This window comes from Rhodococcus sp. AB351 (genome assembly GCF_049538275.1).
Classification (GTDB): domain Bacteria; phylum Actinomycetota; class Actinomycetes; order Mycobacteriales; family Mycobacteriaceae; genus Rhodococcus.
The window spans coordinates 459,161-550,574 of sequence record NZ_JBMVFW010000002.1 but is presented as its reverse complement, the minus strand read 5'-3'; the positions used below and the strand labels follow the sequence as shown (position 1 = coordinate 550,574).

Here is a 91,414-nt window from a genome sequence, read left to right as displayed (position 1 = left end):
CGCAGATCAGCTCGCGTCGTGGGACGAGAGTTCGTCCTCCGCCCTGTCGTCCTCTGCCCCGTCCGTCTCGTCGAGGATCCAGCGCATCTCGACCACCGTGCCCTTCGGGCCGGCCGAGACCTGGACGTCGCTGGCCAGATTGCGGATCAGCGTCAGCCCGTGACCGCGTGAACGTCGGGCATCGCTGTCGACGGCGTCGTGCCAGGAGCCGTGGTCGACGACCCGCACGACCACCTCACCCTCGTCGGGCAGATACGTCGCCTCGTAGTCGAGCGTCCCGTGCGCATCGTCCGGCGCATAGGCGTGCTCGACGGCATTCGCGAGCGCTTCGTAGCTCGCGAGCAGTATGTCCTGTCGTTGGTCCTCGCTGAGGGGAAGCTTCGCCAGCCACCGCCTCGTGACGACCCGCAGGCCTGCAATCTCGGTCGGGTCGGCGTGCACACCCGACGAACGGATCTCGTCGGGAAAGAGCAAAGCTGACTCCTCGGGCGCAGACGACATGGCTCCTCGGTTCGTCGGGTACGGCGGTCTACTCGGAGACGCCTTCCGGCGAGGCACCGAGGCCGACGAGCGCGTCGTCGAGCTTCGGATGGATCGCCAGGACCTCTCCGAGGCCGAGGAGTTCGAGCGGGCGTGCCGTGGCACTGCCGTGTGCCACGACGGCGAAACCGGTGCTGTCGGCGGCTCGCTTGGACAACTCGACCAACAGAGCGATACCCATCGAAGCGAGGAAATCAACCCCGCTGAGGTCGACGATCAGTCCGGAGATGTCGGAGTCGAGGAGCGCGAGGGCTTCCTGCTCGAGGAGCGGGGCACTCGTCATGTCGACTTCGCCGTTGGCGGACAGCACGGCCACGGAGCCGTTGCGGGTCGTGGAAAGAGTCATATGCGGATGCGCGGTCATGGGATCGTTCACCTTGCCATCATGCAAGATCGTGCCGATAGATGCACACAACGGTCCATCGGCCGTGGCCGCGACCCGCCGTGACCACCCTGTGACCATGCTGTCGTCGAGTCTGTAATGTTCCCTTTCGAGCAGGGAGGGAGGGGCGCCGAGTGGACATGCACCGAGCGCAGAGCGAGTCGGTCGAACCACCGTCGTTGCTCCTCATCGAGGACGATCCGGGTGACGCGCTCATCGTGGAGGAACTCGTCGTCGACAGTGCCCCCGAGATGACCGTCGTGTGGGTGCAGACACTCGCGCAGGCCCGCGACGAACTCGCCACATCGGCTCCCGATTGCGTACTTCTCGACCTCCACCTGCCCGATGCGAGCGGCCTCGAAGCCGTCGCCCGTATCCAGGAGATCACCGATTCCGTCCCCATCGTCGTCCTCACCGGCCTCGCGGAGGAACAGACCGGCCTCGCCGCGCTGTCCGTGGGCGCCCAGGACTATCTCGTCAAGGGACGCGTCGAACCCGATCTGTTCGGCCGCGCCGTCCGCTACGCCATCCAGCGAAAGCAGACCGAGATCGCGGCGGCGGAACTCCAGGCGAGTCAGCTTCACGCGCAGGAGAACGCCCGACTCGAACGCGGCCTGCTCCCGTCGCCGCTCCTGCACGACGGGCAGGACTTCGACGTCGTCGCCCGTTACCGACCCGGCCGGTCGTCGGCTCTTCTCGGCGGCGACTTCTACGACGTCGTGCAGACCGGCGACGGCACCGTCCACGTCCTCATCGGCGACGTCTCCGGTCACGGTCCCGACGAGGCAGCCCTCGGCGTGGGCCTGCGCATCGCGTGGCGCACGCTCGTGCTCAGCGGGGTAGACGGTCCCCGCCGCCTGCACCAGCTCGAGGAGATCCTCGTCGCGGAGCGCACCGAGAGCCGCTTCTTCGCGTCGATGACGAACCTCACGATGTGTGCCGACCGCAGCACCGTCGAGGTCATGCGGGCCGGTCATCCCGGGCTGTTGCTCCGCCACGGCGGAACCATCGACTGGGTCGAAGCGCCCGGTGGTCCGGCTCTCGGCCTGCTGCCGGGAGTGGCCACCTGGCCCGTCCACAAGCTCGATCTGCCCGAGGACGGCGCGATCGTGCTGTTCACCGACGGATTGTTCGAGGGTCATCGCGGCGACGGCCCGGAACGACTCGGTGAGGAAGGACTCCTCGAGCTCGCGCGCGAACGCGCCCATCTGCCGGCTGCCGAGTTCACCGACTCGCTGATCGACGGTGCCGAGAAACTCGCGGACAGTAGGGGAGGGCTGTCCGACGACGTGGCAGTCGTCCACGTGCAATGGAACAGGAAGTGATCATCACCGCATGACGAACAGCGACGCAACGGCGGAGGCGGGGGACGTGCGTCGCCCTCCGTCTCGCAGGATGACGGTCCAGGCATGGTTCCTGCTCGTACTCGGCGTGATGGGTGTGTTGGTGGTCGTCGGCACCGTGGTCGGCAGTCACTTCCTCCGGGAGACGACGGAGTACTCCAATTACGTGCGCGACCGCATCCAGCCCGCCCGCGTCGAGGCGTACCGGTTGCAATCGGCACTGATCAATCAGGAGACGGGCGCGCGGGGCTACATCCTCGCCGCCGATCCCGATTTCCTCATGCCCTACGAGGAGGGGCGGCGCGAGGAGGAGGCCGCGGCCGCCGAGTTGCGCGCCCTCGTCGGCGACGAGGAGGATCTCATGGCGGACCTCGACGCGATCGAGGCACACGCGGCGGAATGGCGGCGCGTGTACGCCCAGCCGCTCATCTCCACGGTCGTGCCGGGGCAGCCGCAGTTCGTCGACCCCGCCGTCGTCGCAGCGGGACGGGACGCCTTCGACCGGATCCGGGCCGCGTTCGCCGTCCAGAACGCCGACCTCACGCAGGCCCGAGAGGACGGCATCGCCACGCTCGAGGACACGCGGATCACGCGCGATCGCATCCTCGCCGGCATGGTCGTGGTCTTCCTCCTCACCGGTGTGGGCCTGGCAGTCCTGCTCCAGATGATCGTGGTCCGTCCGATCCAACGCCTGCGGCAGGCCTCGCGCAGCGTCGTCGCGGGGCAGAACTTCGAGCGCGAGATCGAGCCGCAGGGCCCCGCCGACATCTATGCGCTGGGCCGCGACGTCGAGGACATGCGTGAGCGCATCGTGCGCGAACTGCAGGTCGCGCACGACCGCGAGGAGCAACTCGAGAACCAGGCGACGGAACTGCGGCGCTCGAACTCCGAACTCGAACAGTTCGCCTACGTCGCCTCGCACGACCTGCAGGAGCCGCTCCGCAAGGTCGCGTCGTTCTGCCAGCTGCTCGAGAAGCGCTACGGCGACAAGCTCGACGAACGCGGCACCCAGTACATCGCCTTCGCGGTCGACGGTGCCAAGCGGATGCAGGTGCTCATCAACGACCTGCTGACCTTCTCCCGCGTCGGACGCGTCAGCGACGCGCACGTCCGCACCGAACTGGACGTGACCCTCGACGCGGCCCTGACGAACATCTCCCAGGCGGTCGAGGAATCCGGGGCGAAGATCGCCCGGCCCGAGTCGCTGCCGACGATCGTGGGCGATCCCACACTGATGATCATGTTGTGGCAGAACCTGATCGGAAACGCGATCAAGTTCCGCCAAGAAGACCGGCCCGTGGAGATCCGTGTCGACTGCGAGGAGATCGTCGACGGGGACGACGAGTTCTGGCGATTCTCCGTGCAGGACAACGGCATCGGTATCGCCGAGGAGTTCGCCGACAAGGTCTTCGTGATCTTCCAGAGACTGCACGGCCGGGACGTGTACACCGGCACCGGCATCGGCCTCGCGATCTGCCGCAAGATCGTCGAATACCACGGTGGAGAGATCTGGCTCGACCCGCAGTATCGGGAGGGCAGTCGGTTCTGCTTTACGATTCCCAAGGCAGGCGACGACATGTCTGCAACCGAAGTCGCTCTGAAAGGGGCATCTGCATGAGCGTTTCCGGGCGGCCGATCGACGTCCTCCTCGTCGAGGACGACCCCGGCGACGAATTGATGACGCGCGAAGCGTTCGAGGACAACAAGATCGGAAACACCCTTCACGTGGTCCGCGACGGTGAGGAAGCACTCGACTTCCTCTACCGGCGCGGGGAGTACGAGAACGCCCCTCGGCCCGACCTGATCCTCCTCGACCTGAACCTGCCCAAGTACGACGGACGGCAGGTCCTCGAACAGGTCAAGTCCGATACCGACCTCACCGACATCCCCGTCGTGGTCCTCACCACCTCGGCAGCGGAAGAGGACATCCTCCGCAGCTACAAGCTGCACGCCAACGCGTACGTGACGAAGCCGGTCGACCTCGACCAGTTCATCCGCGCGGTGCGCCAGATCGACGAGTTCTTCGTCCAGGTGGTGCGCCTGCCGCGACGCTGAGCGCGCGTGGTCTACAGACGACATCGGGCGGATCCTGTCGAAGGATCCGCCCGATTCGTGTTCGAGGAGGTTGCCGGCTCAGACGCCGAAGTCGGCCTTCACCTGCTGGGTGCGCTTGTGCTCGACGAAGAAGGACAGGAACGGGATGGTGCCCGCCAGGAGCGTCCACACCGTCCGGGCGATCGGCCAGCGCACCTTGATCGACAGGTCGAAGGTGAGGACCAGGTACACCGCGTACACCCAGCCGTGCACGATCGCGATCCAGGCCGGCACGTTCTCGACACCGATGATGTACTTGGCGACCATCTCACCGGTGAGGATCAGCAGCCAGATACCGGTCGCGTAGGCGAGCACGCGGTAACGCAGCAGAGCGGACCGGATCTTCTTCCGGTCGGCGTCACTGACGACGCGCGGCGTGGTGGCCTGGCCGGACGCCTGCTCGGGGGTCGTGCTCACTGAGCGCTCCTATCGGACCTGCGCGCGAGCTGCGCGAGGTACTCGTTGTACTCGTTGATCTGTTGTGCGTCGGGATCCGCGGCCTCCTGCTCGCGTGCCTCGGCGAGCGTGCGCGGACGGGTGGGAAGAAGATCCTCGGGGATCTCGGTGGGCTCGTCCGGCTCGGACGGGCGTCGTCCGCCGGTGCTCTCGGCTTCCTGCTCCTCGGCCTCGAGGCGGACGAAGCGCCGGTATGCGTAGACGCAGAAGAAGGCGAAGGCGGGCCACTGGAGGGCGTAGCCGAGATTCTGGTAGGTGCCGCCGACCGCTTCGAACCGGACCCACTGCCAGTAACCGAGGCCGAGGCATCCGGCCGCGGCCACCAGAACCAGGATGATCAGGGCCAACCGGCGGGGAGGGCGATGCTCGGACACGCCCTCGACGGTACCCGAACGGTGCACCGACCTGCCAAGACCGGTCGGCGCACCGTGGGTGAGGTCACGTGGTGCGCGAGGGGGGACTCGAACCCCCACGTCCTATGGACACTGCGTCCTAAGCGCAGCGCGTCTGCCGTTCCGCCACTCGCGCGTCACGGACACAATACGTCACGAGGACGGCTCTTCCCTACGGAAGGTGAAGCGGCGCCGCCCGGCCCAGGTCGGTGTCTGGGTGTGGCAGTTGGGGCACAGAAACCGGACGTTGTCGGGTCTCGAATCGTTGGGATTTCCGTCGATGTGGTCGACGTGGAAGACCAACGGCCGGCCGTACCAATATGGCTCCGTGCCGCAACCTTCGCATTCGTGTGGGCGACCGGACTCGATGAGAGCCCGACGCAGCAGATGAGGTTTGGTTCGTGGCGAGCCTGCCGGTGTCTCGACCAGGATCGTGGTCCAGTGCCGCTTCACCACAGGTCCACCCTGAACGGGAGGGCGGCCGGTGAAGTGGGACGTATCGATACCGAGTGCCCTGATCCTGCGGGTCAGATGCGTGTGATGTCCTCCGTTGGGTTTGAGACCGAAGTACCGCATGACGTCGGCGAAGTTGACGCAGCTGCGAACTGCCTCTTCGAGCATCTCCTTCGTGTACTTGACCGGTCGCGTCACCGTGCCCCCGCTTCCACCTCGATGCTCGACTCGGCTGGAGCCGCGTCGAGAGCTCGGATCGGTCGGTTGTGTCGGATCCTCCTGCCCCAGGTGGGTGTCTGGCTGTGGCAGTTGGGGCACAGGAAGCGGAGGTTCTCCGGACGGGAATCGTTCGGATTGCCGTCGATGTGGTCGACGTGCAGTGCGAGCGGCGATTTCTGCCATTCCGGACCGGTGCCGCAGTTCTCGCACCTGTGCGACCGTCCGAATTCGATGAGCGCTCGTCTGAGGCGGGCAGCTTCTCTGCGGTTGGAGCCGGCCGGTGAGACCGTGAGCACCTCCGACCAGTGCAGGCGGTTCCGAGGCGGTATCCCCTTCTGGTGGGCCATACCCCGGAAGTGGGACGTGTCGATTCCGTAGAGCTTGATTCGTCGGCTGATGTTGGCATGGTTGCCGCCGTCTTCCCGTAATCCGAATTGCCTCAACACGCCCGCGACGCTGGTCGCCTTCGCGACCGCCTCCTCGAGAACCTCCCGCGTGTACTTCACCCTTCTCCCCACCGTGCCCCCTATCGAATATTTGTTCGATTCGCTCGAAAAGCTATCGCGGGGGTCCGACACGTTTTCGATCTTGCGATGCACGATCCGCGACGCCCGTCAATAGGTAACGATTTGATAACGAAAAACGTGAGGGATTCCTCGGGTTCGTGGACGTCCACGCATCGGCGCAGCCAGGAGTGATTCGGGTTACCGACCAGTTACTTTCCAGCGGGCATGTGAGGGAAATCACTGGTGGGGGAGGTGCTGGGCAAACTGCGCGAAACAAAACATGAGGAACCCCTCATGATTTTGTGCGAACCTGGGCGTGCCCGAACAGCGGACCACTAGTCCAGCAGCACACCGGCGCGCAGCGCTGACATACGAAGCCTCGACGCCGGGGTGTTCAGGAGAGGAACCACACGCGTGACGATCGACGAGACCACACCAGGCGACAACGGACGGAACTCGAAGGCATCACGACGCACCACCGATCGGTCCACGGCAGCCGCTCCGGCCCGTGCCCTGGTCGACAAGCTCCTCGCGGGTGAGCCCTACGCGCTCGCATTCGGCGGCCAGGGTGCCCCCTGGCTCACCTCGCTCGAGGAGCTCAGCCGCGACAACGGACTCGAACCGGTCCTCACCGACCTGGTCAACCGCGCCACCGCGCACCTCGCCCCGGTCGCGAGCGACCTCGTCGTGGTCCGCCCGACGGGCTTCGACCCCGTCGCGTGGATCCTCGAGGCCGAACTCGCCGACGAGGACGACGCGCCCGCCGGCCCCTCCGAAGCAGCTCTCACCTCTGCCGCCGTGTCGCTTCCCGGCGTCTTCCTCACCCAGGTCGCCGCGCTGCGCGCGCTCGCGAACCAGGGCCTCGACGTCGACTCCGTCGCGCCGAGCGCGGTCATCGGCCACTCGCAGGGCGTCCTCGCCGTCGAGTCCGTCGCCGCCGCCGGCCGCAAGGACGCCGAGATCCTCGCCATCGCCCAGCTCATCGGTGCCGCCGCGACCCTCGTCGGTCGCCGCCGCGGCCTGATCTCCGGCGCCGGCAAGTACCCGATGCTCGCCGTCGCCAACGTCGACCCCGAGCGCCTGCGCGCGATCGTCGCGGAGGTCTTCGAGGGCCAGGATCCCGAGCGCAGCGCCGTCGTCGCCATCCGTAACGCCCGTCGTCGTGTCGTGCTGTCGGGCCCGCCCGCCGCCCTCGAGCGCGTGCAGCAGCGCTGCGAGCAGATCTCCGCCGCGGAGACCCGCGAGCGCGAGGCCAAGAAGCGCGGTGGCGCCGTGTTCTCCCCGACCTTCGAGCCCGTCGCGGCCGAGGTCGGCTTCCATCACCCCGCCTTCGCGGACGCCGTGGAGCAGGTCGCCGACTGGGCCGCCCGTTGCGAGCTCGACGCCGAGCTCGCGCGCAGCCTCGCGCAGGCCATCCTCGTCTCCCCGATCGACTGGGTCGAGCAGGTCGACTCCGCCGTCGCGTCCGGCGCCTCGTGGATCCTCGACCTCGGTCCGGGCGAGCTCCTCACCCGTATGACCAGCTCGGGCCTGCGTGGTCAGGGTGTCGGCATCATCGCCGCCGCGACCCGCGGCGGTCAGCGCAACCTCCTCACCCCGGGCGCCGAGCCCGAGGTTCCGCGTGCCTGGTCGGAGTTCGCTCCGAAGCCGGTCGCGCTGCCCTACGGCCGCATCGCCGTCGAGACGGCCTTCACCCGCCTGACGGGCCGCTCGCCGATCCTGCTCGCGGGCATGACCCCCACGACCGTCGATCCGAAGATCGTCGCCGCCGCCGCGAACGCCGGCCACTGGGCCGAGCTCGCCGGTGGTGGCCAGGTCACCGAGCAGATCTTCGCCGACCACGTCGCCGAGCTCACCGAGCTGCTCGAGCCGGGTCGCGCCGTCCAGTTCAACTCGATGTTCCTGGACCCCTACCTGTGGAAGCTGCACGTCGGTGGCAAGCGCCTCGTGCCCAAGGCCCGCGCGGCCGGTGCGCCCTTCGACGGTGTCGTCGTCACCGCCGGTATCCCGGAGCTCGACGAGGCCGTGCAGATCATCTCCGACCTGCGTGAGGCCGGCATCGAGCACGTCGCCTTCAAGCCGGGCACGGTCGCGCAGATCCGCTCGGTCATCCGTATCGCCAACGAGGTCCCGGACTACCCGGTCATCGCCCACATCGAGGGCGGCCGCGCCGGTGGTCACCACTCGTGGGAGGACCTCGACGACCTGCTCCTCGACACCTACGCCGAGTTGCGCACGCGCCCGAACCTGGTGCTGTGCGTCGGCGGTGGCATCGGCACGCCGGAGAAGGCCGCCGAGTACCTGACCGGTCGCTGGTCGACCGTCTACGGCTTCCCCGCGATGCCGCTCGACGGCATCCTTGTCGGCACCGCCGCGATGGCGACCCTCGAGGCCACCACGGCTCCCGAGGTCAAGCAGCTGCTCGTCGATACCCCCGGCACCCCCGACTGGGTCGCCGCCGGCACCGCGACCGGCGGTATGGCCTCCGGCCGCAGCCAGCTCGGCGCCGACATCCACGAGATCGACAACGCCGCCTCGCGCACGGGTCGCCTCCTCGACGAGGTCGCCGGTGACGCCGAGGCCGTGGCCGCACGCCGCGACGAGATCATCGAGGCCCTGAACGGAACGGCCAAGCCGTACTTCGGTGACCTCGACACCATGACCTACCTGCAGTGGCTCGAGCGCTACCTCGAGCTGGCCGTCGGCGCGGACAACGGTGCCGAGTTCGATTGCGGCACCGATCTGGCGGACGTCCTCGCCGAGGCGCACACCAGCCCGTGGCTGGACGTGTCGTGGCGTGAGCGTTTCCGCGACATGCTGCAGCGCGCCGAAGCCCGTCTGCACCCCGTCTGCCGGGGCCCGATCCCGACGCTGTTCGACGACGACGCGGTGCTCGAGCGCCCGTACGCCGCGATCAAGTCGCTGCTCGCGCAGTACCCCGACGCGGGCGACGTCGTGCTGCACCCCGCCGACGTGCCGTTCTTCGTGTCGCTGTGCCGCACGCCCGGCAAGCCCGTGAACTTCGTTCCGGTCGTCGACCAGGACGTGCGTCGCTGGTGGCGTTCGGATTCGCTGTGGCAGGCCCACGATCCGCGTTACTCCGCCGACCAGGTCTGCGTCATCCCCGGTACCGTCGCCGTCGCCGGCATCACCCGCGTCGACGAGCCGGTCGGTGAACTCCTCGACCGCTTCGAGAAGGCCACGGCCGACGAGCTCGTCGCCGAGGGTGCGGAGCCCGTCGAGCTTCCCGCGCGTCGCCACCGCGACATCGCGCCGGGTCTGCTCGACGCCGTGCTGTCCTCGCCCGACGTCTCGTGGGCGGGTCGCCAGACCCGTAACCCGATCCACCGTCTCGGTGATCTGGACGAGTGGACCGTCGAGTCGGAGACCGCTGCCTCGCACGCCCCGACGGGTGCGACCCTGACGATCCTCGACGACGAGCACGTCGGCCTGCGGGTTCCGCTGGTGCGCGACAAGGCCGTCGAGATCCGCCTGACCGTGCCCGCCTCGGTCGTCTCCGGTGGCGCACCCGTCGTCACCGAGGCCGACGCCGATGCGTCGATGTCCGCTCTGCTCGGTGTCGCCGCCGGTCAGGAACTGCCAGAGGTCAGGAAGGGCGCTGCCCGCATCACCCTGGGCTGGCTCCCGGAGAAGATCGCCGACCACGCCGGTGTCACCGGTTCGGGTCTGCCCGCGACCCTGACGCCGAGCGGCAACGGTGTGCCCGACGTGCTCGTCGGTGCCTGCTGGCCGGCCGTCTTCGCCGCGCTCGGCGCCGCCCGCACCGAGACCGATCTCTCGGTCATCGAAGGCATGCTCGACCTGGTCCACCTGGACCACGCGATCGACGTCAAGAACGGCCTGCCCACCGATCCCGCCTTCCTGGGTGTCAAGGCCGAGGTCACCGGTGTCTCCGACACCGACCTGGGTCGTGTCGTCGAGGTCGACGTGGTCATCACCGCCGACAGTGGTGACGGCTCCGGCGACCGGGTGGTCGCCACCCTGGCCGAGCGGTTCGCAATCCGCGGCCGCACCGGCACCGCCGATCTCGCCGATCCGGTCCGCGCCGGTGGCGCTCTCACCGAGGCCGTCACCGACACCCCGCGTCGTCGTCGCCGCGACGCCGTGATCGTCGCGCCGACCGACATGAGCGCCTTCGCGAAGGTCTCCGGCGACCACAACCCGATCCACACCTCCGACAACGCCGCGCTGCTCGCCGGTCTCGGAAGCCCGATCGTCCACGGCATGTGGCTGTCGGCCGCGGCCCAGCAGGTCGTGACCGCGATCGAGCAGGACGCGAAGCTGCCGGTCCGTCGCCTGACGGCGTGGACCACCCGCTTCCTGGGCATGGTCCGTCCGGGCGCGAAGATCGACGTGCGCGTCGACCGCATCGCAACCGACGGTGGAGCCGAGGTCGTCGAGGTCGGCTGCCGCGTCGACGGTGATCTGGTGATGGTCGCGACCGGCCGTATCGCCGCGCCGAAGACCGTCTACGCCTTCCCGGGTCAGGGCATCCAGCGTCCCGGCATGGGCCTCGACGCCCGTGCCCGCTCGAAGGCCGCCCGCGAGATCTGGGAGCGCGCCGACAAGCACACCCGCGAGGCGCTCGGCTTCTCGATCCTGGCCGTGGTCCGCGACAACCCGACGGTTCTCAAGGCCCGCGGTGTCACTCACAAGCACCCCGACGGCGTGCTGCACCTGACCCAGTTCACGCAGGTCGCGATGGCGACCCTCGGTGTCGCGCAGATCGCCGAGCTCAAGGAGGCGGGCGCGTTCGTCGACGACGCCTTCCTGGCCGGTCACTCGGTGGGTGAGTACAACGCGCTCGCCGCGGTCGCCGGTGTGCTGCCGCTCGAGGCCGTCCTCGAGGTGGTCTTCCAGCGCGGCTCCGCGATGCACGCCCTCGTGCCGCGCGACGAGCACGGCCGCTCGAACTACCGCATGGCCGCGATCCGGCCGTCGCAGTTCGGTGTGGACGATGCGGACCTGCCGGCCTTCGTCGCCGGTGTCGCCGAGGAGACCGGGGAATTCCTGGAGATCGTCAACCTCAACCTGCGCGGATCGCAGTACGCGATCGCCGGTACGGTCGCCGGCCTCGAAGCCCTCGAGTCCGTGATCGAGCGCAAGGTCGCCGAGTTCGGTGGCAAGCGCGCGTTCATCCTGGTCCCCGGCATCGACGTGCCGTTCCACTCGACCGTGCTGCGCGGCGGTGTCGACGACTTCCGCGAGCGTCTGCTCGCCCTGCTGCCGCAGGAGATCGACCCGAACATCCTCATCGGCCGGTACATCCCGAACCTCGTGCCCAAGCCGTTCAACCTGGGCCGCGAGTTCATCCAGGAGATCGCCGACCTGGTGCCGTCGCAGCCGCTCGCCGACGTCCTCGCGGACTTCGACAGCTGGTCGGCCAAGCCGGTCGAGCTCACCCGCGTGGTGCTCGCCGAGCTGCTGGCCTGGCAGTTCGCGTCGCCGGTGCGCTGGATCGAGACGCAGGACCTGCTGTTCGCCGACGAGGCCGACGGTGGTCTCGGTGTCGAGCGGTTCGTCGAGGTCGGCCTCGGTGGCGCACCCACCGTCGCGAACCTCGCGTCGCAGACGCTGAAGCTGCCCGGTCGTTTCGGTCAGCCCGTCGAGGTGCTCAACATCGAGCGCGAGGCGTCGATCGTGTACTCGACCGACACCGATCCCGCTCCGGTCGAGGACGACGAGCCGGCCGCACCGGCCGCCGACGCCGCGCCTGCCGCTGCTGCGGCCCCGGCACCCGCCGCGGCTCCCGCTGCACCGGCCGGTGGCCCGACCCCGGACGACATCGCGTTCAAGGCCGCCGACGCCACCAAGGTGCTCATCGCCCTGTGGACGAAGCTGCGCCCGGATCAGATCGGTCCCGCCGACACGATCGAGGCGCTGTGCGACGGCGTGTCCTCGCGCCGCAACCAGCTGCTCGTCGACCTCGGTTCCGAGCTCTCGCTCGGTGCGATCGACGGTGCCGCCGACGCCGACATGGGTGCCCTCGCCGGCACGGTCGACCGTCTCGCCCGCACCTACCGCCCCTTCGGCCCGGTGCTGTCGGACTCGATCAACGATCACCTGCGCAAGGTGTTCGGTCCGTCGGGCAAGCGTCCCGCCTACGTCGCCGACCGCGTCACCAAGGTGTGGGGTCTGGGCGAGGGCTGGGCGTCGCACGTCACCGCCGAAGCTGCTCTCGGTAGCCGCGACGGTTCGTCCGTCCGCGGTGGCGACCTGGGTGGCCTGAGCGACGGTGCCCTCGCGGATGCCGCTTCGGTCGACAAGCTGATCGACGCCGCCGTGCAGTCGGTGGCCTCGCGTCGCGGAATCGCCGTATCGATGCCGTCCGCCGGTGGCGGCGGGGGAGCGACGGTCGACGCCGCTGCCCTCGGCGAGTTCGCCGAGCAGATCACCGGTCGCGACGGGGTTCTCGCCAGTGCCGCCCGTCTCGTACTCGAGCAGCTCGGCCACACCGAGCAGGTCTCGGGCCTGGCCGACAAGGCCGACGACGAACTCGTCGACCTGGTCTCCGCCGAGCTCGGCTCCGACTGGCCGCGTCTGGTCGCTCCGGCATTCGACGAGCGCAAGGCCGTCCTGATCGACGACCGCTGGGCCACCGCCCGTGAGGACCTGGCCCGCGTCTGGCTCGGGGAGCAGCTCGAGGTCGAGCGCTTCACCGGTGCAGGGCGGACCGTGGCTGCGCACGCCGAGTTCTGGGGCCGCAAGGCCACCGAGGCCGGTCGTACGGAGCTCGCGCAGACCTACGCCGCGATCGCCGAGACCGCCGTCGTCACCGAGGGTGCCGAGTACGCGGACGAGGTCGCCGTGGTCACCGGCGCCAGCAAGGGCGGTATCGGCGCAGCCGTCGCCGCGAAGCTGCTCGCCGGCGGTGCGACGGTCGTCGTCACCACGTCCTCGCTGAACGACAGCCGCCTGGGCTTCTACAAGGAGCTGTACGCACGCAACGCTCGCGCCGGTGCGGCCCTGTGGGTGGTTCCCGCGAACATGGCGTCCTACAGCGACGTCGACGCCCTGATCGAGTGGATCGGCACCGAGACCGTCGAGGTCGCCGGTGGCGCGAAGAAGCTGATCAAGGACGCGCTCACCCCGACGCTGCTCTTCCCGTTCGCCGCGCCGCGCGTGGCGGGCTCGCTCGCCGACGCCGGTGCGCGCGCCGAGATGGAGATGCGGGTGCTGCTGTGGTCGGTCGAGCGACTGATCGCCGGACTGTCGCAGATCGGGTACGACCGCGACGTCGACACCCACCTGCACGTCGTGCTGCCCGGTTCGCCGAACCGCGGCAAGTTCGGTGGCGACGGTGCCTACGGTGAGGCCAAGGCCGCACTCGACGCGATCATCAACCGCTGGAGCGCCGAGCGCACCTGGGCCGAGCGCGTCACCCTCGCCCACGCTCTCATCGGCTGGGTGCGTGGCACGGGTCTGATGGGCGGCAACGACCCGCTGGTCGAGGCCGTCGAGGCTGCTGGTGTCCGCACCTGGTCGACCGACGAGATGGCCGGCGAGCTGCTGAAGCTGGTCGGACCGGAGGCCACGCGTCTCGCCGCCGAGGCTCCGCTCGTCGCGGACCTCACCGGCGGACTGTCCGAGGTGAACGTCGACCTGCCGGCGCTCGCGAAGCAGGCACAGGACGCGGCCGACGCCGTCGAGGCGGACGAGGACGACACCGCGACCATCGCGGCGCTGCCCGAGCCTCCGCGCGCCGAGGCGCTGCCGACCCCCGAGTGGGGCCCGGTCACCGCCGACCTCGCCGACACGGTCGTCATCGTCGGTGCCGGTGAGCTCGGCCCCTACGGCTCCGCTCGCACCCGCTTCGAGATGGAGGTCGACGAGGAACTGTCGGCCGCCGGTGTGCTCGAGCTCGCCTGGGTCACGGGCCTGATCGGCTGGGAGAACGATCCCAAGCCGGGCTTCTACGACACCGAGACCGGTGAACTGGTGCCCGAGGCGGAGATCGCCGACCGCTACCACGACGCGGTGGTCGAGCGTTGCGGCATCCGCCGCTACGGCGACGACGGCGCGATGATCGACAACACGGCTCCGTTGCTCACCTCGGTCTTCCTCGACAAGGACCTGTCCTTCGTCGTCGGTTCCGAGGCCGAGGCCCGCGCGTTCGTCGACTCCGATCCGGAGAACACGGTCGCGTCGGTCGACGCCGAGTCGGGCGACTGGACGGTCACCCGCAAGGCCGGCACCGAGATCCGCGTGCCGCGCAAGGCGAAGCTGACCCGCACGGTCGGCGGCCAGATCCCGACCGGCTTCGACGTCACCAAGTGGGGCATCCCCGCCGACATGGCGGACTCGGTGGACCGGGTGGGCCTGTGGAACATCGTCAGCACGGTCGACGCCTTCCTCACCGGTGGCTTCACCCCGTCCGAGCTGCTCCGCTGGGTGCACCCGTCGATGGTCGCCAACACGCAGGGCACCGGCATGGGTGGCATGTCCTCGATGCGGTCGCTGTACATCGACACGCTGCTCGGCGAGTCGCGGGCGAACGACATCCTGCAGGAGGCCCTGCCGAACGTCATCGCCGCGCATGTCGTCCAGTCGTACGTCGGTGGCTACGGCTCGATGGTGCACCCGGTCGCGGCGTGCGCCACGGCTGCGGTCTCCGTCGAGGAGGGCGTGGACAAGATCAAGCTCGGTAAGGCCGATCTGGTCGTCGCCGGTGGCTTCGACGATCTCGGTATCGAGGGCATCGTCGGCTTCGGTGACATGTCCGCGACCGCCAAGTCGGAGGACATGCAGGCCAAGGGCATCAGCGATCGTCGCTTCTCCCGCGCCAACGACCGTCGTCGCGGTGGCTTCGTCGAGTCGGCAGGTGGCGGCACGATCCTGCTCGCCCGCGGCGATGTCGCGCTCGAGATGGGCCTGCCGGTGCTCGGTGTGGTCGCCTGGGCCGGATCGTTCGCCGACGGTGTGCACACCTCGATCCCGGCGCCCGGCATCGGTGCGCTCGGTGCGGGTCGCGGTGGACGCGAGTCGGGTCTGGCGAAGGAACTGCGCAAGCTCGGTCTCACGGCCGACGACATCGCGGTGATCTCCAAGCACGACACCTCGACCGCTGCGAACGACCCGAACGAGGCCGAGCTGCACGAGCGTCTGGCCGCTGCGCTGGGCCGCAGCGAGGGCAACCCGATGTTCGTGGTCTCGCAGAAGTCGCTGACCGGTCACGCCAAGGGCGGCGCCGCCGCCTTCCAGCTGATCGGCCTGTGCCAGGTCCTCGCGCAGGGTGTGGTTCCGCCGAACCGCAGCCTCGACTGTGTCGACGAGAAGATGGCGGAGTTCGAGCACCTCGTGTGGCCGCGTACCCCGATCCGGTTCGGCGAGCAGCTTCCGCTCAAGGCGGGTCTGCTCACGAGCCTCGGCTTCGGGCACGTGTCGGGTCTGATCGCGGTGGTCCACCCGCAGGCGTTCGTCGAGGCGATCCCGGCCGAGCGCCGGGAGGCCTACCTGGCAAAGGCTGCCGAGCGCACCGTGGCCGGCAAGCGTCGCCTGGTGGACGCGATGACCGGTGGAGCGTCGCTCTACCAGCGGCCCGCGGATCGTCGCCTCGGCGGCGACAGCGTGCCGGCACCGGCCTCGCGTCAGCTCGAGGCGGACGTGCTGCTCTCGCCGGAGGCCCGCCTCGGTGAGGACGACGTGTACCGCTCCGGTCTGCCCGGCTGCAAGTAGGCGCGGGTCTCGGGATGGGAGTTGCGGGTGTCGGGTTCGACCTCGTGTCGGTGCCGGAGTTCGCGGAGCAGCTGAGTCGGACGGGAACGACGATGCTGGCGAACTTCACACCGGGTGAGCGTCGCGACGCGAACACCCGCAGCTCCGATCCCGCCCGTCACTTCGCCGCCCGGTGGGCGGCGAAGGAGGCGGTGATCAAGGCGTGGTCGGCGTCGCTGTTCGGCAGTCCACCGGTGTTACCGGAGACGATCCATCAGCAGATCGAAGTGGTCTCGGACGCGTGGGGTCGCCCGAGCATCCGGCTGCACCGGCAGGTCGCCGAGAAGCTGACCGGCGTCCGGATCCATGTGTCGTTGACCCACGACGGTGACATGGCCGGCGCGTTCGTCGTCCTCGACGAGGACGACCGGCGTACGTAGATGTGGGGACTCAGGCCGAGGGAGCGCGAGCTTCCTCGGCCTGATCCGTTTCGGTGTCCTGCCGGTCGGCTTGTTCGCGTGCGGATTCCTCGCGCTCCTCGCGGCGCTTGCGTCGCTTGGCCTGGGCGCGTGAGTCCTGTTCGGCGATCTGCAGATAGGCGACCATGATGCGCTTGAGCTCGACGACGGCGTCGGCGTGGGTCTGGTCGTCCTGCACCGAGAAGTTGAGCATCGAGTACACGATGTGGACGAGCACCTCGGCCATGAGCTTGCGGCGCGGCCGCGGGGTGTCCGGGGTGAGCGGCGCGAGCATCCGCGCGACCTGCTCGGCGAACTCGCGTTCGTGGATGGCACCGGTGGCCCGGGTGGACGGGGTGGACTGCATCGCGAGCCACACCTCGCGGCGTGACGGATCGGTGGTCCACAGTCCGGCGAGGTGGTCGACGAAGCTGTTGAGGAAGCGCAACCAGTCGACGGACGGGATCTTGCCGTTGAACTGGGCGAGTTCGCTCTGGACGCCGACGAGGTCCTGACGGTTGAGCTCGCACACGATCACGTATTTGTTGGCGAAGAACTGGTAGAGCGTGCCGATGGGGACGTCGGCGCGGGACGCGACCTCCTCACAGGTGAACGACTCGAAGCCGACCTCGGTGAGCAGTTCACGCGAGGCGGCCAACAGGGCGTCGAACTTGCGGCGGCTCCGCTCCTGGGTGGGCCGCCGACGCGGCACGAGCTCCTGGGGCTCGGCCTGAACCTCGAGCGCCGGATCGATCCGGCGCGGGGCGCGGCGGCCGTTCGTTGCTGACTCCACGCGCCCAGGCTAGCCGGACGTCCGTCCTTTCCCGAATACTTGTTGTGAGTCCGAGTGTCACAAACCGGGCAGCCACAGGTCACCGTGCGGTTCGCTGCAGAACAGTGCGGGGGCAGCGACCGGGCCGATCGCGGCCGGGGGGCAGTATGGCACGAGCAGGACCACCGTTTCGGTCTCGAACGACTGCCGGACCGAATCGACGTATTCATCCGACGTGCGGAGGACGGATCATGACAGCGACAGACACCGACGCGACGCAGCGCATCCGTGAGCGGATCCGGGAGGCGATGCCCGCCGCGCGCGACGACCTCGCGCGGCTCGTCGCGTTCCGTTCCGTCGCGGATCCGCGCCAGTTCCCGGTGGGGGAATGCGTCGGTGCGGCGAACTGGGTGCGGGATGCCTTCGCCGAGGCGGGAATCGAGAACGTCGAGACGATCGAGACCGCCGACGGCTCCCTCGCGGTGCTGGGTCACACACCCGCCCCCGAGGGCGCCCCGACGGTTCTGCTCTACAGCCACTACGACGTTCAGCCGCCCGGCGACGAATCGCTCTGGCACAGCGAACCCTTCACGCTCACCGAACGGGACGGTCGCTGGTACGGCCGCGGCGCCGCCGACTGCAAGGGCAACGTCGTCATGCACCTGCTTGCCCTGCGCGCGCTGCGTGCGGACGGCCCGCTGCCCGTCGGTGTCCGCATCGTCATCGAGGGTTCGGAGGAGATGGGTGGCGCCGGCCTCGACCACCTCGTCGCCGAACGACCCGAGCTGTTCGACGCCGATCTCATCGTCATCGGCGACAGCGGCAATGCCGAGGTCGGCCGGCCCACCCTCACCACGACGCTGCGGGGCATCGCGAACGTCGACGTCCACATCGAGACGCTGAAGGGCGAGATCCACTCCGGGATGTACGGGGGAGCGGCCCCCGACGCGCTGGCCGCGCTGATCCATCTGCTCGGCACCCTGCGCGACGAGCACGGCAACACCGTCGTCGACGGACTGGACTGCACCGCCACCTGGGACGGTGTGCCCTATCCCGAGGACCGTTTCCGCGCCGACGCGGGTGTGCTCGACGGTGTCTCGCTGCCCACCTCCGGCACCGTCGCCGACGCGGCGTGGGCGCGACCGGCACTGACCGTCCTCGGTATCGACGCACCGCCCGTGGTCGGATCGGCCGCGGCGGTCGTGCCGCGCGCGTCCGCGCGCCTGAACCTGCGCGTGCCGCCCGGCATCGACGCCCGCACCGCCCAGGACGCGCTCGTCGCCCACCTCGAGACGCACGTGCCGTGGGGCGCGCGCCTGCGCATCGACCGCGACGTTCTCGGCGAGCCCTTCCGGGCGGCGACGGACGGTCCCGGTTACGCCGCGCTGCGCGCCGCGCTCGAGACCGCCTACGGCCGGGAGGTCGGGACGGCCGGTCAGGGCGGCTCGATCCCGCTGTGCACCGCGCTGCAACGCGCCGTGCCGCGGGCCGAGATCGCCCTGATCGGCGTCGAGGAACCGCGCTGCGTCATCCACGCGCCGAACGAGAGTGTCGATCCCACCGAGATCGAGAATCTCGCCGTGGCCGAGGCGTTGCTGCTGACCTCGCTGGCGCCGCGGTAACGCTGCCGGCCGAGCCTCCGGGCGTCAGACGGACAGGTCGCGGCGCAGCTTCGCCACGTGCCCGGTCGCGCGGACGTTGTACTGCGCGACCTCGACCTTCCCGTCCTCGTCGACGAGGAAGGTCGAGCGGATGACGCCGGTGACGGTCTTGCCGTACATCTTCTTCTCGCCGAAGGCACCCCACGCCTGGAGGGTGGTCTTCTCGGGATCCGACAGCAGCGGGAAGGTGAGCTGCTCGGCGTCGCGGAACTTCGCGAGCTTGGCCGGCTTGTCGGGCGAGATGCCGATCACATCGAGACCCGCCTCGTTCAGCTCGGCGAGACTGTCGCGGAAATCGCACGCCTGCTTCGTGCATCCCGGGGTGCTCGCGGCGGGGTAGAAGTACACGATGACCTTGCGTCCGCGATAGTCCGACAGCGACACCTCGTTGCCGTCGGCATCGGGAAGGGTGAAATCAGGTGCGGGATCGCCGGGGGCGAGTCTGCTGTTCTCGGTCATGAAGGCGACAGTAGTGGACCGTGCAGCCATTCCCGGTGCGCGTCCATTACCGTGGTCGCAGCACACTGCAGCGACCTTCTGGAGGACACGTGGCTAGGGACACCGAGGACATCGAGCGGGAGATCGAGAAGGCCCGCAATCAGCTCGCGAGCACACTCGACGAACTGAGCGTCCGCGCCAACCCGAAGAATCTCATGGAGAGCACGAAGCAGACCCTCATCGCGAAGGTGAACCAGCCGCAGGTGAAGAAGTACGCAGCGATCGCGGCCGGCACGGTCGTCGGGTTGCTGGTGCTGCGCAGGATCCTGCGCTGACCCGTCCGCTCCACCGCTTCACAGGACACCCACGCCGACCCGGCGTGGGTGTTCCTCGTTCCGGGACCGTCGCGAACGACGAAGGCCGGACACCGTTTCCGGTGTCCGGCCTTCGTGTTGTGCGCCATCAGGGACTCGAACCCCGAACCCGCTGATTAAGAGTCAGCTGCTCTGCCAATTGAGCTAATGGCGCGTGGCGATGTGTCTCCCGGTCGTCGTCCCGACGATGCGGAGGACGGGGTCACCGCCAGAACGAAGGCCGGACACTGGGTGTCCGGCCTTCGTGTTGTGCGCCATCAGGGACTCGAACCCCGAACCCGCTGATTAAGAGTCAGCTGCTCTGCCAATTGAGCTAATGGCGCTTGACGATCTGTTCCCGGGATGCCGTCCCAGCAACGAAGAGAACATTACACACCGTCGCGCGACGCGCCAAATCGCCTGGTCAGAATGTTTTCTGTAAGGTTGTGGATGTAACGGATCGGACGGTCGGAGCGATTGTCATTCGAACGTTACCGACGTACGGGGGAGTCGCGTCGGGTCGGCCGCAAGAGGGGCTGGCATCATCGTGTTCGGTGTTGTGACGTGCGTTTTCGGTGCCTTGGGGGAGGCGGGATCGGAGTATGGAAGTGACGGAGTCGAGTGCGGGGAACCCCCGGGGTCGTCGGGTACGGGGAATCCTCGGAGTGGTCGTCGTCGGCGTTGTTGCGTTCGTCACGGGATGCGCCGGAGGTTCGGGAACGGGCGCCGAGGAGGTGCCGATCGATTCCAATCCCGTGGCCGCGCTGATCAAGCCGACGGTGTCGTCGAGTGTGGCCGACGCCTCGGTCGGCTTCTCGCCGATCGATCCGGTGACGGTCTCGGTCGTCAACGGCAAGCTCGACTCGGTGACCCTGCTCAACCCGGCGGGCGAACCGGTGCAGGGCGAACTCGCCGCCGACGGACTCACCTGGGTGAACACCGAACCGCTCGGGTACAACCGCTCCTACACGCTCGAGACCGTCGCGTACGGACTCGGCGGCGCGACCACGTCGACGGCGTCGTTCACGACCTCGTCGCCGGCCAACCTCACCCAGCCCTACGTGCTGCCCGGTGAGGGTTCGATCGTGGGCATCGGTCAGCCGATCGCCGTGCAGTTCGACGAGAACATTCCGGATCGGCTCGCGGCCGAGGCGGCCATCACCGTCACCACGAACCCGCCCGTCGAGGGCGCCTTCTACTGGGTCAACAACCGCGAGGTGCGGTGGCGGCCGGAGAACTACTGGGTGCCCGGCACCGCCATCACCGTCGACGTGAACGTCTACGGCAAGGATCTCGGCGACGGCCTCTTCGGCCAGTCCGACATCCACTCGTCCTTCACCATCGGCGACGCGGTGGTCATCACCGCGGACGACGTGACCAAGCAGGTCACCGTCAACCGCAACGGGGTCGACGTGATCACGATGCCGACCTCCTTCGGCAAGGACTCCTCGCCCACGCCCAACGGCGTCTACATCATCGGCGACCGGTTCGAGAACATGATCATGGACTCGTCCACCTACGGGGTTCCCGCCGACTCGGCGCAGGGTTACCGCACCCCGGTGGAATGGGCGACGCGGATGTCCTACAGCGGCATCTTCTTCCACTCCGCACCGTGGTCGCTCGGCGACCAGGGTGTGCGCAACGTCAGCCACGGCTGCCTGAACCTCAGCCCCGCCAACGCCAAGTGGATCTTCGACAACACCAAGCGCGGTGACATCGTCGTGGTCCGCAACACCGTAGGCAGTACTCTCCCCGGAACGGACGGACTCGGTGACTGGAACATCCCGTGGTCGACGTGGAAGGCCGGCAACGCTGCGGCGTGACGGGTGAAGGGGGATCGATGGCCGTTCGGGGGAGATGGTTGCGTGCTGCCTGCTGCGGTGCCGTGCTGCTCGCGGCCCTGACACCGACCGGGGCTGCGGCTTCGCCGGTGGGGCCCTCCGCGCCGGCGCCGGGTTCGGTGGTCTCGCAACAGCCGCTGCCCGACGAACTGTCGGTGCCCGGTGCTGCCACGGCCACCAAGCTCGAATACTCCACCGAGTGGCGGTCCGGTGAGCCGACCCTCGCCACGGGCGCGTTGTTCCTGCCCGAGGGCGACGCCCCCGAGGGTGGCTGGCCCGTCATCGCGTGGGCACACGGCACGACCGGCGTGGGCGACGACTGCGCACTCACGACCCGCACGCCGCGTTCCGATCTCGAGCGGACCTATCTGCAGCACTGGCTCGATTCCGGGTACGCTGTCGTCTCCGCCGATTTCCCGGGTCTGGGCTCCGAGGGGCTCCACCGCTATCTCGACGGCCCCAGCGCCGCGAACAGCATCGTCGACATCGTCCGGGCCGCCCGCGACGGTGGGGCACCGCTGTCGGAGCGCTGGATCGTGATGGGGCAGTCGCAGGGAGGGCACGCGGCGCTGCACACCGCCGCGATCGCGACCTCCCGCGCTCCCGAACTCGACTTCCGCGGAACGGTCGCCACGGGCGCCCCGGCGAACCTCGAGCGGGCCTTCACGATCGGTGTCCCGGGCTTCCCCGATCCGGGCCTGTGGGGCCTGGTCAGCTTCAGCGGATACATCTTCGCCGGGTTGCGCGACGCCTACCCCGAGGCCGACGTCGAGGGCTACCTGACCCCGGTCGGCCGCGAGGTCGTCGATCGGGCCGAAGAGCTCTGCTACGACGATCTCGAGGAGTCGGTGCGCGACATCCCGGTCGGGGACCTGCTCGCGCGCCCGCTGGCCGAGGGCCAGATGCCGGCGCTGCTGGCCGACTATCTCGCCGCCCCGACGGACGGCTACGACCGGCCGGTCTTCCTCGCCCACGGAATCCACGACGTGATGGTCCCGTTGCCGCTGTCCGCGGCGCTCGCCGCCGACATGAAGGCCGCAGGGGCGGACGTCGACTACCGCGTCTACATGGCCGGGCACTACACGACGGTGGAGCGCTCCCGGGCCGACGTCGACGCCTTCGTGACGCGCTCGTTCGAATAGACCGGCCTTCGCGCCCCGAACCGGGCCGTGCGCGCGCTGCAGCGGCGGCGAACCCCGGTTCGGCGCGCGAGGAGCCCTGCGCGTGAGGAGCCCTGCGCGTGAGGAGCCCTGCGCGTGAGGAGCCCTGCGCGTGAGGAGCCCTGCGCGTGAGGAACCGCCGTGCGTGAGGAACCGCCGTGCGTGAGGATCCGCCAGGAACGAGAAAACCCCCGATCGGAAATCCGATCGGGGGCTCTCTTCGGGGTGAGTGACGGGACTCGAACCCGCGACAGCCAGGATCACAACCTGGTGCTCTACCAACTGAACTACACTCACCATCGCATCCGCCGGCAACCTCTCGGTCGCTTGCGCCTGCGGTACAGATACTAGCCTGACGAAGTCGAAAAAGACGAATCGGCTGGTCAGGCCGGTCCCAGGTCCTTCACGACGGCCGCGAGGTCGGCCGGAGTGGGGCCGGGAGGCGCCACGAACGCCGTGCGCCGGTAGTAGCGCAGTTCGCGGATCGACTCCTTGATGTCCGCGAGCGCCCGGTGCGACAGCCCCTTCTCCGGCTGACCGAAGTAGATGCGCGGATACCAGCGCCGGCACAGCTCCTTGATCGAGCTGACGTCCACCATCCGGTAGTGCAGATAGTTGTCGAGCTCGGGCATGTCGCGGGTGATGAACGCGCGGTCGGTCGCGATGGAGTTGCCGGCCAGCGGCGCCGTACCCGCCTCGGGGACGTGCTCGCGGATGTACGCGAGGACCTGCTTCTCCGCTTCGGCGAGGCTGACCGTCGAGCGGCGCACCTCTTCGGTCAGGCCGGATCGCTCGTGCATCTGCTGCACGACCTCCGGCATGTCGGCGAGGGCGTCGTCATCGGCGTGGATCACGATGTCCACGCCCTCGCCGAGCACGTTGAGATCACTGTCGGTGACCAGAGCCGCGATCTCGATCAGTTTGTCGCTGCCGAGACGCAGCCCCGTCATCTCACAGTCGATCCATACGAGTTTGTCCTGCACGACAGACAGACTATCGACCGGAGCCGCACCCACGAGGCGCGGCGTCGACGGTCCGGGACGAAACGGGCACCGTCACGCCTTCACGGAGACGGTGCGCGACGCTGCCGGACGGGCAGGACGACGTGCCGCCGGGGTGTGCTGACGGTCGAGGGTCCGCCCCTCCGAGGTCACTTCCGGGGCGGTGAACCGCCCCTCTGCGGTCACTTCAGGCGCGGTGAAATCGTGTCGAAGGAAGGACTCGGGGGAGTCGTCGAGGATCTCCATCCACGGTGCCGGCAGCGGCGGAGCGACGGTGCCGGTGAGCGTCGAGGGGTAGCTGTTGTTGCGGTAGCCCATGATGTCGCGCTTCTTGTCCTGCTTCCACTGCTTGAACACCTCGCCCTGGCGTTCGACGTGGAACTCGGGGTAGTCGGTGCGGTCGACGAGATCGCGGATGTAGGCGGCCTGGAAGTCGATGTCCTCCACCGGCGACGACAGCTTCTCCTCGCGTGCCCGCCAGTGGTCGATGTCCTGCTCGCGGGTGTCGACGTCGGGCAGGTCGACGCGGCCGAGCATGAAGTCGCGTGCGTACCAGGCCTGCGCGTCGAACATGTTGAACGTGAAGTACTGGTCCTGCGCACCGAGGTACATCAGCTTCGGGTTGCGCTGGAGGAAGATCCCCTTGTAGATGTCGCGCGGGTAGAGCCGGTTGCTGGTGCGCAGTGCGAGTTCGTCGGGCAGGAACGGGTAGTGGTGCTTGTATCCCGTGCACAGCACGATGGCGTCGACCTCGCGGGTGCTGCCGTCGCGGAAGTGGGCGACCTTGCCGTCGACGTGGGTGAGCAACGGCACCTCGGAGAACTGCTCGGGCCAGTCGTGACCCATCGGTGCGCTGCGGTAGCTGAAGGTGACCTGTTCGGCGCCGTACTTGATGCACTGCGTTCCGATGTCCTCGGCCGAGTAGCTGCTGCCGACGAGCAGCAGTCGCTTGCCGGTGAACTCGCGGGCGTCGCGGAAGTCATGGGCGTGCAGCACGCGTCCCGGGAACCGGTCGAGGCCGTCGAAGTGGGGGACGTGCGGGGTGGAGAAGTGTCCGGTGGCGACGACGACGTAGTCGAACTCGTCGGACTCCAGCGCACCCCGGTCGTGGTCCATCACCGTCACGGTGAACTTCTGCGTCTCGTCGGACCACTCGACCCACCGCACCGCGGTGTTGAACCGGATGTACTTGCGCACGTCGCTCTTCTCGACGCGACCCATGATGTAGTCGAGCAGGACGGCGCGCGGCGGGTACGACGGGATGGGGCGCCCGAAGTGCTCCTCGAAAGAGTAGTCGGCGAACTCGAGGCATTCCTTCGGGCCGTTGGACCACAGGTAGCGGTACATGCTCCCGTGGACGGGCTCACCGTGCTCGTCGAGTCCCGTGCGCCAGGTGTAGTTCCACATTCCTCCCCAGTCGGGCTGCTTCTCGTAGCAGACGATGTCGGGGATCTGCTCCAGACCGGCCTTTCGGGCTGCTTCGAAAGCGCGCAGCTGTGCGAGTCCACTGGGACCTGCTCCGAGAATGGCGATCTTGGGCGTCAATGTGTTTCTCCTGTGTTCGTGGAATATGTCGCGTAGTTCGTTGCTAGCACACGTCGTTGTTTTTGCGAACGATCCTTGCGTCGTCGACGGCACGGATTCTCGCGGAGAAAGTGCAGGTCAACGCGGTTCGCTGAGCGGGAAACCTCCCCGCTGCTGTTGTGAGGGGAATCACTGTAATGCGACAATTCTGGCACCCGATAAGAATGGTCCTTCCGTGGGTTCGGCGGCCCGGTACCGTCGCGGTGGGCGAGGTCGAGGCCGGAGGGGGCGAGCATGACCGACAAGCCGGAGATCACCGCCGCGACCATCGCGGCCGGGTACGAGGTGATCGGCGAGGCGCTGGAACTGGGCACGGTGGTGCTCGACGGCGTCGCCGATCCCGACGCGCCGGTGCGCATCCCGCTCGCCACGCTCAATCGTCACGCGCTGGTCGCCGGTGCGACCGGCACGGGCAAGACCAAGACGCTGCAGGTCATGGCCGAACAACTGTCGGCGGCGGGGGTGCCGGTGGTGATGGCCGACGTGAAGTCCGACCTGTCGGGTCTGTCGGCCGCCGGCGAGCCGGACGATGCGGTGCTCACCCGCGCGGCCGACACCGGTGACGAGGACTGGACGCCCACGGGACATCCCGTGGCCTTCTACTCGCTCGGCACCGAGGGGGTCGGTATCCCCGTCCGCGCCACCGTCACCTCGTTCGGGCCGATCCTGCTGTCGAAGGTGCTGGGGCTCAACGCCACTCAAGAGTCCACCCTAGGCCTGATCTTCCACTGGGCCGATCGCAACGGCCTGCCGCTGCTCGATCTCGCCGACCTGCGGCAGGTGATCCGGCACCTGACGAGCGACGAAGGGCGCGACGCACTCGACGATCTCGGTGCCGTGTCGCCGGCGACCGCGGGCGTCATCCTCCGTGCGGTCGTCAACCTCGAGAACGCGGGCGGGGAGGGATTCTTCGGCGAACCCGAACTGGAGGTCGAGGACCTGCTGCGGGTGATCGACGGTCAGGGCACGATCAACCTGTTCGAGTTCGGCGCCGAGGCCACCCGGCCGACGCTGTTCTCGACGTTCCTGATGTGGTTGCTCGCCGACCTGTTCCAGTCGTTACCGGAGGTCGGCGACGTCGACAAGCCGCGGCTCGTGTTCTTCTTCGACGAGGCGCATCTGCTCTTCACCGATGCGTCGAAGGCATTCCTGCAGCAGATCGAACAGACAGTGAAGCTCATCCGGTCCAAGGGCGTCGGCGTGGTCTTCTGCACGCAGTCGCCCACGGATATGCCCCGGAGCGTGCTGTCGCAGCTCGGAGCGCGGATCCAGCACGCGCTGCGCGCCTTCACACCCGAGGACGAAGCCGCACTGTCGAAGGTCGTGCGCACCTTCCCGAAGACCGACGCCTACGACCTCGCCGACGCACTGACCGGCCTGGGGACCGGTGAGGCGATCGTGACGGTCCTGTCCGAACTGGGTGCGCCCACCCCCGTCGCCTGGACGCGGCTGCGACCGCCGCATTCGCTGATGGGCACGGTGGGGGAGAGCGCGATGCGTGCGTCGGCGCAGGCGAACCCGCTCTACGGCAAATACGGCCGCACCATCGACCGGGAATCGGCCTACGAGAAGCTCACCGCCTCGGTGGTCGGGGCGACCGACGTCGAACCGGTCCCGGACGTGCCGTCGCAGGCACCGGACGACGCCGAGGTGTCGGTCGTGGAGCAGGTGCTCGGCAGTGCGGCTGTGCGCAGCTTCATCCGTTCGGCGGCGTCCGCGGCCGGCCGGGAGATCGGCCGGAGCCTCTTCGGCACGGGACGCCGCCGAAGGCGGTGAAGTGTTGCTGCCGCCGAAGGCGGTGAAATGGTGCTGCGTGTCAGTTGCCGCCGAGCTTCTTGTAGAACGCGCCGGCGATGGGGGCCGAGATCGACCGCGGCGAGAACTGACCGGCGGCCGACATGGCCTTGCTGATCACACCGGGCACGATGCGCATCCGGTTCGCGGCGAGCGCGTCGAGCGAGACCTTCGCGGTGTGCTCGCTCGAGATCCACAGGAAGTCCGGGACCAGCTTGTCGACGATCGACGCCTCGGCGGGGTCGGGTTCCTCGGTGCGCACCGGGCCGGGGGCGAGCAGCGTGACGTGCACGCCGGTGCCCTTGAGTTCGCCGCGCAGCGACTCGGAGAAGGTGTTGACGAACGCCTTCGTCGCGGCGTAGGTGGCATTGTTCGGGATCGGCATGTTGCCGGCGGCCGAACCCACCATGAGGATCGCGCCGGAGTTCCGCTCGACCATCTGCGGCAGCACCGCGAGGGTGAGGTCGTGCACGGCGACGGCGTTGAGCTCGACCTGTGCCCGCTCGTAGGCCGCGTCGAGCTCGGCGACCGCGCCGAAGGTGGCGATACCGGCGTTGTTGCACAGGATGCTGATGCGCCGACGTCCGAGTTCGTCGACGAGCGGTGTCCGTGCGTCACGGTCGGACAGATCGCACGCGCGCACCTCGACGGTCACGCCGTGCTGCGCGCGCAGGGTCTCGGCGAGCGCCTCCATCACCTCGCCGCGACGGGCGACCAGGATCAGCGAGTGGCCGCGGGCGGCGAGTTCGGTTGCGAGGGCCTCGCCGATGCCGGAGGACGCTCCGGTGACGACGGCACGGGCATCGGGATGGGGATTCGGCAGAGTCACAGTGGGTCAGCGTAGCGGCAGGCGCAGGAGTGGTGACCGGGCCCGCCCCCGGCTCGAGGCCGAGTCGTTCGGTGCTGCGGGGACTCCGGAAGCCTAGGCTCCGGGGCATGAATGCGTTCACGGACACGGCGAGCGGGGCCGGGGAGGCCACGACACGTCGTCAGGTCGTCTCGTGGGGTCTGTGGGACTGGGGTTCCGCGGCGTTCAACGCCGTGATCCTGACGTTCGTGTTCTCCGTCTATCTCACCGACGCGGTCGGCGACGACCTGCCGGGTGGGATCTCGGCGAGCACCTGGCTCGGATGGTCGCTCGGCATCGCCGGGTTCGTCATCGCCGTGACCGCCCCGGTGTCGGGTCAGCGGTACGACGCGGCCGGGCGACGGAAGTGGTCGCTGGGCATTCTCACCGCGGTCACCGTCGCGGCGATGGCGGCGATGTACTTCGTGCGCGACGACTACCACTATCTGTGGCTCGGCCTGGTCCTGCTCGGCGTGGCGTCCGTGATGGCCGAGCTCGCGCAGGTGCCGTACAACTCGATGCTGCGTCAGGTGTCGACGCCGGACGACATCGGCCGGGTCTCGGGTTTCGGTTGGGCGATGGGCTATTTCGGCGGCATCGTGCTCCTGCTGCTGTGCTACACCGGGTTCATCGCCGGTGACGGCGACACCCGCGGTTTCCTCGGGGTGCCCACCGAGGACGGCACCAACATCCGGCTCGTCGCGCTGTTCGCGGCCGTGTGGTTCGCGGTGTTCGCCGTGCCCGTGCTCCTCGCCGTCCCGGAGAAGCCGGTCGCGCGTGGCGACGTCGCCCGCCGCGCCGGTTTCGTCGAGTCGTACCGCGTGCTGTGGCGCGACCTGACGGAGTTGTGGCGGGCGGATCGTCGCACCATCTGGTATCTCGGGGCGTCGGCGTTGTTCCGGGACGGTCTCGCCGGTGTCTTCACCTTCGGGGCGGTCCTCGCCGTCACGGTCTACAGGATCGGAGCGGGCGACGTGCTGATCTTCGGTGTCGCCGCGAACGTCGTCTCCGCGGTGGGCGCACTGGTGGCCGGACGCGTCGACGACCGGGTCGGGCCCAAGGCGGTCATCGTGGGCTCGTTGGTCGCCATGATCGCGACCGGCATCGTCCTGCTGGTGGTGTCGGGTCCCACGATGTTCTGGATCTTCGGTCTGGTGCTGTGCCTGTTCGTCGGCCCCGCCCAGTCGTCGGCGCGCACCTTCCTGGCGCGACTGACCCCGCCGGGCCGGGAGGGGCAGATGTTCGGTCTCTACGCGACGACGGGACGCGCGGTGTCGTTCCTGGCGCCGACGCTGTTCGGGTTCTTCGCGTGGTGGTTCGGCACCGACCGCGCGGGCATCGTGGGATTGCTGATCGTGCTCGCCGCGGGTCTGGTGGCGCTGCTCGCCGTGCGGGCTCCGGAGACGTCCGCGACGGCGTGAACCGGCTCAGTCGGTGATCGTGGCGAGCACCTGGTCGGCGGCGTTGCGGTGCCCGGCCGCGTTCGGATGCAGCGGGATCGATCCGGCGGTCGGCTGCAGGCCGGCCATCCACCGGGTCTCCGGGTCGGCGCACGCGTCGTGGTCGCGGGTCGAATCGCGCAGGTCGACGTAGTCCACGTCCGCGGCCTCGGCCTGCTCGCGCATGACGGTGTTCAACCGGTCGATCTTCTCCTGCAGGTAGGTCGCGTCGTCGGGCCAGATCCGCTGTTCGGGGAAGCACCCGCCGTCGCGGATCCCGGTGGGGTAGCCGACGAGCACGATGCGTGCCTCCGGGGAACGGCGGCGGATCTCGTCGATCACCGTGGTGTAGACGGGAGCGAAGGTGTCGATGGCGGCATCGATGCGGTCGGTGCCGTCCGGGGCGTTCGTGATCGCGCACGAGGTGCCCTGGGGCGGCGCGGCGAGATTGACGCATCCCAGCGCCAGCTGGACGAGACCGATGTCGTTGCCGCCGATACCCACGGTGACGAGTTCGGTGTCGGGGCGCAGTGCGTCGTACTGCGGTGGCACCGTCGCGCCCCGGAAGGTGGTCTGCGGCATCGCGAAGTCGAGGGAGGTTGCGGCACCGCACGACGCGTCGACGAAATCCTCGATGCCGAGATCGGTCGCGACGAGGGTGGGGTAGTTGCTCGCCGACCGCCCGCACGGATCGCCTTCGGTCTGCGGCGGGATGCCGGGTCCGGAGGTGAACGAGTCTCCCAGGGCGACGTACGACGCATAGTCCGCGGCCGGGGCCGTGTCCTCCGTGTCGGCGCAGGCGACCGTGCCCACGGTCGTGAACACGATTGCGGCGCAGGCGATGACACCCGTCCGTCGGAGGAGCCTCGGCATCGTCACAGTGGACCTCGCAATCCGGTGGGTGGATGTTTCCGAGGCTACAGGTGTGCCGGTGACCGGGACGGGCGCCGAACGCCGACGGCTCGGGTCGATCGATCACCGGCCCCTCCGGTCACGCCTTGAAGTAGACGATCTGGTGCGAAGTCGCGAGGAGGACGCCGTCGCGTCCCCACAGCTGTGCGCTCTGGTCGAAGAAGCCCTGTTCGAAGCGATTCGCACGTGCGGTCGCGAGCACCGGGCTGTCGGATTGTGCGGCAACGGTCTCCGGGTCCGCGTGGAAGTAGACGGTCATCGAGACCGTGCCGGCCGGCAGCACCCGACCCAGTCGGAGGAAGGCGCGGGGGTAGAAGATGTCGCACATCGCGGTGAGCGAGGCGAAGTCGAGCGGACGCGACGGGACATCGCGGACCCACAGCGTCGACGTGGAGTCGGCGACCTCCGCGCTGCCCTCCTCGGGAACGGCTCCCGCGGCGTATCGCATCTCGTAGTTGCGTGCCCACGCGATGTAGTCCGGCAGCGGTGTCGGCTCGAGCGAGTCGGGTGCCGGGGCGGCCGGTGCCTGCAGTTCGGTCGACGACCAGGTGGGGCGACGGAGACCGAAGACGGCCGTCGCGGTGGTGGCGACCTCGCCGCCCTGCGACAGTTCGATCGACCAGTGCTGGGTGGTGCGGTTCGTCCGCACCGGGCGCACCGCGAGGTCGAACGGGCCGTCGGCGATGGGTCCGGCGTAATTGACCGTCAGGGACAGCGGCATGCCGAGGACATCCGGGTGTCGTTCGACCGCGCGGAGGAGGGTCGCGGCGGTGATGCCGCCGAACGGGCCGACCATGTTCGCGTAGGCGGGGTGCGTGTGCCCTTCGGTGCGATCGTCCCGGACCTCGAACAGGTCGACGGCAGCGTCGAAGACGTGAGTGGTCACCGAGACGTCGGTCATGGCAGGGTCTCCTCGGAAAATGGTGTCGCGCAGGGTCGGATCTGTACGACAACATACATAGAATATGGGTGACAACCACCACTGCCGGAGGAACGGGTGAGCGCTGCAGAACGACGGGACGGACCGCGCGCGGCGATGATCGCCAGCGCGATCGCGCTGATGAGCGAGCGAGGGGTCGCGGCCACGTCGTTCCGGGACGTCCTCGAGCACAGCGGTGCGCCGCGCGGTTCCATCTACCACCACTTTCCCGGCGGCAAGGCGCAACTCGTCGAAGAGGCCACGGACCGGGCCGCCACCCGGATCGAGCGGTCGCTGACGGCGAAGGTCGACGGTCTCGGTGTGGTGGACACGGTGCGCGCCGTCGTCGACCTGTGGCGTGAGGGTCTCGTGGCCACCGACTATGTCGCGGGATGCCCGGTGGTGGCCGCCGGTCTCGGGACCGAACCGCGTGCGCGCGCACGGGCCGGGGAGGCCTTCGACACCTTCGTCGACGTCGTCGCGCGGTCCCTGGTGGCCGACGGCGTCGGCGCGGAGCGTGCGCGGTCGTTGGCGAACCTGGTCATCGCCGCACTGGAGGGCGCACTGGTCGTGGCCCAGGCGCAGCGCAGTCCGGCTCCGCTCGATGCGGTCGTCGCCGAGCTCGAAGTGCTGCTCGCCCCGGTCGTGGGCTGACGGAAGCCGCGGTGGGCGGCTCTCAGCCGTTCCGCCGCCGCGAGATCGCGTTCGCGATCTCGTCCGGCGCCTCCTCCGGGATCCAGTGCGAGACGTCGGGCAGGACCACGAAGTCGTACTCGGCGTCGACGAATTCGCCACACCGTTCGGCGCCGGCTCGGCCGATCGCCATGTCGGCGGTGCTCCAGATGTAGGTCGTCGGGACGCGGACCGGGGGAGTCGAATCGAGATCCCGTGTCATGGCGCGATACCAGTTCAGGGCGGCGGTGAGCGCGCCGGGCGCGGACATCGCGGCGACGTAGTGGTCGACCGAGTCGTGGTCGACGGCGGAGGTGAACATCGCCCGCAGGCGCCGTGCGTCGTCGGCGAGGAGGAGTTCCTCCGCCTTGCCCTCCTGGCGGAACAGGCCGATGTAGGAGGAGCGCTCGCGCTGGTCGGCGTCCTCCCGCAACGCCCAGCCGTAGGCAGCGAGGTGGGGGACCGAGACCGCGGTCAGCGCCGAGACGCGGTCGGGATTGTGGGCGGCGAAGTACCAGGCCACAGCGGCGCCCCAGTCGTGCCCGACGAGGTGGACGCGATCGAGCCCGAACTCGTCGAGCAGGCCGAGGACATCACCGGCGAGCGCCGGCACCCCGTAGTGCTCGACGCCGGTCGGCCGGGCACCGGGGGAGTAGCCGCGCTGGTCGGGGGCGATCACGCGGAAACCGCGCTCGACGAGCAGTCGCGCCACCGGCGTCCAGCTGCGTGATGTCTCGGGGAAGCCGTGCAGGAGCACGACGGGTGTGCCGTCCCTCGGACCCGCCACGCGCACGTCGAAGGTCAGGTCGTCGTAGGTGGCGGGTTCGGTCGATGCCATGGGAACCACGTTACGGAAGGCACGTGTCTGCGACAGGATTTCCCGTCCACCTCGGCGAACCGGCGTCGCGTCGGCCCGTCACCGGTCGCCGGACGTCCGGCGCGGCCGCCATGCCGCCGCGCCCAGCAGGATCAGACGCATCTGTTTCTCCGCGCGGGTGACGACCTCCGCCTCCTGCGCGCTGCCGGGACGTTCGACGGCGAGCAGGTCGAGGACGAAATCGAGCATCGCGGTCACCAGCAGGTCGGCGGCCATCTCGAGATCGTCGAAATCCCAGTCCTCGAGGCCCGGGGAGCGACCCAGGTCGGCGGCGAGCTCGCTGGTCAGCAGGCGCAGCTCGACGGAGATCGCGGCGGCCACCTCGGGAACGCCACCGTGGCGTTCGCGTGCCAGGAACCGGAAGGCCGCCTTGTGAGCCCGTACCTGCTGGACCAGCACGTCGAGCGATTGCCGCGCGCCTGCCGGGCCGGGTGTGCGCCGCGCGTCGCGCAGCAGGCGCCGCAGCACCCGCATCGTGTCGGCGGCGAGAGTGACTCCGAGCTCGTCCATGGACGAGAAGTGCCGGTAGAACGCGGTCGGCACGATGCCCGCGCTGCGGGCCACCTCCCGCAGGCTCACCCCGCCGAGTCCCCGGTCGGCGGACAGTTCGAGGGCGGCGTCGAGAAGCGCCTGACGTGTGCGTTCCTTGCGTTCGGCGCGGGTGGTCGGCGGGGGTACGGAAGCGGTGGACACCCCCCGAGTCTAGGCACGACGTTCCGGGCGGTGTCCGGTCATCTGTGTCTGCGGTCACATCAGGGTTGACAGACAGGTGTGTCCGACTGTCACACTGATTTCAGTGCACATTCGTTCACTGAGCACGCAGAGGTCTACCGAAAGGCGGACAGACATGATCGTGCGCGACCGTCCGACACCCGTCCCGCGCTCGGTTTCGTTGCGGAAACTCCTGGTAGGAGCACTCGGGATGCTGTCCTATCCGCATCACCCGGACCGCTACCTGGAACTCGCCGACCCGCTTCTCGTCACGTCGGCGAACTACGCCCGGATTACAGATGTGGACCGAAGTGCCACCGACTCGCTCACGGTCACGGTGCGGCCCGCGCAGCCGTGCCGACCCCTTCCCGGGCAGTACGTGACCGTGTCGGTCCGCGTCGACGGCGTGCGGCACACGCGCTGCTACTCGCCGACGCTCGTCGACGCGGGGTCGAAGCGCAGGCCCGACCTGCGGTTCACCATCGGCAGGCATTCCGAGGGCACCGTCTCGCGCCACCTCCACGACCGTGCGCAGGTCGGAGATGTCGTCGAACTCGGTTCTCCCGCAGGCGAGTTCGTGCTGCCGAGCCCACGCCCTCGACGCCTGCTGTTCGTCGCCGCGGGCTCCGGGCTGACGCCCGTGCTGTCGATGCTGTCCGGTCTCGTCGCCGAGGGGTACGACGGGTCCGCGGTGCTGCTCTACTACACGCGTACGCCCGGGCACGTTCCGCGTCGCGCCGAACTCGAGGCGCTCGCCGACTGCCCCAACATCGAGATCGTCCACGCCCACACCCGCTCCGACGACGGGCTGCTGCAGGGGCGGTTCGACCGTAGCCACCTCGCGGCCGTCGCGCCCTGGTATGCCGACACACCCACCTTCGTGTGCGGTCCGGCGGAGATGGTCGCGCGCATCCGCGAGGTCTACGCCGAGCGGGGTGCCGAGACCATGGTGAACACCGAGGAATTCGTCCTCGCACCACCGGTCGTGTCGACGGACGATGCCGGCGGCGAGATCTCCTTCGCCGAATCCGGCGTCGTTGCCGAGAACACCGGGTCGACGCTGCTCGAACAGGCCGAAGCGGCAGGGCTCACGCCCGAACACGGATGCCGCATGGGCATCTGCCACAGCTGCACCGCAGTCCGGCTGTCGGGCTGCACGCGCGACGTGCGTACCGGCGACGTCGGTTCGGAACCCGGTCGCCGCATCCAGATCTGTGTCAACGCCCCGGTCGGCGACGTCGCCGTCGAACTCTGAACCGGCTATCGGACGACACCACCGAAAACCTTGGAGGACATCATGTTCGGATTGTCCCTACCCACCGTCCCCTTCCTGCCCTTCCTGTCCGGCCGCAGTTCTGCGGCCGAGAACGAACCGCTCGTCCTCGACCACGACAGCGTCGAGGAGATCGGTCGCGAACTCGACGCACTGCGGGAGCAGACGCTCGCATCCCTCGGTGACGAGGATCGCGAGTACCTCTACCGGATCATCAGTGCGCAGCGCGGATTCGAGATCGCCGGTCGCGGTCTGCTCTTCGTCGGCTTCCTCCCGCCCGCATGGGTCGCCGGGGTCGCAGCACTGAGCGTGTCGAAGATCCTCGACAACATGGAGATCGGGCACAACGTGATGCACGGTCAGTACGACTGGATGCGCGAACCGTCGCTGAATTCTCGTGTCTTCGAATGGGACACGGTGTGCCCGTCGGACCAGTGGCGGCACTCGCACAACTACGTGCACCACACCTACACCAACATCCTCGGCCAGGATCGCGACATCGGATACGGGATCCTGCGCATGGACCCTGCCCAGAAGTGGCATCCCTACTATCTCGGCAATCCGGTCTACGCGACCGCTCTCATGTTCCTGTTCGAATGGGGCGTGATGATGCACGACGCGGAGGTCGACCGGATCGTCGCCGGGAAACGCTCCTGGCGCGACGTGATCCCGATCGCGAAGGGCTGGTGGCGCAAGGCCGGTCGCCAGGTGATCAAGGACTACATCGCCTTCCCGCTGCTGAGCGGACCGATGTTCGTCCCGACCCTGCTCGGTAACGCGACCGCCAATCTGGTGCGCAACGTGTGGGCGTACTCGATCATCTTCTGCGGCCACTTCCCGTCCGGCGTGCAGTCCTTCACCGAGGAGGAGACCGCCGACGAGACCCGGGGCGAGTGGTACGTCCGGCAGATGCTGGGCAGCGCGAACATCACCGGCTCCCCGTTGTTCCACATCATGTCGGGCAACCTGTCGCACCAGATCGAGCACCACCTGTTCCCCGACCTGCCGGCGCACCGTTATCCGGGGGTCGCCCCGAAGGTCAGGGAACTGTGCGAGAAGCACGGACTTCCGTACAACACCGGTGGCCTCACCGCCCAGGTGACGTCGGTGTGGAAGAAGATCTTCAAGTTCGCTCTCCCGCCGGGATGGGTGCGTTCCGAACCCGAGTCGCAGGTGATCATCGACCGTCGTCGCGGCGCGGACCACCTCGCCGGCGATGCGGGTACCCTCGCGGACGACACGATCGAGGGGGTCGAACATGGTGGGAAGATTCGAGCGTAACAAGGACACGATCCAGGAGGTCACCGAGTCGGCGGCCACCCACGTCGGCGCGATCGCCGGGATCATCACCGGGGCGGTCCGGGACGTCACCCGCGAGATCGGCGAGCTGATCACCGACGCGATCGAGATGCGCGAGGCCGCTCGCGCGGCGCGCGAAGACGACGAGCGCGCGGCGCGGGACGACGACGAGCGTGCGGCGCGCGACGACGAGGAACGCGGAGAAGGGCCGGCGACGTCGGATCGTCGCTCGGCCCCTCCCGCGGAGTAGCGGATCGAGTTCCTACCGCGCGGGGACGCCCGAGGTGGTGCGGGTGACGAACCCGGCCACCTCGTCGCGCATCTCGCCGCTGCGCGGCACCGCGCCCGACATCCAGAATGCGCCGTGCACGAGCCCGTCGAACCGGCGAATCGTCACGTCCACACCCGCCTCTCGTAGCCGTCGTCCGTAGAGCTCACCTTCGTCGCGGAGCACCTCGTTCTCGGTGGTGAGCACCAGGGTCGGTGGCAGACCGTCCACACGGGGCGCGCGTGCGGGAAGCGCATACGGTGTCTCTGCGTCCTCGGGTGAGGCGAAGTACCGGTCGAGGAACCAGTCCATGTCGGCGGCGGTGACGATGTACCCCTCGGCGAACTCGCGGCGCGAGGGCAGGTCGGCAGCGCGGTCCAGCGCCGGGTAGATCAGCACCTGTCCGCGCAGCACCGGTGCGCCTTCGTCGCGGGCCCGCAGCGCGACTCCGGCTGCGAGGTTGCCACCGGCACTGTCGCCCATCACCACGAGGTTGTGCGGGTCGCCGCCGCACTCGGCGATGTGCGCGGTGACCCACTGCAACGCAGCCCACGCGTCGTCGGCCGCTGCGGGGAACGGATGTTCCGGCGCCAGACGGTATCCCGCGGTCACGACGGTGGCCCCGGTCGCGCGGGCGATCGCCCGCGCCGGTTCGTCCACGACGGTGAGGTCGCCCGCGACGAACCCGCCGCCGTGGAAGTAGAGCACCACCGGACGCGGCCCGGTGTCCGTCCCGGGGGTGTAGATCCGTAGGGGGAGACGGGTGCCGTCGCTCTCGTAGTGGGTCTCGTCCACACGCTCGACGTCCTGCGGTGGAAGTTGGAGATCGGTGAAGGTCGCGATCGTCGCGCGGACCTGATCGACCGTCATCTGCGAGAACGACGTGAATCCCTGCTGCCGAAGTCCTGCGATGAGGCCGGCGGCGTGGTCGTCGAGTGCCATGGGTGGTTTCCTTCCGAAAGGTGGGGGAGATCGGTGCGCTACGAGGCGGCCGGGACGGTGGCTCGTGCCGGGGCGAGGTCGAAGCCGACGTAACCGCCGTCGACGACCTCGGCGCAGACCTGCCGGTAGGTGGGGGCACCCCCGAGGTAGACCATGCAGGCACGCGGTTTGCCGGGGATGTTCGCGCCCATGTACCACGAGTCGGTCTGCGGCAGCAGCGTCTGCTCGGCGATCTCGGTGGTGGTGCGCACCCAGTCGGCTTCGGCTTCCGGGGTGGGTTCGATGACGTGGAGATCGTGTGCGCGCAGATACGCGATCGCGTCGGTCGCGAAGTCGACGTGGTCCTCGATCGCCAGCGGCATGTTGTAGAGCACCGAGGGCGACTGCGGTCCGGTGATCGTGAAGAGGTTGGGGAACTCGTCGATCATGATGCCGAGATAGGTGCGCGGCCCGTGTGCCCACCTGTCGGCCAGGCGCACACCGTTGCGGCCGCGGATGTCCATGGCCATGAGCGGTCCGGTCATCGCGTCGAAGCCGGTCGCGAGCACGATGGTGTCGACCTCGTAGGTGCGGTCGCCGACGCGCACACCGGTTTCGGTGATCTCGCTGATCGGAGTGCTCTTCACGTCGACGAGGTGCACGTTGTCGCGGTTGTATGCCTCGTAGTAGTTCGTCTCGAGCGGGGGACGTTTCGTGGCGTAGGCGTATCCCCGGGGTGCGAGCGTGTCGGCCTTGGCGGGGTCCTGGACCCGCTCGCGGATCCGCTCGCGGATGTACTCGGCGGCGGTGTCGTTGGCCTGCCTGTCGAAGAGGATGTCCTGGAAGCTGTCGATGAACAGGCGGAACCCGCCCGCGTTCCAGCGTTCGTCGAACACCCGCCGACGCTCCTCGGCATCGACGGCGAGCGCCGACGGCTGCACCTGGTCGAACGGAACACCCAGGAAGTGGTTGCGTGCGGCCTCTCTCAGTTCGGGGTAGATCTTCTTGGCCTCGTCCAGCACCTGCGGGTCGAGCGGACCGTTCCCGAGCGGGGTGGCGAACTGGGGCGTGCGCTGGAAGACCACCAGTTCCGCGGCCTGTTGCGCGATCAGCGGGATCGCCTGGATCCCACTGGCGCCGGTGCCGATGACCGCGACCCGCCTGCCGGTGAAGTCGACGGGCTCGTGCGGCCAGTTGCCGGTCAGCAGCACCTGCCCACGGAAGTTGTCGATGCCTCCGAACTCGGGCTTCTTGGGGACCGAGAGGTTGCCGGCGCCGGAGATGAACCACCGGGCCGTCACGGTCTCACCGGTGTCGGTGCGGACGGTCCACCACGAGTTCTCGTCGTCCCAGTGCACGCCGATCACCCGCGTGCCGAATGTGATCGTCTTCCGCAGGTCGAAGCGGTCGGCCACGTGGTTCAGGTAGCGGAGGATCTCCGGTTGCCCGGCGAACTTCTCGCTCCACTGCCACTCCTGCTGCAGGTCCTCGTCGAACGAGTACGAGTAGTGGATCGACTCGATGTCGCAGCGGGCGCCGGGATAGCGGTTCCAGTACCAGGTGCCACCCACATCGTCGCCGGCCTCGAAGACCCGCACGGACATGTTCATCCGGTCGCGCAGTTTGTGCAGCGCGTACAGGCCGGCGAATCCGGCTCCTACGACGACGACGTCGGTGTCGGGGGTGGTGGAGGAAGTGGTCATCTGTCCTGGCTCCTCGGTATCGGTGATGTCGCTCCGGCGGATGAACCGAAGGTCTGCATCGACGATGACGTGGATCACACACGAGAACGCGGGGCGAATTACCCCATCGAGTACCTGTGTTGGCCGTCACACGACCACCCGGGTATGTTGGGCCCACTATCTCTGAGAAGCGTGACGATGGAATCTGCCCTGCCGGAAGCTGCACCACCCCGCACCCCGGGGCCCACCCGTTCGGTGACGACCTTCATCGGTCGCCGTCGCGAGATCGACGAGGCCCGGTCGTGCCTCCAGCGGACCCGGCTGCTGACGATCCTCGGTCCGGGTGGAGTGGGGAAGACCCGGGTGGCCGAGGAGCTGGCGGTGCGAACCTCGCGCGCGTTCCGCGATTCGTTCCGCTGGATCGATCTGGCGGTGGTGCGGGATCCGGAGTCCGTTCCCTCGGCTGCAGCGGCCGCTCTGGGCGTGACCGACCAGTCCACCAGACCCGTGATGGACAAGATCATCGACCGTCTCCGCGACGAGCACATGCTGATCGTGGTCGACAACTGCGAACACCTGATCGCGACCGTGGCCGACTTCGTCGCTGCCGTTCTCGGTGATGCACCGGAGGTGCGGATCCTCGCGACCAGTCGTGAGCCGCTCGCGGTGGCGGGGGAGGCGGAGTACGTGCTTCCACCTCTGACGACACCGGACGGATCGACGGGGAACCGGGCGGCCGATCTCGAGCGGTTCGAAGCGGTGGGTCTGCTCGTCGAACGGGCCCGGCAGGTGGTCCCGGGCTTCGAGGTGACCGACGACAATGCCGATGCCGTTGCGCACCTGTGCATCGCGCTCGACGGTGTGCCGCTCGCTCTCGAACTCGCGGCCACCCGGCTGCGTTCGTTGTCTCCGGCACAACTCGTCGACCGGCTCGATCGTCGTTTCGCACTGCTCACCGGGGGCAGTCGCGTGGCGGTGCCGCGGCAGCAGACCTTGCGCGCCCTGATCGACTGGAGCTACGAACTGTGCTCCGATGCCGAGCGGACGCTGTGGGCACGGTTGTCGGTGTTCACCGGCAGTTTCGACCTCGAAGCCGCGGAGACCGTCTGCGCCGACGACGATCTGCCGAGCGAACAGGTCATCGACCTGCTCGACAGGTTGATCGCGAAATCGCTTGTGGGTGTCGATCGTTCGTCGTCGGTGTTGAGGTACTCGCAACTGGTGACCGTGCGCGAGTACGGACACGAACTGCTCGACGCCCGCGGGGAACGGGAACAGCTGTACCGGCGGCATTGCGAGCACTATCTCGACCGTGCCCGTCGCTGCGCCGAGAGTTGGTACGGGCCGAGGCAATCCGCCCTGCTGTCGTCGATGCGCGCCGACCACGCGGATTTCATGGCAGCGCTCGACCGATCGATCCGGGACGACGACGAACTCGCCACGGGGGCGGCGCTCGCCGTCGCGCTGCGCTATCACTGGATCGCGGGTGGCTACCTGTCCACCGGGCGGGCCCGGCTCGAACGACTCCTGCAACGACTTCCGCGCTCGAGCAGCGAGCGCGGCAACGTGCTGTGGGTGACCGCGTGGACGGCCCTCATCCAGGGAGACCGCGACGGAGCGGCGGTCCACCTCGACGAGTGCCGTTCGATCGCAGACGGATCCGGTGATGTACGGTTGCGAGCCCACTGCGATCACTGGAGTGCTCTGCACGCACTGTTCTGCGGGGCGACGGCCGAGGCGATCGACCTCTACCTCCGTGCGGCCCGGGTACATCGTGCGCACGGCGACCACGCCGCCCACCTGACCTGCCTGTTCCAGCTGGCGATGGCGCAGACCTACGATGGACGACTCGACGACGCCCTGGAGACGTGCGCTCGCGTCGTCGAGATGGCGGATCAGCACGGCGAGCGGTGGAACAAGGCCTATGCGCTGTGGGTCTCGGGGCTTGCGCATTACCATCTCGGGCGCCTCGGCCCTGCGGTCGAAGCGGCGAACGGCGCGCTGGCCGTCCAGCGCGACTTCGAGGACAAGATCTGCACGGCACTGTCGCTCGAACTGCTGGCTTGGTCGGCAGGCGCCGAAGGCGACACGGAGAAGGCCGCACGGCTGTTCGGGGCCGCACGGACGGTGTGGCAGCGCCTCGGTACGACGATCGCAGCATTCGGGCCGCACATCGAGCAGGACTCGATGGCAGCGGAGCGTCGCCTCCGGGAACGGATGGGCGAGACGGACACCGCCGAATCGCCCCACCCGCAGTCCGGCATGCGCATCGTCGATCTCGTGGACAGCGCTCTGGAGCCGAGAGAGTCCTCGGGCAGGCGGACCTCGCGTGCTCCGGGCTCCGCCCGACGGCAGCGCGGGGGAGGCGAGTCCGCCTCCCGGACATCCCCGCTGACGAAGAGGGAGCAGGAGATCGCGGGACTCGTCGCCGGAGGCCTGAGCAATCGCGCGATCGCCGACCGGCTCGTGATCTCACGCCGGACCGTCGACGGTCACGTCGAACGGATCCTCGACAAACTCGGCGTGCACTCCCGCACGCAGGTCGTCTCGTGGTTGCACACCCACGAAGCACCCGGAGCGTGAACGAGCAGGACGGCGATCCGGCTCAGGACCGGGACGGGACCGATTCCCGGCGCGCCTCCGGCACCTTCGTGATCAACGTGAGCACGACCGATACGAGCGCGATGATGCCGATGGTGGTGTAGGCGAGGGTGTACGCCTTGTCGTCACCGAGGAGCGTGGACGCGATGATCGGACCGATGATGCCGCCGATGCTCCAGCCGACGAGCATCAGGCCGTAGATGGCGCCGGCGTTGCGGACCCCGAAGAAGTCGCCTGCAGTGGCCGGCATGGTGCCGAAAGCACCGCCGTAGCAGAGGTAGACGATCGCGGCCAGGATCGAGAACAGCACCACTCCACTGGCGTGCGGCAGCACGATCAGGCACACGCCCTGCAGCACGAGCAGTGCGGTGAAGGTCTTCATCCGGCCGATGCGGTCGGAGATCGCCGCCCACACGATCCGGCCGGCACCGTTGAAGATCGCGAGCGCGCCCACGAGTGCCGCCGCGCCGGAGGCACTGAAACCGGCGATGTCGGACGCGCTCGGCTTCGCCTGCGAGATCAAGGAGATGCCGGCGGTCACGCACAGGGTGAGGATGGCGGTCAGGAGGTACCACTGGGGCGTGCGCAGGGCCTCACCCTGGGTGTACTCCTTGCCGCGGTCGGTCCCGCTGCCGTCGCTGCCGGTGGGTTCGAAGCCCGGCACGGTGTATCCCTCGGGCGGGTTGCGGAAGAGTGCGGCACCGGCCAGCGACATCACGAGGTAGGCGATACCCAGGGGCAGGAAGGCACTCGTCGGGTCGTCCGGGTTCCGGTCGATGAGCCACTGCGCGACCGGCGAGGTGAGCACCGCGCCGAATCCGAAGCCGCCCACCGCGAGTCCGGTGATGAGACCGGTCTTGTCGGGGAACCACTTCTGCAGCATGGCGATCGGGACGATGTATGCGAAGCCCAACCCGAAGCCGCTGATGATGCCGTATCCGAGGATGAGCAGCCAGTAGTCGTCGGCTCCGTCGGTGAACGAGGCGAGCAGGATACCGAGCGCGTAGATGATGCCGCCGATCAGCGCGACGACGCGGGGGCCTTTCAGATCCTGCAGTCGGCCACCGAGATAGGTGCCGATGAAGATCATGCCGATGGTGACGGTGAACGGCAGTGAGGCCCGGACCGTGCTCAGTTGCCAGGAGTCGGCGCTCTCGAGGGCTCCGCCGAAGACCGACCACGCGTAGACCGCGCCGATCGAGAACTGCAACAGCAGACCTCCGGCGACGAGCAACCAGCGGAAGCTGCCCGGAGGCTGTGTCGTCGCGGTGTCGCCGTGTGGTTCGCGCGTGGGTTTGCCGGAGTCCATGCGTTCTCCTTCGTTCTGCCCGCGAGCCGGATCTCAGCTGCGGTAGCGAACGGGTTCCCCGCGATCGACTCGTTCACGCTGGGGAACGACGGTGTACTTGGGATCCTTCGCCGACGCGATGCCGGCTTCGTAGACGCCGAGTCGCGTGCACAGCGAACCGACCATGAGGGCGGCACCGGACACGGCCGACACCACCCGATTGCGGCGACCGACGAGCGCGCCGAGCGCACCGGCCACCGTCAATGCCTTGCTGGCCTTCATCAGTCGTCCGGGGCGACCCTGGTGGAGCGTCTCGGCCGACAGGCCCATCGACTTCTCCATCTGCTGCTCGGTCGCGAGTTCGACGAGCGCACCGCCGACAGCGAAGGCGCGCGCCGGTCCGGCCTCGGCAACCGGCGCGCCCAGCAGTCCGAGACCACCCGATGCGGCGGCCGCCGACCCGCAGAACACGAAGGGGATCTCCTTGAAGGCGGAATGCCAGGCCGGAGTTGCGGTGTCGGACAACAGGACTCCGGTATACGCGGCGACCGGCGGTGCGGTCAGTGCGCCCACGATCCCGGCGGGCCGGCCGAGGGTGAGCAGCAGACGCACCGGCCCGCGCTTCCATCGGGTGGGGAGCATCTCGGCGATCTCCGCGACCGCGGCGACGCCCGCGAACGGACCGTGCAGCGACAGGATCCACGTCCCGACCGACATCGGTGAGGTCGGTTTGGCGACCCGCAGCATGTTGAGGAAGCGACTCGGTTTGCCGAGATCGTGGACCAGCGCACCGACACTGACGAGCAACGATGTGAGCGAACCGAATCGGGCCACCCGGCGCAGGGCGGGCCGCCCCGTGAGATCGGCACCCGCGGCGAGCAGCGAACTGCCCGCAGCGACACCGCCGGTGAACAGGTAGATCGCGATATCGTGTTCCCACGGAGCCGGTTTCACGATCTGACGTCCGTAATAGGACTCGAAGTCGGCCTCCGGCACCATCACCCGGTCGCCGCCGCGACCGCCACCGGACCGGCGGGGATTGCCCGGGCTGCCGCCGTGCTGCACCTGGGTCATCCGCGCCTCCTCAGGAACGACACGGCGGCGCCCGCCAGCATCGCGACGGCCGCGACGGCTGCGCGGGTCCACATCTCCGGAAGATCCTTGGTCGTCACCACCGGATCCGGCGGCAGGCCGTAGACCTCCGGTTCGTCGAGGAGCAGGAAGAAGGCGCCGGTTCCGCCGACCCCGTCCTCGGGATCGTTGCCGTAGAGCCGTGCCTCGCCCACACCGCGCTCGTGCAGGGTGGCCAGTCGTTCCTCGGCGCGGGCGCGCAACTCCTCGACGTCGCCGAACTGGATCGACTCCGTGGGGCATGCCTGCGCGCACGACGGTGTCTGGCCGTCGGTGAGCCGGTCGTAGCAGAGCGTGCACTTCTGGGCGATACCGACCTTCGGGTCGCCCTCCGGACCCTTGCGACGATCGATGACGCCGTATGGGCAGGCGGCCACGCAGTATCCGCAACCGTTGCAGATGTCGTCCTGCACGACCACCGTGCCGAACTCGCTGCGGAACAGCGACCCGGTCGGGCACACGTCGAGGCACGCCGCGTGGGTGCAGTGCTTGCACACGTCCGAGGACATCAACCAGCGGAAGTCCGGCTTCTCCTCCTCCGGGAGCTCCGTCGGGGTCGCCCCGACCGTCGGCATCCCCAGCGACACCGGCGGTTTCGACTCGGCAGGACGCTCGATGAAGGCGACGTGCCGCCACTGGTTGGCGTTGAGCGAATGACTGTTGTCGTACGAGGTGCCGAGCATCGCGAAAAGGTTCTCGGGGACGTCGTTCCACTCCTTGCAGGCCACCTCGCAGGCCTTGCACCCGATGCACACACTGGTGTCGGTGAAGAAGCCCTTGCGAGCCGGCGGATCCTCGTACCCGGCATCGGGTGCCGGGTCGATCGGTCCGAAGAAGCTGTTGGGGCCGCTCACTCGTCCTCCTCCGGGGCATGTCGGTCGTCCGAGGCCTCCGGGGCATGTCGGTCGTCCGAGGCCTCCGGGGCATGTCGGTCGTCCGAGGCCGTATCACCGTCCGGGACGGTCACGATGGGTGGGTACACGTGATCGGTTACCCCGGCCCGCCGCGCATATCCCTCGACGTACTCCCGAAGTCCCGCTCCGGTCGGTCGACGTCCGGCGCGGACGTCGCACGTACCGACCTTGGTCTCCTGGATGAGCACGTTGGGGTCCAACGTGATTCCGAACAGATCGTTGGTCGAGTCGCCGGTCACCATGCCGCCGCTGCCCCAGTGATAGGGCATCCACACCTGGTGGACGGTCCGTCCCTCCACCTTCAGAGGCCGCAACCGCTCGGTCACCAGCACCCGGCCCTCGACCGCGGAGCGGGCGGTGATCACGTGGCACCAGCCCATGTGCTCGAGTCCGCGTTCGGCCGCCAGGGCGGGAGAGACCTCCACGAACATCTCCGGTTGCAGTTCGGCGAGATGTTCGAGATAGCGGCTCATGCCGCCGGCGGTGTGGTGCTCGGTGAGACGGCTCGTCGTGAACACGAAGGGGAACACGTCGATGTGGTCCTCCGGCGGCGCCGGGTTCATCGGGTTGTCGTCGCGGCGGTACTCCTTGCGCGTCGGGTTGGCCTGCTGCGCGTAGAGCGGGTTGCGGAAGGGTGACTCCACCGGTTCGTAGTGCGTCGGCATCGGACCGTCGACGAGCCCCTGCGGCACGTAGAGGGCGCCCTTGCCGTCGCCCTGCATGATGAACGGGTCGATCCCTTCGAGCGCCTCGATACCGTCGGCGCCTTCGGGGGAGCGGTAGCTCGGCGGCTTCGTCTTCTCGAAGTCCGGAACATCCGCACCCGTCCACTGCTGCGCGTCGTCGTCCCACCACACGTAGGCCTTGCGTTCGCTCCACGGCCGGCCCTCGGGGTCGGCGGAGGCCCGGTTGTAGAGGATGCGGCGGTTCATCGGCCACGCCCAGCCCCACTCGGGAGCCACGAACGACTGCTCGTGCCGGGACTTGCGCCGGTTGGCCTGGTTGACGCCGTCGGCATAGACCCCGGTGTAGATCCAGCAGCCACCCAGGGTGGAACCGTCGTTCTTCATCTCGGTGAACGACGACAGCGGCCGGCGGGTCGCGACGTCGTAGCCGTTGATCTCCATGAGCACCGCGTCGGCGCTCGGCTCGTCGTGCTCGCCGTGCACGGGATAGTCCCATGCCAGGTCGAGCAGCGGACGGTCGCGCTCGTCGGTGGACTCGGCCAGACGCTCCCGCATCATGCGCCCGAGGTGGTAGAAGAACCACAGTTCCGAGCGGCAGTCCTCCGGCGGCTCGACGGCCTTCTCCCGCCACTGCAGCATCCGCTGGGTCTGCGTGAAGGTGCCTTCCTTCTCGGCGTAGGAGGCCGCCGGGAAGAGGAACACCTCGGTGGCGCACTCCTCGGTCACGATCTCGCCGGTCTCGATCTCCGGGGAGTCCTTCCAGAAGTTGGCGCTCTCGATCTCGAACAGGTCGCGCACCACGAGCCAGTCGAGGTTCGCCATCCCGAGCCGCTGCGCACGTCCGTGAGCAGAGCCCACGGCCGGGTTCTGCCCGAGGAGGAAGTAGCCCTTGACCTTTCCGTCGATCATGTCGAGCACCGAACGGTAGGTGCCGTGGTCGCCGGTGATCCTCGGCATGTAGTCGAAGCAGTAGTCGTTCTCCGCGGTCGCCGCGTCGCCCCAGTAGGCCTTGAGCAGGTTCACGGCGTAGGCGTCGGCCTTCGACCAGAAACCCTTGCTGCCCGGGTTGCGGACGCTGTCGACCCAGTCCGTGAACGAGTGGTGCTTGTTCGCGTCGGGCATCGGCAGGTAGCCGGGCAGGAGGTTGAACAGCGTCGGGATGTCGGTCGAGCCCTGGATGCTGGCGTGACCGCGCAACGCCATGATGCCTCCGCCGGGGCGGCCCATGTTGCCGAGCAGCAACTGCAGGATCGCGCCGGTGCGGATGTACTGCACACCGACACTGTGCTGGGTCCAGCCGACGCTGTAGACGAGCGCCGTCGTCCGCTCCCGGCCGGAGTTCTCCGTCCACGCGCGGCAGACGTCGAGGAAGTCCTCCTGCGAGACGCCGCACACCTGCTCGACCACCTCGGGGGTGTAGCGGGCGAAGTGCCGCTTGAGCACCTGGTAGACGCATCGCGGGTGCTGCAGCGTCTCGTCGCGCCTCGGGTGGCTCGCCGTCTGCATGCCGTGCGCCTCGTTCTGCAGGCCCGCGGCCGTCTCCCGATGCTCGGCGTGCTCCTCGGAACCGTTGGCCTGCGACTTGTGCAGGTCGCCGGATTCGTCCTCCACGTCGTACTGCCAGCTCGTCGGATCGTAGGTCCGCTTCTCGGGGTCGAAGCCCGAGAAGAGCCCGTCGAGATCGTCGGTGTCCTCGAACTTGTCGCTGACGAGCACCGCGGCGTTCGTGTAGTTGACGACGTACTCGCGGAAGTCCAGCTCGTTGCTCAGGACGTAATTGACGATACCGCCGAGGAAGGCGATGTCGCTGCCGACCCGGATCGGGACGTGCTTGTCCGCCACCGCGCTGGTACGGGTGAAGCGCGGATCGATGTGGATGACGCGGGCACCACGCTTCTGGGCCTCCACGACCCACTGGAAGCCCACCGGGTGGGCCTCGGCCATGTTGGAACCCTGGATGATGATGCAGTCAGCGTTTGCAAGGTCGGCCGTGTAGCCGGTGGCGCCGCCGCGTCCGAAGCTGGTCCCCAGACCGGGGACGGTGGCGGAGTGTCATATACGGGCCTGATTCTCGATCTGGACCGCCCCCATCGCTGTGAACAGCTTCTTGATGAGGTAGTTCTCCTCGTTGTCCAGCGTGGCACCGCCGAGACTGGCGATACCCATCGTGCGCCGGACCCGGTGGCCCTTGTCGTCGAACTCCTGCCAGGTCTCGCGGCGGGTCTTCAGCACGCGATCGACGACCATCTCCATGGCCGTGTCGAGATCGAGGTCTTCCCATTCGGTGCCGTAGGGCCGGCGGTAGCGGACCCGGGTCTCGCGCAGCTCGCTGGTGACGAGGTTCTTGCTCGCCGAACCCTTCGGGCACAGGCGCCCACGGTTCACCGGGCTGTCGGGATCGCCTTCGACCTGGACGACCTTTTCGTCCTTGACGAAGATCTTCTGTCCGCATCCGACAGCGCAGTAGGGGCACACGCTGCGGGCGACACGATCGGCGGTGGAGGTGCGCGGTTCGATCTCCTCGGTACGACGGGACCGTGCGGCCTTGCCGCGTCCGAGCAGATCCTTGCCGAGGAACTGGCGCAGGACGGGCCAGGGGAGGGACGTGTCCTTCTCCGCCATCGGTACTCCTTTCCTGCGCTCTCGTTCCGAAGCTACCGTCTACCCATGCTTCGTGCCGGCTAATCCCGGTGCAGGTGTGTCGTCGTGTCACACAGTCCCGGAGATCCGGCGGTCCGGGGCCTCAGCGCACCCGGATCGCGTGCTCACCCGCGGGGACGACCTCACCGATGACGGGATGGCCGGGCAGCTCTCCGACGACCAGCAGACCGCCGGACGTCTGGGCGTCGGCGAGCAGCAGCAGCTCGTCCTCGTCCACCTCCGAGTCGACCTGCTCGCGCACCCAGTCGAGATTGCGCCGGCTCCCGCCGGGGACGAATCCCTCCGCGAGCGACTCCCGTGCCCCGGCGACGTACGGCACTGCCGCGGAGTCGATCACAGCGGTCGTGCCGCTGGCCCGCATCATCTTCATCAGGTGCCCGAGCAGACCGAAACCGGTGACGTCGGTGGCGGCGCGAACACCGGCATCGTGCGCGAGCTGCGCCGCCTCGCGGTTGAGTGTCGTCATCACCGCGACCGCTTCCTCGAACCGCTCGCCGGTGGCCTTGTGACGATTGTTCAGGACGCCGAGACCGAGCGGCTTGGTGAGGGTGAGCGGCAGGCCGGGCGTGGCAGCGTCGTTGCGCAGCAGGCGATCCGGATCGCCGAGACCGGTCACGGCCAGACCGTACTTCGGCTCACGGTCGTCGATGCTGTGCCCGCCGGCGAGATGGGCACCCGCCTCGGCGCACGCGTCGGCGCCGCCGCGCATCACCTCGGCGGCGAGTTCGAACGGGATGAGTTCGCGCGGCCAGCCCAGGAGGTTGACCGCGATGATCGGCGTGCCACCCATCGCGTAGACGTCGGACATGGCGTTGGTGGCGGCGATCCGTCCCCAGTCGTACGGGTCGTCGACGACCGGGGTGAAGAAGTCGGCCGTCACGATGACGGCCCGGCCGCTGCCGTCGGGTGCCGGGTCGATCCGGACCGCGGCTCCGTCGTCGCCGTTCTCCACGCCCACCAACAGTTCGCCGGCGGCCCGTCCGCCCTGCAGACCGCCGAGTACCCGTTCGAGTTCACCCGGCGGAACCTTGCATGCGCAACCGCCGCCGGCGGCGTACTGGGTGAGTCGGATGGCGCCCTCGGGAAGGTCGACGTGTGCGGTCATGGACCCAAACATACGGGCGAGTCGTCACCGAGGGTCCGGCTTCGGTTAGGGTGAGCGCGGAGGTGGTTCTCGTCTGGTGACGGTCGCGGTCTTCAAAACCGTTGTGGCCCAGTATCTGGGCTGGGCGGGTTCGATTCCCGTCCGCCTCCGCCAAATGTTTTCGTCGACCGTGGGATGAGGAGCGCGTGCCGGATCCGAGACGGGACGTTCCCCGCACCGACCAGGTCCTGGCCGATCCGCGCCTGCGCGAGGCCGTCGACCGGCTCGGCGCCCGACTGGTCAAGCAGACCGTCGTCGCGGCCCAGCAACGGTGCCGCGACGGCGAGATCGGGCCCGACGCCGTCGCCGACATCGCGGTCGCGTCGTTACCGCAGCAGGCGACCACGCTGCGCCGCGTCGTCAACGCGACCGGCGTGGTCGTGCACACCAATCTCGGTCGCGCCCCGCTGTCGCGAGCGGCGGTCGAGGCCGTGTCCACCGCGGCCGGCGCCACCGACGTCGAACTCGACCTGGCCACCGGCCGGCGCGGACGGCGAGGACGCGGTGCCCTCGAGGCGCTCGCCGAGCACGTACCCGACGCCGGTGGCGTCCACGTCGTCAACAACGGTGCCGCGGCTCTTGCCCTGGTCACGCGGGTGCTCGCGCGCGGTGGTCGCTCGATCGTGATCGCGCGGGGCGAACTGGTCGAGATCGGCGACGGCTTCCGGATCCCGGAACTGCTGGAATCCGTGGGGGCGACGCTGCGGGAGGTCGGCACCACCAACCGCGTGCGCCTGAGCGACTACGCCGCGGCCGTCGACGACGACACCGCCTTCGTCCTCAAGGTGCACCCCTCGAACTTCACCGTCAGCGGCTTCACGTCGTCGGTGTCGGTCCGTGAACTCACCGGGCTCGGACCACCCGTCGTCGTCGACATCGGATCGGGTCTGCTCGCCCCGCATCCGCGGCTGCCGAACGAGCCCGACGCCACCACCGCCCTGCGCGCCGGCGCCGACCTGGTGACCGCCTCGGGCGACAAGCTCCTCGGTGGCCCGCAGGCCGGCCTGCTGCTCGGGCGGGCCGAACTCGTGGAGCGCCTGCGCCGCGACCCGTTCGCGCGGGCGCTGCGCGTCGACAAACTCACCCTCGCCGCTCTCGAAGCGACACTGACGGGACCGATGCCCCCCGTGGCGGCGGCGCTGGTCTCCCGCCCGGAGGATCTCCGCGCCCGCGCGCAGGCGATCTGCGGGGCACTGCCACCGGAGTGCGAACCCGAGATGGTCGACTCCGACGGTGTCGTCGGTGGCGGCGGCGCCCCGGACGTCGTCCTGCCGAGCGTCGCGATCGCCCTGCCCGAACACCTCGCTGTTCCGTTGCGGCTCGGTGAGCACCCGGTCGTCGGCCGCGTCGAACGCGGCCGGTTGCTGCTCGACCTGCTCGCGGTCGACCCCGCCGAGGACGGCGAACTGATCGGTGCCGTGACGCGCGTGGCCGCTCGCGAAGGCTCCTGATGCACGTCGTCGCGACCGCCGGTCACGTCGACCACGGCAAGTCGACGCTGGTCGAAGCGCTCACCGGGGCGAACCCGGATCGGCTCGCCGAGGAACGGCGACGAGGACTGACCATCGAGCTCGGTTATTGCTGGACGTCCTGGCCGGAGGTGGGGGAGGTCGCCTTCGTCGACGTCCCCGGGCACGAGCGATTCCTGACGACGATGCTCTCCGGGGTGGGATCGGTCCCGGCCGCGCTGTTCGTGGTGGCCGCCGACGATCCGTGGATGCCGCAGGCGGCCGAACACCTCGCGGCGCTCGACGCGCTCGGCGTGCGCCACGCGGTCGTCGCCGTCACCCGGGCCGATCTCGCCGATCCGGGACCCGCGGCCGCGCGAGCCGCGGCGGAGGTCGCCCGCACGAGCATGGCGGGGGCGCCCGTCGTCGCCGTGAGCGGGCGCACCGGGATGGGCCTCGACGATCTCCGCAGCGCACTGACGACGATGGTCGCCTCGCTCCCGGACCCCGATCCGCAGGCCGACGTCCGGCTCTGGGTGGACCGCCGGTTCACCGTGCGCGGATCCGGAACCGTCGTCACCGGAACCCTTCCCGCGGGCACGGTGCGCGTGGGGGACACCCTCGCGCTCGGGGACACAGCACTGCGGGTCCGCAGCGTGCAGGCACTCGGTCGTGACCGGAGCGCGGTGAGCGGCGTGGCCAGGGTCGCCCTCAATCTCACCGGTCGGGTCGACGACCTGGGACGGGGCAGTGTGCTCGTCACGCCCGGCGCGTGGCACCACACCTCCGTCGTCGACGTGCGGATCAGCGGCGAGGACCGGCCTCCGGTCGCTCCGGTGCTGCACATCGGAGCCGCGGACGTCGGCGTCCGGTGCCGTCCGCTGGGAGACGATCTCGTTCGGCTCACCCTCGACCGCCCGTTGCCCCTGCGGATCGGCGACCGCGCCCTGCTGCGCGACCCGGGCCGTCGGATGATCTGGCGGGCCGACGTTCTCGACCCCGATCCACCCCGGTTCCGGCGGCGCGGTGCGGCGGCACGCCGCGCGCTGCAGCTGGCGGGGGCCGACGGGACGCCGCGCCTGGCCGACGAGCTCGCCCGCCGCGGACTCCTGCATCGGCAACGGTTGCGGCAGTTGGGCATTCCGCTCGAACAGGGAGAACACCTGACGGTCGGGCCGTGGCTCGTCGCACCCGGCCTCGCGAAGGCCGTCGCCGACCGGCTGCCCGCACTCGTGCAGGCCCACGCCCGCGCCCATCCACTGGATCCGGCGGCACCGTTGACGGTGCTGGCGTCGCAGCTGCGTCTTCCCACACCCGACCTCGTCCGGGCGCTGGTGCGGCCGCCACTCGAAGTGGTCGGGGGACGGGTGATCGCTCCCGGCGCCGACGGTCTGCCGCCGAAGATCCGCAAGGCCGTCGAGCAGGTGCGCCGCGATCTGTCGGCCGCTCCGTTCGCGGCCCCGACCGCCGATCGCCTGCGCGAGCTCGGCCTCGACGATCGTGCCCTCGGCGCGGCCGAACGCAGCGGACGGTTGTGGCGGGTGGGGCCGGGCATCGTCCTGCTCCCCGATGCCGCCGACACGGCCGTGGAGCTGCTGGGGGAGTTGGATCAGCCCTTCACGACCAGCGCCGCGCGCGAGCGGCTGGGAACGACGCGGCGGGTGGTCCTGCCGTTGCTCGACCGGCTCGACAAGGCGGGTCGCACCCGCAGGCTCCCCGACGACCGCCGCGAGATCGTCCGCTAGACCGCCGTCCCGCCCTCCCCGGCGGGACAACTACTCACCGAAACGCGAAGTGCGGGTACCGAACTCGTCGGTACCCGCACTCCGTGTGAGACTTCGGTCGTCGGATGACGCCCGGTGTGAACGCAGCGTCAGATGACGCCCAGTGCGAACATGGCGTCGGCGACCTTCACGAAGCCGGCGATGTTGGCGCCGTGGATGTAGTCGCCCGGCTTGCCGTACTCGGCAGCGGTCTCGACACACCGGCCGTGGATGTCGGCCATGATGCCGGCGAGACGCTCGTCGGTGTAGTCGAAGTGCCACGAGTCGCGCGAGGCGTTCTGCTGCATCTCCAGTGCGGAGGTCGCCACGCCACCGGCGTTGGCGGCCTTGCCGGGCGCGAAGGCGACTCCGGCGTCGCGGAAGACGCTGATGCCGCCCGGGGTGGTGGGCATGTTGGCGCCCTCGGCGACGATCTTGACGCCGTTGTTGACGAGGGTCTTGGCCGACTCCTCGTCGAGCTCGTTCTGCGTGGCGCACGGCAGTGCGATGTCGCAGGGAACGTTCCAGATGTTGCCGCCGGGGTAGAACTCGGCGTCGCCGCGCTCGTCGACGTACTCGGAGATGCGTCCGCGACGGACCTCCTTGATCTCCTTGAGCAGCTCGAGGTCGAGGCCCTTGCGGTCGACGATGTAGCCGGAGGAGTCGGAGCACGCGATGGCGGTGCCGCCGAGCTGGTGGATCTTCTCGATGGCGTAGATCGCGACGTTGCCCGAACCGGAGACGACGGCGGTGCGGCCCTCGAGCGAGGTGCCGGCGGTCTTGGCCATCTCGTTGACGAAGTAGGCCGCGCCGTAACCGGTGGCCTCCTTGCGCACCTGCGAACCACCCCAGGTGAGGCCCTTGCCCGTGAGGACGCCGGACTCGTAGGAGTTGGTGAGGCGCTTGTACTGGCCGAACAGGTAGCCGATCTCGCGGCCGCCGACGCCGATGTCACCGGCCGGGACGTCGGTGTACTCACCGATGTGGCGGTGCAGCTCGGTCATGAACGACTGACAGAAGCGCATGATCTCCTGCTCGGAGCGACCCTTGGGGTCGAAGTCCGAGCCGCCCTTGCCGCCGCCGATGGGCAGGCCGGTGAGCGCGTTCTTGAAGATCTGCTCGAAGCCGAGGAACTTGACGATGCCGAGGTTGACGCTCGGGTGGAAACGCAGGCCACCCTTGTAGGGGCCGAGAACGCTGTTGTATTGCACGCGGAAGCCACGGTTGACGTGGACGTTGCCCTGATCATCGATCCACGGCACGCGGAAGATGATCTGCCGCTCCGGCTCGCACAGGCGCTCGATCAGGCCGGATTCGAAGTATCCGGGGTGGCGCTCGAGCACGACATGCAGAGACTCGAACACTTCGGCCGCAGCCTGGTGGAATTCGGGTTCACCTGCGTTGCGGGCCTTGACCTGCTCGTAGATCTCTTCGATGCGGTCCGATGTCGACACGCCCACCTACCTGACTCTGTGAGGATTCTGTAACAAGGGTTTTACGACGAAAACTATAGGGCGTGGCCCTTAGCATGTGTTAACCCGGCTCCAAGGTGGGATGAGAAACACACGGCCGGAACGGCCTGTCCGTCGGGCGAATTGCCCGGTTCATCGGTACGATGTGCGACCCCGTGGCGGACGATGCGCCGACGGTCGGAGGTGCCCCCGGCAGGACTCGAACCTGCGACCTAGAGATTAGAAGGCTCTTGCTCTATCCAGCTGAGCTACGGAGGCGCGGCCAGAATCTTAGCGGGTGCCTCCGGGCGTCGCCGCACACACCCTCGCGCCCGCCGGGGTCAGCGCTCGAGCGTGCTGCCCCGTTCGTCGTCGGGGCTCGATTCGCCCCGCGGAACGTCCACACCACCGGTCTTGAACCGCTGCAGGAGGTGGTCGATTCCGACACCCAGGACCACCGCGACGCAGATGGACACCGCGGCGCCGAACAGCGGCTGCGATTCGAACCATCCGCCGACGAGGCGCCCCACCAACGCCGAGTAGAGAGCCCAGGTCGTGCCGCCGAGGATCGTGAGGGGCACGAACTTCTGCCGCGGGTAACGGGTCGCTCCGGCCGTCATGTTCACGGCGATCCGACCGATCGGGATGTAGCGGGCCGTGAGGATCACGGCGGCACCGCGCTTGTCGAGTCCGCGCCGCGCCCACGCGAAGGCGGCCTGCGCCTTCGGGCGCCGCATCCACCGGAACCGTTCGGTACCGACCTTCCGCCCGATCGTGTACGCGATGTTGTCGCCGACGATCGCGCCGAGCGCCGCGAGCACGATGACGAGCCACAGATAGGGACGCCCGGTCGAACCGGAGAGGGACGCCAGGGTCACCAGAACGGTCTCGCTGGGCACCGGCGGGAAGAAGCCGTCGAGGATGCACACGGCGAAGACCAACGGATAGACCCACAGGGCTGCGGCCTGGCCGATGATGAATTCGTTGATCACGTCCATGGATATGCGTGGTGCTCCCGTCGCGTCCGCCGGATCGGCTGCTTCCACGCTATCCGTTCGCGCCGCCGAGGGCTCCTGACGAGCGCGGTTCGGCTCTCGACCCGCCGGCGCGGACATGGGGGTTCGGTCCAGATCGTCCGTTTCGACCCGCGGACCGTGGCTCGGGGCTAACCTGGGCGCCGAAGGGGGAAGTGCGGACGGATCGGCGGGGGAAAACCGATGCGTCCGCCCGAGGGTGGGAGTTCTTCATGCAGGTTCCTGGCCCGTTCGAATACGCGCGCGCAACCGGAGTGGAGCACGCCGTCGAGCTGCTCGACCGGCACGGAGAAGGTGCCCGCGTCGTCGCCGGCGGACACAGCCTTCTTCCGATGATGAAACTGCGGCTCGCGAATCCGGAATACCTGATCGACATCAACGACCTCGGGGACGAACTCGACCACATCACGGTCGAACCCGAGGTCGTTCGCATCGGTGCCCTCGTGCGCCACCGTCGGCTGCTCGAATCCGACGAACTCGCCGAGATCTTTCCGATCTTCCGGGACGCGGAGAAGGTCATCGCCGATCCGATCGTCCGCAACCGCGGGACCCTCGGAGGGTCGATCTGCCAGGCCGACCCCGCCGAGGATTTGTCCACCGTGTGCGCCGTGCTCGGCGCGACGTGCGTCGTCCGCGGCCCGGCGGGGGTGCGTGAACTCGCCTTCGACGACTTCCACCTCGGTGCCTACGAGACGGCGGTCGCCCCGAACGAGTTGCTCGTCGAGGTGCGACTGCCGCGGAAGGGCACCGCCTCGAGCGCGTACGAGAAGGTCGAGCGTCGCGCGGGGGACTGGGCGGTGGCCGCGGCGGGCGCCGCGCTGTGGATGGCGGACGACGGACGCATCACCGACGCGCGTGTCGGGCTGACGGCCGTGCGCCCCGACGAGGCGGCACTGTCGAGGGTGTCCGAGCTGTTGCGCGGCTCGCCGCCCTCGGAGGAACTCTTCCGCGAGGCGGGCGCCGCGGCCGCGTCGGCATGCGATCCCGAGACCGATCAGCGCGGCACCGCCGCCTACAAGCGTCACCTCGCATCGGAGTTGACGGTGCGGGCCCTGCGCCGATCCGCCGAACGTCTCGGCGTCACCGAAAGGGTGTGAACCGATGCAGATCTCGATGACGGTCAACGGCGAGAGCGTCACCGCCGACGTCGAACCCCGGACACTGCTCGTGCACTTCCTGCGCGACCACCTCGGTCTGACCGGAACGCACTGGGGATGCGACACGAGCAACTGCGGAACGTGTGTCGTCGCCGTGGACGGCGAACCGGTGAAGTCGTGCACGACGCTGGCGGTCATGGCCGCGGGCCACGAGGTGCTCACCGTCGAGGGACTCGAACGCGACGGTGTCCTCGACCCCGTGCAGGAAGGCTTCGTGCGCTGCCACGGACTGCAGTGCGGCTTCTGCACCCCGGGAATGATGATCACCGCCCGGGCCCTGCTCGATCGCGATCCCGACCCCGACGAGGCGACGATCCGCGAGGCGATCTCCGGGCAGATCTGCCGCTGCACCGGCTACACCACCATCGTCCGGTCGGTCCGGTGGGCCGCCGAACACTCCTCGAAGGCGCAACCCACGGAGGTGTCGTGATGACCGCCGTCGAACCGGACACACGCCCGGAGGAACAGGACAACGATCGCAAGCCGTGTGGTCACGGCCGGATGCTGCGCAAGGAGGACCCGCGATTCGTGCGCGGACGCGGCAACTACGTCGACGACGTCCGGCTGCCCGGCATGCTGCATCTCGCGGTGCTCCGCTCGCCGGTCGCGCATGCCCGCATCAACGGCATCGACACGTCCGCCGCCCTCGCGCACCCGAAGGTGCGGGCGGTGATCACGGGTGCCGACCTGGCCGAGAAGGGCCTGGCCTGGATGCCGACGCTGTCGAACGACGTGCAGGCCGTGCTGGCCACCGACAAGGTGCGCTTCCACGGTCAGGAAGTCGCCTTCGTCGTCGCCGACGATCACTACTCGGCGCGCGACGCCCTCGAACTGATCGACGTCGACTACGAGATGCTCGACCCGGTCGTCGACGTGCGCACGGCCCTGTCGCCCGAGGCGCCGGTGATCCGGACCGATCTGGACGGCAAGACCGACAACCACTGCTTCGACTGGGAAGCCGGCGACGCGGCGGCGACCGACGCGGTCTTCGCGAAGGCCGACGTCGTCACCCGGCAGGAGATCGTCTATCCGCGGGTGCATCCCGCCCCGATGGAGACCTGCGGTGCGGTCGCCGACTACGACCGGATCTCCGGGAAGCTGACGCTCTGGTCCACCACGCAGGCCCCGCACGCCCACCGCACGCTGTACGCGCTGGTCGCGGGTCTGCCCGAGCACAAGATCCGCGTCATCTCACCCGACATCGGCGGGGGATTCGGCAACAAGGTCCCCATCTACCCCGGCTATGTCGGGGCGATCGTGGCGTCGCTGGTCACCGGGCATCCGGTGAAGTGGATGGAGGACCGCAGCGAGAACCTCATGAGCACCGGCTTCGCGCGCGACTACATCATGGTCGGCGAGATCGCGGCGACGAAGGAAGGCCGCATCCTCGCCATCCGGTCGCAGGTCCTCGCCGACCACGGTGCCTTCAACGCCACCGCCGCCCCGGTGAAATATCCGGCCGGCTTCTTCGGTGTGTTCACCGGCAGCTACGACATCGAGGCCGCCTACTGCCACATGACGGCCGTCTACACGAACAAGGCGCCCGGCGGCGTCGCCTACGCCTGCTCGTTCCGCATCACCGAGGCCGTGTACTTCGTCGAACGGCTCGTCGACTGCCTCGCCTACGACCTCGACATGGACCCGGCGGAACTGCGCCTGAAGAACCTCCTGCGACCCGAGCAGTTCCCCTACACGAGCAAGACCGGCTGGAAGTACGACTCGGGCGACTACGAGACCACCATGCGCAAGGCCATGGACATCGTCGGTTACGACGAACTGCGCCGCGAGCAGGCCGAACGCCGCGCTCGGGGTGAGCTGATGGGTATCGGCATGTCGTTCTTCACCGAGGCCGTCGGAGCCGGTCCGCGCAAGGACATGGACATCCTCGGTCTCGGCATGGCCGACGGGTGCGAACTGCGTGTCCATCCCACCGGCAAGGCCGTCGTGAGGTTGTCGGTGCAGTCGCAGGGACAGGGGCACGAGACGACCTTCGCGCAGATCGTCGCGGAGGAGATCGGCATCCCGCCCGACGACATCGACGTCGTGCACGGCGACACCGACAACACCCCGTTCGGGCTCGGCACCTACGGGAGTCGCTCGACACCGGTGTCCGGGGCGGCCGCCGCGCTCGTCGCGCGGAAGGTGCGCGACAAGGCGAAGATCATCGCCGCCGGCATGCTCGAGGTCTCGGTCGCCGACCTCGAATGGGAGAAGGGCCGCTTCCACGTGAAGGGCGACCCGGGAGCGTCGGTGACCATCCAGGACATCGCGATGCGCGCCCACGGTGCCGGCGACCTGCCCGAGGGTCTCGAAGGCGGTCTCGAGGCGCAGATCTGCTACAACCCCGAGAACCTCACCTATCCGTACGGTGCCTACTTCTGCGTCGTCGACGTCGATCCTGGTACCGCGCAGGTGAAGATCCGCCGGTTCCTGGCCGTGGACGACTGCGGCACCCGCATCAACCCGATGATCATCGAGGGCCAGGTGCACGGTGGCATCGTCGACGGGATCGGTATGGCCCTGATGGAGATGATCGCGTTCGACGAGAACGGCACCTGCCTGGGCGGGTCGTTCATGGACTACCTGATCCCCACGGCCCTCGAGGTGCCGACGCTCGAGACGGCGTTCACCGTCACCCCGTCGCCGCACCATCCGATCGGCGCGAAGGGCATCGGCGAATCCGCCACCGTCGGTTCGCCACCCGCGATCGTCAACGCGGTCGTCGATGCGTTGAAGCCGTTCGGCGTCCGGCACGCCGACATGCCGCTGACGCCGTCGCGGGTGTGGGAGGCCATGCAGGGTCGCGCGACCCCACCGATCTGAGCGACGCCACCGGACGATGCCAGTAGAACGATCGGAGGACGGGAACATGGATCTCGCGGTGCGGGCGAAGCAGTTGCGCAGTGAACGACGGCCGTTCGTCGAGGCGACGGTCGTGCGGGCACAGCCACCGACGTCCGCACACTCGGGCGACCGGGCACTCGTCCTCGCCGACGGCACGATCGAGGGGTTCGTCGGCGGGCAGTGCACCGAGAGTTCCGTGCGTGAGGCGTCCCGCACGGTGCTCGAACGAGGGGAGAGCATGCTCCTGCGGGTGCTGCCCGCCGGGGCCGGCGAGTTCCCCGACACCCCGGGAGCGACGATCGCGGTCAACCCGTGCATGTCCGGCGGGGCCACCGAGATCTTCCTCGAACCACGGATGCCCCCGATCGTGGTGGCCGTCTTCGGGGACTCGCCCGTCGCCGAAGCGGTAAGCGACTTCGCGCGGCGCGTCGACTACTCGGTGGAACCGATCCGCGGGACGCGCGTGCCCGCCGAGGCGTCGGTGGTGATCGTCGCGAGCCACGGGGGCGACGAGGCGACCGTGATTCGCGCGGCCCTCGACGCCGGAAGCCGATATGTCGGCCTGGTCGCGAGTCGCACCCGGGGCGCCGCGGTGCTCGACGAGGTGGAACCGACCGACGACGAGCGTGCCCGCATCCACACCCCGGCCGGCCTCGACATCGGTGCCCGCACCCCGGCCGAGATCGGCTTGTCGATCGTCGCCGATATCGTGCGTGTCGCGCGCAGCGGCGGGCTCGCCCGATCCTCCGAGGAGACCGGTCGACGCATCGAGGTGCCGCGGGAGACGGGCCCGAAACCGCGCACGGCCGTCGACCCGGTGTGCGGGATGACCGTCACGGTCACCGAGTCGACTCCGCACCTCGTCGTCGCCGGGCGGACGGTGTGGTTCTGCTGCCCGGGCTGCCGCCGCCGCTACGAGAAGGACGACGTGGCGTGACCGATCCGTCGTCCCCGGGCATCTTCACCGACGTCGACGACGTGGTCGCCAGGTTCGACGACCACGACCATCTGCTCGATCAGGGCACCGCCGCCGCGATCCACCTCGCGGTCGCGCTGGGCCGACCGTTGTTGCTCGAAGGCGAACCCGGGGTCGGCAAGACCACCGCCGCCAAGGTGCTCGCGCAGATTCTCGGCAGCCCGCTGATCCGGTTGCAGTGCTACGAGGGACTGTCGGTCGCCGAAGCTCTCTACGACTGGAACTATCAGCGTCAACTGCTCGCGATCCGGCTCGCCGAAGCGCGTGGCGAGGTTCCCGCCGAGGCCGATCTGTACTCCGAGGAGTACCTCCTCGAACGCCCCATCCTGCGCTGCGTCCGCCATCGCGGCGACAGACCCGCCGTCCTGCTCGTCGACGAGATCGACCGCGCCGACGACGAATTCGAGGCGCTGTTGCTCGAGTTCCTGGGGGAGTTCGCCGTGACCGTCCCCGAGCTCGGCACCCTCACCGCGACCCGCCCGCCCGTCGTGGTGCTCACCTCCAACCGGAGCCGCGACCTGCACGACGCACTGCGGAGGCGCTGCCTGTACCACTGGATCGACTTCCCCGACCGTGCCCGTGCGGTGGCGATCCTGCGGCGCACGGTGCCATCGGCGAATGTCGCGCTCGTCGAACGCGCCACGGATTTCGTCGCGGTGGCCCGCGGACTCGATCTCGACAAGGCGCCGGGGATCGCGGAGACCATCGACTGGGTGTCGGCGCTCGCGGCGCTCGGCGTCGCCGACCTCGTCCGGCCCGAAGCGGCGATGTCGCTCGCCGCACTGGCGAAGACCCCCGACGACGTCGATGCGCTGGGGGAAGCGCTGACCGGGTTCGTCTCCACCGAGGTGTCGTGAGCGCCCGGTTGCTTCCCGGGGTCGATCACGCGGCCTTCGCGGTCGGACTGGTCGACCGGCTCAGGTCCGCCGGGATCGTGGTGCCGGCGGACGGCGCGGCGACCTTCACGCGTGCGCTGCGCGTGTGCCCTCCGAGCACCCGGAGCCGGTTGTACTGGACGGCGCGGCTCACCCTCGTCGACCGGCACGAGAGCCTCGCCACCTTCGACGCGGTGTTCGACCGGGTCTTCGGCGACGCTCCGCTCCCACTCGACCCGCACGCCCGCCGCACCGGACCCGAGGACGACGGCACGCCCGCGGCGCCCACGACGGACGCGTCCCGTCTCGGGCGGGATGCTCCGGCCGGTGGCCACGACGTCCCGTGGGTCACGAGGACCGTCGTCGAATCGGCGGAGGGGGAGCGGGCGGCCGACCGGCCCGGCCGCGAGGTCGCGAGTGCGCTGGCGGAGATCGCCGACCAACGATTCGACGACCTCGACCCCGCACGACTCGCACTGCTCGAATCGTGGATCGAGGAGGCCGGCGTCCGATGGGCGACCCGCCGCACCCGGCGCCGGGTCGAACGCCACACCGGACGCGTCGACGTGCGGGCGAGCATCGCCGCCTCGCACAGCACCGGGTTCGAACCGCTCCGGTTGATCCGCACCCGTCCCGGTCGACGGCGGCGGCAGATCGTCGTCTTCTGCGATGTCAGCCGGTCGATGCGGCCCTACGTCGGGGTGTATCTGCATCTCGTCCGTGCTCTGGCACACACCGGAACGGCCGAGGTCTTCGTGTTCTCCACCACAGCGACGCGTGTGACGCCGGTCCTGCGGCACCGGTCGGTGGAGCAGGCGATCGACGTCGCCAACGACCGTGTGCGGACCCGGTTCGGGGGCACGCGCATCGCCGGATCCCTCGCCCAGGTGGTCACCTCCCATCACGGACACCTGCTGCGCGGAGCGATCGTCGTCGTCGCCTCGGATGGTTGGGACAGCGACGATCCCACCGCACTCGCCCACGTCCTGGCCAGGATCCGGCGTCGCGCGCACCGGGTGGTGTGGCTCAACCCGCGGGCGGGGCAGTCCGGTTTCACGCCCTCCACCGGGGCGATGTCCGCGGCGCTCCCGCACTGCGACGCGTTGGTGGCGGCCGACACACTCCTCGCGTTGCAGCACGCCGTCGACGTCGTCACATGCGCCGATTCCGGCCCCGGAGGGCTCCGACGGCGTGTCGTAGGTCATGGCGTGGACGTCCTACCCTGATAGGCATGGCAACATCCGAGCTCGCGTCTCCCGCGCAGCCTGCGGCGCCCGCCCCTACGAGGGGGAACCCGCCGGCACTGCTGATCCTCTTCGGCCTCCTCGCCGCCATCGTCGCGGCGTTCGCGGTCGGACTGTCCGCTGCGCAGGCTCTGGTGTTGCTCGGCATCCCCGATCCCGGTCCGCTCACCACCTACGGTCTTCCCGCGGTCCGTGCGATCTCCGAGATCGCGACCGTGATCACGATCGGATCGCTGTTCTTCGCGGCCTTCCTCGTGCCCCCGCAACGAGGGGGTGTGCTCGACGTCGGCGGCTACCGTGCCGTCCGGACCGCGGGCGTCGCGGCGACGGTGTGGGCGATCACCGCGGCGCTGATGGTGCCGCTGACCCTGTCCGACACGTCCGGCAGCCCGCTGAGCGAGGCCATCCGTCCGGAGAACCTCTTCTCGGCGCTCGGCCAGGTGGAAGTGTCGCTGGCCTGGGCCTGGACGACGGTGCTCGCCCTGATCACCGCCCTGCTGATCCGGCTCGCGGTGCGCTGGTCGTGGACGCCCTATCTGCTGCTGCTGTCGTTCATCGCGCTCATGCCGATCGCCCTGACCGGGCACTCCTCGTCGGGCGGTTCGCACGACATGGCGACCAACAGCCTCGTGCTGCACCTCGTCGCGGCGTCCGTCTGGGCGGGCGGGCTGTTCGCCCTGCTCGCGCATTCGATGCGGGGTGGCGAGCACACCGACATCGCGGCGCGGCGGTTCTCCTTCGTCGCCGGACTCGCCTTCGTCGTCATGGCCGTCAGCGGCATCATCAACGCCGCGGTCCGCATGTCGTTCGACGACCTGACCACGACCACCTACGGCCGGTTGCTGCTCGCGAAGATCGTCGCGCTCATCCTGCTCGGCATCTTCGGCTGGGCGCAGCGCCGCCGGGCACTGCCGGCCCTCGAGGCCGACCCCACCAACCGGTCCGCGCTCGTGCGGTTCACCCTCGTCGAGGCGTTCGTCCTCGCCGCGACGATCGGTCTGGCCGTGGGACTCGGCCGCACGCCCCCGCCGCCGCCGGCCTCGGTGCCGACGATCCAGGAGGTCGAGCTCGGCTACCAGCTCGACGTACCGCCGTCGTTCGTGAGCCTGTTCTTCGGCCAGTGGCGCTTCGACCTGATCTTCGGCACGGCTGCTCTCGTGTTCGCCGCCGCCTACGCCGTCGGACTGTGGACGCTGCGCAAGCGCGGCGACTCGTGGCCGGTCGGCCGGTCGATCGCCTGGTTCTCGGGTTGCTTCGTGCTGTTCGTCGCCACCAGTTCCGGCGTCGGGATGTACTCGCCGGCGATGTTCAGCGTGCACATGGGCGCGCACATGGCCCTGTCGATGCTCGCCCCGGTGCTCCTCGCGCTCGGTGGGGCGATGACCCTCGCCCTGCGTGCGTTCAAGCCGGCCGGACGCAACGCCCCTCCCGGACCGCGCGAATGGATCCTCGAGTTCCTGCACAGCCCGCCGTCGCGCTTCTTCACGCATCCGATCGTCGCGTCGGTCATGTTCGTAGGCGGCTTCTACGCCCTGTATCTCGGCGGGATCTTCTCCGCGACCATCGACAGCCACACCGCGCACGTCCTGATGAACCTGCACTTCCTGCTCAGCGGCTATCTCTTCTACTGGGTGGTGATCGGCGTCGACCCGTCACCGCGCGACCTGCAGCCCGTGACGAAGCTGGCCATGGTCTTCGGCTCGCTACCGTTCCACGCCTTCTTCGGCGTGACTCTCATGAGCATGGGCACGGTGATGGCCGAGAGCTACTACCGCGGCCTGGCACTGCCGTGGAACTACGACCTGTTCTCCGATCAGAAGGTCGGCGGCAGCATCGCGTGGTCGGCCGGCGAGATCCCGCTCGTGCTCGTGATGCTCGCCCTGCTCGTCCAGTGGTCGCGCAGCGACCGGCGCACGGCCCGGCGTGTCGACCGGGCCGCCGAGCGCGACGACGACGCCGACCTCGCGGCACACAACGCGATGTTCGCCGAGCTGGCGCGCCGCGACCGCGAGGGTCGCTGACCGCACCCGCCCCGGACGTGCACATCTCGTCGCGACACGCCGAAACGGACCGACGAGACGTGCACGTCCGAGGAGATCAGGCCGTTGCTGTCGTGCGGGTGGGGGAGCGCTCGGCGCCGATACGGATCACCACGGTGGCCACGACCGCGATGACCGCGGCCGTCACGGCGGCGACCGCTGCGGGCGTGGACACCAGCCCACCGTCACCCGTGCGGGCGACCGCGATCCATGCCAGACCCCACACGAGCGCGCCGGTGACGGCCAGCCGGCCCCGGCCCGCAGTCGCGAGGAGGACGGAGACGGCCGCGACGACGACCAGCACGATGATCGCCCACACGTCGGCTCCCCAGCCGAACGGATCGATGTCCTCGTAACGCAGGGCCGCGGAGGTGTTGGCGACGGTCGCCACCGACACCCAGCCCAGGTAGACGAACATCGTGCCGTCGACGACCACCGCTTCGAGCCTGCTCGACGGCAGCACGCGCGTGAAGATCAGGAACACCCGGACGAGCACCGCGAGCAGCGCGACGATCACCACGACACTCAGCCAGACCTGGTCGAACTGGATCGCCGTGATCCACGCGGCGTTGAGCAGCATCGATGCGGCGATCCACCAGCCCGCCGCACGCTGCCGCGGATCGGTGTGGTTCGCCGGCAGCGCCTGCCACACCGCGAGCGCGAGCAGACCGGCGTAGATGAGGGTCCAGATCGAGAAGGCCGGGCCGCCGGGAGCGACCGCTGTGGCATCCGCCGACAACGCACCACCCGCGGCCTCCGCGACCGGCGTCCCACCGGCCGCACCCGAACCGAAGAACGACACCACGACGGCAAGCGGAGCGCTCACCGCCACGGCCACGACGCGGGCGATGTCGCGACCGGTGCGGGTCGCGGGAGATGTGGCGGGCGCGGATCCGTGGGAGTGGGATGTCATGCCGGGAGGGTGCCCGTCCTGCGGATCACTCAATCCCGGTCCGGCGAATCGGACGAATGCGGACGTAGCGGCCGCACGGCCCGTATCGTCCACGACGTGACCCGTACCGCGCGTGTCCCGGCCCTGCTGCTCACCTGTGCCCTGGCACTGCTGACACCACTCCTCGCACCTCCCGCGGTGCATGCAAGTCCGGCGCCGGGGACCGTCGTCGATGTCGCTCCGCTCGAGCCCGGGCTGTCGCTGCCCGGCGCGTCCTCGGCGCGGACCCTGGCCTACACGACGCAGTGGCGCAGCGGCGCTCCCATCACCGCGACCGGGGCATTGTTCCTTCCCCACGGCACGCCTCCCGAGGGAGGGTGGCCCATCGTTGCGTGGGCGCACGGCACCGTCGGCCTCGACGACTCGTGCGCACCCTCGCGGCTGCCGCGCACACCGCGCGACACCGCCTATCTCGACCACTGGCTCGGGCAGGGCTACGCCGTCGTGGCGGCCGACTATCCGGGTCTCGGGTCGGACGGACTGCACCGCTATCTGGACGGGCAGAGCGCCGCGAACAGCGTCATCGACATCGTGCGGGCAGGACGCGCCGTCGAACCGTCGCTGTCCGACCGCTGGGTCGTGATCGGCCAGTCGCAGGGCGGGCACACCGGTCTGCACACCGCGCAGGCCGCGACCGCCCGCGCACCCGAACTGGACTTCCGCGGGACGCTCACGACCGGCGCCCCGTCCAACCTCGAGTACCTGTTCCCGCTCGGATTCCCGGGCTTCCCCGATCTCGGCCTCGACGGACTCACCGCCTTCGCCGCCTACATCTTCGCGGGCCTGCGCGCCGCCGATCCCGCCCTGGACCTCGACGGATACCTCACGCCCCTCGGCCGGGAGATCGTCGACGCCGCCGAACACCTCTGCTACGACGACCTGATCGACCGGTACGGCGAGGTCGGCATCGGTGAGGTCCTCGCCCGACCGCTGAACGACGACCGGTTCCGTGCGGCGTTCACCGACTACCTCGCCGTGCCGACCGCCGGATACGACCGGCCGCTGTTCCTCGCCCAGGGCCTGCGCGACACGACGGTGCCCGCCCCTCTCGCGTTCAAGCTGATCGCGGATCTGTGGGCCGGTGGTGCGAACGCGCAGTTCAGGACGTATCCGACGGGGCATTCGGAGACGATGTTCGCGTCGCTGCCCGACACCACAGGCTTCGTCGCGGAGCTACTGCGACCGTGACAGCTGCGCTGTTGCGATCTTGACAGCTGCGCTGTTGCGACCCCGACAGCGGAGCTGCTGCGACCCCGGCAACTGCTCCGGCACCTGCCGGACTCCGGCGCCGGCCCCACCTGTCGTGCTCGCACGATGTGGGTTATCGACCGTCGACCGATACGCTGGTGGTCATGGCGGAGTTCATTTACACGATGAAGAAGGTGCGCAAGGCGCACGGTGACAAGGTCATCCTCGATGACGTCACCATGAGCTTCTACCACGGCGCGAAGATCGGCGTCGTCGGACCCAACGGCGCGGGCAAGTCGTCGATTCTCAAGATCATGGCCGGGCTCGATCAGCCCAGCAACGGCGAGGCCTTCCTCGATCCGGAGGCCACCGTCGGCATCCTCCAGCAGGAGCCGCCCCTCAACGAGGAGAAGACGGTCCGGGAGAACGTCGAGGAGGGCCTCGGCGAGATCAAGGTCAAGCTCGACCGGTTCAACGAGATCGCCGAGCTCATGGCCACCGACTACTCCGACGAGCTGATGGAGGAGATGGGCAAGCTCCAGGAGGAGCTCGACCATGCCAACGCGTGGGATCTCGACTCGCAGCTCGAGCAGGCCATGGACGCTCTGCGCTGCCCTCCGCCGGACGAGCCCGTCACCCATCTCTCCGGTGGTGAGCGCCGCCGTGTCGCGCTGTGCAAGCTGCTGCTGAGCAAGCCCGACCTGCTGCTCCTCGACGAGCCCACCAACCACCTCGACGCCGAGTCGGTGCTGTGGCTCGAGCAGTTCCTCGCGTCCTACCCGGGCGCCGTGCTGGCCGTCACCCACGACCGGTACTTCCTCGATCACGTCGCGCAGTGGATCTGTGAGGTCGACCGCGGCAAGCTGCACCCCTACGAGGGCAACTACTCCACCTACCTGGAGAAGAAGGCCGAGCGTCTCGAGGTCCAGGGCAAGAAGGACCAGAAGCTGCAGAAGCGGCTCCGCGAGGAACTCGAGTGGGTCCGCTCCGGCGCCAAGGCCCGGCAGACGAAGAACAAGGCGCGTCTGGCCCGCTACGAGGAGATGGCAGCCGAGGCCGAGAAGTACCGCAAGCTCGACTTCGAGGAGATCCAGATCCCGACGCCGCCGCGTCTGGGCAACGTCGTGGTCGAGGTCGAGCACCTCGACAAGGGCTTCGACGGCCGCGTCCTGATCAAGGACCTGTCGTTCACGCTGCCGCGCAACGGCATCGTCGGTGTCATCGGCCCCAACGGCGTCGGCAAGACCACGCTGTTCAAGACCATCGTCGGTCTCGAGGAACCGGACAGCGGCACCGTCAAGGTCGGCGACACGGTCAAGCTGAGCTATGTCGACCAGAACCGCGCGAACATCGATCCGAAGAAGACGGTCTTCGAGGTGGTCTCCGACGGTCTAGACTTCATCGAGGTCGGGCAGAACGAGATGCCGTCGCGTGCGTACGTGAGCGCGTTCGGGTTCAAGGGCCCCGACCAGCAGAAGCCGGCCGGTGTGCTCTCCGGTGGTGAGCGCAACCGCCTGAACCTGGCGCTCACGCTCAAGGAGGGCGGCAACCTGATCCTCCTCGACGAGCCGACCAACGACCTCGACGTCGAGACCCTGTCGTCGCTCGAGAACGCGCTGCAGCAGTTCCCGGGCTGCGCCGTCGTGATCTCCCACGACCGCTGGTTCCTCGACCGCACCTGTACCCACATCCTGGCGTGGGAGGGCAACGTCGAAGAGGGCAAGTGGTTCTGGTTCGAGGGCAACTTCGAGGCCTACGAGGCGAACAAGGTCGAGCGTCTCGGAGCCGATGCGGCACGTCCGCACCGCGTCACGCATCGGAAGCTCACGCGTGACTGAGCACAACGGCCACCGGCCCTACCGGTGCCCGATCGAGGTGCGCTGGGGCGACTCCGACCGGCTCGGACACGTCAACAACGCCAAGGTCGTGGAGTACCTGCAGGAAGGACGCATCAAGTTCTTCCTGAGCGAGCTGCCGTCGCGCGACGCCGTTGTCGTCCGGAAGATGGACGTCGAGTTCCTGCGGCCGCTCAAGGACTCGTCGGCGCCGATCGAGGTCGAGACGACGGTGCTGCGTCTCGGCACGAGCTCGTTCACCGTGCGTCAGACGATCCTCGACCGGGAAGGCGTGGTGTGTGCCGTCGCCGACACCGTGCTCGTCGGCTTCGATCCCGGGACCGACACGTCCCGGTCACTGAGCGACGAGGTCCGGGCGGTGCTCGACCGGCACCGCATCCCCACTGCCGTCTGACCCGTCGGTTCCGACCCCCCCGACTGCGCGCCGCGGATAGGCTCGATCACGAGTCCGTCCGCGGCGCGCGGTGTATCCGCCCGACAGAGCAGGAGGGGTGCCGATGGCCGATCCGGCTGTGGCGCAGACACATTCAACGGGCAGTGATGCTCCCCCCGAGGCAGTCCTCGAGCGGATCTATCAAGGCTCCGGAGAATTCACCACCGACCACGGCGCGGCCGCGCTCGAGCACGTCCGCCTCGGTCGCCGCCGCGCACCGGACACCGCTGTCGTCGGCGTGCGCCGCACCGACGGCATGGGTGTCGCCGTGCAGATCGTCACCGACGACATGCCGCTGCTCGTCGAATCGGTGCTGGCACTGCTCTCCCGGCTGGGTGTCTCGGTGGGGACGGTCATCCACCCCGTCCTGTCGGCGCGTCGCACCGCCGAGGGCGACCTCGAGAGCCTGGCCGACGAAGGCGGACGGGCCTCGGGCGGAGCCGCCGAATCGTGGATGCACATCGAGTTGCGTGGGCCCGTCGACGACGAGTCGGTCGAGGAGATCGATCACGGCCTTCGGCGCGTGCTGTCCGACGTGCGGCAGGTGGCGTCGGATTCCAGGGAGATGCACGCTCTGCAGCGCGACCTCGCGGACGCGCTCGACGGCCTGGCCGCCGATCCGCCCGCGCAGTACACGGCCGACCAGCTCACCGAGACCGCCGAGCTGTTGCGGTGGTTGAGCGGCGGGAACTTCACCCTCCTCGGCTACCGCCGCTACGACTTCGTGCCCGACGGCGGCGACGACCACGCGCGTGCGACTCCCGTACCCGGCAGTGGCAGGGGAGTGCTGCGCACGGACGCCTCGGTCGCGGACCCGCTCGACCTGCCCGGTGAGGTCGGCACGGGCCGCCGCCCGCTGCTCGTACTCACCCAGGGCGCGCTTCCCGCCACCGTGCACCGGTCCGTCTACCCGTACTTCGTCGGCGTCGCCCGACTCGACGCCGACGGCGCGGTCGTCGGAGAGGACCGTTTCCTCGGTGTCCTCACGGTGACCGCTCTGCACGAGAACATCCTCGACATCCCTGTGGTGTCGCGCCGGGTGCGGGAGGTCGTCGCGCGGGCGCGGGTCGAGCTGTCGTCCTACAGCGGTCAGGCGATGCTCGAGATCATGCAGACGGTGCCCCGCGCGGAACTGTTCTCGATGGACACCGACACCCTCTATGAGACCGTCACCGCGGTGGTCGACATCCGCCGGCAGGTGCGGTTGTTCGTCCGCGTCGACACCTACGGGCGATACATCTCGTGCCTGGTCTACCTGCCGCGTGACCGCTACACGACGAAGGTGCGCGTGGCGATCCAGGACATCCTGTTGCGCGAGTTCGGCGGCGGCGTACTCGACTACACCGCGCGTGTCTCCGAACGCGACCTCGCGTTGCTGCATGTGACCATCCGGTTCTCCGGTCGCGTGCGTCGCGAGGTGGACACCTCCGAGGACAACCGTCTGCGGATCCAGGCGATGCTCGCGGAGGTGACCCGCAACTGGGCCGATCGGCTCGGTGAGGCGGCGGCCGCGACAGGCGATCTCGATCCGTTGCTGGTGCAGCGGTACTCCGAGGTCGTGCCCGAGGCGTACAAGGAGGACTTCGGATCCGAACGCGCCCTGGACGACCTGCGGCGTCTGGAAAGGCTCGACTCCGGTGATCTCGACACGCACCTGTACCGGCCGGGATCCGACGATCCGTTGTCGTTGCGCTTCACCCTGTACGTCGCGGACGAGACGGTCACCCTCGGCCGTATCCTCCCGGTGTTGCAGAGCCTCGGCGTGGAGGTCGTCGACGAGCGACCCTACCGGCTGCCACGATCGGACGGAATCGACTGCTGGATCTACGATTTCGGTCTCTGCCTGCCCGAGGACATCGAGCCCGACATCGTCGAGACCGACCCGACGCTGGCGGGTCGTCTCACCGACACCTTCACCGTGGCCTGGCGGGGTGCGGTCGAGACCGACCGGTTCAATCAGCTCGTGCTGCGCGCCGGGCTCACCTGGAGGCAGGTCGTGCTCCTCCGGGCCTACGCGAAGTACCTGCGCCAGACCGAATTCCCGTACAGCCAGTACAACATCGAAGGTGTGCTGCTCGGCGCCCCGAGCACCGCGGCCCTGCTCGTCGGACTGTTCGAGTCCCGGTTCGATCCGGAGAACGCCTCCGCCGAACGCGAACAGCAGATCGCCGAGGAACTCACGACGATGATCGCGGAGGTGACCGCACTGGCCACCGACCGCATCCTCCGGGGGCTGTTCTCCTTGATCCGTGCCACCCTGCGCACCAACTTCCACGTGGCCGGCGGGATCGGGCACGAGCGTCCGGACGGCCGGGCGTTGTCACTCAAGTTCGAGCCGCGGCGGATCGCCGAACTACCCCAACCGCGACCGGCTTTCGAGGTGTTCGTCTACGCCCCGGCCGTCGAGGGCGTCCACATGCGGTTCGGTCCCGTCGCCCGCGGTGGTCTGCGCTGGTCGGACCGCCGGGAGGACTTCCGTACCGAGGTGCTCGGCCTGGTCAAGGCGCAGGCCGTGAAGAACGCGGTGATCGTGCCTGTGGGGGCGAAGGGCGGCTTCGTCGTCAAGCACTCGCCCCGTCCGACCGGCGACGCCGAGGCGGATCGTCGTGCCGTCCGCGAGCGCGGCGAACGGTGCTACCGGTGCTTCATCGCCGGTCTGCTCGACATCACCGACAACCTCGACGCCGCCCGCAACGAGACGGTCCCGCCGCAACGGGTCGTGCGTCACGACAGCGACGACCCGTATCTCGTGGTGGCCGCGGACAAGGGCACCGCCTCGTTTTCCGATCTCGCGAATTCCGTTGCGGCGGAATACGGCTACTGGCTCGGCGACGCGTTCGCCTCCGGTGGCTCCGCCGGCTACGACCACAAGGAGATGGGCATCACCGCGCGCGGTGCGTGGGAGAGCGTCCGGCGTCACTTCCGCGAACTCGGATCCGACCCGCAGACGGACGATTTCACCGTGGTCGGCATCGGCGACATGAGCGGCGACGTCTTCGGAAACGGCATGCTGCTCAGCCGGCACATCAGGCTCGTCGCGGCCTTCGACCATCGGCACATCTTCCTCGATCCCGATCCCGATCCCGATCCGGAGCGGTCGTTCGAGGAACGGCGCCGGTTGTTCGAACTGCCGAGGTCGTCGTGGAAGGACTACTCGGCAGAGCTCATCGCGGCCGGGGGCGGGGTGTGGGACCGGACGGCCAAGTCGGTGCCCGTCGGTCCCGAGGTGCGGGCGGTGCTCGACCTGCCCGACGACGTCACGGAACTCCCACCGCCCGAACTGATCCGCGCGATCCTGCGCGCACCCGTCGACCTGCTGTGGAACGGCGGTGTCGGCACCTACGTGAAGGCGTCGACGGAGACCCACGCGGACGTGGGGGACAAGAGCAACGACGGCGTGCGCGTCGACGGGCGGGAGGTGCGCGCCCGAGTCGTGGGCGAGGGCGGCAATCTCGGTGTCACGCAACGCGGCCGCATCGAGTTCGCCCGTGCCGGCGGGAAGATCAACACCGACGCGATCGACAACTCGGCCGGTGTCGACAGCTCCGACCACGAGGTCAACATCAAGATCCTCCTCGATGCCATGGTGACCGCCGGTGAACTGGAGGCAGAGGACCGCAATCCGCTGCTCGCGTCGATGACCGACGACGTCGCCGAACTCGTTCTGGCCGACAACATCTCCCAGAACGCCGTGCTCGGACTCGAGCGGGCCGTCGCGCCGTCCCTGCTGGGGGTGCATCGTCGGCTGCTCGCGGCTCTCGAACTCGATCGCGGTCTCGACCGCGACCTCGAGGCCCTGCCCGACGAGGCCGAGTTCGACCGTCGTGAAGCGGCGGGGGAAGGATTGACGTCGCCCGAACTGTCGCAGCTCCTCGCCCACGTCAAACTCGCCCTCGTCGACGACCTGCTCGCCACGGATCTGCCCGACAGCGAGACCTTCGCGGCGATCCTCCCCGCCTACTTCCCGTCCGCGCTGCGCGAGCGGTTCCGGGCCGGGATCCGGGCGCATCCGCTGCGCCGGCAGATCGTCGCGACCATGCTGGCCAACACCACCGTCGACAACGGCGGCCCCACCTACGTCTACCGGCTCGCCGAGGAGGCCGGGGCGACAGCGACCGACGCCATCCGCGCCTACGCCGCCGTCACCACCATCTTCGGGTTGCCGGCGCTGTGGGACGAGATCCGGGCCGCCGGGCTGCCCGTCGACATCGAGGACGACCTGCTGCTCGAATCCCGCCGCGTGCTCGACCGGGCGTCGCGCCGGCTCCTCGCCACGCGGCCGCAGCCCCTCGCGGTCGGTGCCGAGATCAGTCGCTACCGCGACGCCTTCGCGCGTCTCGCCCCGCGGGTCGCGGAGTGGATGCGCGGGCACCACGCCGAGGACTTCGTGCGCCGCACCCGTCCGCTCCTCGAGCGGGGAGCACCGGAGGAGCTGACAGGTGTCGTCTTCCGGCTCCTCGACCAGTTCCCGTTGCTCGACGTCATCGACATCGCCGACATCGAACAACGCGACGAGGCGGAGGTCGCCGACCTCTACTACGCCCTCGACGCGCGACTCGGCGTCGACCGCCTGCTCACGGCGGTCTCCGGTCTCGAACGGGGCGACCGCTGGCATTCGCTGGCGCGACTCGCGCTGCGCGACGACCTGTACGGCTCGCTGCGTTCGCTCGTCCTCGACGTGCTCGCCGGCGCCGAACCCGGGGAATCGACCGAGGAGATGATCGAGGACTGGGAGTCGTCCAATGGATCCAAGCTCGTCCGTGCGAGGGCGGCGCTCGAGGAGATCTTCGCGTCTGGAAGTCTGGACCTCGCCACCTTGTCGGTGGCGGCACGACAGATCAGGGGCATGGTGCGCACGGGCGCATCCGATCGGAGGTAACGAGTGAGCGGTGCGGGCGAACAGTTCGGTTTCCACACCGAGGTGATGGTGCGGTGGTCCGACATGGACGTCTTCCAGCACATCAACCACGCGCGGATGGTCACGCTCCTCGAGGAAGCACGGATCCCGTGGCTGTTCGCCGACGGTCGCCCCACCCGCGACCTGCGCGAAGGCGCCGTCATCGCCGACCTCCACGTGCGTTATCGCGGGCAGTTGCGCCACGACGACGGCCCGCTCGACGTGCTGATGTGGACCGAGAAGGTGCGGGCCGTCGACTTCACGATCGGGTACGAGGTGCGGCCGAGCGGTGCCCCGGTCGACTCGGCGCCGGCGGTGGTCGCGTCCACCCAGATCGCGGCGTTCGACATCGAGACCCAGCGCCTGCGCCGGCTCAGCGACGACGAACGCGAGTTCCTGCGTCAGTGGCAGCGCAGTTGACGAGGCCGACGTGACCGACGACCGGATCCGACACGCAGAGCGTCTTCTGACGCTCGCCGGCCCCGACGACAGCGTCGATCTCGCCGCCTTTCTGGCCCGGGCCGCGCGTCTCGACGAGGCCGCGGTGGTGCGGTTGCGCCGCCGCGGCGACGGACTGCTCGGCGTGTGGACGCGTACCGGTTTCGAGGTACTCGCCGGACGCGTCGTCCGCGGAACCGTGGCTCCGGCCGACACCTGCGTGGCCGCCGAGTCGCTGCGGGCCGCGCTCCTCGCCGGGTCCGAACCGCGCACCGAGGTCGACCCGGGTTGGGCGATGGATTCCGCCTGGCGCGGCGCACTTCCGCCCGACGACGGCTACGTCCACGTCGACGACGTGCCGGCGCGGATCCTCGTCGAACTCGCGCAACGCGGCGTCGCGCTCACCCGCGAGCACGGCGCGCAGGGACCACCGGCGTCGTTGCTCGCCCAGGAGGTTCTCGAAGTGAGCGGCGCCGGGACGACCGTGGGCGTGCCGATGCGCATGGTGTTCGCGCTCGGTGCGATGGGCTTCGTGCCCGGTGCCGGTCGTGACAGCGTCGACTCGACGGACATCGATCCCGCCGAGGTGGTTCGAGTGCGGGCGCACGCCACCTGGATGCGCCTCGACGCCCGCTTCGGCTCGGTCTACCTGCGCCGCGGCGGCGGACTCGGTCTGAGCGTCCTCTGACGAGATCTCACGCCAACCAGACGGCGGCGTCCGGTGGCAGTACGTGCCCGGTGAGCGGCGCACTCGCGAGCAACACCTCACCGGCAGGCAGATCGACCGCGACGTCGCCGGCGTTGAGCACACAGGTCAGGCCGTCGGAACGGCGGAACGCCAGGCACCCGGCCGGGCTTCCGTACCAGCCGATCCCGCCGCCCTCGGATCGTCTTCGCTCCGTACGGATCTCGATCGCCCGGCGATACAGCGAGAGCGTCGAGCCCGCATCCTCGAGTTGCTTCTCGACGGTCAGGGCCGACCACTCCGGGGGCTGGGGCAGCCACGACGACCCGGCGGAAGTGAATCCGAAGGGCGGCGCCCCGCCCTCCCACGGCAGCGGCACGCGGCATCCGTCGCGTCCGCGTTCGGTGTGGCCGGACCGCTCCCAGACAGGGTCCTGCAGCACCTCGTCGGGCAGGTCGACGTTCGGCAACCCCAGTTCGGCGCCGTTGTAGACGAACACCGCTCCCGGGAGCGCGAGGGCGACGAGGATCATCGCGCGTGCCCGGGCGAGCCCGACCTCACCGCCGCCGTATCGCGTGACCTCGCGGTCGACGTCGTGGTTCGACAGCGTCCACGTCGGTGAGGCCTGCACCGACGTCACCGCGGCCAGGCCCTTCTCGATCGCGTCGCGGACGGCGTCGGCGTCCCAGTCCGACAGGGTCAGGTGGAAGTCGAAGGCGAGGTGGAGTTCGTCCGGGCGGAGATACTCGGCGAACCTCTCGTGGTCGTCGACCCAGATCTCACCGATCGCCACCGAGTCGGGGTACTCGTCGAAGACCCGCCGGATGCGACGGTGGATGTCGTGCACCTCGGGATTGTTGAACCGCGGGTCGGCAGGGGAGTGCCCGAGCAGTTCGTTCGTCTCCCATCCGTCGTGGTCGGGAAGGTCCGCGGGCTTGGCCATGCCGTGCGCCACGTCGATGCGGAAACCGTCCACACCCCGGTCCAGCCAGAACCGCAGGGTCTTGTCGAGATCCTCGACGACCACCTCGTCGTCCCAGTTCAGATCGGGCTGCCCGGGAGCGAAGACGTGCAGATACCACTGGCCCGGCGTGCCGTCGGGTTCGGTGATGCGGGTCCAGGCGGGCCCGCCGAAGACGCTCGGCCAGTTGTTCGGTGGCGCGCTGCCGTCCGGTCCGCGCCCGTCGCGGAAGTGGAAGCGCCGGCGTTCACGGCTGCCCGGCCCGGCTTCGAGCGCGGCCCGGAACCAGCGGTGCTCGACGCTGACGTGGTTCGGCACGAGGTCCATCACCACCCGGATGCCGCGCGCGTGGGCGTCGGTGACCAGCGCTTCGAGATCGGCGATGTTGCCGAACAGTGGGTCGATGTCGCGGGGGTCGGAGACGTCGTAGCCGTGATCGGCCATCGGTGAACGCATCACCGGGTTGAGCCAGATCGCGTCGACACCGAGCAGTTCGAGGTAGCCGAGGCGGCTGCGCACACCCGCGAGGTCGCCGATGCCGTCACCGTTCGCGTCGACGAACGAGCGGGGATAGACCTGGTAGAAGACCGCGTCGCGCCACCACGGCGCCGTCGGGTCGCCTCGTCCGGAGGTCGGTGCTGCGGGGTGGGCCACGGGAGTCATCGTGTCAGACGACAGGGCGAAAGGCAGGGCGAACGGTGCCCGCGACCGTTCCGTCGGGACCTGGCCGCATGATAGGACGAACGGCATGAATACGACATCGATCGTCGCGGTCCGGCTGGACGACGTGGAGTTGCGCGACGACCCGATCAACCCTGCGTGGATTCACGAGGGTGCTCCCGTGGCACGCAGCGGTCAGTGGGCGACCAGCGTCGACCGCACCACCACCACACACGTATGGGACTGCACGGCCGGTCGCTTCGACTGGCATTTCGGCGTCGACGAGATCGTCCACATCGTGGAGGGCTCGGTCATCGTCTCGTCCGCCGACTCCGAACCACGCACCTTGCGAGCCGGGGACGCGGCGCTCTTCCGTGCCGGTACCACCGCGCTGTGGGAGGTCCCCGAATACGTGCGCAAGCACGCCATCCTGCGACGTCATCTGTCTCCGATGGCGCGGTTCACCCAGAAGGTGGAGGACCGCCTGCGCCGGATGCTGGGCCGCTGACCCCGGACACGCCGACCCCTAGATGGGGGAATTCATCATCGAGTCGGCCGCCATGTTCATGTAGTCGACGAGCTGCCGGCGGTGCTCGTCGTCGAGCGTCTTCTCGTCGATCGACGCGATCGCGGTGTGCATGCACCGCAGCCAGGCGTCGCGCTCGAGCGGCCCGATCCGGAAAGGATGATGACGCATGCGCAGCCGCGGGTGGCCCCGCTCCTCGGAGTAGGTGCGCGGGCCGCCCCAGTACTGCTCCAGGAACATCCGCATGCGCCGTTCGGCCGGACCGAGATCCTCCTCGGGATACAGGGGCCGGACGATCTCGTCCCGCGCGATCTCCTCGTAGAACCGTGCAGTGAGCCGGCGGAACGTCTCGGCGCCACCGACCGCCTCGTAGAAGGTCTGCTCGTCACTCATCTGTATTCGTTCACCGTCCCTCTCGACCGTCCATTGTGCCCGCTCCCGACCGCACACCGCCCGACGAGCCGTGCCGGGGCGGGACCGTCACCGGATGTTCACCGGCCCGACCTGGACCGGTCCGCTGATTTCGGGTGCGATTCGAAAGCATCCGTGGTCCACTGTTCCCAGTCTTTTCGGAGGTCGTATGAAGCACAGCAGCAGCTCGCATCGACAACTCCCGCCCGCGGACGCCCCTGCAGGGGTGCCGGGGGCTACCACACTGCGCGTGGTGCACGACAGCACCGCGACGGTACCCGACTGGTTGAAACGTCGAGTGTTGCTGCTCAACGCCACCTACGAGCCGCTCACCGCCCTGCCCGCCCGCAGGGCCGTGGTCCTGATGGCCGGGGGCAAGGCCGATACCGTGCACGACGATCCGCTCGCCCCGCTCGTGCGATCGGCCGAATGGTCGGTGCAACTGCCGTCCGTGATCCGTCTGCGCAACTACGTGCGCGTTCCGTATCACGCGCGGGTGCCGCTCACCCGGGCCGCGCTCATGCACCGCGACCGGAACCGGTGCGCTTACTGCGGAGGCAAGGCCGAGACGATCGACCACGTCGTGCCGCGCAGCCGCGGCGGCGAGCACACCTGGGAGAACTGTGTCGCATGCTGCGCGCCGTGCAACCATCGCAAGGCCGACAAGCTGCTCACCGAACTCGGATGGACCCTGCGTGTGGTGCCGAATCCGCCCAAGGGCCGGCACTGGCGCCTGCTCGCGACCCTGCCCGAGTTGCACCCCACCTGGCTGCCCTATCTGGGGGAGGGCGCGGCCTGATCGGGTCGTTCTCCGGGGCGTATGAGGCCTTTCGAGCCCGGCTGGGCTAACGTTTGGCTGTGAGCATTCTCGAGACAACCCTGATCTTCGTCGGCATCCCGCTGCTGATCGTCTTGGTCTTCGGTGGGCTGTCCTTCGTCATGAGCAAGTACCCGGGCTCCACGCCGTCGGACGACCCGTACACGCTCGACCGGAAATGGGAGTACGAACCGCTCCTGTGGACCGCGACCGACGAATCGACCCATCCCTGGAAATACCCGCATCATGGTCACGGTCATGCCGCTCTGACCTCGGCGGAGCTGATCGGAGGTACCGCAAGTGGCAAGTGGTGACGTGATCCAGCGTCCGGCCGTCGCGCCGGAGAACCTGCCGCACGGTGCGGCACTCACCGCGAGCGGACGCATCTCCGCCGTGCGCGGTCTCGGGCAGGCCTTCACGGGCGCGCCGTTCAAGGACCGCGACCTCATCACCCTCGACGACACGCTCACGCACGCGATACGGATCACCAATGTGCGGTTCACCGTCTACATCGGTGACGACGTGAATCCGGCCGCGGCGACCGACGCCCTGCTGCCGACGACGCCGGACGCCGACAACTCGGTCCTCGTCGCCGTCTTCCCGAACCAGCGGAGCATCGAGGTCCGCTCGGGTCGTACCGCCGCCGACCGCGCCACCGACCGCGTGCTGCAGCTCGGCATCACCGCGGCCGTGTCGTCCTTCGGTCAGGGGAATCTGCTCGACGGCATCACCAGCGCCGTCCGCGTCATCGCGAACGCCATGGTCGCTCCCTGATACGGAGCCCACGACCATCTGTGGCCCGCTGCCGCTCCGTGAAGGAGAGGCAGCGGGCCACAGTCGTCTCATGGGGGCACCGCCCACAGTCGTTCGGTGAGGTCGGTGCGTCAGGACGCGTCGAACGCGCGTGCCTTCAACGAGCGCACGACCCCGGCACGACCCTCGACGACGAGCCGGCGCAGGGCCGGCGGATGGTCGCCGGCGAGGAACTCGTCGGCCGCCGCCACCGACTGCTCACTGATCGACCACGACGGGTACAGCCCGATCACGACGGTCTGCGCGACCTCGCTCGAACGACGCTCCCACACTCCCGGCACCTCCGCGAAGTACCGCGCGACGTACGGCTCGAGCAGTTCACCCTGACCGGCCGGGGCGAAACCGCCGATCACGGCGCGCGCCGTGATGTTCGGGACGCTGTCGTCGTGCACGACCGTCTGCCACACCTGTTCCTTGACGGCCTCCTGCGGACGCGCCGCGCGGGCGGCCGCCGCCTGGCGGGCACCCGCGGCCGTCGGGTCGCGTTCGGCCTCCGCGTCGATGAACGGCGACTCCACGCCCTCGGCATCGACCTCGCCCGCCGCGGCGAGCGCCTGGACGATCCGCCAGCGCAGATCGGTGTCGACCGTCAGCCCGGGCAGGCCGACCGTCGCCGGATCCGCGCCCAGCAACTCCTCGAGCACCTCGGTGTGCCAGGGCGACAGGTACGCGGTGGTGAGCGCGTTGACGAACGCGAGCTGATGGTCGGAGCCGGCCTCGGACTCGCGGGCGAGCTCGAGCAGACGGTTGGCGAAGTCCGCCCGGCCCTGCTCCGCGGCCCAGGACGGGTCGGCGTAGCTCTCCAGCGCGGTGTGCGCCTGCATGAGCAGACGCTGGACGACACCGACCTCGGTCTCGGCGGCGATGCCGCGCTGCACGAGGGCGACGAAATCGCGCGCCTTCATCTCGGCCTGACGGGTCATCTCCCACGCCGCCGACCACACCAGGGTGCGCGGCAGCGACTCGGCGATGTCGCCGACCCGGTCGATGACGGTCGCGAGCGACTCCTCGTCGAGACGCACCGAGCAGTACGTCAGGTCGTCGTCGTTGACGAGGACGAACGCGCCGCGCGGCACACCCACCAGATCGGGCACCTCGGTGCGCTCGGCGGCGTCGACGTCGATCTCCACGCGGTGCGTGCGGACGAGCTTGCCGGAGCCGTCGTCGTCGTACACACCGATCGCGAGGCGGTGCACGCGGAACTCCCCGGCGCCGGGCTGGGCACCTTCCTGCACCACCGCGAAACGCGTGAAGCGTCCCTGGTCGTCGACCTCGAAGTCCGGTCGCAGGATGTTCAGGCCGGTGGTCTTGAGCCACTGGGCGCCCCAGTCCGACAGGTCGCGGCCGGAGGACTTCTCCAGCGCGGCGAGCAGGTCGTCGAAGGTGGCGTTGCCGTAGGCGTGGTCGCGGAAGTACTCGCGCAGACCGGCGAGGAAGGACTCCTGCCCGACATAGGCGACGAGCTGCTTGAGCACCGACGCGCCCTTGGCGTAGGTGATGCCGTCGAAGTTGACCTCGACCGCGGCGAGGTCGGGGATGTCGGCGGCGATGGGGTGCGTCGACGGCAGCTGGTCCTGCCGGTAGGCCCACGACTTCTCGACGTTCGCGAAGGTCGTCCACGCGTTGGTGTACTCGGTGGCCGAGGCCTGGCACAGAACCGACGCGAACGTCGCGAACGACTCGTTGAGCCACAGGTCGTCCCACCAGCGCATGGTGACGAGGTCGCCGAACCACATGTGTGCCATCTCGTGCAGGACGGTCTCGGCGCGGCGCTCGTAGGAGTAGCGGGTGACCTTGGAGCGGAAGACGTAGTCCTCCAGGAAGGTCACCGCGCCCGCGTTCTCCATCGCCCCGGCGTTGAATTCGGGCACGAACAGCTGGTCGTACTTGCCGAAGGCGTAGGGGATCCCGAAGTTGGCGTGGTAGAAGCCGAAGCCCTGCTTGGTCTCGGTGAACAGCCGGTCGGCGTCCATGTACTCCGCGAGCGACGCGCGGCAGAAGATGCGCAGCGGGATGGTGCCGTGCTCGTCGGTGTACTCGTCGGACCACACCGCGTACGGGCCGGCGATGAGCGCGACGAGATAGGTGCTCATCCGCGGGGTGGTGCGGAAGATGTGCAGGCCCGGCTGCGCGGCCGCCGTCTGCACGGTGTCGGCGTTGGAGATCACGGCCCAGTCCTGCGGCGCGGTGACCTTCAGGTCGAAGGTGGCCTTGAGGTCGGGCTGGTCGAAGCACGCGAACATCCGCTTGGCGTCGGCCGTTTCGAACTGCGAGTACAGATACACCGCGTCGTCGGTGGGGTCGACGAACCGGTGCAGGCCCTCACCGGTGTTCGTGTACAGGCAGTCGGCGTCGACGACGAGTTCGTTGTGGGCGGCGAGACCGGTGAGGGCGATGCCGGTCTCCTCGGAGTATCCGGACACGTCGACGGATTCGCCGTTGAGGGTCGCCGAGTGCACGGTCTTCGCGATGAGGTCGATGAACGTCGAGGCGCCCGCGGTCGCGTCGAATCGGACAGTGGTCACCGACCGGAAGGTCGTGGTGCCCGGCGCGCCGGCACCGTCGGTGAGATCCAGTTCGATGCTGTAGTTGTCGACGGACAGGATCGCGGCCCGTTCGGCGGCCTGCTCGCGGGTCAGATTCGGTGGTGCCACGGGAGAACTCCTTCTCACGACGGAATGTCGGTCGGCGTCCATCCCATCATGATCGGCGAACCCTCACGGAGCGACGTCGGACAACGGCACCGTGGTGTCCGTCAACCGGCCGACGTCGACGGGCCGCCCCGAGGCGATGAGAGCGCGGATGTCGTCCCCGGCATCCCAGATGTTGACGTTCATCCCCGCCCGGACCCGCTGCTCGTCGTCGAGCCAGAACGCGAGGAACTGCCGTCCCGGCACGTCGCCGCGGGTGACCACCCGCGCGTCGCGGGGAGCGAGCCCGACGTATTCCATGCCGAGGTCGTACTGGTCGGTGAAGAAATAGGGGAGCCGGTCGTAGGTCGCGTCGCGGCCGAGCATCGTCGCGGCCGCGACGGCCGGCTGGTTCAAAGCGTTGGCCCAGTGTTCGACGCGCACCCGGGTGCCGAGCAGCGGATGCTCCGCCGACGCGATGTCGCCGACCGCCACGATGTCCGGATCGCTCGTCCGCAGCGATGCGTCGACGAGCACGCCGTCGTCGACCGCGAGCCCGGCGTCGCGGGCCAGCTCGACGTTCGGGCGCGCCCCGACCGCGACGAGCACGGCGTCGGCGGGCACCACACTGTCGTCGCCGAACCGGATGCCGCTCGCGCGACCGTCGTAGGCGACGATCTCGCGCACCGAGGTGTTCGTCCGCAGATCGACCCCGTTCGCGCGGTGCAGGTCGGCGAACACCGCACCCATCTCCTCGCCGAGGGCGCCGAGCAGGGGCTGCGTCGCGGTCTCCGCGACCACCACGCCCGCGCCCCGGCCGCGGGCGTTCGCGGCGATCTCCATGCCTATCCATCCCGCGCCGATGACGGCCAGCCATCCCGCGTGGTCGGTCTCGCCCTGGATCGCGGCGAGCAGCGCATCGGAGTCCTCGACGGTGCGCATGACGTACACGCGTTCGGCGTCGGCTCCGGGAATCGGGACCGTGCGGGGCGTCGAGCCCGTTGCGAGAGCAAGCTTGTCGTAGTGCAGCGTCGACCCGTCGGGCAGCGTCACCGTGTGGGCGGCCGGATCGATCGCGGTGACCTTCGTGCCGAGCAGCAGTTCGACGCGGTGGTCGCGGTACCAGTCGCCGTCGTGCACCGTGAAGTCGGCGAGTTGCTTGCGTCCGGCGAAGTAGTCCTTCGACAACGGCGGTCGCTCGTAGGGCAGGTGCTCCTCCGCGCCGATCAGCAGGATGCGCCCGGGAAAGTCGCGGGCGCGCAGTTCCTCTGCCAGCTTGGCGCCGGCCAGACCCGCGCCGACGATCAGAAACGTTTCCTCACCCGACATCGTGGTGCCTCCACTGTGATGCGTGCCGGACCTGCTTCCCGGCTCCGACGTTACGGCTACCGCCCGCACTACGGCCCGGTTCAGGAAGAATCGTCGACGGGGCCGTGTTGAACATGCTTGTAGTTGTCCGGCCCGTACGAACTCTTGTGAGGAGATCTCTTGAGCGACCTGACTGCCGCGTCCTCGACCGGCAAGGACACCGCCGACTTCTGGTTCGATCCGTTGTGCCCGTGGTGCTGGATCACCTCGCGCTGGATCCTCGAGGTCACGAAGGTGCGCGACATCGAGGCGCGTTTCCACGTGATGAGCCTGGCCGTGCTGAACGAGGGGCGCGACCTGCCGGAGGAGTACGCCGAGCTGATGACGAAGGCGTGGGGCCCGGTGCGCGTCGCGATTGCCGCGGCGCAGAAGTACGGCGACGACATCCTCTCCCCGCTGTACACGGCGATGGGCACCCGCATCCACAACGAGGGCAACAAGGACTTCGCGGACGTGATCGCCGCGTCGCTCGCCGAACTCGACCTCGACGCCTCGCTGGCAGAGGCCGCCGACAGCGATGCCTACGACGAGGCTCTGCGCACGAGCCACCACGCCGGCATGGACAAGGTGGGCCAGGACGTCGGTACCCCCACGATCCACGTCAACGGCATCGCCTTCTTCGGTCCCGTCCTGTCGAAGATCCCGCGCGGCGAAGAGGCCGGGAAGGTGTGGGACGGCGTGGTCGCTCTCGCGTCCTACCCGCATTTCTTCGAACTCAAGCGCAGCCGCGACGAGGAGCCCGACTTCTCCTGACCGGGCATCGCCGTGGCGCTCGGTAGAGTGCCACGGCGTGTCGAACGATCATGTGGTCCGGCCGGCGACGGTGCACGATGTCGAGAAGGCGACGGCAACGCTCGGACGAGCGTTCCGCGACTATCCGTTCACCCGCTACACCGTCGACGGCCGAGACCACGAGACCCGGGTCCGCGACCTGCAGGGGCTCTTCCTCGCCGAGATCGGCATGCGCTGCGGCGAGGTGTGGGTCTCCGACGACGTCGACGCGGTGGCCGTGTGGACGACGCCCGACTCCATCGGGCTCGGGGAGGCGTTCGCGTCCGTCGCCGATCGGGTGACGGAACTGCGGGGCGATCGTGCCCGCGCCGCCGAACTGGCCGAGCAGGCCACCGCGGAACTGCAGCCGAACGAGCCCGTGTGGTTCCTGGCCACGGTGGGCGTCGATCCCACCTCGCAGGGTCGCGGCCTGGGACGGGCCGTCCTCGAACCCGGACTCCGCGCGGCCGAGCGGCAGGGGGTCGCGGCCTGTCTGGAAACCTCCTCGGAGACGAACGTCGCGCTCTACGAACGTCTCGGATTCGTCGTCACCGGTGTCGTGGAGCTGCCGGACGGCGGCCCGAAGGTCTGGGCGATGCGCCGCTGACCTGACGGAGACTCGGGACCGGAGGTCGCAACGCTCCGCGCGTACAGACTTGTGCTCATCCCGAATTCAATTCTCGGCTTCGGGTCGGACGCGGACTACCGTGATGCATCATGGCTGTTCCCTGTCCCCGTACCCTGCTCGTCACACCCAGCGCGTCGCTCGCGCCGGAGGTGACGCGATGACCACCTCACGCACCGCGACCCGCCTTGCAGACACCGGCGAGGCCCTGCGCGTCGCTTCTGCGCTCGCCGACGAGTTCGCAGCCGGCGCGTCACGTCGTGATGCCGAACGGGAACTGCCGCGCGACGAGATCCGCGCGCTCGCGTCCTCCGGACTGCTCGCGGTGACCGTGCCCACCGAATACGGCGGCATCGCCGCTCCGTACGAAGTGGTCGCCGAGATCTTCCGGATCCTGGCCTCGGCGGATCCGAGCATCGCCCAGATCCCGCACTCGCACTTCACCTTCCTCGAGGCGATCCGGTCCCAGGGCAGCGACGAGCAGAAGCGTTTCTTCTACGGCGAGGTGCTCGACGGGGCGCTGTTCGCCAACGCCCAGAGCGAACGCGGATCGCGTGCGGTGAACATCGACAGCACCGTGCTGCGCCGACGGGACGACGGCTACGTCCTCACCGGCCGCAAGTTCTACAGCACCGGTGCGCTGTTCGCCGACTGGATCGCGGTGCGCGCCAGCCTCGCCGACAACCCGGACGCGACCGACGCGTCGACCCCGAAGGCCGTCGCCTTCGTCCGGCGCGAGACCGCCGGACTCACCGTCGTCGACGACTGGGACGGCATGGGCCAACGCACCACCGCCAGCGGCACCGTCACCCTCGACGACATCGAGGTCCCCGACGCGGCGGTCGTGCCGTACACGCCGATCTTCGAAGCGCCCACCACCTACGGCGCTCAAGCGCAGCTGCTGCACTCGGCGATCGACGTGGGTATCGCGACCGGCGCACTCGCCGAGGCCGTCGTCCAGGCAGGTCGCGCACGGCCGCACTTCGAGGCGGATGTCGAACGAGCAGTGGACGATCCGCTGCTCGTCCAGATCGCCGGAGAGGCCACCGTCACCGTCCGGGCCGCCCAGGCACTGCTCGCGGAGGCAGGGCGGGCCGTCGACCGCGCACGCGCGAACCCGACCGCAGAGACCACCGCCGCGGCCTCCATCGAGGTCGCGACCGCGAAGGTCGCCGCGACCCGCGCCGCCGTCGAGACGGCGAACATCCTGTTCGAACTCGGCGGCACCCGCAGCGCATCGGGAGCCGCGAATCTGTCGCGCTACTGGCGCGACGCCCGCACGCACACCCTGCACGACGCGACCCGGTGGAAGCTCCAGCACATCGGCCGGTGGACCCTCAGCGGCACCCACCCGCCGCGCTACGGCGTGCTCTGACCCGCCTCCGGCGGGGTGTGCTCCGACCTGCCTCCGGCGGGGTGTGCTCCGACCTGCCTCCGGCGGGGTGTGCTCCGACCTGCCTCCGGCGGGGTGTGCTCCGACCTGCCTCCGGCGGGGTGTGCTCCGACCCGCCTCCGGCGGTCCACTGTTCGGATCTCGTTGATTCTTATGGTGGGCGCGGGACCGATCCCGGGCTTGGATGAACACATGTCGACCGAACGCATCGCCGATCAGACCACTTTCGCCTACTGGGTGCCCAACGTCAGTGGTGGTCTGGTCACCTCGGACATCGAACAGCGCACGAGCTGGGACTACGAGTACAACGTCGAGCTCGCCCGTACGGCCGAGAACAACGGCTTCGAATACGCACTGAGCCAGGTGCGGTACGAGGCCAGCTACGGCGCGGAGTTCCAGCACGAGTCGACGAGTTTCAGCCTCGCCCTGCTGCTCGCCACCGAGCGGCTCAAGGTCATCGCCGCCGTCCACCCCGGTCTGTGGCAGCCGGCCGTGCTGGCCAAGCTCGGCGCGACCGCCGACCAGCTGTCCGGTGGCCGGTTCGCGGTCAACGTCGTCAGCGGATGGTTCAAGGACGAGTTCACCCACATGGGTGAGCCGTGGCTCGAGCACGACGAGCGCTACCGGCGCAGCGCCGAGTTCCTCCAGGTGCTCCGCAAGATCTGGACCGAGGACGAGGTCGACTTCCGCGGCGACTTCTACCGGATCCACGACTTCACACTGAAGCCGAAGCCGGCCAACACCCCCGAGCGCCCGAATCCGGAGCTGTTCCAGGGTGGCAACTCCACCGCCGCCATCGCCAACGGTGGTCGCTACGCCGACTGGTACTTCAGCAACGGCAAGGACTACGACGGCATCACCGCCCAGATCGACGAGCTGCGCGAGGTCGCCCGTGCCCACGACCGCGAGGTGAAGATCGGGCTCAACGGGTTCATCATTGCCCGCGACACCGAGAAGGAGGCCCGCGACACCCTCCGGGAGATCGTGGAGAAGGCGAACAAGCCGGCCGTCGAGGGCTTCCGCAGTGCCGTCCGGCAGGCCGGTTCGTCCACGGGCGACAAGAAGGGCATGTGGGCGGACTCGACTTTCGAGGATCTCGTCCAGTACAACGACGGTTTCAAGACCCAGCTCATCGGCACGCCCGAGCAGATCGCACATCGCATCGTCGAATACCGTCGTCGCGGCGTCGACCTGATCCTCGCCGGTTTCCTGCACTTCCAGGAGGAGGTCGAGTACTTCGGCAGGAACGTGCTGCCGATCGTGCGCGAACTCGAGGCCCAGGAGGCCCGCGAACCCGTCGGCGTCTGACACACCGACCGGCCTCGTTAGACTCGGCCCATGCGCGTTTACCTGGGAGCCGACCACGCGGGCTTCGAACGGAAGAATGAGATCATCGAGCACCTGAAGAAGAACGGCCACGAGCCGATCGACTGCGGTGCGTTCGAGTACGACGCCCTCGACGACTACCCGGCCTTCTGCATCGAGGCCGCGCGGCGCACCGTCGCCGACAAGGGCAGCCTCGGCATCGTGCTCGGGGGTAGCGGCAACGGCGAGCAGATCGCCGCCAACAAGGTGCCGGGTGCGCGCTGCGCCCTGGCGTGGAGCGTCGACACCGCCAAGCTTGCGCGCGAGCACAACAACGCGCAGCTCATCGGCATCGGTGGCCGTATGCACAGCCTCGAGGAGACCCTCGCGATCGTCGACGCCTTCCTGTCGACCGAGTGGTCGAACGAGGAGCGTCACCAGCGCCGCATCGACATCCTCGCCGAGTACGAGAAGACCGGCGAGGCCCCGGCGGTTCCCGGCGCGCCTGCCTGATCCGTGCCCGAAGGACACATCCTGCACCGGCTCGCCCGGCTGCACCACGAGTGGTATTCGGGTGCGCCGGTGCGGGTGTCCAGTCCGCAGGGGCGGTTCGCCGACGGTGCCGCCGCCGTGGACGGACGCGTCCTGACCCACGCGGACGCGTGGGGCAAGCATCTCTTCCACCACTACGAGGGTGGTCTCGCCGTCCACGTGCATCTCGGTATCTACGGTGAGTTCACCGACCGCGAGTTGCCGCTCGGCGAACCGGTCGGGCAGGTGCGGATGCGGATGATCGGCGCGCGCCACGGCAGCGACCTGCGTGGTCCGGCGGCGTGCGAGGTGCTCACCCCCGGTGAGGTCGAGTCGATCGAGGCCCGGCTCGGTCCCGACCCGCTGCGTCCCGACGCCGATCCCGAGCGGGCGTGGCGCCGCATCGGCAGATCACGCACCGCGATCGGGGCGTTGCTCATGAACCAGGCCGTCATCGCCGGGGTCGGCAACGTCTACCGCGCCGAAGTGCTCTTCCGCCACGGCATCCATCCGGAACGTCCGGGAAACAAGCTGTCCCGCAGTGAGTTCGACGCGATCTGGGCCGACCTCGTCGAGCTGATGAACGTCGGTGTCGAGCACGGGCGCATGCACGTCGTGCGACCCGAACACGACCACGGCGCGCCGGCCTACGCCAAGAACAGACCCCGTACGTACGTCTATCGCCGTGCCGGCGAACCCTGCCGGATCTGCGGGACTCCCGTCCTGCACTCGGTCATGCAGGCGCGGAACCTGTTCTGGTGCCCGGTCTGTCAGCCGAGCTGACCCGACTCAGGGGATTCGGCTCAGTCGACCCGGCTCAGAAATCGAAGCCGCCGAAATCGAATCCGCCGCCGTCCCCGCCACCGAAGTCGCCGCCACCGAAATCGTCACCGCCTCCGAACTCGTTGCCCCCGCCGTATTCGTCACCACCGCCGAAGTCGTCGCCCCCGCCTGTCTCCGCGGACGGATCACCGACGCCGGATTCGAATGCTTGCGCGTCGTAGGGGACACCGGCCATCCCGGCGAACATCGTCGAGAAGAGCAGCATCGAGCCGACACCCCACGCGCCTGCCACCAGGGCGGGCTTCCACCACGGCTCCGAATACCAGCCCGCAGGGACGGGCCGGCCCGCGACGCGACCGCCCGGGTAGTAGTTCGGTGTCGCGGAGGACGGTGACGGCGACGCGGCGATGGTGCGTCCCTCGAAGTCGACGGTGCGTTTCTCGGTGACCTCGCCGGCGGACTTCTGTCCGTCGAGCGTCGGGATCTCCGGACCCGGGTCCATGCCCATCGCCAGGCGCGCGGCGCGGATGTAGTACAGACCTTCGAGCGCGGTCTGTTTCGCGAGACGCGCCTGCATCGGCGAGTTCGCCTGCTCGATCTGGGAGCCGGCGGCGGTGAAGCGCTCGGATGCGTCCGCCAGCGCTTGGCGTGAGGCGTCGTCGGTGCCGGTCAGGTTGTAGATCTGGCCGCCGAGACGCTCGATCGCCTGCCGTGCGTCGGCCTTGGCGTCGTCGAGGGTGACGGTGCGGTGACGGGTGGTGCTCTTCTGGGAGCGGGAGACGAAGTACACCACGGCACCGACGGCGGCGAGGATGAGCAGAAGTTCCACGGCCGATCCTTCCGGTGGGGAGGGTCCTGTTCTCCAGCGTACCGACGCGGGGAGTCACTCCCCGAGGACCGCGCGCATCCCTTCCTGCAGGCAGGAATCGAACGAATCGCGGTTGGGGAGGACCGTGGGGTCCACCGCCAGGCCCATGCAGCAGGTGTCGCGGTAGGACATCGCCGACGCGGTCATCATTGCGCCGTCGGCCGCGCCGAAGCCGTAGTACCGCTCGATCTTCGCGCCACCGACGTAGAGCGGTGCGTGGGAACCCGGGAGCGTGGACACCACCACGTCCCGCGGACCGACGGCGATGTCGGCCTGTGCTCCGGCGGAGGACGGGAACGAGATGTCGATGCGTCGCATGAGATCGACCGCGTCCATCGCGTGGATCTCCGTCTCGTCCTCGGGTGCCATGGCCACCGCTCCGCCGTCCGGCCCGGGCACGACGACGCGCAGGCCGTCGATCGAGCGGCCGTGTCGACGGCGGTACTCGCTGCACGCGAGGAGCATCGCGGCGGAGAACCCGCTCGACACGCGACAGCCCGCGCGTTCGCAGGCGTGACGCAGGGCGGCGAGATCCGCGTCGAGCACGTGCAGTCGCGGCGCGCGGGGTGCGGGCTCCTCGCGGTCGCCGGTGCGTCCGAGCAGGGCATTGATCAATCCGGTGCCCAGCGACGTGAACACGTGCGCGGCGGTGCGGAACGACTCGGCGCTCTGCTCGGACACCGATTTCGCCCACGACAACATGGAGTCGGACTGCCCGGGAGCCGGCACGGAGCCGAGATGGCGCAGGCGGATCACCAGTGCCGACTGGCCGCCGTCGAGGCCGTCGAGCAGGGTCAGTTCCCAGCGCGGGTGCCCGAGTCCCGAGGGCTCGGGTGCGGTGCGGGCGTAGGCGAGCACCTCCTCGAAACTCGCCGGGGCGGGCAGCTCGACCCGCTCGAGATGCCAGGGCGGATCCGAGTCCGGATGCCCGGTACGGCGCGGCGGGTCGAGGCCGAACGGAAGTTCCACCACGCGGTGCCGGAAGCTCGGCGACTCGTGGTTGCCCGGCGCGAGCACCGCCGCGACCCGATCCCAGTCGGGGGTGGCGTCGAGAAGGACGGCGGCGACGACCGAGGAGCCGGGGGAGCAGTCCCGGGCGAGGTCGTCGGAGGTATCCTTCACAACAGGGACGGTCTCATATCGTGAACGACACACACCCGCGCTTGACTCTCGCTTTGCACTATCGAGTCGAAAAGGTGACACGTCGTTGCTGGATTCGGGATGTCCCCACATGCCGGTCCTCACCGCCGCGCTCGTCCTCTCCAACGTCCGACGGCCACTGCGCCCAGACCCGCCGCGGCGATCCACGGTGCTCCCGAGACGAACGGATCGAGCCACTGGTGATTGACGTCGGCCCGCGAACTCCGACGTCGCGATGCCCCACCGTGCGCGGTGATCTCCGCCCGGAGTCCGCTCTCGGTCACCGGATTGTCGGGGCGGCCCTGCAGCAGCGCCCGGACCCGGCTCTCGGCGACGTCGATGCGGTCGGCGCCGATCAGAAGTAACCAGTGCGCGGCGCGGGCCTCGCTGTACCGGCGGTAGGCGTGCCTGCGCACGACACCCGACAGTCCCTTCAACGGCGCGGTGGTGCCGAAGACCGGCGTGACGAAGGCGTGCTCGATCGAGCGTTCGCGGGTCTCGTGTCCCGGCTGGCGTTCGGGGAAGTCCCAGTGCGCGCCCGTCGCCTCGGGCGCGAAGCGTTCCTTCGGCACCGACGGGCGGTCGCGCGGATCCAGGTCGACGCCCCAGCCGGGGATACGGGCACGCAGCTGGTCGGGGGTCTCGGGCGGTTCGGGCTTGTCTGCGGTGTAGGCCATGATGGTCCTCCTCAGCTCCCGTCGGCGACGATGATCGGTTTGATGCACCCGTCGAGCTTCGACGAGAACATGTGGTAGGCCTCCGCAATGTGTTCGAGCGGAACGCGGTGCGTGACGATGTCGTTCGGTTTCAGGTAGCCGTTGCGGACGTGCTCGAACAGCCGCGGCCACTGGCGCTTGACGGGGCACTGGTTCATTCGCAGCGTCAGGCCCTTGTTGAGCGCGTCGCCGAACTTCACGGCACTGAAGATCGGGCCGTAGGCGCCCATCACCGAGATGGTGCCGCCCTTACGGACACCGTCGATGGCCCAGTTCAGCGCGACCGGCGAGCCACCCTGCATCTTCAGCTTCGCGGCGGTGACGTGCTGCAGGAAGTTCCCGTCGGCCTCCGCGCCGACGGCGTCGATGGCGACGTCCGCCCCGAGATGGCCGGTGATCTTCTTCAGATGGACGACGATGTCGTCGTACTCCGCGAAGTTGGAGGTCTC

The 91,414-nt window shown here is 69.0% G+C and carries 74 protein-coding genes and 6 tRNA genes (1 of these 80 only partly in view); 42 read left to right on the top strand and 38 right to left on the bottom strand.

Annotation, left to right across the window (positions count from 1 at the left end):
• Positions 1-6: 6 nt before the first annotated feature.
• On the bottom strand, positions 7-474 hold the full coding sequence (locus ACPCXD_RS08590) for an ATP-binding protein (protein WP_088897419.1): 468 nt from the start codon (positions 472-474) through the stop codon (positions 7-9).
• 55 nt (positions 475-529) lie between these two features.
• A complete protein-coding gene (locus ACPCXD_RS08585) occupies positions 530-904 on the bottom strand; it encodes an STAS domain-containing protein (RefSeq protein ID WP_172414886.1) in 375 nt (124 codons plus the stop codon).
• 158 nt (positions 905-1,062) lie between these two features.
• Here ACPCXD_RS08585 and ACPCXD_RS08580 point away from each other — a divergent pair, with 158 nt between their 5' ends.
• The 3 genes from ACPCXD_RS08580 (at position 1,063) to ACPCXD_RS08570 (ending at position 4,320) form a co-directional block, all read left to right on the top strand.
• Positions 1,063-2,247 carry a PP2C family protein-serine/threonine phosphatase gene (locus ACPCXD_RS08580; protein WP_229568301.1) on the top strand — a complete coding sequence of 395 codons (1,185 nt, stop codon included), beginning with the start codon at positions 1,063-1,065 and terminating at the stop codon, positions 2,245-2,247.
• A gap of 70 nt (positions 2,248-2,317) precedes the next feature.
• Positions 2,318-3,883, top strand: coding sequence for a sensor histidine kinase (locus tag ACPCXD_RS08575; protein ID WP_301848805.1), 1,566 nt, complete (start codon positions 2,318-2,320; stop codon positions 3,881-3,883).
• Positions 3,880-4,320 (top strand): response regulator, encoded by a 441-nt coding sequence (locus ACPCXD_RS08570; RefSeq protein ID WP_016693400.1) that lies wholly within the window; start codon positions 3,880-3,882, stop codon positions 4,318-4,320. Before ACPCXD_RS08575 ends, ACPCXD_RS08570 begins: the two co-directional genes overlap by 4 nt.
• Before the next feature lie 78 nt (positions 4,321-4,398).
• Here the strand turns inward: ACPCXD_RS08570 and ACPCXD_RS08565 are convergent, their stop codons facing one another.
• The 5 genes from ACPCXD_RS08565 to ACPCXD_RS08545 all read right to left on the bottom strand — a co-directional run bounded on the left by ACPCXD_RS08565 (position 4,399) and on the right by ACPCXD_RS08545 (position 6,385).
• The gene (locus tag ACPCXD_RS08565) at positions 4,399-4,776 is read right to left on the bottom strand and encodes a DUF3817 domain-containing protein (RefSeq protein ID WP_016934294.1); all 378 of its coding nucleotides are present in this window, start codon (positions 4,774-4,776) and stop codon (positions 4,399-4,401) included.
• Positions 4,773-5,189 carry a hypothetical protein gene (locus tag ACPCXD_RS08560; protein ID WP_024100522.1) on the bottom strand — a complete coding sequence of 139 codons (417 nt, stop codon included), beginning with the start codon at positions 5,187-5,189 and terminating at the stop codon, positions 4,773-4,775. Before ACPCXD_RS08560 ends, ACPCXD_RS08565 begins: the two co-directional genes overlap by 4 nt.
• A gap of 69 nt (positions 5,190-5,258) precedes the next feature.
• A tRNA-Leu gene (locus tag ACPCXD_RS08555) sits at positions 5,259-5,343 on the bottom strand.
• A gap of 17 nt (positions 5,344-5,360) precedes the next feature.
• Positions 5,361-5,858, bottom strand: a complete 498-nt coding sequence (locus ACPCXD_RS08550; protein WP_080968379.1) for an HNH endonuclease signature motif containing protein — start codon at positions 5,856-5,858, stop codon at positions 5,361-5,363.
• Positions 5,855-6,385, bottom strand: coding sequence for an HNH endonuclease signature motif containing protein (locus tag ACPCXD_RS08545; RefSeq protein ID WP_088897414.1), 531 nt, complete (start codon positions 6,383-6,385; stop codon positions 5,855-5,857). The genes ACPCXD_RS08550 and ACPCXD_RS08545 overlap by 4 nt, the downstream gene beginning before the upstream one ends.
• A gap of 414 nt (positions 6,386-6,799) precedes the next feature.
• Here ACPCXD_RS08545 and ACPCXD_RS08540 point away from each other — a divergent pair, with 414 nt between their 5' ends.
• Both ACPCXD_RS08540 and acpS read left to right on the top strand, forming a co-directional pair.
• Positions 6,800-16,081, top strand: a complete 9,282-nt coding sequence (locus tag ACPCXD_RS08540) for a fatty acid synthase subunit beta domain-containing protein (RefSeq protein ID WP_423659196.1) — start codon at positions 6,800-6,802, stop codon at positions 16,079-16,081.
• A gap of 14 nt (positions 16,082-16,095) precedes the next feature.
• Positions 16,096-16,500 carry a holo-ACP synthase AcpS gene (gene acpS / locus ACPCXD_RS08535; RefSeq protein ID WP_016694405.1) on the top strand — a complete coding sequence of 135 codons (405 nt, stop codon included), beginning with the start codon at positions 16,096-16,098 and terminating at the stop codon, positions 16,498-16,500.
• Between the two features lie 10 nt (positions 16,501-16,510).
• Here the strand turns inward: acpS and ACPCXD_RS08530 are convergent, their stop codons facing one another.
• A complete protein-coding gene (locus ACPCXD_RS08530; protein ID WP_016694406.1) occupies positions 16,511-17,311 on the bottom strand; it encodes a TetR family transcriptional regulator in 801 nt (266 codons plus the stop codon).
• A gap of 230 nt (positions 17,312-17,541) precedes the next feature.
• Here ACPCXD_RS08530 and ACPCXD_RS08525 point away from each other — a divergent pair, with 230 nt between their 5' ends.
• Entirely contained in the window at positions 17,542-18,912 is a 1,371-nt protein-coding gene (locus tag ACPCXD_RS08525) for a dipeptidase (protein ID WP_423659193.1), read from the top strand.
• Positions 18,913-18,936: 24 nt separating this feature from the next.
• Here the strand turns inward: ACPCXD_RS08525 and bcp are convergent, their stop codons facing one another.
• A complete protein-coding gene (gene bcp / locus ACPCXD_RS08520; RefSeq protein WP_016694409.1) occupies positions 18,937-19,410 on the bottom strand; it encodes a thioredoxin-dependent thiol peroxidase in 474 nt (157 codons plus the stop codon).
• Between the two features lie 89 nt (positions 19,411-19,499).
• Here bcp and ACPCXD_RS08515 point away from each other — a divergent pair, with 89 nt between their 5' ends.
• Complete coding sequence (locus ACPCXD_RS08515) at positions 19,500-19,724, top strand: DUF3618 domain-containing protein (RefSeq protein ID WP_016694410.1); 225 nt, start codon at positions 19,500-19,502, stop codon at positions 19,722-19,724.
• Between the two features lie 120 nt (positions 19,725-19,844).
• Here the strand turns inward: ACPCXD_RS08515 and ACPCXD_RS08510 are convergent.
• Positions 19,845-19,917, bottom strand: a tRNA-Lys gene (locus tag ACPCXD_RS08510).
• A 96-nt stretch (positions 19,918-20,013) separates the two neighbouring features.
• A tRNA-Lys gene (locus tag ACPCXD_RS08505) sits at positions 20,014-20,086 on the bottom strand.
• A gap of 258 nt (positions 20,087-20,344) precedes the next feature.
• Here ACPCXD_RS08505 and ACPCXD_RS08500 point away from each other — a divergent pair.
• Together ACPCXD_RS08500 and ACPCXD_RS08495 are read left to right on the top strand one after the other, a co-directional pair.
• Complete coding sequence (locus ACPCXD_RS08500) at positions 20,345-21,565, top strand: L,D-transpeptidase (RefSeq protein WP_423659191.1); 1,221 nt, start codon at positions 20,345-20,347, stop codon at positions 21,563-21,565.
• A gap of 17 nt (positions 21,566-21,582) precedes the next feature.
• Complete coding sequence (locus ACPCXD_RS08495) at positions 21,583-22,725, top strand: lipase family protein (protein WP_026061614.1); 1,143 nt, start codon at positions 21,583-21,585, stop codon at positions 22,723-22,725.
• Positions 22,726-22,967: 242 nt separating this feature from the next.
• On the opposite strand, the gene ACPCXD_RS08490 is transcribed toward ACPCXD_RS08495, so the two are convergent.
• The 3 genes from ACPCXD_RS08490 to ACPCXD_RS08480 all read right to left on the bottom strand — a co-directional run bounded on the left by ACPCXD_RS08490 (position 22,968) and on the right by ACPCXD_RS08480 (position 25,289).
• Positions 22,968-23,040, bottom strand: a tRNA-His gene (locus ACPCXD_RS08490).
• 86 nt (positions 23,041-23,126) lie between these two features.
• On the bottom strand, positions 23,127-23,726 hold the full coding sequence (gene orn / locus ACPCXD_RS08485; protein ID WP_016694413.1) for an oligoribonuclease: 600 nt from the start codon (positions 23,724-23,726) through the stop codon (positions 23,127-23,129).
• A 72-nt stretch (positions 23,727-23,798) separates the two neighbouring features.
• Positions 23,799-25,289 carry a trimethylamine monooxygenase gene (locus ACPCXD_RS08480; protein WP_160876378.1) on the bottom strand — a complete coding sequence of 497 codons (1,491 nt, stop codon included), beginning with the start codon at positions 25,287-25,289 and terminating at the stop codon, positions 23,799-23,801.
• 273 nt (positions 25,290-25,562) lie between these two features.
• Between ACPCXD_RS08480 and ACPCXD_RS08475 the strand changes: the two genes are divergently transcribed.
• On the top strand, positions 25,563-27,104 hold the full coding sequence (locus ACPCXD_RS08475; protein ID WP_160876380.1) for a helicase HerA-like domain-containing protein: 1,542 nt from the start codon (positions 25,563-25,565) through the stop codon (positions 27,102-27,104).
• Positions 27,105-27,144: 40 nt separating this feature from the next.
• On the opposite strand, the gene cmrA is transcribed toward ACPCXD_RS08475, so the two are convergent.
• Positions 27,145-27,951 carry a mycolate reductase gene (gene cmrA / locus ACPCXD_RS08470; protein WP_016694416.1) on the bottom strand — a complete coding sequence of 269 codons (807 nt, stop codon included), beginning with the start codon at positions 27,949-27,951 and terminating at the stop codon, positions 27,145-27,147.
• 107 nt (positions 27,952-28,058) lie between these two features.
• Between cmrA and ACPCXD_RS08465 the strand changes: the two genes are divergently transcribed.
• A complete protein-coding gene (locus ACPCXD_RS08465) occupies positions 28,059-29,390 on the top strand; it encodes an MFS transporter (RefSeq protein WP_423659187.1) in 1,332 nt (443 codons plus the stop codon).
• A 6-nt stretch (positions 29,391-29,396) separates the two neighbouring features.
• Here the strand turns inward: ACPCXD_RS08465 and ACPCXD_RS08460 are convergent, their stop codons facing one another.
• Both ACPCXD_RS08460 and ACPCXD_RS08455 read right to left on the bottom strand, forming a co-directional pair.
• On the bottom strand, positions 29,397-30,287 hold the full coding sequence (locus ACPCXD_RS08460) for an SGNH/GDSL hydrolase family protein (protein ID WP_016694418.1): 891 nt from the start codon (positions 30,285-30,287) through the stop codon (positions 29,397-29,399).
• 112 nt (positions 30,288-30,399) lie between these two features.
• Positions 30,400-31,221: an acyl-CoA thioesterase gene (locus tag ACPCXD_RS08455; RefSeq protein ID WP_088897406.1), complete on the bottom strand. Its 822-nt coding sequence runs from the start codon at positions 31,219-31,221 to the stop codon at positions 30,400-30,402.
• A 96-nt stretch (positions 31,222-31,317) separates the two neighbouring features.
• Here ACPCXD_RS08455 and ACPCXD_RS08450 point away from each other — a divergent pair, with 96 nt between their 5' ends.
• On the top strand, positions 31,318-31,893 hold the full coding sequence (locus ACPCXD_RS08450) for a TetR/AcrR family transcriptional regulator (RefSeq protein ID WP_026061615.1): 576 nt from the start codon (positions 31,318-31,320) through the stop codon (positions 31,891-31,893).
• Between the two features lie 22 nt (positions 31,894-31,915).
• On the opposite strand, the gene ACPCXD_RS08445 is transcribed toward ACPCXD_RS08450, so the two are convergent.
• On the bottom strand, positions 31,916-32,749 hold the full coding sequence (locus ACPCXD_RS08445; protein WP_145691862.1) for an alpha/beta fold hydrolase: 834 nt from the start codon (positions 32,747-32,749) through the stop codon (positions 31,916-31,918).
• A gap of 78 nt (positions 32,750-32,827) precedes the next feature.
• A complete protein-coding gene (locus ACPCXD_RS08440; protein WP_059383940.1) occupies positions 32,828-33,481 on the bottom strand; it encodes a TetR family transcriptional regulator in 654 nt (217 codons plus the stop codon).
• A 229-nt stretch (positions 33,482-33,710) separates the two neighbouring features.
• Between ACPCXD_RS08440 and ACPCXD_RS08435 the strand changes: the two genes are divergently transcribed.
• Genes ACPCXD_RS08435 through ACPCXD_RS08425 form a run of 3 tightly spaced genes read left to right on the top strand, consistent with a single transcriptional unit; the run spans position 33,711 to position 36,321 of the window.
• The gene (locus ACPCXD_RS08435; protein ID WP_423659184.1) at positions 33,711-34,754 is read left to right on the top strand and encodes a ferredoxin reductase; all 1,044 of its coding nucleotides are present in this window, start codon (positions 33,711-33,713) and stop codon (positions 34,752-34,754) included.
• Positions 34,755-34,796: 42 nt separating this feature from the next.
• Positions 34,797-36,053: a fatty acid desaturase family protein gene (locus tag ACPCXD_RS08430; protein WP_423659182.1), complete on the top strand. Its 1,257-nt coding sequence runs from the start codon at positions 34,797-34,799 to the stop codon at positions 36,051-36,053.
• Positions 36,031-36,321, top strand: a complete 291-nt coding sequence (locus ACPCXD_RS08425) for a hypothetical protein (protein WP_145691859.1) — start codon at positions 36,031-36,033, stop codon at positions 36,319-36,321. Before ACPCXD_RS08430 ends, ACPCXD_RS08425 begins: the two co-directional genes overlap by 23 nt.
• 12 nt (positions 36,322-36,333) lie before the next feature.
• Here the strand turns inward: ACPCXD_RS08425 and ACPCXD_RS08420 are convergent, their stop codons facing one another.
• Positions 36,334-37,281 (bottom strand): alpha/beta hydrolase, encoded by a 948-nt coding sequence (locus tag ACPCXD_RS08420; RefSeq protein ID WP_088897401.1) that lies wholly within the window; start codon positions 37,279-37,281, stop codon positions 36,334-36,336.
• A gap of 38 nt (positions 37,282-37,319) precedes the next feature.
• Positions 37,320-38,963, bottom strand: a complete 1,644-nt coding sequence (locus tag ACPCXD_RS08415) for a flavin-containing monooxygenase (protein ID WP_106201548.1) — start codon at positions 38,961-38,963, stop codon at positions 37,320-37,322.
• A 177-nt stretch (positions 38,964-39,140) separates the two neighbouring features.
• Between ACPCXD_RS08415 and ACPCXD_RS08410 the strand changes: the two genes are divergently transcribed.
• Positions 39,141-41,525 carry an ATP-binding protein gene (locus ACPCXD_RS08410; protein WP_253250004.1) on the top strand — a complete coding sequence of 795 codons (2,385 nt, stop codon included), beginning with the start codon at positions 39,141-39,143 and terminating at the stop codon, positions 41,523-41,525.
• A 22-nt stretch (positions 41,526-41,547) separates the two neighbouring features.
• Here ACPCXD_RS08410 and ACPCXD_RS08405 read toward each other — a convergent pair whose 3' ends face one another.
• The 5 genes from ACPCXD_RS08405 to selD all read right to left on the bottom strand — a co-directional run bounded on the left by ACPCXD_RS08405 (position 41,548) and on the right by selD (position 49,328).
• Entirely contained in the window at positions 41,548-42,852 is a 1,305-nt protein-coding gene (locus tag ACPCXD_RS08405; protein ID WP_016694429.1) for an L-lactate MFS transporter, read from the bottom strand.
• Positions 42,853-42,885: 33 nt separating this feature from the next.
• The gene (gene nrfD, locus ACPCXD_RS08400) at positions 42,886-43,905 is read right to left on the bottom strand and encodes an NrfD/PsrC family molybdoenzyme membrane anchor subunit (RefSeq protein ID WP_016694430.1); all 1,020 of its coding nucleotides are present in this window, start codon (positions 43,903-43,905) and stop codon (positions 42,886-42,888) included.
• Positions 43,902-44,816: a 4Fe-4S dicluster domain-containing protein gene (locus ACPCXD_RS08395; protein ID WP_229567866.1), complete on the bottom strand. Its 915-nt coding sequence runs from the start codon at positions 44,814-44,816 to the stop codon at positions 43,902-43,904. Before ACPCXD_RS08395 ends, nrfD begins: the two co-directional genes overlap by 4 nt.
• Positions 44,813-48,184 carry a formate dehydrogenase gene (gene fdh / locus ACPCXD_RS08390; protein WP_423659177.1) on the bottom strand — a complete coding sequence of 1,124 codons (3,372 nt, stop codon included), beginning with the start codon at positions 48,182-48,184 and terminating at the stop codon, positions 44,813-44,815. The genes ACPCXD_RS08395 and fdh overlap by 4 nt, the downstream gene beginning before the upstream one ends.
• 121 nt (positions 48,185-48,305) lie before the next feature.
• Complete coding sequence (selD, locus tag ACPCXD_RS08385; protein ID WP_145691856.1) at positions 48,306-49,328, bottom strand: selenide, water dikinase SelD; 1,023 nt, start codon at positions 49,326-49,328, stop codon at positions 48,306-48,308.
• Between the two features lie 58 nt (positions 49,329-49,386).
• Here selD and ACPCXD_RS08380 point away from each other — a divergent pair.
• From ACPCXD_RS08380 to selB, 3 genes are all read left to right on the top strand, one after another.
• Positions 49,387-49,481, top strand: a tRNA-Sec gene (locus tag ACPCXD_RS08380).
• A gap of 32 nt (positions 49,482-49,513) precedes the next feature.
• A complete protein-coding gene (selA, locus tag ACPCXD_RS08375) occupies positions 49,514-50,818 on the top strand; it encodes an L-seryl-tRNA(Sec) selenium transferase (RefSeq protein WP_258259218.1) in 1,305 nt (434 codons plus the stop codon).
• Positions 50,818-52,560, top strand: coding sequence for a selenocysteine-specific translation elongation factor (selB, locus tag ACPCXD_RS08370; protein ID WP_301848713.1), 1,743 nt, complete (start codon positions 50,818-50,820; stop codon positions 52,558-52,560). Before selA ends, selB begins: the two co-directional genes overlap by 1 nt.
• A gap of 128 nt (positions 52,561-52,688) precedes the next feature.
• Here selB and gdhA read toward each other — a convergent pair whose 3' ends face one another.
• From gdhA to ACPCXD_RS08355, 3 genes are all read right to left on the bottom strand, one after another.
• Positions 52,689-54,032 (bottom strand): NADP-specific glutamate dehydrogenase, encoded by a 1,344-nt coding sequence (gene gdhA, locus ACPCXD_RS08365; protein ID WP_026061181.1) that lies wholly within the window; start codon positions 54,030-54,032, stop codon positions 52,689-52,691.
• A 202-nt stretch (positions 54,033-54,234) separates the two neighbouring features.
• A tRNA-Arg gene (locus ACPCXD_RS08360) sits at positions 54,235-54,308 on the bottom strand.
• 62 nt (positions 54,309-54,370) lie between these two features.
• Positions 54,371-55,027 (bottom strand): DedA family protein, encoded by a 657-nt coding sequence (locus ACPCXD_RS08355; RefSeq protein WP_423659174.1) that lies wholly within the window; start codon positions 55,025-55,027, stop codon positions 54,371-54,373.
• Positions 55,028-55,275: 248 nt separating this feature from the next.
• On the opposite strand from ACPCXD_RS08355, the gene ACPCXD_RS08350 reads away from it, so the two are divergent.
• From ACPCXD_RS08350 to ACPCXD_RS08320, 7 genes are read left to right on the top strand one after another with little or no spacing between them, the layout of a single operon-like run.
• Entirely contained in the window at positions 55,276-56,160 is an 885-nt protein-coding gene (locus tag ACPCXD_RS08350; protein ID WP_026061182.1) for an FAD binding domain-containing protein, read from the top strand.
• A gap of 4 nt (positions 56,161-56,164) precedes the next feature.
• Positions 56,165-56,650: a (2Fe-2S)-binding protein gene (locus ACPCXD_RS08345; protein ID WP_088897393.1), complete on the top strand. Its 486-nt coding sequence runs from the start codon at positions 56,165-56,167 to the stop codon at positions 56,648-56,650.
• Positions 56,650-59,043 (top strand): aerobic carbon-monoxide dehydrogenase large subunit, encoded by a 2,394-nt coding sequence (locus ACPCXD_RS08340; protein WP_088897392.1) that lies wholly within the window; start codon positions 56,650-56,652, stop codon positions 59,041-59,043. Before ACPCXD_RS08345 ends, ACPCXD_RS08340 begins: the two co-directional genes overlap by 1 nt.
• Before the next feature lie 46 nt (positions 59,044-59,089).
• On the top strand, positions 59,090-60,001 hold the full coding sequence (locus ACPCXD_RS08335; RefSeq protein WP_145691851.1) for an XdhC family protein: 912 nt from the start codon (positions 59,090-59,092) through the stop codon (positions 59,999-60,001).
• Positions 59,998-60,897: an AAA family ATPase gene (locus tag ACPCXD_RS08330; RefSeq protein ID WP_016692461.1), complete on the top strand. Its 900-nt coding sequence runs from the start codon at positions 59,998-60,000 to the stop codon at positions 60,895-60,897. Before ACPCXD_RS08335 ends, ACPCXD_RS08330 begins: the two co-directional genes overlap by 4 nt.
• Entirely contained in the window at positions 60,894-62,141 is a 1,248-nt protein-coding gene (locus ACPCXD_RS08325) for a vWA domain-containing protein (RefSeq protein WP_423659171.1), read from the top strand. Before ACPCXD_RS08330 ends, ACPCXD_RS08325 begins: the two co-directional genes overlap by 4 nt.
• A gap of 5 nt (positions 62,142-62,146) precedes the next feature.
• On the top strand, positions 62,147-64,180 hold the full coding sequence (locus tag ACPCXD_RS08320) for a bifunctional copper resistance protein CopD/cytochrome c oxidase assembly protein (protein WP_423659169.1): 2,034 nt from the start codon (positions 62,147-62,149) through the stop codon (positions 64,178-64,180).
• A 76-nt stretch (positions 64,181-64,256) separates the two neighbouring features.
• Here the strand turns inward: ACPCXD_RS08320 and ACPCXD_RS08315 are convergent, their stop codons facing one another.
• Entirely contained in the window at positions 64,257-65,111 is an 855-nt protein-coding gene (locus ACPCXD_RS08315; protein WP_423659167.1) for a TspO-related membrane protein, read from the bottom strand.
• A 123-nt stretch (positions 65,112-65,234) separates the two neighbouring features.
• Between ACPCXD_RS08315 and ACPCXD_RS08310 the strand changes: the two genes are divergently transcribed.
• The 6 genes from ACPCXD_RS08310 to ACPCXD_RS08285 all read left to right on the top strand — a co-directional run bounded on the left by ACPCXD_RS08310 (position 65,235) and on the right by ACPCXD_RS08285 (position 74,650).
• The gene (locus tag ACPCXD_RS08310; RefSeq protein ID WP_423659214.1) at positions 65,235-66,338 is read left to right on the top strand and encodes a lipase family protein; all 1,104 of its coding nucleotides are present in this window, start codon (positions 65,235-65,237) and stop codon (positions 66,336-66,338) included.
• A 164-nt stretch (positions 66,339-66,502) separates the two neighbouring features.
• Entirely contained in the window at positions 66,503-68,176 is a 1,674-nt protein-coding gene (ettA, locus tag ACPCXD_RS08305; RefSeq protein ID WP_026061184.1) for an energy-dependent translational throttle protein EttA, read from the top strand.
• A complete protein-coding gene (locus ACPCXD_RS08300; protein ID WP_423659165.1) occupies positions 68,169-68,588 on the top strand; it encodes an acyl-CoA thioesterase in 420 nt (139 codons plus the stop codon). Before ettA ends, ACPCXD_RS08300 begins: the two co-directional genes overlap by 8 nt.
• A 103-nt stretch (positions 68,589-68,691) precedes the next feature.
• Positions 68,692-73,506 carry an NAD-glutamate dehydrogenase gene (locus ACPCXD_RS08295; RefSeq protein ID WP_423659163.1) on the top strand — a complete coding sequence of 1,605 codons (4,815 nt, stop codon included), beginning with the start codon at positions 68,692-68,694 and terminating at the stop codon, positions 73,504-73,506.
• A 3-nt stretch (positions 73,507-73,509) separates the two neighbouring features.
• A complete protein-coding gene (locus ACPCXD_RS08290) occupies positions 73,510-73,944 on the top strand; it encodes an acyl-CoA thioesterase (protein WP_060651145.1) in 435 nt (144 codons plus the stop codon).
• Between the two features lie 10 nt (positions 73,945-73,954).
• Entirely contained in the window at positions 73,955-74,650 is a 696-nt protein-coding gene (locus ACPCXD_RS08285; RefSeq protein ID WP_423659161.1) for a DUF8185 domain-containing protein, read from the top strand.
• 7 nt (positions 74,651-74,657) lie between these two features.
• On the opposite strand, the gene ACPCXD_RS08280 is transcribed toward ACPCXD_RS08285, so the two are convergent.
• Positions 74,658-76,271, bottom strand: a complete 1,614-nt coding sequence (locus ACPCXD_RS08280) for a glycoside hydrolase family 13 protein (protein ID WP_423659160.1) — start codon at positions 76,269-76,271, stop codon at positions 74,658-74,660.
• Between the two features lie 85 nt (positions 76,272-76,356).
• Between ACPCXD_RS08280 and ACPCXD_RS08275 the strand changes: the two genes are divergently transcribed.
• Entirely contained in the window at positions 76,357-76,776 is a 420-nt protein-coding gene (locus ACPCXD_RS08275; protein WP_145691844.1) for a cupin domain-containing protein, read from the top strand.
• Positions 76,777-76,794: 18 nt separating this feature from the next.
• Here ACPCXD_RS08275 and ACPCXD_RS08270 read toward each other — a convergent pair whose 3' ends face one another.
• On the bottom strand, positions 76,795-77,187 hold the full coding sequence (locus ACPCXD_RS08270; protein WP_006551125.1) for a globin: 393 nt from the start codon (positions 77,185-77,187) through the stop codon (positions 76,795-76,797).
• A gap of 187 nt (positions 77,188-77,374) precedes the next feature.
• Here ACPCXD_RS08270 and ACPCXD_RS08265 point away from each other — a divergent pair, with 187 nt between their 5' ends.
• The 3 genes from ACPCXD_RS08265 to ACPCXD_RS08255 are packed head-to-tail and all read left to right on the top strand — an operon-like array spanning position 77,375 to position 78,796.
• A complete protein-coding gene (locus ACPCXD_RS08265; RefSeq protein ID WP_080597645.1) occupies positions 77,375-78,004 on the top strand; it encodes an HNH endonuclease in 630 nt (209 codons plus the stop codon).
• A gap of 59 nt (positions 78,005-78,063) precedes the next feature.
• Positions 78,064-78,336 (top strand): aa3-type cytochrome oxidase subunit CtaJ, encoded by a 273-nt coding sequence (gene ctaJ, locus ACPCXD_RS08260; protein WP_085467950.1) that lies wholly within the window; start codon positions 78,064-78,066, stop codon positions 78,334-78,336.
• A complete protein-coding gene (locus tag ACPCXD_RS08255) occupies positions 78,323-78,796 on the top strand; it encodes a DUF5130 domain-containing protein (protein WP_160876428.1) in 474 nt (157 codons plus the stop codon). Before ctaJ ends, ACPCXD_RS08255 begins: the two co-directional genes overlap by 14 nt.
• A gap of 110 nt (positions 78,797-78,906) precedes the next feature.
• On the opposite strand, the gene pepN is transcribed toward ACPCXD_RS08255, so the two are convergent.
• Both pepN and ACPCXD_RS08245 read right to left on the bottom strand, forming a co-directional pair.
• Positions 78,907-81,489, bottom strand: coding sequence for an aminopeptidase N (gene pepN, locus ACPCXD_RS08250; RefSeq protein WP_423659156.1), 2,583 nt, complete (start codon positions 81,487-81,489; stop codon positions 78,907-78,909).
• A 63-nt stretch (positions 81,490-81,552) separates the two neighbouring features.
• Positions 81,553-82,794, bottom strand: a complete 1,242-nt coding sequence (locus tag ACPCXD_RS08245) for an NAD(P)/FAD-dependent oxidoreductase (RefSeq protein ID WP_229567881.1) — start codon at positions 82,792-82,794, stop codon at positions 81,553-81,555.
• A 159-nt stretch (positions 82,795-82,953) separates the two neighbouring features.
• On the opposite strand from ACPCXD_RS08245, the gene ACPCXD_RS08240 reads away from it, so the two are divergent.
• The 6 genes from ACPCXD_RS08240 to ACPCXD_RS08215 all read left to right on the top strand — a co-directional run bounded on the left by ACPCXD_RS08240 (position 82,954) and on the right by ACPCXD_RS08215 (position 88,241).
• A complete protein-coding gene (locus ACPCXD_RS08240) occupies positions 82,954-83,586 on the top strand; it encodes a mycothiol-dependent nitroreductase Rv2466c family protein (protein WP_420714483.1) in 633 nt (210 codons plus the stop codon).
• A 37-nt stretch (positions 83,587-83,623) separates the two neighbouring features.
• Positions 83,624-84,211 (top strand): GNAT family N-acetyltransferase, encoded by a 588-nt coding sequence (locus ACPCXD_RS08235; protein WP_145691840.1) that lies wholly within the window; start codon positions 83,624-83,626, stop codon positions 84,209-84,211.
• Positions 84,212-84,389: 178 nt separating this feature from the next.
• Complete coding sequence (locus ACPCXD_RS08230) at positions 84,390-85,604, top strand: SfnB family sulfur acquisition oxidoreductase (RefSeq protein ID WP_145691839.1); 1,215 nt, start codon at positions 84,390-84,392, stop codon at positions 85,602-85,604.
• A gap of 210 nt (positions 85,605-85,814) precedes the next feature.
• The gene (gene sfnG, locus ACPCXD_RS08225; RefSeq protein ID WP_026061069.1) at positions 85,815-86,930 is read left to right on the top strand and encodes a dimethylsulfone monooxygenase SfnG; all 1,116 of its coding nucleotides are present in this window, start codon (positions 85,815-85,817) and stop codon (positions 86,928-86,930) included.
• 30 nt (positions 86,931-86,960) lie between these two features.
• A complete protein-coding gene (locus ACPCXD_RS08220; RefSeq protein WP_016691858.1) occupies positions 86,961-87,440 on the top strand; it encodes a ribose-5-phosphate isomerase in 480 nt (159 codons plus the stop codon).
• Positions 87,441-87,443: 3 nt separating this feature from the next.
• Positions 87,444-88,241 carry an Fpg/Nei family DNA glycosylase gene (locus ACPCXD_RS08215; protein ID WP_016691859.1) on the top strand — a complete coding sequence of 266 codons (798 nt, stop codon included), beginning with the start codon at positions 87,444-87,446 and terminating at the stop codon, positions 88,239-88,241.
• A gap of 34 nt (positions 88,242-88,275) precedes the next feature.
• On the opposite strand, the gene ACPCXD_RS08210 is transcribed toward ACPCXD_RS08215, so the two are convergent.
• The 4 genes from ACPCXD_RS08210 to ACPCXD_RS08195 all read right to left on the bottom strand — a co-directional run.
• On the bottom strand, positions 88,276-89,070 hold the full coding sequence (locus ACPCXD_RS08210; RefSeq protein WP_423659152.1) for a DUF1542 domain-containing protein: 795 nt from the start codon (positions 89,068-89,070) through the stop codon (positions 88,276-88,278).
• A gap of 54 nt (positions 89,071-89,124) precedes the next feature.
• Positions 89,125-90,231 (bottom strand): wax ester/triacylglycerol synthase domain-containing protein, encoded by a 1,107-nt coding sequence (locus tag ACPCXD_RS08205; RefSeq protein ID WP_088897375.1) that lies wholly within the window; start codon positions 90,229-90,231, stop codon positions 89,125-89,127.
• A 119-nt stretch (positions 90,232-90,350) separates the two neighbouring features.
• Positions 90,351-90,926 (bottom strand): hypothetical protein, encoded by a 576-nt coding sequence (locus ACPCXD_RS08200; RefSeq protein ID WP_160876444.1) that lies wholly within the window; start codon positions 90,924-90,926, stop codon positions 90,351-90,353.
• 11 nt (positions 90,927-90,937) lie between these two features.
• On the bottom strand, positions 90,938-91,414 hold the final stretch of the coding sequence (locus ACPCXD_RS08195; RefSeq protein WP_229567887.1) for a zinc-dependent alcohol dehydrogenase. 672 nt of this gene lie beyond the right edge of the window; the window shows 477 of its 1,149 coding nt (coding positions 673-1,149); its start codon lies beyond the right edge, outside the window — the gene reads right to left on this strand; the stop codon is at positions 90,938-90,940.

Excerpts from the sequence above, each read along its gene's own strand:
- ACPCXD_RS08455 (WP_088897406.1), bottom strand. The coding sequence starts at position 31,221 with ATGACCGACGTCTCGGTGACCACTCACGTCTTCGACGCTGCCGTCGAC.
- ACPCXD_RS08435 (WP_423659184.1), top strand. The coding sequence starts at position 33,711 with ATGCTGTCCTATCCGCATCACCCGGACCGCTACCTGGAACTCGCCGAC.
- selD (WP_145691856.1), bottom strand. The coding sequence starts at position 49,328 with ATGACCGCACACGTCGACCTTCCCGAGGGCGCCATCCGACTCACCCAG.
- ACPCXD_RS08410 (WP_253250004.1), top strand. The coding sequence starts at position 39,141 with ATGGAATCTGCCCTGCCGGAAGCTGCACCACCCCGCACCCCGGGGCCC.
- ACPCXD_RS08525 (WP_423659193.1), top strand. The coding sequence starts at position 17,542 with ATGACAGCGACAGACACCGACGCGACGCAGCGCATCCGTGAGCGGATC.
- ACPCXD_RS08575 (WP_301848805.1), top strand. The coding sequence starts at position 2,318 with ATGACGGTCCAGGCATGGTTCCTGCTCGTACTCGGCGTGATGGGTGTG.
- ACPCXD_RS08405 (WP_016694429.1), bottom strand. The coding sequence starts at position 42,852 with ATGGACTCCGGCAAACCCACGCGCGAACCACACGGCGACACCGCGACG.
- acpS (WP_016694405.1), top strand. The coding sequence starts at position 16,096 with ATGGGAGTTGCGGGTGTCGGGTTCGACCTCGTGTCGGTGCCGGAGTTC.
- ACPCXD_RS08275 (WP_145691844.1), top strand. The coding sequence starts at position 76,357 with ATGAATACGACATCGATCGTCGCGGTCCGGCTGGACGACGTGGAGTTG.
- ACPCXD_RS08495 (WP_026061614.1), top strand. The coding sequence starts at position 21,583 with ATGGCCGTTCGGGGGAGATGGTTGCGTGCTGCCTGCTGCGGTGCCGTG.
- ACPCXD_RS08430 (WP_423659182.1), top strand. The coding sequence starts at position 34,797 with ATGTTCGGATTGTCCCTACCCACCGTCCCCTTCCTGCCCTTCCTGTCC.
- ACPCXD_RS08420 (WP_088897401.1), bottom strand. The coding sequence starts at position 37,281 with ATGGCACTCGACGACCACGCCGCCGGCCTCATCGCAGGACTTCGGCAG.
- ACPCXD_RS08475 (WP_160876380.1), top strand. The coding sequence starts at position 25,563 with ATGACCGACAAGCCGGAGATCACCGCCGCGACCATCGCGGCCGGGTAC.
- ACPCXD_RS08270 (WP_006551125.1), bottom strand. The coding sequence starts at position 77,187 with ATGAGTGACGAGCAGACCTTCTACGAGGCGGTCGGTGGCGCCGAGACG.
- bcp (WP_016694409.1), bottom strand. The coding sequence starts at position 19,410 with ATGACCGAGAACAGCAGACTCGCCCCCGGCGATCCCGCACCTGATTTC.
- ACPCXD_RS08415 (WP_106201548.1), bottom strand. The coding sequence starts at position 38,963 with ATGACCACTTCCTCCACCACCCCCGACACCGACGTCGTCGTCGTAGGA.
- ACPCXD_RS08230 (WP_145691839.1), top strand. The coding sequence starts at position 84,390 with ATGACCACCTCACGCACCGCGACCCGCCTTGCAGACACCGGCGAGGCC.
- ettA (WP_026061184.1), top strand. The coding sequence starts at position 66,503 with ATGGCGGAGTTCATTTACACGATGAAGAAGGTGCGCAAGGCGCACGGT.
- ACPCXD_RS08295 (WP_423659163.1), top strand. The coding sequence starts at position 68,692 with ATGGCCGATCCGGCTGTGGCGCAGACACATTCAACGGGCAGTGATGCT.
- ACPCXD_RS08570 (WP_016693400.1), top strand. The coding sequence starts at position 3,880 with ATGAGCGTTTCCGGGCGGCCGATCGACGTCCTCCTCGTCGAGGACGAC.
- selB (WP_301848713.1), top strand. The coding sequence starts at position 50,818 with ATGCACGTCGTCGCGACCGCCGGTCACGTCGACCACGGCAAGTCGACG.
- ACPCXD_RS08425 (WP_145691859.1), top strand. The coding sequence starts at position 36,031 with ATGGTGGGAAGATTCGAGCGTAACAAGGACACGATCCAGGAGGTCACC.
- ACPCXD_RS08355 (WP_423659174.1), bottom strand. The coding sequence starts at position 55,027 with ATGGACGTGATCAACGAATTCATCATCGGCCAGGCCGCAGCCCTGTGG.
- ACPCXD_RS08340 (WP_088897392.1), top strand. The coding sequence starts at position 56,650 with ATGACCGCCGTCGAACCGGACACACGCCCGGAGGAACAGGACAACGAT.
- ACPCXD_RS08580 (WP_229568301.1), top strand. The coding sequence starts at position 1,063 with ATGCACCGAGCGCAGAGCGAGTCGGTCGAACCACCGTCGTTGCTCCTC.
- ACPCXD_RS08200 (WP_160876444.1), bottom strand. The coding sequence starts at position 90,926 with ATGGCCTACACCGCAGACAAGCCCGAACCGCCCGAGACCCCCGACCAG.
- ACPCXD_RS08245 (WP_229567881.1), bottom strand. The coding sequence starts at position 82,794 with ATGTCGGGTGAGGAAACGTTTCTGATCGTCGGCGCGGGTCTGGCCGGC.
- ACPCXD_RS08350 (WP_026061182.1), top strand. The coding sequence starts at position 55,276 with ATGCAGGTTCCTGGCCCGTTCGAATACGCGCGCGCAACCGGAGTGGAG.
- ACPCXD_RS08335 (WP_145691851.1), top strand. The coding sequence starts at position 59,090 with ATGGATCTCGCGGTGCGGGCGAAGCAGTTGCGCAGTGAACGACGGCCG.
- ACPCXD_RS08320 (WP_423659169.1), top strand. The coding sequence starts at position 62,147 with ATGGCAACATCCGAGCTCGCGTCTCCCGCGCAGCCTGCGGCGCCCGCC.
- ACPCXD_RS08445 (WP_145691862.1), bottom strand. The coding sequence starts at position 32,749 with ATGGCATCGACCGAACCCGCCACCTACGACGACCTGACCTTCGACGTG.
- ACPCXD_RS08265 (WP_080597645.1), top strand. The coding sequence starts at position 77,375 with ATGAAGCACAGCAGCAGCTCGCATCGACAACTCCCGCCCGCGGACGCC.
- ACPCXD_RS08345 (WP_088897393.1), top strand. The coding sequence starts at position 56,165 with ATGCAGATCTCGATGACGGTCAACGGCGAGAGCGTCACCGCCGACGTC.
- ACPCXD_RS08465 (WP_423659187.1), top strand. The coding sequence starts at position 28,059 with ATGAATGCGTTCACGGACACGGCGAGCGGGGCCGGGGAGGCCACGACA.
- ACPCXD_RS08315 (WP_423659167.1), bottom strand. The coding sequence starts at position 65,111 with ATGACATCCCACTCCCACGGATCCGCGCCCGCCACATCTCCCGCGACC.
- ACPCXD_RS08500 (WP_423659191.1), top strand. The coding sequence starts at position 20,345 with ATGGAAGTGACGGAGTCGAGTGCGGGGAACCCCCGGGGTCGTCGGGTA.
- ACPCXD_RS08280 (WP_423659160.1), bottom strand. The coding sequence starts at position 76,271 with ATGACTCCCGTGGCCCACCCCGCAGCACCGACCTCCGGACGAGGCGAC.
- ACPCXD_RS08220 (WP_016691858.1), top strand. The coding sequence starts at position 86,961 with ATGCGCGTTTACCTGGGAGCCGACCACGCGGGCTTCGAACGGAAGAAT.
- nrfD (WP_016694430.1), bottom strand. The coding sequence starts at position 43,905 with ATGACCCAGGTGCAGCACGGCGGCAGCCCGGGCAATCCCCGCCGGTCC.
- ACPCXD_RS08585 (WP_172414886.1), bottom strand. The coding sequence starts at position 904 with ATGACCGCGCATCCGCATATGACTCTTTCCACGACCCGCAACGGCTCC.
- sfnG (WP_026061069.1), top strand. The coding sequence starts at position 85,815 with ATGTCGACCGAACGCATCGCCGATCAGACCACTTTCGCCTACTGGGTG.